The 99649-nt window shown below is 62.5% G+C and carries 61 protein-coding genes; 39 read left to right on the forward strand and 22 right to left on the reverse strand.

Annotation, left to right across the window (positions count from 1 at the left end):
• Positions 1-7656 (forward strand): non-ribosomal peptide synthetase (locus CQ002_RS25030; RefSeq protein ID WP_146117482.1); only part of this gene is annotated, 7656 nt, incomplete at its 5' end.
• A 218-nt stretch (positions 7657-7874) separates the two neighbouring features.
• On the opposite strand, the gene CQ002_RS25035 is transcribed toward CQ002_RS25030, so the two are convergent.
• Entirely contained in the window at positions 7875-10247 is a 2373-nt protein-coding gene (locus CQ002_RS25035) for a TonB-dependent siderophore receptor (protein ID WP_034104318.1), read from the reverse strand.
• 156 nt (positions 10248-10403) lie between these two features.
• Complete coding sequence (locus tag CQ002_RS25040) at positions 10404-12056, reverse strand: cyclic peptide export ABC transporter (protein WP_105162029.1); 1653 nt, start codon at positions 12054-12056, stop codon at positions 10404-10406.
• A gap of 200 nt (positions 12057-12256) precedes the next feature.
• Between CQ002_RS25040 and CQ002_RS25045 the strand changes: the two genes are divergently transcribed.
• Positions 12257-13087 carry a N(5)-hydroxyornithine transformylase PvdF gene (locus CQ002_RS25045; protein WP_034104322.1) on the forward strand — a complete coding sequence of 277 codons (831 nt, stop codon included), beginning with the start codon at positions 12257-12259 and terminating at the stop codon, positions 13085-13087.
• A 125-nt stretch (positions 13088-13212) separates the two neighbouring features.
• Here the strand turns inward: CQ002_RS25045 and CQ002_RS25050 are convergent, their stop codons facing one another.
• Genes CQ002_RS25050 through pvdM form a run of 3 tightly spaced genes read right to left on the reverse strand, consistent with a single transcriptional unit; the run spans position 13213 to position 16747 of the window.
• Positions 13213-14073 (reverse strand): formylglycine-generating enzyme family protein, encoded by an 861-nt coding sequence (locus CQ002_RS25050; protein ID WP_105162030.1) that lies wholly within the window; start codon positions 14071-14073, stop codon positions 13213-13215.
• Positions 14074-14107: 34 nt separating this feature from the next.
• Positions 14108-15379, reverse strand: a complete 1272-nt coding sequence (locus CQ002_RS25055) for an aminotransferase class V-fold PLP-dependent enzyme (RefSeq protein ID WP_105162031.1) — start codon at positions 15377-15379, stop codon at positions 14108-14110.
• Positions 15380-15397: 18 nt separating this feature from the next.
• Positions 15398-16747 (reverse strand): pyoverdine-tailoring dipeptidase-like protein PvdM, encoded by a 1350-nt coding sequence (gene pvdM / locus CQ002_RS25060; RefSeq protein ID WP_105162032.1) that lies wholly within the window; start codon positions 16745-16747, stop codon positions 15398-15400.
• Positions 16748-16889: 142 nt separating this feature from the next.
• Between pvdM and CQ002_RS25065 the strand changes: the two genes are divergently transcribed.
• The 5 genes from CQ002_RS25065 to CQ002_RS25090 all read left to right on the forward strand — a co-directional run bounded on the left by CQ002_RS25065 (position 16890) and on the right by CQ002_RS25090 (position 46497).
• Entirely contained in the window at positions 16890-18515 is a 1626-nt protein-coding gene (locus CQ002_RS25065; RefSeq protein WP_105162033.1) for a PvdJ/PvdD/PvdP-like protein, read from the forward strand.
• 246 nt (positions 18516-18761) lie between these two features.
• Positions 18762-31589 (forward strand): non-ribosomal peptide synthetase, encoded by a 12828-nt coding sequence (locus CQ002_RS25070; RefSeq protein ID WP_105162034.1) that lies wholly within the window; start codon positions 18762-18764, stop codon positions 31587-31589.
• Entirely contained in the window at positions 31586-42880 is an 11295-nt protein-coding gene (locus CQ002_RS25075) for a non-ribosomal peptide synthetase (RefSeq protein WP_105162035.1), read from the forward strand. Before CQ002_RS25070 ends, CQ002_RS25075 begins: the two co-directional genes overlap by 4 nt.
• A 503-nt stretch (positions 42881-43383) precedes the next feature.
• Positions 43384-44535 carry a macrolide transporter subunit MacA gene (gene macA / locus CQ002_RS25085; protein ID WP_098466306.1) on the forward strand — a complete coding sequence of 384 codons (1152 nt, stop codon included), beginning with the start codon at positions 43384-43386 and terminating at the stop codon, positions 44533-44535.
• Between the two features lie 3 nt (positions 44536-44538).
• Entirely contained in the window at positions 44539-46497 is a 1959-nt protein-coding gene (locus CQ002_RS25090; protein ID WP_034104338.1) for a MacB family efflux pump subunit, read from the forward strand.
• 70 nt (positions 46498-46567) lie between these two features.
• On the opposite strand, the gene CQ002_RS25095 is transcribed toward CQ002_RS25090, so the two are convergent.
• Both CQ002_RS25095 and CQ002_RS25100 read right to left on the reverse strand, forming a co-directional pair.
• The gene (locus CQ002_RS25095) at positions 46568-47239 is read right to left on the reverse strand and encodes a response regulator transcription factor (RefSeq protein ID WP_174555855.1); all 672 of its coding nucleotides are present in this window, start codon (positions 47237-47239) and stop codon (positions 46568-46570) included.
• Positions 47240-47397: 158 nt separating this feature from the next.
• Positions 47398-48633 (reverse strand): methionine gamma-lyase, encoded by a 1236-nt coding sequence (locus tag CQ002_RS25100; RefSeq protein WP_098466307.1) that lies wholly within the window; start codon positions 48631-48633, stop codon positions 47398-47400.
• A 123-nt stretch (positions 48634-48756) separates the two neighbouring features.
• Here CQ002_RS25100 and CQ002_RS25105 point away from each other — a divergent pair, with 123 nt between their 5' ends.
• Both CQ002_RS25105 and CQ002_RS25110 read left to right on the forward strand, forming a co-directional pair.
• The gene (locus CQ002_RS25105; RefSeq protein ID WP_034104345.1) at positions 48757-49227 is read left to right on the forward strand and encodes an Lrp/AsnC family transcriptional regulator; all 471 of its coding nucleotides are present in this window, start codon (positions 48757-48759) and stop codon (positions 49225-49227) included.
• A 97-nt stretch (positions 49228-49324) separates the two neighbouring features.
• On the forward strand, positions 49325-49762 hold the full coding sequence (locus CQ002_RS25110) for a carboxymuconolactone decarboxylase family protein (RefSeq protein WP_034104347.1): 438 nt from the start codon (positions 49325-49327) through the stop codon (positions 49760-49762).
• A gap of 4 nt (positions 49763-49766) precedes the next feature.
• On the opposite strand, the gene CQ002_RS25115 is transcribed toward CQ002_RS25110, so the two are convergent.
• On the reverse strand, positions 49767-50537 hold the full coding sequence (locus CQ002_RS25115; RefSeq protein WP_105162036.1) for a helix-turn-helix domain-containing protein: 771 nt from the start codon (positions 50535-50537) through the stop codon (positions 49767-49769).
• A 101-nt stretch (positions 50538-50638) separates the two neighbouring features.
• Between CQ002_RS25115 and CQ002_RS25120 the strand changes: the two genes are divergently transcribed.
• Positions 50639-51769, forward strand: coding sequence for an MFS transporter (locus CQ002_RS25120; protein WP_105162037.1), 1131 nt, complete (start codon positions 50639-50641; stop codon positions 51767-51769).
• On the opposite strand, the gene CQ002_RS25125 is transcribed toward CQ002_RS25120, so the two are convergent.
• Both CQ002_RS25125 and CQ002_RS25130 read right to left on the reverse strand, forming a co-directional pair.
• A complete protein-coding gene (locus CQ002_RS25125) occupies positions 51759-53921 on the reverse strand; it encodes a TonB-dependent siderophore receptor (RefSeq protein WP_034104351.1) in 2163 nt (720 codons plus the stop codon). The genes CQ002_RS25120 and CQ002_RS25125 overlap by 11 nt on opposite strands.
• 139 nt (positions 53922-54060) lie before the next feature.
• Positions 54061-54957 (reverse strand): helix-turn-helix domain-containing protein, encoded by an 897-nt coding sequence (locus tag CQ002_RS25130; RefSeq protein ID WP_034104353.1) that lies wholly within the window; start codon positions 54955-54957, stop codon positions 54061-54063.
• 139 nt (positions 54958-55096) lie between these two features.
• Here CQ002_RS25130 and CQ002_RS25135 point away from each other — a divergent pair, with 139 nt between their 5' ends.
• From CQ002_RS25135 to CQ002_RS25145, 3 genes are read left to right on the forward strand one after another with little or no spacing between them, the layout of a single operon-like run.
• Entirely contained in the window at positions 55097-56455 is a 1359-nt protein-coding gene (locus CQ002_RS25135) for a glutamine synthetase family protein (protein WP_034104354.1), read from the forward strand.
• A 23-nt stretch (positions 56456-56478) separates the two neighbouring features.
• The gene (locus CQ002_RS25140) at positions 56479-57567 is read left to right on the forward strand and encodes a polyamine ABC transporter substrate-binding protein (RefSeq protein WP_069023531.1); all 1089 of its coding nucleotides are present in this window, start codon (positions 56479-56481) and stop codon (positions 57565-57567) included.
• The gene (locus CQ002_RS25145; protein WP_034104358.1) at positions 57564-58856 is read left to right on the forward strand and encodes an FAD-binding oxidoreductase; all 1293 of its coding nucleotides are present in this window, start codon (positions 57564-57566) and stop codon (positions 58854-58856) included. The genes CQ002_RS25140 and CQ002_RS25145 overlap by 4 nt, the downstream gene beginning before the upstream one ends.
• A gap of 73 nt (positions 58857-58929) precedes the next feature.
• On the opposite strand, the gene CQ002_RS25150 is transcribed toward CQ002_RS25145, so the two are convergent.
• Entirely contained in the window at positions 58930-59823 is an 894-nt protein-coding gene (locus CQ002_RS25150) for a LysR substrate-binding domain-containing protein (RefSeq protein WP_105162038.1), read from the reverse strand.
• Between the two features lie 113 nt (positions 59824-59936).
• On the opposite strand from CQ002_RS25150, the gene CQ002_RS25155 reads away from it, so the two are divergent.
• The 3 genes from CQ002_RS25155 to CQ002_RS25165 are packed head-to-tail and all read left to right on the forward strand — an operon-like array spanning position 59937 to position 62202.
• Positions 59937-60941, forward strand: coding sequence for an aldo/keto reductase (locus CQ002_RS25155; protein ID WP_098466316.1), 1005 nt, complete (start codon positions 59937-59939; stop codon positions 60939-60941).
• Between the two features lie 17 nt (positions 60942-60958).
• On the forward strand, positions 60959-61756 hold the full coding sequence (locus tag CQ002_RS25160; RefSeq protein WP_098466317.1) for an SDR family NAD(P)-dependent oxidoreductase: 798 nt from the start codon (positions 60959-60961) through the stop codon (positions 61754-61756).
• Between the two features lie 29 nt (positions 61757-61785).
• Positions 61786-62202 (forward strand): SRPBCC family protein, encoded by a 417-nt coding sequence (locus CQ002_RS25165; RefSeq protein ID WP_034104367.1) that lies wholly within the window; start codon positions 61786-61788, stop codon positions 62200-62202.
• Between the two features lie 137 nt (positions 62203-62339).
• Here CQ002_RS25165 and CQ002_RS25170 read toward each other — a convergent pair whose 3' ends face one another.
• Together CQ002_RS25170 and CQ002_RS25175 are read right to left on the reverse strand one after the other, a co-directional pair.
• On the reverse strand, positions 62340-63734 hold the full coding sequence (locus tag CQ002_RS25170; RefSeq protein ID WP_034104370.1) for a HAMP domain-containing sensor histidine kinase: 1395 nt from the start codon (positions 63732-63734) through the stop codon (positions 62340-62342).
• Positions 63712-64395: a response regulator transcription factor gene (locus CQ002_RS25175; RefSeq protein WP_034104372.1), complete on the reverse strand. Its 684-nt coding sequence runs from the start codon at positions 64393-64395 to the stop codon at positions 63712-63714. The genes CQ002_RS25170 and CQ002_RS25175 overlap by 23 nt, the downstream gene beginning before the upstream one ends.
• Positions 64396-64806: 411 nt before the next feature.
• Here CQ002_RS25175 and CQ002_RS25180 point away from each other — a divergent pair, with 411 nt between their 5' ends.
• On the forward strand, positions 64807-65712 hold the full coding sequence (locus tag CQ002_RS25180; RefSeq protein ID WP_034104374.1) for a hypothetical protein: 906 nt from the start codon (positions 64807-64809) through the stop codon (positions 65710-65712).
• Between the two features lie 159 nt (positions 65713-65871).
• On the opposite strand, the gene CQ002_RS25185 is transcribed toward CQ002_RS25180, so the two are convergent.
• Positions 65872-67101 carry a multidrug effflux MFS transporter gene (locus tag CQ002_RS25185; RefSeq protein ID WP_105162039.1) on the reverse strand — a complete coding sequence of 410 codons (1230 nt, stop codon included), beginning with the start codon at positions 67099-67101 and terminating at the stop codon, positions 65872-65874.
• Positions 67102-67193: 92 nt separating this feature from the next.
• Between CQ002_RS25185 and CQ002_RS25190 the strand changes: the two genes are divergently transcribed.
• From CQ002_RS25190 to CQ002_RS25210, 5 genes are all read left to right on the forward strand, one after another.
• Entirely contained in the window at positions 67194-68615 is a 1422-nt protein-coding gene (locus CQ002_RS25190) for a PLP-dependent aminotransferase family protein (RefSeq protein ID WP_105162040.1), read from the forward strand.
• Between the two features lie 26 nt (positions 68616-68641).
• Complete coding sequence (locus CQ002_RS25195) at positions 68642-68980, forward strand: hypothetical protein (RefSeq protein WP_034104380.1); 339 nt, start codon at positions 68642-68644, stop codon at positions 68978-68980.
• Positions 68981-69076: 96 nt separating this feature from the next.
• Complete coding sequence (locus tag CQ002_RS25200; RefSeq protein ID WP_105162041.1) at positions 69077-70306, forward strand: TolC family protein; 1230 nt, start codon at positions 69077-69079, stop codon at positions 70304-70306.
• Positions 70299-71525 carry an efflux RND transporter periplasmic adaptor subunit gene (locus CQ002_RS25205; protein WP_105162042.1) on the forward strand — a complete coding sequence of 409 codons (1227 nt, stop codon included), beginning with the start codon at positions 70299-70301 and terminating at the stop codon, positions 71523-71525. Before CQ002_RS25200 ends, CQ002_RS25205 begins: the two co-directional genes overlap by 8 nt.
• Positions 71522-74626, forward strand: coding sequence for an efflux RND transporter permease subunit (locus CQ002_RS25210; RefSeq protein ID WP_105162043.1), 3105 nt, complete (start codon positions 71522-71524; stop codon positions 74624-74626). Before CQ002_RS25205 ends, CQ002_RS25210 begins: the two co-directional genes overlap by 4 nt.
• A 125-nt stretch (positions 74627-74751) precedes the next feature.
• Here the strand turns inward: CQ002_RS25210 and CQ002_RS25215 are convergent, their stop codons facing one another.
• The gene (locus CQ002_RS25215) at positions 74752-75660 is read right to left on the reverse strand and encodes a MurR/RpiR family transcriptional regulator (RefSeq protein WP_034104389.1); all 909 of its coding nucleotides are present in this window, start codon (positions 75658-75660) and stop codon (positions 74752-74754) included.
• Between the two features lie 284 nt (positions 75661-75944).
• Here CQ002_RS25215 and iolC point away from each other — a divergent pair, with 284 nt between their 5' ends.
• The 14 genes from iolC to CQ002_RS25285 all read left to right on the forward strand — a co-directional run bounded on the left by iolC (position 75945) and on the right by CQ002_RS25285 (position 91621).
• A complete protein-coding gene (gene iolC, locus CQ002_RS25220; protein ID WP_098466319.1) occupies positions 75945-77882 on the forward strand; it encodes a 5-dehydro-2-deoxygluconokinase in 1938 nt (645 codons plus the stop codon).
• A 161-nt stretch (positions 77883-78043) separates the two neighbouring features.
• Positions 78044-78937 carry a myo-inosose-2 dehydratase gene (gene iolE, locus CQ002_RS25225; RefSeq protein WP_105162044.1) on the forward strand — a complete coding sequence of 298 codons (894 nt, stop codon included), beginning with the start codon at positions 78044-78046 and terminating at the stop codon, positions 78935-78937.
• A complete protein-coding gene (iolB, locus tag CQ002_RS25230) occupies positions 78934-79722 on the forward strand; it encodes a 5-deoxy-glucuronate isomerase (RefSeq protein ID WP_069023505.1) in 789 nt (262 codons plus the stop codon). Before iolE ends, iolB begins: the two co-directional genes overlap by 4 nt.
• 29 nt (positions 79723-79751) lie before the next feature.
• Entirely contained in the window at positions 79752-80573 is an 822-nt protein-coding gene (locus tag CQ002_RS25235; RefSeq protein WP_105162045.1) for a TIM barrel protein, read from the forward strand.
• A 61-nt stretch (positions 80574-80634) separates the two neighbouring features.
• On the forward strand, positions 80635-82566 hold the full coding sequence (gene iolD / locus CQ002_RS25240; RefSeq protein WP_098466323.1) for a 3D-(3,5/4)-trihydroxycyclohexane-1,2-dione acylhydrolase (decyclizing): 1932 nt from the start codon (positions 80635-80637) through the stop codon (positions 82564-82566).
• Between the two features lie 18 nt (positions 82567-82584).
• A complete protein-coding gene (locus CQ002_RS25245; RefSeq protein WP_034104402.1) occupies positions 82585-83595 on the forward strand; it encodes a Gfo/Idh/MocA family protein in 1011 nt (336 codons plus the stop codon).
• A gap of 152 nt (positions 83596-83747) precedes the next feature.
• Positions 83748-84776 carry a Gfo/Idh/MocA family oxidoreductase gene (locus tag CQ002_RS25250; protein ID WP_034104404.1) on the forward strand — a complete coding sequence of 343 codons (1029 nt, stop codon included), beginning with the start codon at positions 83748-83750 and terminating at the stop codon, positions 84774-84776.
• A 127-nt stretch (positions 84777-84903) separates the two neighbouring features.
• Complete coding sequence (locus CQ002_RS25255; RefSeq protein WP_080758266.1) at positions 84904-85089, forward strand: hypothetical protein; 186 nt, start codon at positions 84904-84906, stop codon at positions 85087-85089.
• 49 nt (positions 85090-85138) lie between these two features.
• Positions 85139-86068, forward strand: a complete 930-nt coding sequence (locus CQ002_RS25260) for a sugar ABC transporter substrate-binding protein (RefSeq protein ID WP_034104406.1) — start codon at positions 85139-85141, stop codon at positions 86066-86068.
• A gap of 65 nt (positions 86069-86133) precedes the next feature.
• Positions 86134-87687, forward strand: a complete 1554-nt coding sequence (locus CQ002_RS25265) for a sugar ABC transporter ATP-binding protein (RefSeq protein ID WP_034104409.1) — start codon at positions 86134-86136, stop codon at positions 87685-87687.
• Between the two features lie 26 nt (positions 87688-87713).
• Positions 87714-88736, forward strand: a complete 1023-nt coding sequence (locus CQ002_RS25270) for an ABC transporter permease (protein WP_016975559.1) — start codon at positions 87714-87716, stop codon at positions 88734-88736.
• A gap of 381 nt (positions 88737-89117) precedes the next feature.
• Positions 89118-89522, forward strand: coding sequence for a TraR/DksA C4-type zinc finger protein (locus tag CQ002_RS25275; protein WP_010564800.1), 405 nt, complete (start codon positions 89118-89120; stop codon positions 89520-89522).
• Between the two features lie 546 nt (positions 89523-90068).
• On the forward strand, positions 90069-91301 hold the full coding sequence (locus CQ002_RS25280; protein WP_371919473.1) for a methyl-accepting chemotaxis protein: 1233 nt from the start codon (positions 90069-90071) through the stop codon (positions 91299-91301).
• A gap of 116 nt (positions 91302-91417) precedes the next feature.
• Entirely contained in the window at positions 91418-91621 is a 204-nt protein-coding gene (locus CQ002_RS25285) for a hypothetical protein (RefSeq protein WP_034104418.1), read from the forward strand.
• Positions 91622-91628: 7 nt separating this feature from the next.
• Here the strand turns inward: CQ002_RS25285 and CQ002_RS25290 are convergent, their stop codons facing one another.
• The 3 genes from CQ002_RS25290 to CQ002_RS25300 form a co-directional block, all read right to left on the reverse strand.
• Positions 91629-91865: a DUF2789 domain-containing protein gene (locus tag CQ002_RS25290; RefSeq protein ID WP_028615869.1), complete on the reverse strand. Its 237-nt coding sequence runs from the start codon at positions 91863-91865 to the stop codon at positions 91629-91631.
• Positions 91866-91934: 69 nt separating this feature from the next.
• Positions 91935-92165, reverse strand: coding sequence for a hypothetical protein (locus CQ002_RS25295; protein ID WP_034104424.1), 231 nt, complete (start codon positions 92163-92165; stop codon positions 91935-91937).
• A gap of 110 nt (positions 92166-92275) precedes the next feature.
• Positions 92276-92551, reverse strand: a complete 276-nt coding sequence (locus CQ002_RS25300; RefSeq protein ID WP_234010422.1) for a hypothetical protein — start codon at positions 92549-92551, stop codon at positions 92276-92278.
• A gap of 417 nt (positions 92552-92968) precedes the next feature.
• Between CQ002_RS25300 and CQ002_RS25305 the strand changes: the two genes are divergently transcribed.
• Both CQ002_RS25305 and CQ002_RS25310 read left to right on the forward strand, forming a co-directional pair.
• Positions 92969-93418 (forward strand): hypothetical protein, encoded by a 450-nt coding sequence (locus CQ002_RS25305; protein ID WP_052211095.1) that lies wholly within the window; start codon positions 92969-92971, stop codon positions 93416-93418.
• Positions 93419-93551: 133 nt separating this feature from the next.
• A complete protein-coding gene (locus CQ002_RS25310; protein WP_105162048.1) occupies positions 93552-94568 on the forward strand; it encodes an ABC transporter substrate-binding protein in 1017 nt (338 codons plus the stop codon).
• 77 nt (positions 94569-94645) lie between these two features.
• Here CQ002_RS25310 and CQ002_RS25315 read toward each other — a convergent pair whose 3' ends face one another.
• Together CQ002_RS25315 and CQ002_RS25320 are read right to left on the reverse strand one after the other, a co-directional pair.
• Complete coding sequence (locus tag CQ002_RS25315) at positions 94646-96772, reverse strand: TonB-dependent siderophore receptor (protein ID WP_105162049.1); 2127 nt, start codon at positions 96770-96772, stop codon at positions 94646-94648.
• 95 nt (positions 96773-96867) lie between these two features.
• A complete protein-coding gene (locus CQ002_RS25320) occupies positions 96868-97257 on the reverse strand; it encodes a DUF2946 domain-containing protein (RefSeq protein WP_105162050.1) in 390 nt (129 codons plus the stop codon).
• 93 nt (positions 97258-97350) lie between these two features.
• Here CQ002_RS25320 and CQ002_RS25325 point away from each other — a divergent pair, with 93 nt between their 5' ends.
• Positions 97351-97788 (forward strand): DUF3995 domain-containing protein, encoded by a 438-nt coding sequence (locus CQ002_RS25325; protein WP_034104435.1) that lies wholly within the window; start codon positions 97351-97353, stop codon positions 97786-97788.
• A gap of 891 nt (positions 97789-98679) precedes the next feature.
• On the opposite strand, the gene CQ002_RS25330 is transcribed toward CQ002_RS25325, so the two are convergent.
• Positions 98680-99063, reverse strand: a complete 384-nt coding sequence (locus CQ002_RS25330; protein WP_105162051.1) for a hypothetical protein — start codon at positions 99061-99063, stop codon at positions 98680-98682.
• 1 nt (position 99064) lies between these two features.
• A partial coding sequence (locus CQ002_RS25335) for an RHS repeat-associated core domain-containing protein (RefSeq protein WP_146117483.1) occupies positions 99065-99649 on the reverse strand: 585 nt, incomplete at its 5' end.

Here is a 99649-nt window from a genome sequence, read left to right on the forward strand (position 1 = left end):
CGCTTGCGCGAACAGGACAACGTCGGTGAAACCGTGGTGGTCGCCCAGGACGGGCCGACCGGCAAACAGCTGGTGGCGTATGTGGTCCCGGCCGATGGCCCGCTGGCTAACGAAACCGAGTTTCGCGAGACCTTGCGCCGTGCGCTGAAAATCAATCTGCCGGATTACATGGTGCCGGCGCACTTCATGTTCCTGGCGCAGATGCCGCTGACCCCCAACGGCAAGCTTGATCGAAAAGGCTTGCCGCAGCCGGACGTTACCCAGTCCCAAGGTGTTTTTGTCGAGCCGGTTACCCCTTTGCAGCAGCAGGTAGCGGCCATCTGGGCCGACGTCCTCGGTGTCGAGCGGATCGGCCTCACCGATCACTTCTTTGAACTGGGCGGGCATTCACTGCTGGCCATGCAGGTCATTTCCCGCCTGCGTCAGTTACTAGCGCGTGAAGTAGCCCTGCGCACCCTGTTCGAACAGCCGCAGTTGGAAGGCTTTGTACTGGCGTTGCAAGCGCTGGATAACACCTTGCAGGTACCGTCGATGGTGGCAGTCTCCCGTGCCCGACCGCTGGCGTTGTCCTACGCCCAGGAGCGTCAGTGGTTCCTCTGGCAACTGGAACCCGAGAGCGCGGCCTACCATGTGCCCAATGCGTTGCGCCTGAGCGGGCAGCTGGATCGCTCGGCCCTGCAGCGCAGCTTTGACGTCTTGCTCGCGCGTCATGAAGCCTTGCGCACTGTGTTTGTCACGGACGGCGAGCACACGCTGCAGCACATCCTGCCAATCGCCACATTGCAGCTGGATTTTGCCCGGTTGGAAGGTGCGTCTGCACAACAGGTGCAGGCGCGGGTCGAAGCGGAAATCGCACGGCCTTTCGACTTGCGCCAGGGCCCGTTGCTGCGGGTGAAGTTGCTGCAACTGAGTGAGCAGGAACATGTGCTGGTACTGGTCCAGCACCATATCGTGTCCGATGGCTGGTCGATGCAAGTCATAGTAGATGAGCTGGTGCAACTCTACGCGGGGTTCAGCCAGGGCAGGCCGGCGCAACTACCGGCGATCGCGCTGCAATACGCCGATTACGCGGCGTGGCAGCGTGGTTGGATGGACGCCGGTGAGCGGCAGCGCCAATTGGACTACTGGCGTGAACTGTTAGGCGGCGAACAGCCGGTGCTGGAGTTGCCGCTGGATCATCCACGCCCGGCGGTACAGAGCTACCGGGGTGCCTTGCTGGAAGTCGGTTTGGATAGCGGTCTTGTTACGGGCCTCAAGGCGTTGGCGCAGCGCGAGGGCGTGACGTTGTTCATGCTGTTGCTGGCGTCGTTCCAGACCTTGCTGCATCGCTACAGCGGCCAGTCGGATATCCGTGTCGGCGTGCCGATTGCCAACCGCAATCGTGCGGAAATCGAGCGGCTGATCGGTTTCTTCGTCAACACCCAGGTACTCAAGGTTGATATCGACGGGCAGATGACCTTTGCCCAGCTGTTGCAGCAGGTCAAGCGTCGCGCCCTCGATGCCCAGGCCAATCAGGATTTGCCGTTCGAGCAACTGGTGGAAGCGCTGCAGCCGGAACGCAGCCTCAGCCACAATCCGCTGTTCCAGGTGATGTTCAACCACCAGTCCGAGGCACGTGTACCGCGTGGCGAACAACTGCCCGGCTTGCGGGTGGAAGGGCTGACGTGGGACAGCCAGACCGCGCATTTCGACTTGAGCCTGGATACCCAGGAGTCGAGTGACGGTCTTTGGGCGTCGCTGACCTATGCCACCGATCTGTTTGAGGCCGCCACCATTGCGCGCCTGGCGCAGCATTGGCAGAACCTGCTGGAAGGTGTGGCGCGCGATGCCCTGCAGCCCATCGGCGAACTCGCGCTGCTCGATCACCAGGAGCAGGTGCACTTACTGCAGGAATGGAACAGCGCCGCCCCCGCATGTGCGATTCAACAGGGCGTGCAGCACTTGTTCGAGCATCAGGCGCAACGGCGCCCGGATGCGGTAGCGCTGTGCATGGGCGCGCGGTCCATGCGTTATGGCGAGTTGAATCTTCAGGCCAACCGTTTGGCCCATGCGCTGATCGCCCAGGGTGTCGGCCCGGAAGTGCTGGTGGGCGTCGCGGTGGAGCGCTCGTTCGAGATGGTGGTCAGCCTGCTGGCCGTGCTCAAGGCAGGCGGCGCCTATGTGCCTCTGGACCCGCAATACCCACGCGAGCGCCTGTTGCATATGCTCGAAGACAGCGGCGTGCGGCTGGTGCTGATCCAATCACATATCGACATGCCGTTGCCCGAAGGTATGGCGACGCTGGACCTGAGTGATGCGGACCTGACTCCATACCCTCAGACCAATCCGCAGGTAACGGTCGACCCGCAAAACCTCGCCTATGTGATCTACACCTCCGGTTCTACCGGCAAGCCCAAAGGCGTGGCGATCAACCACGCAGCACTCACCGAATTCTCGAGTATTGCGGCAGGTTACTCGCGACTCACTCAGGAGGATTGCGTACTGCAATTCGCCACCCTGAATTTCGATGGTTTCGTCGAGCAGCTGTACCCGGCGCTGACCCATGGCGCCACGGTTGTCCTGCGCGGCCCGGAGTTGTGGGACAGCGCTCGGCTGTACGAAGAAATCATTAGCCAGGGCATCACCCTGGCCGATTTGCCAACGGCCTACTGGAATCTGTTTTTGCTTGACTGCCTGGCCGCCGGCCCTCGCTCCTATGGTGCATTGCGTCAAATTCATATTGGCGGCGAAGCCATGCCGCTAGATGGCCCAGCACAATGGTTGAAAGTCGGTCTCGGCCGTGTGCGTTTGCTCAACACTTACGGCCCGACCGAAGCCACGGTGGTGTCCAGCGTGCTGGATTGCACGTCCGGTACTGAAACCATCGGCGCCACTGCCAGCCCGATTGGCCGCTCGGTGCCGGGCCGTGCCCTGTATGTGCTGGACCGCGACTTGAACCTGGCACCGCTGGGCGCCGTGGGCGACTTGTATATCGGCAGCCACTGGGGGCTTGCGCGCGCTTACCTGAACCGCGCATCGCTCACTGCCGAGCGTTTTGTGCCGGACCCGTTTGGTCAAACCGGCGAGCGCCTGTACCGCACCGGCGACCTGGCGCGTTACCGCGCCGACGGCGTGATCGAGTGCGTCGGCCGTGTGGACCATCAGGTGAAGATTCGCGGTTTCCGCATTGAGTTGGGGGAAATCGAAGCATTGCTGCTGGCCCAGGACGGCGTACGTGAAACGCTGGTGTTGGCCGCCGATAATCAACTGGTCGCTTATGTGGTCGCCGAGCAGCAAGACGGTGAAACACTCAAAAATGCCCTGCGCGAACAATTGCCGGATTACATGGTGCCGGCGCACCTGATCTTCCTAGACCGCATGCCGCTGAACCCCAACGGCAAGATGGATCGCCAGGCGTTGCCAAAACCCGACGCCAGCCAATCGCAGCAGGCCTGGGTTGCCCCAGTGACTGAGCTGGAGCAACAGGTTGCAGCGGTATGGGCCGATATTCTTGGCGCCGAGCGGGTCGGGTTGACCGATCACTTCTTTGAGATGGGCGGCCACTCGCTGTTGGCGATGCAGGTCATCTCACGCCTGCGCAACCTGTTGGGCCGGGAAGTGGCACTGCGAAGCCTGTTCGAACAACCGCGTCTGCAAGGGTTTGTCGCCGCGCTTTCGACCGACAGCGGCATGCCACTGGCACCGGCGTTGGTTGCGGTCGGACGCGATCAGCCCTTGCCGCTGTCCTATGCCCAGGAGCGCCAATGGTTCCTCTGGCAACTGGACCCGAGTAGCGCCGCCTACCATGTGCCGAGCGCTCTGCGCCTTAAAGGGCGCCTTGACCTGTCGGCACTGCAGCGCAGTTTTGACACCCTGGTAGCGCGTCACGAAAACCTGCGGACTTACCTTCAGCAGGACGGTGAGCGTGCTGTTCAGGTGATCGCCGAGCAGGCCAGCGTTGAGGTCGCCCGGGTCGACATCGGCGCATCAGCGATCCGTACCGAAGTGGAGTCGCAGATCGCGCGGCCTTTCGACCTGACTCAGGGGCCGCTGATGCGGGCGACCCTGCTGCGTGTGGCCGAGGACGATCATGTGCTGGTGCTGGTGCAGCATCACATCGTTTCCGATGGCTGGTCGATGCAGGTCATGGTCGATGAGTTGGTGCAGCTTTACGCCGCTTTCAGCCTGGGCCAGGCACCGCAATTGCCAGCGTTGCCGATCCAGTACGCTGACTATGCCGTTTGGCAGCGCCAGTGGATGGAGGCGGGCGAGAAGACTCGCCAGCTGGAGTACTGGCGCGGCCTGCTCGGCGGTGAACAACCGGTACTGGAGCTGCCGCTGGATCACGCCCGCCCGAGTCAGCAAAGTCATCGCGGCGCGAGCCTGGACATCCAAGTGCCGCCCGCCCTGGTGACGGAGCTGCGCGCGCTGGCCCAGCGCGAGGACGTGACCCTGTTCATGTTACTGCTGGCGTCGTTCCAGGCCCTGTTGCATCGCTACAGCGGTCAGTCGGATATCCGCGTGGGCGTGCCCGTGGCCAACCGCAACCGCGTGGAAACCGAACGGTTGATCGGCTTTTTCGTCAACACCCAGGTGCTCAAGGCTGATATCGATGGCCAACAGACGGTTGCTCAGTTGCTCGCCCAGGTCAAACAGCGTGCGCTGGACGCCCAGGCCCATCAGGACTTGCCCTTCGAGCAGTTGGTGGAAGCCTTGCAGCCTGAGCGCAACCTGAGTTTCAACCCGTTGTTCCAGGTGCTGTTCAATCATCAGACCCAAGCCAGTGGCCGCGATGAAGATGAGCAATTGCCCGGCCTGCACGTCAGTGGCCTGGAGTGGGACAATCATACCGCCCAGTTTGACCTGAGCCTGAACACCCATGAGTCCGCCGAAGGGCTTGCCGCCTCGTTGACTTACGCCACGGACCTGTTCGAGCTTGCCACATTGGCGCGGATGGCGGCCCATTGGCTGAACCTGCTCAATGGCATGACCCGTGATGCCCAGCAGCGTATTGGCCAGTTGCCGCTGCTGGAACCTCAGGAGCAGCAAGCAGCCGTTCACGATTGGAATTCCACCGCGCGAGAATACCCGTTGCAACGTTGCGTGCATCAGTTGATCGAAGAACAGGTCCTCCGCACACCGGATGCGCCTGCCCTGGTGTTTGGTCAACAGTGCCTGGACTACGCCGAGTTGAACCACCGCGCCAACCGACTCGCCCATCGTTTGATCGAAGCCGGTGTGGGCCCGGATGTGCTGGTGGGGCTGGCGGTCGAGCGCTCCATCGAAATGGTCATCGGCTTGTTGGCAGTACTCAAGGCTGGCGGTGCCTATGTGCCGCTGGACCCTGAATACCCGCGTGAGCGGCTGGCGTATATGCTGGAAGACAGCGGTGTGAAACTGTTGCTGACCCAGGCGTATTTGCTGGACCAGTTACCGATTCCATCCGGTTTGGAAACCCTGGTGCTGGGCGGATCTGTGTTCGAACGCTATAGCGAAGAGAACCCGGGCATCGTTTTGCACGGCGAAAACCTCGCCTACGTGATCTACACCTCCGGTTCCACCGGTCAGCCCAAAGGCGCCGGCAACCGTCATTCGGCACTGACCAACCGGCTGTGCTGGATGCAGGAAGCCTACGGCTTGAATGCCCGCGACAGCGTGCTGCAAAAAACGCCGTTCAGTTTCGACGTGTCGGTATGGGAGTTCTTCTGGCCACTGATGACTGGCTCGCGGCTTGTCGTCGCCGCGCCGGGGGATCACCGCGATCCGCAAAAGCTGGTCGCACTGATCAATGCGCAGCGGATCACCACATTGCACTTCGTGCCTTCGATGTTGCAAGCGTTCCTCCAAGATTCGGCGGTTGCCAGCTGTCACAGCCTGGAGCGCATTGTGTGCAGCGGCGAGGCGCTGCCCGTGGATGCCCAGCAGCAAGTCTTCGCCAAATTGCCGCAGGCCGACCTGTATAACCTGTATGGCCCGACCGAAGCAGCCATCGATGTGACCCACTGGACCTGCCGCGACGAAGGCTGCGACACGGTGCCGATTGGTGAGCCCATCGCCAACCTGCGCACTTATGTGTTGGACGCCGACTTGGCACCCGTGCCGGTCGGCGTCGCTGGGGAGCTGTATCTCGGCGGCGCGGGCCTGGCACGCAGTTATCACCGCCGTCCGGCGCTGACCGCCGAACGTTTCGTTCCTTGTCCGTTCCACAACGGCGCGCGCCTGTATCGCACTGGCGATCGCGTGCGCCAGCGTGCAAATGGCGTCATTGAATACCTGGGCCGTCTTGATCATCAGGTCAAGCTGCGCGGTTTGCGTATCGAGCTGGGAGAAATCGAAGCCCGCCTGCTTGAACACCCGGTTGTGCGTGAGGCCACCGTGCTGGCAGTCGATGGCAAGCATCTGGTGGGTTACCTGGTGCTGCAACAGGCCGGCGACGATTGGCGCGAGCGGTTGAGCGCCTATCTGGCCAGTCACGTGCCGGACTATATGGTCCCGGCGCAATGGGTAGTGCTGGAACAGATGCCCCTGAGCCCCAACGGCAAGCTAGATCGCAAGGCCCTGCCCAGACCGCAAGCGAGCGACCGCGATTACGTTGCACCACAGACCGGACTGGAACAGCAGCTTGCCGCCGTGTGGGCGCAAGTGCTGGAGGTGGAGCGTGTGGGGTTGCACGACAACTTCTTCGAGCTGGGCGGCCACTCGTTGCTGGTGTTGTTGCTCAAGGACCGCATCCACAAGGCCTGCGGTGTCACGCTCGCCGTCAATCAACTGATGCTGCACCCGACGATCGCAGGCCAGGCGCGCTGTATCGAGGGGGATGTCGGTGGCTCGTTGATCGTCAGGCTCAACAGCCAGACCCAGGGCACGCCGCTGTACCTGTTCCACCCAAGCTTTGGCTCGGTGCATTGTTACAAGGCTATCGCCCTGGCATTGCGTGAGCAGCGTCCGGTGTTGGGTGTGATTTGTCGGACCTTGGTGGAAGAGGGCGTTGAGGTGCCGACCTGGGCGCAGATGGTCGAGGACTACACCCAACAGCTGTTGCTGGCCCAGCCCCACGGCGCCTTCCGTCTGGGCGGCTGGTCACTGGGTGGCAACCTGGCGATGGAGGTGGCGTACCGCCTGGAACAAGCTGGCCGGACCGTGGAATTGCTGGGCTGGATCGACGCGCCGCCGCCTGCACGCTTTACCGCATTCTGGCAAGAGGGCGCGCGGGTGGACGAGCGAGTGATTTCCGCCGCCGAACGCCGCGTGGATTTGTTGGCGGTGATGTTCCCGGCGTATGCCGAGCAGATTCGCAACGTCTGGCATATGGCTGCCGGCGAGCAGGATGAGCAGTGGCAACGTGTGTCCGAGTGGGCCGAACTGACCCTGGGCGACAGCTTCCGCGTGCTCAAGGATGAGTTGCAAATCGGCGGCGAGACTGAGCGTTCCTGGGCGCTCAAGCAGGTGCTGGACGAGCGCCTGCAAGACGCCGACTACCGTGCGATCAAGGCTCCGGTCAATTGCTGGTGGGCCGCCCTGAGCGAAGGCGGTATTCACCAGGCGCTGATTGAGACCGGCATGCGCGAAGTGATTGGCCAGTCAGGCATCCAGCGCTCGGTGGTGATCGACACGACACACCATCGGATCGTGGACAACGCCGAGTTCATCAGCAGTTTTGTCTCGGCAATGGAGTAAGCGGTTGCGGTAACAGACGCCCCTGGCCAGTGATGACCAGGGGCGTTTTGCTGTCTGGTGTCCCCCTCGCCGGCAAGCCGGCTCCTTCGGGTATACGCCTTTTTCGTAGGAGCCGGCTTGCCGGCGAAAAACCCCTGGCACTGCATTCACCCAGGCATGCGCAACGGGTACAAAAAAGCCCCTGGTCACGTGACCAGGGGCTTTTCTTTTGGGGGGGCTTAGAAGTCCCAGCGTGTGGTGACCATTACGTTGCGTGGATCGCCAGGGTAGGCTGAGTCATAGAAGCCGATGTTGGTGTAGTAGTGCTTGTCGAACAGGTTGTTGACGTTGAGGGTCGCCGAGAGGTTTTCGGTCACTTGGTAACGGGTCATCAAGTCAACCAGCCAGTACGGGTCCTGGGTGAACTTCTCGGAGCGGCCGCCACCGGGGTAGCCCCAGTTGTTGACGGTCTGCCAGCCGGCGCTCTGCCAGCGTGCGCCGCCACCAATGGTGAGCTTGTCCAGGTTGCCCTGCAGTTTGTAGGTGGTATAGAAGCTCACCTGATCTTCCGGTTCCCAGGTGGCAACCTTCTTGCCATCGTCATCGCGGGCGATCTTATGGGTGTAGCCCGCTTGCAGTTGCCAGCCTCGGGCGAGTTCGCCGGAGATTTCCGCTTCGTAGCCCTTGGTCTTGGTCTTGGTGCCGATGTACGAGAAGTCGACGCCTGGCTGGGAGTTCCAGGCGGTATCGGCAAGGGGACGGTTTTCTTCGTGTACTTCGAAGTAAGCGAGGCTGGAGTTCAGGCGGCCTTCGAAGAATTCACCCTTGAGGCCCAGTTCATAGTTCTTGCCTTCGTTCGGGTCGAGCATGGTACGGGTACGTGTACGGTACTGGGTTTGTGGCTGGAAGATTTCGGTGTAGCTGGCATACGCGGTGAAGTTGTCGTTCAGGTCATACGTCAAGCCGGCGTAGGGCACTACCTTGCCGCTTTCCTGGGTGTCGCTGGTACCGGTGACCTGATAGTTGGCGATACGTGAGCCGAGTAACAGGTGCAGCTCATCCGTCAGGCTGAAACGGCCAGTCACATAGGTACCGGTCTGGCGGGTGGTTTCGTCATTGATCTTGGTGGCAGTCCACAGCGGCTCTATGGCCTGGCCGTGCCAGTTGTAGAAGTCATAGGAGTTGTTGAAGTAGGTGGTCGCGGTGTAGTCCTTGGCTTTCCATTTGGAGATGGAAAGGGACTGGCCGATCACCAGTTCGTGTTCGCGGCCGAACAGCTCGAATGGCCCCGAGGCGTACACATCGAGGCTGTCGCTGGTGGTGTCGCCGACGTATTTGCGCGCATAAATGGAGCTGGCCGTGGCGGAATCCTGGGAAATGTAGCCCAGCGGCGCGTTATAGCCATTGATCTGGTGGTTGTACTGGCCCTTGGTGACCCAGCCATTGTCGAACGTATGTTCCAGGGTGGCGAACGCAGTGCGGCTGTACTGCTCCCATGAGCCCCATTTTGGGCCGTTGTTGAACGAACGCGGCAGGTCCAGCTTGTTGCCGGTAGCATCAAAGATGGTGCGCGTTCCGGTCCAGCTGGAGCCTTTCGGGTCGCTGTCCTGGTAGTCGGCGCCAACGGTCAGCAGGGTGTTTTCGTCCAGGTCGAATTCGAGGATGCCGTAAAACACACCTGTCTTGCGCGAATAGTGGTCGAGGAACGAGTGTTTGTCCTGATAGGCCGCAACGGCACGGCCACGCACGTTACCGGTTTCGGTCAGTGGGCCGCTGACGTCGACCTGGGAGCGATAGTTATCCCAGGAGCCGGCGCCCAGCTCGATGCTGCTCTTGAACTCGGAGGTCGGCTTTTTGCGGATCAGGTTGATGGTACCGCCCGGGCCGCCGGCGCCGGTGAGCAGGCCGGTGGCGCCCTTGAGCACCTCGACGCGGTCGTAGATCGCCATGTCGGTCAGGGTCTGGCCGGCCGAGTATTGGGCGTCGCGCAGGGTCGGAATACCGTCGTATTGGAAGTTGACGATAGAGAAACCACGGGAATAGTAGTTGGTGCGCTCGGTGTCATAGGTCGACACGGTGATGCCCGGGGTGTGGCGCATCACGTCATCGATAGCGTTGAGCCCGAAATCATCCATCACCTGACGCGTCACCACCGAAATCGACTGCGGCGTTTCCCGTGGCGTCAGTACCAGGCGCGTCGCCGTGGCGATGGTCCCCGGGGTATACGAACCCGTGCCTTCTGTCACGGTGCCCAGCTGGTTGGCAGTGACCTGCGTGGTCCCCAGCTCCAGCCCCGAAGACGCGACCGCGCTGATGGTGATCGTGTTGCCCTGCTGGCCATAACTGACGCCTGCGCCCTTGAGCAGGGTGGCGATGGCCTTGATCGGATCTTGCTTGCCCTTGACCGCGGTGCTGTTCTTGCCTTGCACATCTGTCGGGCTGTACAACACCTGCAGGTTGGTCTGGCGACCAAATTCCTGCAGCGCCGTCCCCAACGGCTGTGCGGGAATGTCGATCTCGATCTCCTGGGCCTGCACATAACTGGCCATGGGCAGGGACACCGCGAGGGCAAGCGCGCAAGGCTTGAGGTTGAAGTTCAGTGCCCGTCGCATTGATAGCGCTTTGCTCAGGGGGCTGAGACCGAGTCGTACTGACATGGATGCGTTCTCTTCTGTGTTTTTAGGTTGGCAGTTTATAGGTGTTTATTGAGGTCAATTCTCATTACCACTAGTGAGACGTTCCTACCTGCAGAAACCGGAAAAGAATTTTCAGGCCGGTGCCATTTCGTGCACCACCTGGCCCGCACGCAGCCGCACCAACTGATCGGCGATATCGAAATAGCGGTCGTCATGGCTGATCACGATGATGGTCTTGCCCAGGCGCTTGAGGTCCGGCAGCAGCTCGGTGTAGAAGACGCGGCGGAAAGCCGGGTCCTGGTCGGCGGCCCATTCGTCGAACACCAGCACCGGGCGTTCTTCCAGCCAGGCATTGACCAGCGCCAGGCGCTTGCGCTGGCCGGTGGAGAGGTCGGTGGTGCTGAACACGCCGTCCTTGACGCTGACCTTGTGCGCGATTTCCAGGCGCTCCAGGTATTTGGCGGCACTGTCCAGCGACTGCGTGGCGCTGCCTTGGACCAGGTCATCGAACAGGTAGTAGTCGGCGAAGACCGTGGTGAACAATTGGCGGTAGTCGTCGCGCGCGGTGTCGGTCACGGTGTCGCCGTTGAGGCGGATTTCGCCGGCGTGGGGTTGATACAGGCCCAGCAACAGCTTGACCAGGGTGGTCTTGCCGCAGCCGTTCTCGCCGACGATAAACACGATATCGCCCTGCTTGATGCTCAGGTTGATCGGCCCCAGGTGGAACGGCTGGCTGCCTTCCACCGGTGGCGGGCTGTACGTCACGCCGCGCAATTCCAGGCTGTTGACCACCGGCGTGGGAGCTTCGCTGCCATCCATCAGCAGGTGGGGCTCGGGGGACGAGAAGCGGTCAGACAGTTCGGAGATCCGCGCAAAGGCAATGCGCGCCTTGCCGATGATCGGCAAGTAACCCACCACATGCTCCAGCGGGCCTTTCATGTACAGCAGCACCAGCACGAAGCCGGTGATCACTGCCGGGTCCGGGTTCGGGCTATAGGCCTGCATGGCAAGGGCCAGGCCGATGACCACGAAGAACAGCATCGAGCCAAAGGTCTTGGCGACGATGTAGATGTTCACCGAGCGCACCTGGATATCGCTGATCCGGTCAGCGGTTTCCTGGATGCGGTGAGTGTTCATGCGATAGCGGCGGGGCCGGTGGATGCGCAACTCCTTGGCCCCCGAAGCGATTGCAGAGTAGTAGCGTTGCAACTCGTCTTCCAGGTCGCGGGCCTGGTCGAAGCCGCGAATCCCCTTGTGCCCGGCAATGAATTGCACGCTGCTGCCAATGACGATGGCGACGATCATCATCAGGAACATCGGCACCGACAAGTACGCCAGGTAGCCCAGGCAGCCGAGGGTCACGGTCGTTGCGATGGCCAGTGGGGTGAACGCGAAGGAAAAGTCACTGATGGTGTCGACGTCGTGGGTCAGCACCGGAATCAGCCGGTGGGAGCGATACTGCTCAATCTGTTCGATGGGGGCCGACAGAACCTTCTCGCCGAGCTCCTTGCGCAGTGCTGCAATGATCCGCTGGCCCACGTAGTTGGTGCCGATATCCGACACGATCGAACTGGTCAGCGCCAGCACGCACAGCGCCGCAAATGTCAGGATCACCCCCTGCGTCATCCCGGTGGAGGAGTGCAGGGCGTTGTTGATGGTCGCCAGCAACAACGTGATGGCCAGGCCGCCGGCCATGCCCAGGGCGACGGAAACGATCACGAGGGTGCGAAAGGGCCTGAGCAATGCGAGCAAACCGTTGAAGGCGCCGCGCTTGGGGTCGGTCATAAATACTTCCCGGAAAATGAAAAAGAGGGGGCTGGGCACACAGACCCTTACCCATGACAAACGAAGGATTGGCGCGACTATTTAGCTCGGCGTGCCCGGCGGGGGCGGGGGCGGATAAATTGCACGAGGGCTGGTTCGTTCTTGTGGTGTAGGCGCACGCGTATTGGCGCGTGCCTGATCTATCCAGCGAGAGCGAAACAATGACGAAAAAGAATCTGGTGTACGTGTGGTCCCTGCGCAATGCCGCCGCCGACAAGGCCGGGCAGCCGGTGGCCTACAAGGACCACGAGCGCTACATGATGTCAGTGCTGGAATCCCTGGCCGGGGCGCTGAATGACACGCCGCTGGGCGAGGCCTACAACCTGGTGGGGGTGGTGTACGACGATGACGAGCAGAACCCGCGGGACCAGCAATTGGTCAGTGACTACGGTTTTGCCTACCAGCCGGGGCGCCAGTGGCTGTACCCAGCCGATCTGCGGGTGCAGGGGCGCCTGGTCAATGATTTGCTGTTGAGCGTGCCGTCTACCTATCGTCGCCTGCCACGGGGCAGTGCGGAACACATCGCCGGCAAGCAGGATTTCGAACGCCGCCTGCACGACACGTTGGTGGAATTGAAGGCCGATATCGTGGTGCTGGACGGTCTGCTGGTGATCCTCGATGAGCTGGTACGCCCCGGGGCGCCGTTTGCCCGCCGCATCATGAACATCCACCCGGGCATTACCCGCATCGAGTCGCCTTACGAGCGCCGGGGCGCCTATGCAACCTGGAACGCCCTGTATGGCGCACGCGGGCTGACTGTGACGGATTGGGCGACCAAGGCCACGACGCCATCGGAGCCGCTGTACCTCACTGGCGCCTCGTTCCACTACGTGGATAACGGCATCGATTCGGGCGAAGTGTTCCACGACGTGCTCAAGACCGAGATCTCGCCTGAAGACACCATCCTCGAGTTGCGCTGGAACAACTTCAACAACAGCCTGTTCCCGGCGTTGCACGAAGGGTTGGCGTTGTTGGCACAAAAGGGCTTCTAAAGCAGCCACGGCTAAACAAGGTGGGAGCGGGCTTGTTCGCGAATGCGGTGCATCAGTCGACTTATCCGGTGACTGTCACACTGCATTCGCGAGCAAGCCCGCTCCCATGGAGGCTTCCTGCGTTACTACAGGTCGCGCACTACCCTGAACCCAATCCAATCCCCCCGCGTTTGCGGGTAGATGGTGTTGCGGTTGCCCGAGCGCGAGAACACCGGCGCTTCGCCCCAGTCATTGCCGCGAATCATGTAGCCCTCGCAGTTCGGCTCCATCCACGCACTGCCGTCGGTGGGCGCGCCGATGTAGTTGGGGTGTTCGCAGTCAGCCACCCGTTCGTAGACGTTGCCATGCATGTCGTACAGGCCGAAGGCGTTCGGTGGGTAGCTGCCGACCGGCGACGAGTAGCTGTACCCATCGTCTGGACCATAGGTGTTGGCATGCTTGGCGATGCTGTAGCCCTTGCCTTCATCGAACGGGAAGGGGAACGGCCCGGTTGAGCCTGCGCGCGCGGCATATTCACGTTGGGCTTCGCTGACCATGTGGTATTGCTGGCCGGTTTTCTTCGACAGCCAGGCCACGTAGTGCTTGATGTCGTCCATGTCCATGCACACCGCCGGCTGGCGCGGGCCCTGGGGATAGCGCGGCTTGCTGGCGATGCACTCGCGGCCGGGGCGCGTGTCGCCATCGGCGATCTTCACGCCGGTCTGGCGGACATAGCTGTCCCATTCGCCAGCGGTGATGTGGAAGCGGCTCATGGCGAATGGCTTGGCGAAGGTCACGTCGTGCATCGGGCCTTCATCCGGTTCGCGGCCGACTTCATCTTCCGGCGTGCCCATGGTGAAGGTGCCAGCGGGCAGCACCACCATTTCCGGGCAGTCCTTGCAGTCCTTGAACACCTTGCCGGGTTGTGGCGCGGCGGCCTGGGCCAGGCTTGGCAACAAGGCACCGCACAGGGCGGTGAGTGCCAGTGCCGTGAGGGGTTTGTTCATGGAGTCCTCTCATTCAACGTGGAAAAAGTGTGCGTTACACCCGCTGGCCCAGCACGGTCATGAAACGCTGGATCTCATCGGAATCATTGAGCAGGCCGGGTGCGGTGCGGATCACCGGGCCGACATCACGGTCCACCGCGTCGATGACCACACGGTTTTTCATCATGTAGGCCGCCACGGCATCGCTGTCCTGGCCCTTGACCCGGAAGAAGGTAAAGCCGGCCGACAGCTCGGGGCTGCGTGGGGTAACCAGTTCGATCTTCGGGTGCGTCAGCAGTTGATCTTTCAATTCGGTATTCAGCGCATGGATGCGCGCCTGCACCTGCGCCTTGCCCAGCTGCAAATGCAGCTTGAAGGCCTCGTCCGCCGCCCAGCGATGCTCGAAGGCGTGGTAGCCGCCCGGGGTCATGATGGTGGCGAAGTCCTTGTCTTCGGAGAAGGTCGGCACCATGGGGGTCACGTATTTGTTGTCCGGATCGCGGGCGCACACCAGTCCGGTACCGCGTGGGCCGAACATCCACTTGTGGGTGCCGGCGATGAAAAAGTCGCAATGCATGTCCGGGAAATAGAGGTTTTCCACGCCGAAGCCATGCACGCCGTCGACCACGTAGAGGAGGCGGTCCCTGTCGTCGCGGTGGCGGTTGTGTTCGTCCACCAGCTTGCCGATCTCGCCGATGGGCAGTTTCACGCCGCTGCCGGACTGCACCCAGGTCATGCCCAGCACGCGGGTGTTGGGGCGGATATTGCGCTGGATGTTGCCCAGCACCTCGTCGACGGATACGCGGTTGGCATTCTCGAACAGGCGAATCTTGCGGACCTGGGTCTGCTCCTTGCGTACGCGAAAATCCAGGCTGAACGCGGTGGCATAGTGTTCGTGGACGGTGGTGAGGATCTCCTGGTCAGGGCGTACCTTGATCCCGCCGTAAATCATCGCCAGCCCTTCGGAAGTGCTGCCGGTGAGGGCGATCTGCGGCGGTGTGGCCTTCAGGTAGCGGCCGGCCCACTCGCGTACCTGGCCTTCACGCTTCCAGGCTTCCTGCAAGTCCCAGTCCATGGCCAGCCCTGGGTTGCGGTCGATCTGTGCGCGGTAACGCTCGATGGCGTCGCGCACCGGCTTGGGATGGGTAGCCACCAGGAAGTTCGAAAAGTGCAGGTAATTGGGGTCCTGGTTGAACAGTTGCTTGAGCCCCGTCCATGGGTCATCTGCTGCAGTGGCGGCGAGTGCCTGTGGGAGCAGGGCGGCACCCAGTGGCAGGCTGGCGGCAAATACACCCGCTTGCTTGAGAAACGTACGGCGGTCGGTCATGGACTGGCTTCTAGGTGATTAGCGATTGGCCAAGGGCTTGGCGGCTTTTTGTACTTGGTCCCACACCCGCAGGAAATTACCTCCCCACAGCTTGGCGATATCGGCTTCGGAATAGCCGCGCTGGATCAGTTCGGCAGTGACGTTGCGTATTTCGCCGACGTTGTTCCAGCCCTGGACGCCGCCGCCATCGTTGAAGTCGGAAGCTAGGCCGACATGGTCGATGCCGATCTTGCGCACGGTGTAGTCGATGGCACCCCCCAGGTCCTTGAGGGTGGCCTTGGGTTCTTCATCGAGGATGCCGTACAGCGCGCTGGCGTACTCGCCGAACTTGTGTTCCGGCCAGGCGGCAATGATTGCGTCGCCCGGCATCAACGCCACGGCCAGGTTGGGCAGCGGTGGCAGGTCGAAGCGTGCGCGCAGGGCGTTGAGCTTGTCCTGGGTCGGCTGGCTCAGCGGGCGCAGGTAGGCGGAGAAGCCCACGATCTGCACCACGCCGCCGCTGTTCTTGATCAGTTGCAGTTCTTTGTCGCTGAGGTTGCGCGGGATATCGACCGACGCGCGCGGCGCCGAGTGCGACGCCACCATGGGTGTGCGGCTCAATTGCGCCACTTGCTCCAGGGCCTTGGTCGACATTTGCGACACGTCGATGATGACGCCCAGGTCATTGAGGCGATGCACCGCTTGCTTGCCAATGTCCGACAAGCCGTCGAGGGCGTCGGTGGAGTCATTGAAAAACGGCAGGGGCCGCGATGAATCTGACCAGGCGTTGTTGCCCACATAGCTGAAACCGAACATGCGCATGCCGCGCGCGGCCCACAGGTCCAGCAGGTTCAAGTCGTTGCCCAGCGGGTAGGCGTTGAGCATGCTGATGAAGATCGCGAACTTGCCTTCGCCGTGCAGGCGCCGGAAATCGTCCGGGGTGTAGGCGATGGCGACCTGGTTGGGGTAGTCGCGCACCATGCCGCTGATGATCTTGTAGCGCACTTCCTGTTCGTTGCGCGCAGCCTCGACAAAGCCGTCGGTGGGCTTGTGCGGGGCGTTGGGGCCGTTCCAGATTTCCGGCCAGCCGAAAATCGTCAGCGCCGCACCGGACAAACGCCCGCGTGCCGCCTTGGCCAGGTCGAACTGGCCTTCACCGTCCTTGTCGGCCTCGTTGCCGGCAGTGCCGAAATCCACGGGCACGGTGATATGGCTGTCGAACGACAGCAGCCGATCCTGCATTTCATTGGCTTGCTTGATCACTGCCAGCGGGTAACCGGCATTGCCCTTGAACCAGTGATTCCAGACCAGGAAACCGGCCCCGGCCCCGATGGCCAGTGCCAGCGGCAAGCCGATATACAGCGCCTTTTTCGAACGTGGTTTTGTCATTGCCATCTCAGTCAGTTGAGGCCTTCGCTATCAGGGAAGGACGAGTGATGGCCGGGGAAATTTAGGCGGCGAGGGCGCGCCGGTAAATTTCCCCGGCGGGCAAACGTTCTAGCTCTGATAAAGCCGTTTCCTAAGGTAGACAATGACCATCTCTCGACGTGGGTTCATCGCAGGCCTGGCACTGACAGGCGCCGCTGTGCCCGCCGCCTTCTATGCCCATCGCGAGTTGACGCGCGAAGAAGAATTTCCCATCATCCCCGGCGAAGCCACGGTGGACCTGGCGGACACCGCCGGCCAGCACCTGGCGAACACGCTGCGTGGGGTCTGGGACCTGCGCCTGGAAGGCCGCGACGCCGGTCTCAAGGGCTTGCCGCTGGAAGGCCTGGCGCTGCTGCTCGACATCGCCCCCCGTGGACGTGGCCTGCGCGGCTACCTGGACACCGCCGTCAACTTGCGCGCCGAGGGCGAACCGCGTTACCGCGTGCTGGGCGATCTGCTGACAGGGGAAAGCGCGGTGCTCTACTGGCGCCTCATCGACCGTGATTCGGCCGATGGCACGCCGGCCTATGAGTTCAAGATGACCCTTGACCAGGTCTGGGCCGACTTCGCCAACGCCGGCAGCAGCACCCTGAGCGGTCAGATCCTCGACCTGGATCGACCGCTGGCGCTGGTTGAACGCGATAGTCGCTTCATCGCCCATAAACAGGGGTTCCCCGAGGCCCGCCAGCGTATCGGGCTCAACCCGACCCTGCTGGCCTGGCTGGTCGCCCCTGAGCACCGGCTGTTTCACCAGCTGTGGCACGCCACCCGCGACCAGTGGCACAAACTCTCCGAAGAAAAACGCGACGCCTTGCGCGGTATCGGCTGGCAGCCTGGCCCGCGTGGACAGGAGCGCGACGCCCGGGGCAAACGCAAGGACCGCAACGGCTCGGGGATCGACTTCTTCTTTATGCATCGGCACATGCTCGGTACGGCGCGTTCCATGCAGCACCTGCCTTCATGGCCGCGCTTCCCCGAGCCGCAGCCGGACCTGGAGCGTGATCGCCTGGGCTTTCTGCGCTACTTCGACAACCACGACGGTTTCGCGCTGCCGCCCACCTGGTTGGCGCCGGATGACAGCGAGTACACCCAGTGGGTCAGCGACATCAAGGCTGCCGAGACGTATCACAGCAACTTCCAGGTGTGGGAGTCCCAATACCGCGACCCGCGCTACCTGGCCAAATTCACCCTGGGGCAGTTGGGCTCCGAAATGGAACTGGGCCTGCACGACTGGCTGCACATGCGCTGGGCTTCGGTGCCGCGCGACCCGTCCAATGGCGCACCCGTGCCCATGGCCCGCGACCCCTCCGACTTCGCCCCACGCTGGTACGCCGCGGAGAACGACTTCCTTGGCGACCCGTTCTCCTCCCACGTCAACCCGGTGTTCTGGCACTTCCATGGCTGGATCGATGACCGTATCGAAGACTGGTTCCGCGCCCATGAGCGTTTCAATCCGGGCGAAGTCAGCCGTATGGAAGTCAATGGTGTGGCCTGGTTCGCACCGGGCCGCTGGGTGGAGGTCGGCGACCCCTGGCTGGGCCCGGATACCCATGGCTGCAGCACCACGCCGGGCTTGCAGATGGGCCGGTCGATGGAAATGGACCCGGAGACCATGAAGCTGGCGCTGCGCATTACTTTCGGTGAAGACGAAACGCTGTTGCAGGGCCTATTCAAGCGCGTGCCGAGACGGCCGTGGTACGCCCGTCACCTGAAATTGACCCGCGACTGAACCTGTAGTGAGTCAGCTCAGCACGGCAATACGGTATTCACACTGAGATTGAACCAACCCAGATTCCCCTTGTCCCCGCTTCCCATGTCACCCCCCGCCTGCCAAATCCCTTAATTTTCCAAGCCTGCCGGAAGCCTCTCCAGGCCCCGGCTGTGCCCGCGTTTTTTGGGGGCGCCAGCACCCGATCCAAGCGGCAGCTGAAAACGGACTTTCTCCTTCACCGTGACTTACCAGGCAGGTTACCCCATGCAGTTCAGCGAATTATTGGCAGCGATTTCCACCCATGCGATCCGTCTGCAACTGGAAGAAGGCGACCTGATCATCCTGGGTGACGACGAGGCGCTGGATGATGCGCTGTGGGATCAATTGATCGCCCACAAGCCGCGACTGCTGGAGTTGGTCGCCGAGCATGGCGGTGACTGGCTGAGCCCGGCCTACCGGATCACGCCGGACATGCTGCCCCTGGTCAACCTCGACCAGGCGGCCATCGACCGTATCGTCGCCGCCATCCCTGGGGGCGCTGCGAATGTGCAGGACATCTACCCGCTGGCGCCGCTTCAGGAAGGCATGCTCTACCACCATCTGTCGGCGGAGCAGGGCGACCCATACGTGCTGCACGCGCAGTTCGAGTTCGATAGCCCTGCGCGTTTGCACGCCTTTGCCGAAGCGTTGCAGTGGGTGATTGATCGCCACGATATCCTGCGCACGTCGATGGTCTGGGAGCGTCTCGACGAACCGCTGCAAGTGGTATGGCGCAAGGCGAGCCTGGCGTGCGAAGCCGTGGATTTCGATGCCCGCACCTACCGCATGGACCTGGGGCAGGCACCGCTGCTGCGCCTGGTGTTTGCGCAAGATTCAGTCACGGGGCGTGTGGCGGCGACGCTGCTGTTTCACCACACCATCCTCGACCATACTGCCCTGGATGTGGTGCGCCATGAAATCCAGCTGTACCTGGCCGGCGAGCAGGCCCTGGCCGCTGAGCCGGTGGCGTTTCGCAGCTATATCGCACAGGTGCGCCATGGCGTCAGCGAACAGGCCCATGAGGCTTTCTTCCGCGAGATGCTGGCGGATATCGATGAGCCGACGCTGCCTTTCGGTTTGCAGGATGTACAGGGCGATGGACTCGGCATCGACGAGGCACGTATCCCGGTCGACAGCGCACTGAGCCGCCGCCTGCGCACCCTCGCACGCCCCCTTGGCGTGAGCGTGGCGAGCATGATGCACCTGGCGCTGGCCCGCGTCCTGGGGGTGGTCTCCGGGCGTGATGCGGTGGTGTTCGGCACGGTGATGCTCGGCCGCATGGGCGCGGGCGAGGGCGGTGAACGGGCCTTGGGCATGTTCATCAACACCTTGCCCTTGCGCGTCGATGTGGGCGAGCAGGGCGTGCGTGCCGGTGTCAGGGCTACCCATGAACGCCTGACCACCTTGCTCAATCACGAACATGCGTCACTGGCGCTGGCCCAGCGCTGCAGTGGTGTAGCAGCACCGACGCCGCTGTTCAGCGCGATGCTCAACTACCGCCACAGCGCCGCCACGGACATGGCCGAGGTGATCGAGGTGGCCGAGGGCATCCGCGTACTCAGCGCCGAGGAGCGCACCAACTACCCATTGACGATCAACGTCGACGACTTGGGTGAAGATTTCGCGCTAACGGTAATGGTCGACGCATCCATCGGTGCCGAACGTGTCGCCACCTACCTGCACACCGCCCTGGAAAGCCTGGCCGAGGCGCTTGAACAGCGACCGGACATGCCGCTCAGCGGCCTGAATATCCTGCCCGACACCGAACGTCACACCCTCTTGCACCGCCTCAACGAAAGCCCCGCGCACTACGCCGACACCGCCTTGATCCATCAGCAAGTCGAAACCCACGCCGCCGCCCAGCCCGATGCCGTTGCCCTGCGCTTCGATAACCAGCGCGTGACCTACCGTCAACTCAACGAGCGCGCCAACCAGGTCGCCCACCGCCTGCTGGCCCAGGGCATTCGCCCGGATGACCGCGTGGCGATCTGCGTGGAGCGCGGCCCGGAGATGATCATCGGCTTGCTGGGCATCCTCAAGGCTGGCGCGGGCTACGTGCCGATCGACCCGGCCTACCCGCTGGAGCGCATCGCCTACACCCTGGCCGACAGCGAGCCCGTGGCCGTGCTGGTGCAAGCCAATACCCGCCACCTGGTGGGCGACCTGCCACAGGTCGACCTCAACGGTCTGCGCGGCGAATCCATTGTCAACCCACGCACCAACGTCAGCCCGGCGCACCTGGCCTACGTGATCTACACCTCAGGCTCCACCGGCCAACCCAAGGGCGTGATGATCGAACACCGCCAGGTCGCCCGCTTGTTCACGGCCACCGCGCATTGGTTCGGGTTCAACCGCCAAGACGTCTGGGCCTTGTTCCACTCCTTCGCCTTCGACTTCTCGGTGTGGGAAATCTGGGGTGCGCTGATGCACGGCGGCCAGTTACTGATCGTGCCGCAGTGGGTGAGCCGCTCGCCGGACGAGTGCTACACGCTGTTGTGCGAAGCGGGTGTGAGCATCCTCAACCAAACGCCCAGCGCGTTCCGCCAATTGATCGCAGCACAAGGCCAGAACCCGCAGGCCCATTCGCTGCGCCAGGTGATCTTCGGCGGCGAAGCGCTGGAGCCGGGCATGCTCAAGCCGTGGTACGCCCGAGCAATCAACGCCGGTACGCAACTGGTGAACATGTACGGCATCACCGAAACCACCGTGCATGTGACCTATCGCGCGCTGGAAGCGGCGGATGCGCAACGGGTTGGCGCCAGCCCGATTGGCGTACGTATTCCCGACTTGCAACTGTATGTGCTCGATGCGCGCCGCGAGCCGCTGCCGCTGGGGGTGGTCGGCGAGTTGTACGTGGGCGGTGCCGGTGTGGCACGGGGTTACCTCAACCGAGATGCGCTGACCGCCGAGCGCTTCCTGGCCGACCCCGCCACGGGCTTGCGCATGTACAAGACCGGCGACCTCGGGCGCCTGCTTGCCGACGGCAGCGTCGAGTACCTGGGCCGCAACGATGACCAGGTGAAGGTCCGCGGTTTCCGCATCGAACTGGGCGAGATCGAGGCGCGCCTGGCCACCGCCGATGGCGTGCGTGACGCGGTGGTGATTGCCCGTGAAGACGAGCCGGGTGACAAGCGCCTGGTGGCCTACGTGATTGCCGACGGCGAGTTGCGTGCCGCCGACTTGCGCGACCACCTGCTGCTCAGCCTGGCCGAACACATGGTGCCCAGTGCCTTTGTGCTACTGGAAAAATTCCCGTTGACCACCAACGGCAAGCTTGACCGCAAGGCACTCCCCGCACCGGACACCGATGCCTTGGCTCGTCGGGGCTACGAAGCCCCGCAAGGGGCAGTTGAAACAGCCATTGCCGCGATCTGGCAAGACCTGCTCAAGCTCGACCATGTGGGGCGTGACGACAACTTCTTCGAGTTGGGCGGCCATTCCCTGTTGGCGGTCAAGCTGATCGAACGCATGCGCCAGGTCGACCTCAGCGCCGACGTGCGTGTGCTGTTCGGCCAGCCGACCCTGGCGGCACTGGCGGCGGCGGTGGGCGGGCAGCAAGAGGTGCAGGTCCCGGCCAACCTGATCACCCACGCCACGGCCCACATTACCCCGGACATGCTGCCGCTGGTGGAACTCGACCAGGCCGCCCTCGACCACATCATCCAGAGCGTGCCCGGCGGCATCAGCAATGTGCAGGACATCTACGGCCTGGCACCGTTGCAGGCCGGTATTCTGTACCATCACCTGGCAACCACCGAGGGTGATCCCTACGTGTTGCAGGTGCAGTTCAGTTTCAACGACCAGGCGGCGGTGGACGCGTTTATCCAGGCACTGCACAGCGTGATCGCGCGCAACGACATCCTGCGCACCGCGATCCTCTGGGAAGGCCTCAACGAGCCGGTGCAGGTGGTATTGCGCCAGGCCGCGCTGGCCGTCGAGCGTATCGACGAACCTTTTGCCCAATTGCAGCAACGTTTCGATCCCCGCCACTTCCGCCTCGACCTGGCGCGTGCCTCACTGATGCGTTTCGCCTACACCGAGGAACAGGGCCGCTTCGTCGGTATCCTGCTGTTGCACCACATCCTGCTGGACCACACCGCCTTGCAGGTGCTGGTGGAAGAAATGAGCGCGAGCCTGTCCGGCAACGGCGCACAACTGCCTGCCGCCGTGCAGTACCGCAACTACGTGGCCCAGGCGCGGCTTGGGGTCAGCCAGGCACAGCACGAAGCGTTCTTCAGCGAAATGCTCGGCGATATCGACGAGCCGACCCTGGCCTTCGGTTTGCAGGACGTGAATGGCGACGGCAGCGGCATTGTCGACGCCCACTTGCCACTGGAACCGGCACTGAGCCTGGGCCTGCGCGAACAGGCGCGGCAACTGGGGGTGAGCACGGCGAGCCTGGTGCACCTGGCCTGGGCACAAGTGCTGGGGCAGGTGTCCGGCCAACAGGCCGTGGTGTTCGGCACTGTGTTGCTGGGGCGCATGCAGGGCGGCGAGGGGGCCGACCGGGCGCTGGGGATGTTCATCAACACCTTGCCGCTGCGCGTCAGCCTGGGCACCGTCGGTGTGCAAGCCGGTGTGCGCGCCACCCACGCACGCCTGGCGCAGTTGCTCGGGCATGAGCACGCGTCGTTGTCCCTGGCCCAGCGTTGCAGTGGCGTGCCGGGTTCGCTGCCGTTGTTCAGCACCTTGCTCAACTATCGCCACAGTGCACCGGGGCAGGCGCCGGGGGACAGTCCGTTCGCGGCTGCCGGCATCCAGATCCTCAGCTCCGAAGAGCGCAGCAACTACCCGCTGGTGCTCAACGTCGATGACCTGGGCACAGGCTTTGCCCTGACCGTACAAGGCGTGGCGACCCTGGACGTCCAGCGCATAGGCGACTACATGCTCACCGCGCTGCGCCACTTGGTGATGGCGTTGCAGCAGGCGCCCACCACACCCTTGCAGGCCATCTCGATCCTGCCGGCGTCCGAACGTCATCAACTGCTGGTGGACTTCAATGCTACCGCCCGCGAATACCCATCGAACCTGACCGTGCATCAGCTGTTCGAGGCCCAGGCGCTGGCCCGTCCGGAAGCGGTGGCGGCCGTGCATGGCGCCTTGTCCTTGAGTTACCGCGACCTCAACCGTCGCGCCAACCGGCTGGCCCATCACTTGCTCAACCAGGGGGTGCAACCGGGCGAAAGCGTCGCGATTGCGCTGCCGCGTTCGCTCGACCTGCTGATCTGCCAGTTGGCGATCCTCAAGTGCGCCGCGGTGTATGTGCCGCTGGACGTCAACGCGCCGGTCGAGCGCCAGGCGTTTATCGTGCAAGACAGTGGCGCACACCGGGTGCTCGACACGTTGGTCGACCTGAACCTGGAAGCCCTGTCGCCGCGCAACCCGCAGCTGCCCCAGTCTGCCGAAAGCGTCGCCTACATTCTCTACACCTCCGGTTCCACCGGGGCGCCCAAGGGTGTGCAAGTGCCCCATCGCGCCATCTCGCGCCTGGTGCTCAATAACGGCTATGCCGAGTTCAACGCGCAAGACCGCGTGGCGTTCGCCTCCAACCCGGCGTTCGACGCCAGCACCCTCGATGTGTGGGCGCCGTTGCTCAATGGCGGTTGTGTGGTGGTGGTCGACCACGCAGTGCTGTTGTCCCAGGCCGCCTTTGCAGCGTTGCTGCAGGAGCAATCCGTCAGCGTGCTGTGGATGACTGCCGGGCTGTTCCACCAGTACGCCGACGCGCTGATGCCGGTATTCGGTCAGTTGCGCTACCTGATCGTCGGCGGTGACGTGCTCGACCCGCAAGTGATTGGCCGGGTACTCGAACACGGCAAGCCCCAGCACTTGCTCAACGGTTATGGGCCCACCGAAGCCACCACGTTTTCCACCACCTTCGAGATCACCCACGTGGGTGAGGGCGGGATCCCTATCGGCCGGCCAATCGCCAACGCCCAGGCCTACGTGCTGGATGCACGCCAGCAACCGGTGCCGCTGGGCGTGGTGGGCGAGTTGTACATCGGCGGCGCGGGCGTGGCCAAGGGGTACCTGAACCAGGCGCAGCTGACCGCCGAGAAATTCATTCCCAACCCCTTCGGTGAAGGCGTGCTGTACCGCAGTGGTGACTTGGCCTGCTGGCAGGCCGATGGCACTTTGCTGTACCGAGGCCGCAATGACTTGCAAGTGAAGGTGCGGGGCTTCCGTATCGAACCCGGCGAGATCGAAACCTGCCTGGCAAATTTCCCAGGCGTGAAAGACACCGTGGTGCTGGTCCGGGAAGACGAACCCGGCGACAAACGCCTGGTCGCCTACTACACCGCCAGTGCGGCGTTGGGTATCGAGGCGCTGCGTACCCATCTGCAGGGCCAGTTGCCGGACTACATGGTGCCGTCGGCTTATGTGTGGCTGGAGCTGTTGCCACTCACCGCCAACGGCAAGCTCGACCGCAAGGGCCTGCCGGTGCCGGACCAGGGGGCTTTGCTCAGCCGTGGTTTCGAAGCACCGGAAGGCGAGGTGGAAATCCGGCTGGCGCAGATCTGGCAGGACGTGCTCAAGCTCGAGCGGGTCGGGCGTCACGATCATTTCTTCGAACTGGGCGGGCATTCGCTGCTGGCGGTCAGCCTGATCGAGCGCATGCGCCAAGTCGGCCTGAGCTGTGACGTACGCGTCTTGTTCAGCCAGCCAAGCCTGGCGGCGTTGGCAGCCGCAGTGGGCAGCGGCCGGGAAGTCGTGGTGCCGGCCAATGGCATTCCCGCGGGGTGCACGCGCATCACGCCGTCGATGCTGACGTTGGTGCAGCTCGACCAGGCGGCCATCGAACGTATCGTCGCGAACGTACCGGGCGGTGCGGCGAATGTGCAGGACATCTACCCGTTGGCCCCCTTGCAGGAAGGTATCCTGTACCACCACATCAGCGCCGAGCAGGGTGATCCGTACCTGTTGCAATCACGCCTGGCATTCGACAGCCTGGCACGTCTGCAGGCTTTCATGGGCGCGCTGCAACAGGTAGTCGCGCGCCACGATATCCTGCGTACCGGGGTAGTCTGGGAAGGCCTGGACAGCCCGGTGCAAGTGGTGTGGCGCGAAGCGCAATTGAGGGTTCAGGAGGTCGTCCTGGACCCTGCGGATGGCGGCATCATCGACCAACTGCATGCGCGTTTTGATGCTCGCCACTACCGCCTGGATATCACCCAGGCGCCGTTGTTGCGCATGGTGTATGCCCATGACCCGGCGCACAATCGGGTCGCGGCGATCCTGTTGTTCCACCACCTGGGGCTGGACCACACCGCCATGGAAGTGGTGGGCCAGGAGATGCGCGCGTTCATGTTCAACCGCGCGCAGGACTTGCCCGAGGCAACCCCGTTTCGCAACTACGTCGCCCAGGCGCGCCTGGGTGTCAGCGTGGAGGAACACGAGGCCTTCTTCCGCGACATGCTCGCCGACGTGGATGAGCCGACCTTGCCGTTCGGGGTACAGGACGTGCAGGGCGATGGGCGCGACATCGAAGAGGCCGAACAGCCGGTGGACGCTGCGCTGGCCCAGCGGGTACGCCAGCAGGCACGGCACTTGGGTGTCAGTGCGGCGAGCCTGATGCACCTGGCCTGGGCACAGGTGTTGGGGCTGGTGTCCGGGCGTGACGACGTGGTGTTCGGCACCGTATTGATGGGCCGCCTGCAGGCCGGTGACGGTGCGGACCGCGCGCTGGGCATGTTCATCAACACCCTGCCGCTGCGGGTCGACGTGGCGGCGACGGCTGCGGCTGCGGTGAAGGCAACCCACGGGCGCTTGAGTGCCTTGCTCGGCCACGAACACGCGTCCCTGGCACTGGCCCAGCGCTGCAGTGGCGTTGCAAGCGCATCGCCGTTGTTCAGTGCATTGCTCAACTACCGGCACAGCAACCCTGGCGAAATGGCCCGCGATGGCGATGGCATCTGGGAAGGCGTGCAATTGCTCGGCGGTGAAGAGCGCAGTAACTACCCGCTGACCTTGAGCGTGGATGATTTGGGTGAAGGCTTCGCCCTGACGGTGTTGGCGCTGCCGCAGATTGGCGCCCAGCGCCTGTGCGGCTATATGCACAACGCCATTGAGCAATTGGTCGCCACCTTGGAAAGCGCGCCGAACACCGCTCTCAATCAACGGGGGATTCTGCCGACGACGGAGCTTGATACCCTGCTGCGCACGTTCAACGCCACCCGCACCGATTTCCCCCAGGGCAGCACCGTCCACGGCGCCTTCGAGGTGCAGGCCGAGCGCCAACCCCACGCCATTGCCGTGTGGCAAGACGGTGAATCGCTGACGTACCAGCAGCTCAACATGCGCGCCAACCAGTTGGCCCATCGTCTGCTGCAACAGGGCGTACAGCCGGATGATCGTGTCGCTATCTGCTGCCGTCGCGGCCCGCAGATGCTGGTGGGCTTGCTGGGCATCCTCAAGGCCGGCGCCGGTTACGTGCCCATCGACCCCGCTTATCCCGCCGAGCGTATCGCCTACTTGCTGGACGACAGCGCACCCGTGGCGGTGTTGGCCGAAGCCAGTACCCGGGAGCTGTTGGGCGCTGTCACCAGCGTGGACCTGCATGACCCGAGCCTGCAGCAGTACCCGGTCAGCAACCCACGGCTCAAGGCCCTGACCCCGGCGCACCTGGCCTACGTAATCTACACCTCTGGCTCCACCGGCCAGCCCAAGGGCGTGATGGTGGAACACCGCACCGTGGAAAACCTGGTGCACTGGCACTGCGAGGCTTTTGGCCTGGATGCCACGGGCCATACCAGCAGCGTCGCCGGTGTCGGGTTCGACGCGATGGCCTGGGAGGTGTGGCCGGCCCTGTGCGTGGGCGCCACCGTGCACCTGCCACCCGCCAACGTCGGCAATGAAAACATCGATGAGCTGCTGGCGTGGTGGTTGGCACAGCCGCTGGACGTCAGCTTCCTGCCGACACCGGTGGCCGAATACGCCTTCAGCCAGAGCCTGCAACACCCCACGTTGCGCATCTTGTTGATTGGCGGTGACCGCCTGCGCCAGTTCACCCAGGAGCGGCGCTTTGCGGTGATCAACAACTATGGCCCCACCGAAGCCACGGTGGTTGCCACGTCGGGCCGCGTGCGCGCCGGGCAGGTGTTGCACATCGGCCGGCCTGTCGCGAATGCCAGCGTGTACCTGCTGGACGCGCACTTGCGGCCGGTGCCGGTGGGGGTGGCGGGCGAGTTGTATGTCGGCGGCAGCGGTGTGGCGCGGGGTTACCTGAACCGACCGGACCTGAGCGCCGAACGCTTCCTGCAAGACCCCTTCAACGCCGGGCGTATGTACCGCACCGGCGACCTGGCGCGCTGGTTGCCCGATGGCAACCTCGAGTACCTGGGCCGTAACGACGACCAGGTGAAAGTGCGTGGCGTGCGGGTCGAACTGGGGGAAATCGAAAATCGCCTGGCTGCCCTGGACGGCGTCGGCGAAGCCGTGGTGCTGGTGCGCGAAGGCCGCCTGATCGCCTGGTTCACAGAACAGCAACCGCTGGACATCGATACCCTGCGCACGCAACTGCAGGCCCGATTGCCCGAGGCCCTGGTGCCTGTCGCCTATGTGAAGGTGCACGCATTGCCGCTGACGGCCAACGGCAAGCTGGATCGCAATGCCTTGCCGGAGCCCGACCAAACGGCATGGTTGACGCGTGAATACGAAGCCCCGCTGGGCGAGGTTGAAACGACCCTGGCCCGGATCTGGGCCGAGGTGCTGAACGTCGAGCAGGTGGGGCGCCATGACCACTTCTTCGAGCTGGGTGGCCATTCGTTGCTGGCCGTCAGCCTGATCGAACGCATGCGCCAGGTCGGCCTCAGGGCCGATGTGCGCGTGCTGTTCAGCCAGCCGACCCTGGCCGCACTGGCCGCCGCCGTTGGCAATGGCCACGATGTGCAGGTGCCGCCCAACCGCGTTCCCGCCGACTGCCAACGCATTACGCCAGACCTGTTGACGCTGGTTGAACTCGATCAATCGACGATTGATCACGTCGTCGCCCAGGTGCCCGGTGGCGCGGCCAATGTGCAGGACATCTACCCGCTGGCGCCGTTGCAGGAAGGCATTCTCTACCACCATGTCAGCGCAGGGCAGGGCGATCCCTACCTGCTCCAATCGCACCTGGCGTTCGACAGCCTCGAACGCCTGAATGCCTTCGCCCAGGCCCTGCAACAGGTGATCGATCGCCACGATATCCTGCGCACCGCGGTGGTCTGGGAGGGCCTGGCCCAACCGCTGCAAGTGGTGTGGCGCAAGGCTGAGTTGGTGGTGCAGGCTGATGTCCTCGACCACCTGTACCAGCGTTTCGACCCACGCCACTACCGCGTACCCATGCACCAGGCACCGCTGGTACGCCTGGTGTACGCGGCGGACCCGGCCAACCAGCGCGTGGTCGCGATCCTGTTGTTCCACCATATCGCCCTCGACCACACCGCGCTCGACGGTGTCCGTCACGAGATGCAGGCCAGTCTGCTCGGGCGGCCACAGCCCACGGCTGACGCCACGCCGTACCGCAATTACGTGGCGCAGGCACGGTTGGGCGTCAGCGAACAGGCGCATGAACAGTTCTTCCGTGGGATGCTCGGCGACATCAATGAGCCGACCTTGCCGTTTGGCCTGCAGGATGTGCGCGGCGACGGCCACGCCATCGAAGAGGTCCAGCTGAATCTGGCTACGCCCCTCAATCAGCGCCTGCGCACCCAGGCACGCTTGCTGGGCGTCAGCGCCGCGAGCCTGTTCCACTTGGCCTGGGCGCGCGTCCTGGCCAGCACCTCCGGGCAGCAAAGCGTGGTGTTTGGCACCGTGCTGTTGGGGCGCATGCAAGGCGGTAAAGGCAGTGACCGTGCCCTGGGCATGTTCATCAACACCTTGCCATTGCGCGTGGATATCGACGGCAGCGGCGTGCGCGTGGCGGTCAAGCAGACCCATGCACGGTTGACCGCGTTGCTCGGTCACGAACATGCGTCCCTGGCGCTGGCCCAACGTTGCAGCGGTGTCGCCGCGCCGCAGCCGTTGTTCAGCGCGATGCTCAACTACCGTCACAGCGACAGCCAGCACGCGCCGCTGTCGCAGGCCTGGGAGGGCATCCATACCCTGGCCAGCGAGGAGCGCACCAACTACCCGTTGACGTTGAATGTGGACGATCAGGGCGATGGTTTCCGCCTCACCGCCATGACCTCGACGTCGATAGGGGCGCAACGCATATGCGCTTATCTGCAGGTGACGTTGCAAGGGCTGGTCGAGGCGCTGGAGCAGGCGCCGCAGTTGGCGGTCAATCGCCTGCCCGTGCTGGCGCCCCAGGAGCGCCAGCAACTGCTGTCCGACTTCAACGCCACGGAAGTGGCCTACGACCTCGACCAGACCTTGCACGGTCTGTTCGAAGCGCAGGTGGCGCGCACACCGGAGGCGGTGGCGGTCAAGGCAGGCGAGCAGCAGTTGACCTACGCGCAGCTGAATGAGCGGGCCAACCAGTTGGCGCACCACCTGCTGGAAGTCGGCGTGCAGCCGGATTCGCGGGTGGCGATCTGCGTCGAACGTGGCCTGGAGATGGTCGTCGGCCTGTACGCGATCCTCAAGGCCGGTGCTGCCTATGTACCGCTGGACCCGGCGTATCCGCTGGAACGTATCGCCTACATGCTGGAGGACAGCGCGCCCGTGGCGGTACTGGCCCAGGGCGCCACACGCGCATTGCTCGGGGACGTGACGGTGGTCGACCTCGACCAGCCGACCTGGCAGCACCACGCCGTCGACAACCCTCAAGTGGCTGCCGTCAGCGCCTACGTGATCTACACCTCCGGTTCCACCGGCCAGCCCAAGGGCGTGATCAACGAGCATCCCGGTGTGGTCAACCGCCTGCTGTGGATGCAGGACGCCTACGGCCTCAAGGCCGACGACACGGTGTTGCAGAAAACCCCATTCAGCTTCGACGTGTCGGTATGGGAATTCTTCTGGCCGCTGTTCATCGGCGCGCGGTTGGTGATGGCGCGCCCTGGCGGGCACAAAGACCCAGCGTACTTGTGCGAAGTGATCGCGGCTGAACAGGTCACCACGCTGCACTTTGTGCCGTCGATGCTGGACGTGTTCCTCGCCCATGGCGATGTGGGCCAGGCCGCCGGGCTGGTGCGTGTGATGTGCAGCGGCGAAGCCTTGCCGGGCAGCCTGGTGCGGCGCTTCAAGCAGCAGTTGCCGGGGATCGGCCTGTACAACCTGTATGGGCCGACGGAAGCCGCGGTGGACGTGACCGCGTGGAACTGCGCGCGTCCGGACGTACCGGACAACACACCGATCGGCAAACCCATCGCCAACACGCGCCTGTACGTGCTCGATTCACAGCTGCAGCCGGTGCCGTTGGGGGTGGTGGGCGAGTTGTTCATCGGCGGCGTGCAAGTAGCGCGCGGTTACCTCAACCGTCCGGAGCTGACCGCCGAGCGCTTCCTCAAGGACCCGTTCACCGGCGGCCGAATGTATCGCACCGGGGACCTGGGGCGGTACTTGCCCGACGGCAATATCGAGTACCTGGGCCGCAACGATGACCAAGTGAAAATCCGTGGCCTGCGTATCGAACTGGGCGAGATCCAGGCGCGACTGCTTGAGCATCCCCAGGTCAACGAGGCCGCCGTGGTGGCCCGCGAAGAGCGGCTGGTTGCGTACTACACCGGCGTTCGGTCAGCCGACCTGCGCGAGCATCTGCTGCAGCACCTGCCGGACTTCATGGTGCCCGCGTTGTTCGTGCACCTGGACGCGTTGCCGTTGAGCCCCAACGGCAAGCTCGACCGCAAGGCGCTGCCGGCGCCGGGCAACGAGGCCCTGACCCTGCGCGACTACGAAGCCCCGGTGGGCGCCACCGAAATCCTGCTGGCGCAGCTCTGGGCCGAATTGCTCAACGTGGAGCGGGTAGGGCGCCAGGACAATTTCTTTGAACTGGGCGGGCACTCGCTGCTCGCCGTGAGCTTGATCGGGCGCTTGCGCCAGGAAGGCATGGAAGCCGATGTGCGCGCGTTGTTCGAGCAGCCGACCCTGGCCGGCTACGCCGCAATTACCGAACGAATGGAGATCGTCCTGTGAGCATTTTCGAACTGCTGGCGACGCTGAAGACCAAGGACGTACAGCTCACGCTGAAGGGTGAGCAGTTGTCGGTGCAAGGCAACAAACACGCCCTGAGCGACCCGTTGATCCTCGCCGCCTTGCGGGAACACAAGCCGGCGTTGATCGAGCTGATCAAGGCCGGCGAGTATTCGGCAGGCTACGAGGTGCCGGCCAATGGCATCCCGGCCGATGCACATCATATCACCCCGGCCATGCTGACCCTGTCTGATCTGAGCCAGGAGGAAGTTGACCGGATCGTCGCCACCGTCGAAGGCGGGGTGGCGAATATCCAGGACATTTACCCGCTGGCGCCGCTGCAGGAAGGCATTCTGTTCCACCACGCCAGCACCGAACAAGGCGACCCCTATGTGATGCAGTCGCAGTTCGCCTTCGACAGTGTCGAGCGTTTCCAAGCGTTTGCCCTTGCGTTGCAAGGGGTGATGGACCGCCACGACATCCTGCGCACCGGCGTGGTCTGGGAGGGGTTGCAGCAGCCCTCGCAAGTGGTGTGGCGCACGGCACGCCTGCCGGTGCAGGCGCTTGAGCTGGACCCGGCCGACGGCGATATCGCCGCCCAGTTGCACGCACGTTTCGACGCTCGCCATTACCGCTTGGACGTGACCCAGGCGCCGCTGCTGCGCCTGGCCTGGGCAAAAGATCCGGTGCAGCAGCGCATTGTCGCCATGCTGCTGTTCCATCACATGGCCCTGGACCACAGCGCCCTGGAAGTGGTGCGCCATGAAATGCAGGCGTTTCTGCACGGCCACGCCGGGCAACTGGGCCATGCGGTGCCGTTTCGAAACTACGTGGCGCAGGCGCGCCTGGGTGTCAGCGAACAGCAGCATGAGGCGTTTTTCCAGCAGATGCTCGGCGATGTGGTCGAGCCGACCTTGCCCTTCGGGTTGCAGGACGTGCAGGGCGATGGCCGTGGGATCAATGAACTCGACTGGCCGCTGTCGGATGCGCTCAACCAGCGCCTGCGCGCCCAGGCCCGCCTGCTCGGGGTCAGCGTCGCCAGCCTGTTTCACCTGGGTTGGGCCCAGGTGCTGAGTGCGCTGGCGGGCAAGTCCCAGGTCGTGTTCGGCACCGTGCTGATGGGCCGCCTGCAAGGCGGACACGCCACGGACCGCGCCTTGGGGATCTTCATCAACACCTTGCCGTTTCGCGTGGACGTGGGCAGCGACGACCTGCGCAGCGCGGTCAAGGCCACCCACGCGCGCCTCACAGGGCTGTTGCGCCACGAACACGCGCCGCTGGCCCTGGCGCAACGCTGCAGCGGGGTGGTGGCGCCGACGCCGTTGTTCAGTGCGTTACTCAACTATCGCCACAGCGGCACCGGTAACAGCAGCGAAGCCGTGGCGGCGTGGCAGGGCATCGAGACACTGCGTTCGGATGAGCGCACCAACTACCCACTGACCCTGAGTGTCGACGACTTGGGCGAAGGTTTTGTCCTGCGTCTGCTGGCCACCACCCAGGTCGATCCACAGCGCGTTTGCGCCTACCTGCAAACCGCGCTGGACAACCTGGTGGCAGCCCTGGAGCAGGCGCCGGGCACCGCCCTCGATCAGCTGTCGGTGGTGCCTGCTGCCGAACAGCAATTGCTGTTGGAACACTTCAACGCGACCCAGGCGGATTTCCCCCAAGGCACCACGCTGCACGGACGTATCGAAGCCCAGTCGGCGCTCACGCCCGACGCCGTGGCCGCCGTGCATCAGGACCGCCAGCTGACCTATGCCGAACTCAATCAACAAGCCAACCTGCTGGCCCATCACCTGCTCGCGCTGGGCGTCAAGCCCGACGACCGCGTCGCGATCGTCGCCCGCCGTGGCCTGGATACCCTGGCCGGCCTGTTGGCGATTCTCAAGGCCGGCGCCTGCTACGTGCCGGTAGACCCGTCCCACCCGGCCGAACGCCTCAACTACCTGCTCAGCGACAGCGCCCCGGTGGCGGTGTTGACCCAGCAGGCCTTGCTGGAGCGCCTGCCGGCCCTTGAAGTGCCAGTGATCAACCTCGACCGCTTCACCTGGCAGCACCACTCGGCGGGCAACCCCAAGGCCGCGGTCACCCCGTCCAACCTTGCTTATGTGATCTACACCTCCGGCTCCACCGGCCTGCCCAAGGGCGTGATGGTGGAACACCACACCGTCACCAACCTGGTGGACTGGCATTGCAGCGCCTTTGACCTGTGTGCCGGACGCCACACTGCCAGTGTCGCCGGGTTCGGGTTTGACGCGATGGCCTGGGAGGTCTGGCCCGCGCTGTGCGTGGGCGCGACCCTGCACCTGCCACCGGCCCATGACGGCGCCGAGGATGTCGACGCGTTGCTGGCCTGGTGGTGCGCGCAGCCATTGGACGTGTGCTTCCTGCCGACGCCGGTGGCCGAGTACGCTTTCAGCCAGCAGGTCGAACACCCGACCCTGCGCACCTTGTTGATCGGCGGTGATCGCCTGCGCCAGTTCGGCCGGGCGCAGCGCTTTGACCTGATCAACAACTATGGCCCCACCGAAGCCACCGTAGTCGCCACTTCCGGCAAGGTCGAGGCCGGCCAGCCGTTGCACATCGGCAAACCCATCGCCAATGCCACCGTGTACCTGCTGGATGAGCAGCAGCGGCCGGTACCCCTGGGGGTGGCGGGGGAGCTGTACGTGGGCGGCAAGGGCGTAGCGCGCGGCTACCTCAACCGCCCGGAATTGACCGCCGAACGCTTCCTGCAAGACCCCTTCAACGCCGGGCGCATGTACCGCACCGGCGACCTGGCACGCTGGCTACCGGAGGGCAACCTGGAGTACCTGGGCCGCAATGACGACCAAGTGAAGATTCGCGGCATGCGCATCGAGCTGGGCGAAATCGAAACCCAGCTCAACCAACTGGCAGGTATCCAGGAAGCCGTGGTGCTGGTGCGTGAAGAGCGGTTGGTGGCGTATTTCACTGAAAACCACTCGCTCGACCCATTGGCCGTGGGTGACCTGCGCGCCCACCTGGTCGCGCACCTGCCGGACTACATGGTGCCGGTCGCCTACGTAAAACTGGACGCGCTGCCCCTGACCGCCAACGGCAAACTCGACCGCAAGGCCCTGCCGGCGCCGGACATGGCCGCGGTGTTCACCCGCGATTACGTGGAACCCGAAGGTGAAATCGAAAGCGTGCTGGCGCAGATCTGGGCCGATGTGCTGCAAGTCGAGCAGGTGGGGCGTCGCGATCATTTCTTCGAGTTGGGCGGGCACTCGTTGCTGGCGATGCGCATGGCCTCGCAAGTCCGTCAGCGCCTTGGCGTCGAGTTGCTGCTCAGTGACTTGTTTGCCAATGCTGAACTGGCCGCCGTGGCCGAGGTGCTGGCCCATTCCGGTCGCAGCACGTTGCCGGATATCCTCCCCGTCAATCGTGATCAACGGGTGCCGCTGTCTTTTGCCCAACAGCGCTTGTGGTTCCTGGCGCTGATGGAAGGCGCCAACACCGCCTACAACATCCCGATTGGCCTGCGCCTGCGTGGGCAGTTGCATGTCGAGGCGCTGCAACGGGCCCTGGCCCGCATCGTCGCGCGGCACGAAACCCTGCGCAGCCGCTTTGCCCAGCATGGCGATGACGCCCAAGTCGTGATCGTGCCCGCCGAAGACGTGTTGCCCCTGCAAGTCCAGGACCTGCGCCGCCACCCGCAACCCCAGCAGGCGCTGGACGCGTTGATCCATGGCGAAGCCTCGGCGCCCTTCGACCTGGAGCGTGGTCCATTGCTGCGCGGACGCCTGGTGGTCATGGCCGACGATCACCATGTGCTGCTGTTGACCCTGCACCACATTGTCTCCGATGGCTGGTCCATGGGGGTGCTCACCCGTGAACTGATGGCGCTGTACCAGGCGTTCAGCCACGGCCAGGCAGACCCGTTGCCGCCGCTGCCGATCCAATATGGCGACTTCGCCGTGTGGCAGCGCCTGTGGCTCAGCGGTGAAGTGCTGCTCCGCCAGAGCACCTACTGGCAGCAAGCGCTGGCGGGTGCGCCGGCCTTGCTCACGTTGCCCACCGACCGGCCGCGACCGGCGCAGCAGGACTACGCCGGCAGCAGCGTCGACGTGCGCCTGGACGAGCGTCTCACTGCCGGGCTCAAGGCGTTGAGCCAACGCCACGGCACCACGCTGTACATGACCTTGATGAGCGCCTGGGCATCATTGCTTGCGCGGTTGTCGGGGCAGCCGGAGGTGGTGATCGGCACACCCGTTGCCAATCGCACGCGCAGCGAGGTGGAAGGGCTGATCGGCCTGTTCGTCAACACCCTGGCGGTGCGCATCGACACCTCCGGCGAGCTGAGCACCGAGGCGCTGCTGGCGCGGGTCAAGGCCCAGTCCGTGGAGGCCCAGGCCCATCAGGACCTGCCGTTCGAACACGTGGTGGAGGTCACCCGGCCACCGCGCAGCCTGTCCCACAGCCCGCTGTTCCAGACCCTGTTCACCTGGCAGGACAGCAGCGCGCCGACCCTGGCCCTGGGCGACCTGGCCTTGGAAGGCATCGTCGAGCACAGTCACTTTGCCAAGTTCGACCTGTCCCTGGACCTGGGAGAAGTGCAGGGCACCCTCATCGGTGCGTTGGAGTACGCGGTGGCGCTGTTCGATGAGTCGACAGTGCAGCGCTACGTCGGCTACTTCACCCGCGTATTGCGGGCCATGGTCGATAACGACCAGGCGGTGCTGGAACATGTGCCGCTGGTGGATGAGCGCGAGCGCCAGCACCTGCTGTTCGACTTCAATGCCACCGAGGTGGCCTACGACCTGGACCAGACCCTGCACGGTCTGTTCGAAGCGCAGGTGGTGCGCACGCCGGAGGCGGTGGCGGTCAAGGCCGGCGAGCAGCAGTTGACCTACGCGCAGCTGAATGCGCAGGCCAACCAGCTGGCCCACCACCTGCTGGACATCGGCGTACAGCCGGATTCACGGGTGGCGATTTGCGTCGAACGTGGCCTGGAGATGGTCGTCGGCCTGTACGCGATCCTCAAGGCCGGTGCTGCCTATGTACCGCTGGACCCGGCGTATCCGCTGGAACGTATCGCCTACATGCTGGAGGACAGCGCGCCCGTGGCGGTACTGGCCCAGGGCGCGACACGCGCATTGCTCGGGGACGTGGCGGTGGTCGACCTCGACCAGCCGACCTGGCAGCACCACGCCGTCGACAACCCTCAAGTGGCTGCCGTCAGCGCCTACGTGATCTACACCTCAGGGTCCACCGGCCAGCCCAAGGGCGTGATCAACGACCACCCCGGCGTAGTCAACCGCTTGCTGTGGATGCAGGACGCGTATGGCCTGCGAGCCCATGACCGGGTGCTACAGAAAACCCCGTTCAGTTTCGACGTGTCGGTATGGGAGTTTTTCTGGCCGCTGTTCACCGGCGCCTGCCTGGTGATGGCGCGTCCGGGCGGTCATAAAGACCCGGCGTACCTGTGCGAAGTGATCGAGGCCGAACAGATCACCACGCTGCATTTCGTGCCGTCGATGCTGGACGTGTTCCTCGCCCATGGCGACGTGGTCCAGGCCGCCGGGCTGGTGCGTGTGATGTGCAGCGGCGAAGCCTTGCCGGGCAGCCTGGTGCGGCGCTTCAAGCAGCAACTGCCGGGAAGCCAGTTGCATAACCTGTATGGCCCGACCGAAGCCGCCGTCGATGTGACGGCCTGGGACTGCGCCGGCCCGGTGACGCCCGACAACACACCCATTGGCAACCCCATCGCCAACACGCGCATGTACGTGCTCGACTCACAGCTGCAGCCGGTGCCTTTGGGGGTGGTGGGCGAATTGTTCATCGGCGGCGTGCAAGTGGCGCGCGGTTACCTCAACCGTCCGGAGCTGACCGCCGAGCGCTTCCTCAAGGACCCGTTCACCGACGGCCGCCTGTACCGCACCGGTGACGTCGGCCGCTACCTGCCCGACGGCACGCTTGAGTACCTGGGGCGCAATGACGATCAGGTCAAGATCCGTGGCTTGCGTATCGAGCTGGGAGAGATCCAGGCACGCCTCACCGACTATGCGCCGGTCAATGAAGCCGCTGTGATCGCCCGCGACAATCGTTTGATCGCCTACTACACCGGCGCTATGAGCGACATCGACGCCTTGCGCGCTCACTTGTTGCAGCACCTGCCGGAATTCATGGTGCCTGCCATCTTCGTGCATCTGGACACGTTGCCCTTGAGCCCCAACGGCAAACTCGACCGCAAGGCACTGCCCGCGCCGGGCCTGGATTCGGTGGTGATGCGTGAGTACGAAGCGCCCCAGGGTGATACCGAGATTGCCCTGGCCAGCCTGTGGGCCGAACTGCTGGGTGTTGAGCGCGTGGGCCGTCACGACAACTTTTTCGAGCTGGGTGGCCACTCGTTGCTCGCGGTGAGCCTGATGGGGCGCATGCGCCGCCTTGGGTTGTCGGCGGACGTGAAGGTGTTGTTCGGCCAACCGACCTTGTCGGCCTTGGCGGCAGCACTGGGCAGTAGTCGTGAAGTGGCGGTGCCCGCCAATCGCATTGCGCCCGGTTGCACCGCGATCACCCCGGACATGTTGCCGCTGATCCAGTTGGATCAGCCGGCCATCGCGCGCATCGTCGCCTGTATCCCGGGTGGTGCGGCGAATGTGCAGGATATCTACCCGCTGGCGCCGTTGCAGGCCGGCATGCTTTATCACCACCGTGCGGTGCAGTCGGGTGACGACTATGTGCTGCGCGCGCAGTTTGCGTTCGACAGCCCCGAGCGGATGGAGGCATTTGCCCTGGCCTTGCAGGCGGTGATCCAGCGTCACGATATCTTGCGTTCGTCGTTCCATTGGGACGGCCTGGAAGAGCCGGTGCAGGTGGTGTGGCGCGAGGCCTCGCTGCGTGTCGAGCACGGGCCGGTGCCGCCACGGCTCGACCTGTCCCAGGCTCCGTTGATGCGCCTGGTGCACACCGAAGGCAGTGCCACCTTGCTGTTCCACCACCTGGTGATGGACCACGTCGCCCTGGAAATCCTGCAACACGAAATGGCAGCGTTCCTGTCGGGCACGCAACACACGTTGGGTGCGGCGGTCCCGTACCGCAACTACGTAGCCCAGACCCGCCTGGGCGTTGACGACCACGAGGCGTTCTTCCGCGAGATGCTGGGCGAGATCGATGAGCCGACTCACGTCGAGTCCCTCGGTCGCGATGAACACATAGAGGTGGCCCTCGACCCGGCATTGAGTCAACGCCTGCGCACCCAGGCCCGTCACTCCGGGGTCAGTGCCGCCAGCCTGATGCACCTCGCCTGGGCGCAGGTACTCGGTAAAGTCACCGGGCGCGAGCACGCCGTGTTCGGCACCGTGATGCTTGGCCGGCTGCAAGGCGGCGAAGGGGCCGAGCGCGCCATGGGTGTATTCATCAACACGCTGCCGCTGCGGGTCGACCTGGGTCAACACTCAGTGCGCGACGCCTTGCGCACCACTCACACGCGGCTCACCCATTTGCTCAGCCATGAGCAGGCACCGTTGGCGTTGGCCCAGCGCTGCAGTGGCGTGCCGGCGGCGACGCCGCTGTTCAACACGCTGTTCAACTTTCGTCACAGTGCGCCGCAGGCGGCGGCCGAGGCGTGGCAGGGTATCCAGTTGCTCAAGGCCGAGGAACACAGCAACTACGGCTTGTCCTTGAGTGTGGATGACCTGGGCGAGGGGTTTTCCCTCAAGGCCGTGGGGCAGGGCGCCCGCCGCCTGTGCGACTACCTGCGGGTCGCCGTGGAACAGGTGGTACAGGCGCTGGAGCTGGGCGGTACGACTGCCATCGGCCATGTGCCGATCCTGCCTGTTGCCGAACGCCAGCAACTGTTGGCGTTCAATGCCACCGCGCGACCATTCCCGCGCGAACACACGGTGCAACGCCTGTTTGAAGCCCAGGCCCAGGCACGCCCCGCTGCATTGGCGGCGCTGCATGGCGAGCAATCCTTGAGTTATGGCGAACTGAATACCCGCGCCAATCGCCTGGCTCATCACCTGATTGGCCTTGGGGTGCGGGCAGCCGATCATGTGGCGATCCTGCTGCCGCGTTCGCTGGACCTGCTGGTCAGCCAGTTGGCCGTGCTCAAATGTGCAGCCGCGTATGTACCGCTGGATATCAAGGCCCCCGCCGAGCGCCAGGGCTTCATGCTGCAGGACAGCGGTGCGGTCTGGCTGCTCACCCGCAGCGACGCGACCATAGACTATCCGGCGCAGCGCCTGGACCTGGACACCCTGGTCCTTGACCCGCAACCGAGCCACAACCCGGACCTGTCGCAGCCTTCTGACAGCGTGGCGTACATCATGTACACCTCTGGCTCCACCGGCACACCCAAGGGCGTGCGGGTGCCCCATCGTGGCATCACGCGCCTGGTGCTCAACAACGGCTACGCCGATTTCGACGCGAGCGACCGCGTGGCCTTCGCCTCCAACCCGGCGTTCGACGCGAGCACCATGGACGTGTGGGGCCCATTGCTCAACGGCGGCCAGGTGCAGGTGATCGACCCCGCCACCTTGCTCGACCCGGCCGCCTTTGGCTTGGCGTTGGCGGACGTGACAGTGCTGTTCGTCACCACGGCGCTGTTCAATCAGTACGTGCAGCTGATCCCCCAGGCCCTGGCCGGCTTGCGCATCCTGCTGTGCGGCGGCGAGCGTGCCGACCCGGCGGCGTTCCGCAGCCTGTTGGCACGTGCGCCGGCATTGCGCCTGGTGCATTGCTACGGGCCGACCGAAACCACCACGTACGCCACCACCTACGAAGTCCGGTCACTTGCAGAGGCGGCCGACAGCGTGCCGATCGGCCGGCCGATCTCCAACACACAGGTCCATGTGCTGGATGCGCACTTGCAGCCGGTGCCATTGGGGGTCACCGGTGAAATCTGCATCGGTGGGGACGGGGTGGCCAAGGGGTACTTGAATCGCCCGGACCTCAATGCGGAAAAATTCGTGCAGGACCCGCTCGACGCAGGTGCCTTGATGTACCGCACCGGCGACCTTGGCCGCTGGACGGCGGACGGCCTGCTGGAATGCATCGGGCGCAATGACGACCAAGTGAAGGTCCGTGGTTTCCGCATCGAACTGGGCGAGATCGAAGCGCGCCTGGCAACGTTTGCCGGTATCCAGGAGGTGGTGGTGCTGGCCCGCGAGGACGCACCGGGGGACAAGCGCCTGGTGGCGTACTTCACCTGGGCCGATGAGCCCGTCGCCATCGACAGCGTGCGCGCCTACCTGCAGGACCAACTGCCGGAGTACATGCTGCCGTCAGCCTTTGTCCCGCTGGCGCATCTGCCGTTGACGGCCAACGGCAAGGTCGACCGCAAAGCCCTGCCGGTGCCCGCCCTGGAAGCCTTGAACCGCCGCGATTTCGAGGCGCCGGTCGATGCACTCGAGCAGAGGCTGGCAGCGCTGTGGGCCGAGGTGCTGAAGCTGGAGCAGGTCGGTCGGCATGACAGTTTCTTTGAACTGGGTGGGCATTCCTTGCTGGCGATCCGGCTGGTCAGCCTGATGGAGGAGGCGGGGTTGGCGGTATCGCTGGCCGAGTTGTTCCAGCACGCCAGCGTCGCCTCGGTGGCCACGATGCTGCGCCAGCGTACGGCTGCGCCGGTGCGCGATGCCTCGGTGGTCACGGTGCGCAGCGGTGGCTCGCAAGCGCCGTTGTTCCTGGTCCATGAATTCAGCGGCATGGACGTGTATTTCCCGGCGCTGGGCCAGCATCTGCCCGGTGACTACCCGATCTACGGCCTGCCGGGCGTCGCGCTGGGCGAGCCGCACCTGAACACCATGGAAGGCCTGGCGGCGCGCCTGGTCGGGTTGATTCGCGGCATTCAACCCCACGGCCCTTACCGGGTCGCCGGTTGGTCGTTTGGCGGGGTGCTGGCCTATGAAGTGGCGATGCAACTGCTGGGACTGGATGAACCCGTGGCATTCCTCGGCTTGATCGACAGCTACGTGCCGCGCATGACCGACCAGGGCAAGGCGCGTTGGAGCGGGCCGCAGGCACTCAAGCGGCACCTGCTGTTGCAGTGCACGGCGTATTGGAAGGCACAGGGAGGTGTAGATGAACTGGCGAGCCTTGGGCAGATGGAGGCTGACATTCAACAGTTGGACTTTGCGCGCCTGCTGCAACGTTGTCGCGATGAAGGTGTGCTGCACGCGCAAATGGCGGCGGCTACGGATGCGGACCTCTTGAACTACATCGAGCGCGAAGTCGGCCATGGGCACGCGTTGGCGCACTACAGCCTGTTCCCGTTGCCGGTTGCGGTGCACCTGTTCAGCGCATGCGAGCGCCCGACCGAGTTGTCACGGCGCAGTGAATCCCTGGGCTGGAACGAAGCCCTGGCGCCAGGTCAATTGCGCCAGGTGCAGGTGCCGGGAGACCACCAGAGCATGATGCAGGCGCCGCATATCCAGGCGTTGGGCCAGGCACTCAACGAGGGCTTGGCGACGAGCGAGCCAGTGGGTCAGGCGCCGCATCAACCCTTGCTGCGCATTCAGAGCGGCCGGGCGGGGTATGCGCCGGTGTTCTGTGTGCCGGGAGCAGGCGACAGCGTCACCGGGTTCGTGGGGTTGGGTGAGGCGCTGGGGCGCGATTGGCCGCTGTTTGGCATGCAGCCACGTGGGCTCGATGGTGAGGCCGTGCCCCATAGCCAGGTGGAAGCGGCAGCGCGGTGTTACTTGGCGGCGCTGGAGCAGGAATGTCCGCAAGGGCCGGTGCATTTGGTCGGGCATTCGTTTGGTGGCTGGGTTGCGCTGGAGATGGCGCTGCGGTTGCAGGCGGCCGGGCGGGAGGTGGCGTCGTTGACGGTGATCGACAGCGAGGCGCCTGGGGGGGGCGGAAAGGTTTACACCACGACGGCAGCGTTGGTGCGGTTGATCGAGGCGATGCAGTTGTCGGCGGGTAAATCGCTGGGGATCGATCTGCTCGATTTTGCCGGGCGTGATGAAGGGGTGCAACGGCAACTGCTGCACGCAGGCATGGTCGGTGTCGGGTTGTTGCCGGGGCGTTCTTCGGTGGGTGCGATGGATGGGCCGGCGCGTACGTATGCGACGGCTTTGCGCACGGTGTATCGGCCGCTCCAGCGTTTCAACGGCGTGGTGCGCTTGGTACTGGCTCAGGACCCGGCGCTGGATGCGGCGGGGAACCAGCGGGAGCAGGTGGGGATGATCGAGGGATGGCGGCGGCAGGGGAGTGGGTTGCAGGTGTGGTATGGCGGGGGGAATCACTTCACGTTGCTCAAGGTGCCGAATGTAGGTGGGCTGGCGCGGTGGTGGTTGGGTGGGGTGGTGGTTGGGGAGGTGGTGTCTTGAGGTTTTGGTGGGCGTACCTATCCGTTTCTGCGGTAACGGCGACTCATGGTTCCGCTCCTACAGCGGGTCACTTCTGGAAAGGCCTAAAAGTAACCAAAAGGCCTTCGCCCCACCACTCGGTGTCTCGCCTAGGCTCGGCATGCCCGAACGCAAGCCTTGGCGCGCGGCTAACCCCGCGTCCTGCCGGGTTAGCCGCGCTCCCAAGCCTGCGTTCGGCCAGCGTGGTTTTACGGGGCGCCGAGGGTCAACAGCCAAAGCCGAAGCAGAGCGCGGCGGCCTTGGCGCCGACCGTTTACTCAGCGTCCAACGCGGTCAAATGTGGGAGCTGGCTTGCCTGCGATGGCATCCCCTGGGTGTGCCTGATGAACTGAGGTGTCTGCATCGCAGGCAAACCAGCGCCCACGCACCAACCCGCTTTGGCGCCACACCACTCCCGCCGTAAGGGCCGAACCATAAGCGGCCGTTACCTAAATAACGGATATGGACACGATCAAAGGTCACCCATGGAAAAGTCACGATTACGCAAACTAGGAATGCTCGCATCACTGGCCGTCGCCATAGGCCTGATCATCTACACGGTCCAAGCCCCCGCCGACGCGCCGCAATACCTCACCGCCACCACTGAACGCGGTGACATCGAAAACGCCGTCCTGGCCACCGGCTTGCTCGAAGGCATCAAGCAAGTCGACGTCGGCGCCCAAGTCTCCGGGCAATTGAAGTCCCTCAAGGTCAAGGTCGGCGACAAGGTCAAGAAAGGCCAATGGCTCGCCGAGATCGACCCATTGATCCTGCAAAATACCCTGCGCAAAGCCCAGGTAGACGAAGAAAACCTGCAGGCCCAGCGCCGCGCCACAGCGGCCCAGCTCAAACAAGCCAAGTCAGTGTATGAGCGCTACAAAGGCCTGCAGGATGACGAATCAGTGTCGCGCCAGGATTTCGAAGACGCCGAGTCCACCTTCCAGGTGCAACAGGCCAACCTGTTGTCCCTGGACGCGCAGATCAAGAGCGCACATATCCAGATTGACACTGCCAAGGTCAACCTGGCTTATACCCGCATCGTCGCGCCCATCGACGGCGATGTGGTGGGCATCGTCACCCAGGAAGGCCAGACCGTGATCGCCAACCAGCTGGCGCCGGTGCTACTCAAGCTGGCGGACCTGGACACCATGACCGTCAAGGCGCAGGTCTCCGAGGCGGATGTGATTCATATCAGCCCCGGCCAGCAGGTGTACTTCACCATCCTCGGCGAGGCGGACAAACGCTACTACGCCAAGCTGCGCGGCACCGAACCGGCGCCGCAGAATTTCCTGGAAACCCAGACCGCCGGCACGCCGAAGCAGAACACCGCGGTGTTCTACAACGCGCTGTTCGATGTGCCCAACCCCGACCACCGCCTGCGCATCGCCATGACCGCCCAGGTGCGTATCGTGCTCGACACTGCGCAGGCAACGCTGATGGTGCCGGTGGCGGCGCTCGGTGCACGCAACAACGATGGCAGCTACCCGCTGCGCGTGCTGGATGCCAAGGGCAAGGCGGTCTTGCGGGATGTGAAGACCGGCATCAATAACAACGTCAAGGTGCAGATCCTCGACGGCCTGGCCGAAGGTGAAAAAGTGATCATCGGCGATGCCACGCCGGCCGTGGCGGGGAACTGACGGATGACCCAGCCACTGTTGGAACTCAAGGGCATCACCCGAAGCTTCATGGCCGGCGAGCGTGAATTCATCGCGCTCAAGGGCATCGACTTGACGATTCATGCCGGGGAAATGGTGGCAATCATCGGTGCCTCGGGGTCCGGCAAATCCACCCTGATGAACATCCTTGGCGGCCTGGATTACGCCACGGCCGGCAGCTACAAGATCAATGGCATCGAAACCCGCTCGTTGGGCGACGAACAGCTGGCCGAACTGCGCCGTGACTACTTTGGCTTTATCTTCCAGCGCTACCACTTGCTGGCGCACCTGAGCGCCTTGCACAACGTGGAAATGCCGGCGATCTATGCCGGTACACCGGAAACCACCCGCCACAGTCGCGCGCGGGACCTGCTTGCGCGCCTGGGCCTGGCAGGCCACACCACCCATCGTCCCAGCCAGCTCTCGGGTGGGCAGCAGCAACGGGTGAGTATCGCCCGTGCGTTGATGAACGGCGGCGAAGTGATCCTGGCCGACGAACCCACCGGCGCCCTCGACACCCACAGCGGCAAGGAGGTGATGCGCATCCTTGCCGAGCTGCACGCCGCTGGGCATACGGTCATTATCGTCACGCACGACCCCAAGGTCGCGGCGAATGCCCAGCGCATTGTCGAGGTGAGTGATGGCGAGATTGTCAGCGACAAGGCCAATGCCAGTGTTGGCCTGGAGCTGCCCAGCGAAACCCCGATAGAACCCAAGCGCAGCGGCGCCCGGCGCTTGGTGGCGAGCCTGGGGTTGTTCAAGGAGGCGTTCAACATGGCCTGGGTCGCACTGGTGTCCCATCGCATGCGCACCTTGCTGACCATGCTCGGCATCGTCATCGGTATCACCTCGGTGGTATCGATCTCGGCCATCGGTGAAGGCGCCAAGCGCTATGTGCTCAAGGACATCCAGGCGATTGGCAGCAACACCATCGATATCTTTTCCGGCACCAGTTTTGGTGACAGCCGTGCATCGGCGATCGAGACGTTGATGCCGTCGGATGTGGACGCGTTGAACCAACTGTATTACGTCGACAGCGCCACGCCGGTGGTGGGCCGCAACCTGTTGCTGCGCTTTGGCAATATCGACCTGGATGCCCAGGTCAACGGAGTGAGCGACCGCTATTTCAAGGTCAAGGGCCTCAAGCTCGAAGCCGGGATCGCCTTCAGCGAAAGCGACGCGCGGCGCCAGGCCCAGGTGGTGGTGATCGACCACAATACCCGCCATCGTTTGTTCGGGCCCAATGTCGACCCGCTGGGCCAGGTGATCCTGGTGGGCAATTTGCCCTGCACGGTGATCGGGGTGACGGCCGACAATAAAAACATGTTCGCCGCCAGCAAGGCGCTGAACGTGTGGGTGCCGTACGAGACGGCGGCGGGGCGCTTGCTCGGGCAGCGCCACCTGGACAGCATCACCGTGCGCATCAAGGACGGCCAGCCGAGCAAAGTGGTGGAGGACAACGTGAATAAACTCATGCTGCAGCGCCATGGCACCAAGGACTTCTTTACCAACAACCTCGACAGCATCATGCAGACCGTGCAGAAAACCAGTCGCTCGCTGGCGCTGCTGCTGTCGTTGATCGCAGTGATTTCGCTGCTGGTAGGCGGCATCGGTGTGATGAATATCATGTTGGTGTCGGTCACCGAGCGTACCCGTGAGATCGGTATTCGCATGGCGGTGGGCGCTCGCCAGTCGGACATTCGCCAGCAGTTCCTGGTGGAGGCGGTGATGGTGTGCCTGATCGGCGGGCTGATCGGGATCTCGCTGTCCTACGCCCTGGGCTTTCTGTTTTCGTTGTTCGTGAAGGAATGGGAGATGGTGTTTTCCCTGGGCTCGATCATCACGGCGTTCGCGTGTTCGACGCTGATTGGCATTGTGTTCGGCTTTGTGCCGGCGCGCAATGCGGCGCGGCTTGATCCAATCGAGGCACTGGCGCGCGACTGATCCTGCAGGACCGATGGAGATCACACTGTGGGCGCTGGCAAGCCAGCGCCCACATCAGGTCTGCGCTGCCTTACAGTCCCGTGGTGTCCTCGGTGGCATACATCCACCGCAGCAAGGAATGCCGTCCACTGATCCCCAGCTTGATCGCCGCACGCTTGAGGTAGCTCTCGATGGTGTTGACCTTCAACGCCAACTGCTCTGCCAACTCCGGTGCGGTACGCCCGGCCAGCAAGCCCACGCACACCTCAAGCTCACGGTTGGACAGGGTCAGCCCCGACTGCACCAACCGTTCTTCAATGCGCCGGCGCAGGGTTTCGATGCCCTGGTTCTCCGGTGTCATCGGCGCGCTGTCCTGGCGACAAGGCTGGATCGCGGCGATGTGCTTTTCGACCATGGGCAGCAGCAAGGTCGAGAAGTCCTGCAGCATGCTGCGTTCCTGTGGCGAGAAACTGTCGGACTGGTGTGAGCGATACACCGACAGTACGTAGCGCACGTCGTCCCTGCGGCGGGTAAGGTGCAATTGTGCGGCGGGTTGTGCTTCGCCCAGGGTCGCGACCGAATCGGTATAGACCGGGCTGATCTTGCGCCGGGTCTGCCCGTCGGCACTCACTTGCAATTGCGTGATATGGGTGGCGTCCACTGCCAGTTGGGTCAGGATGAGGTCATGCAGCATGCGTGGGAAATGGCGACTGCCGGTGCTGGCGATGACCTTGCCTATATGTGGGAACAGGTGTGAGTTCATCAGTTCGTCCATGAATTTCAGATGCAGGTATTCGGCGTTATAGCGGCGGGGATTAAGGTGCTAGCCAATGCGAATAACCTGCCGTGATAGTCCTTCCCGCCGCAACCTATGCTAGTACAGCCTGGCGGCGGGAAGGGGATCCAATCTGAAAAAACCGATTAAAAACTCACAAGCTTGGACGGGCGCTGCACCGCGCGCGTGCACTGGGCCAGTGCCTGTTGGACGTCCGCCAGCAGGTCGGCAACGTCCTCCAGCCCCACCGACAAACGCACCAGGCCCTCGCTGATCCCGTGCCGCGCGCGCTCCTCCGGGGTGTAGGTGGAATGGGTCATGCTCGCCGGGTGCTGGGCCAGTGACTCGGCATCCCCCAGGCTGACCGCACGCGTGAACAGCTTGAGTGCGTTCATGAAGCGCCGGCCGGTTTCGATCCCGCCCTTGAGTTCGAAGGCAATCATGCCGCCCGGCATTTTCATCTGCCGTGTCGCCAGTTCGTATTGCGGGAAAGAGCGCAGCCCCGGGTAAGTCACCCGCTCGACTGCCGGGTGCGCCTGCAAGGCTTCGGCCACGGCCTGCGCGTTGCTGCAATGGCGGTCCATGCGCAGGGCCAGGGTCTTAAGGCCGCGCATTAACAGTGAGGCGTCCTGTGGCGACATCACGGCGCCAGTCAGGTCCTTGAGGCCTTGCAGGCGGATACGCTGGGCCAGGGCCTGGTTGCTCACGGCGATGCCCGCGGTGATGTCACCGTGGCCGCTGAGGTACTTGGTGGCCGAATGCACTACCACATCGGCGCCGAGGTCGAGGGGGCGTTGCAGGTACGGGGTGCAGTAGGTGTTGTCGACCACCACGGTGACGTTGGGCTGCTGGTGGGCGATGGCCGCCACGGCGGCGATATCCACCAGTTGCAGGTTGGGATTGGCCGGGGTTTCGCAATAGATCATGCGGGTGGCGGGACAGAGCGCCGCTCGCAGGGCTGCCAGGTCCGTGAGGTCGACGTGGCGTACCTTGATACCGAATTCGCCGATGCCATGGTGCAGCAGGGCAAAGGTGCAGCCATACAGGGTCTGGCTGACAATCACCTCATCCCCGGGGCGCAGCAGGGTCCAGAACGTTGCGGCAATCGCCCCCATGCCGGAGCTGAATGCCACCGCCGCCTCACCGTTTTCCAGGGTCGCCATGCGCGATTCGAGCAGCGCCAGGGTCGGGTTGGAGATGCGCGTATAGAAGTGTCCGCTGGCTTCGCCGGCAAAACACGCCGCGCCGTATTCGGCGGTGGGGAAGGCGAAGGTGGCGGACAGGTAGATCGGCGGAACGAGCGCGCCGTGATGGTCCTTGGGGTCATAGCCGTGGTGGATGGCGCGGGTGGAAAAGCCGAATGCCTGGTGTTTATTGTTCATGTCGGGCGCTCCTTATTTCCTACAATGCTATGCTCATAACCAGAGATGAACCTTGCAATATTTGCCGTCAATTCCCGCGTATGGGGATGAAAACCCGCTAAAAACAACAATCAGAGGCAAGCCATGCCCATCACCCTGGATCGTACCGACAAAGCCCTTTTAAACGCGTTGCAAGCCAATGCCCGTCTGACGGTGGCCGAACTGGCCGATCGCGTCTCCCTGACCACCTCACCGTGCTGGCGTCGGGTACGCAACCTCGAAGAGAGCGGCGTCATCAGCGGTTACCAGGCGATCCTCTCGCCCAAGGCCCTGGGGTATGGGGTGACCGCGTTTGTCAGCATCATGATGGAGAGCCACACCCAGGACATCGCCCGGGCCTTCGAACAGCGCCTGCTGGAGATACCGGAAGTGGTGGCGTGCCATAACGTCTCGGGGCGCTATGACTTTTTGCTGGAAGTGGTGGCGAAGGACCTGGAATCGTTTGGCGAGTTTGCGCGCGAGGTGCTGCAGACGCTGCCTTGCGTCAAGGAGATCTATTCGAGTTTTTCCTACAAGTCAGTGCGGCCATTGCGTGTGATTCCCTTGCCCGGTTGACACATTGGCTACCTGATCTTCCCCAGAATTGGATATTCCTCGCACCGCGTCGGGTGACTAATCTAGCCACCAATCCCCACCGTTCTGGAGCTTCATCATGCACACCCGTACCGATTTCTACACCGCCTCCCCAGACGCCATGAAAGCCATGCTCGCCCTCGAAGCCGCGGTCGGCAAACTGTCTATCGAACTGCCGCTGCTGGAGTTGGTGCGCCTGCGCGTTTCGCAGATCAACGGCTGCGCTTTCTGCCTCGACATGCATACCGCCGATGCACGCAAGGGGGGCGAGACCGAGCGCCGCTTGTACACCGTGTCGGCCTGGCGTGAAACGCCGTTTTTCACCCCGCGTGAGCGCGCTGCCCTGGCGTGGGCCGAAAGCCTGACCCTGCTCAGCCAGACCCACGCTCCAGATGAGGACTTCAACGCACTGGCGGCCGAGTTCAGCCCCCAGGAGCAGGTTGACCTCAGCGTGGCAATCGCCACCATCAACAGCTGGAACCGCCTCGCCGTGGGTTTCCGCAAGATGCCTAAATAAGGCCTCAGCCTGCTTTGAAATAGCCGCGCGGCGTGGTGCCGGTCATGCCCTTGAAGAAGGCGATCAACGCGCTGTCGCTGGCAAACCCCAGTTCAAAGGCGCAGTACCCGAGGTTGCGCCCAGTGGCGAGCAGCTCGATGACACGCATCAAGCGCCACTGCTGGCGCCATTGCTGATACCCCAGGCCGGTTTCCCGCAGGAAGATCCGGCCGATGGTCTTGGCACTGGCGCCGATCTGCTTTTCCAGGTCCTGCAGCGTGGGCGGCAATCGTTCCAGGTTGGCCAGCAATGGCGCCAGGCGCTTGTCCCGTGGCAAGGGCAGGAGCATCGGTTGCTCGGCCGCACCCTGTATTTCTTCCAGGCACAATGCCAGCAACTGCGCGTATCGGCCGGTGTGCCAATCGGTCTCGAAGGGCGCCATGGCCATCGGTTCCAGCACCGCCCGCAGTAAAACGCCCACTTCGATCACCCGCACCTGGTTCGGCAATTGGGCTGCGACGGCCGGGCTAAGGTACACCGAGCGATAATCGACGGCCTTGCTCATCACCGCGCGGTGATGCACGCCGCACGGTATCCACGCCGCGCGGGTCGGCGGCAACAGGCACAGTTGATTGTCCAGGGTAATGCGGGTGCAGCCCTGCTGGGTAAACAACAGTTGACCGCGCCGGTGGTGGTGCAGGCCGGAGTCGTGGTCGCCGAGCAGGGCGGCGATGCCAATGACGGGCGCCTGGTAGCTGTCCGGGTCGAACGATGCGTCGGCGGCGAGCCAAGCCATGGGTTTGTCCGATTTCATGGGTAAGTTGTCGAAGTTTGGATAATACCCCAGGCCGTGCTGCTTAGAATCCTTGCGCTTGTGTTCCCGTGAAGGTCTTGTGCATGACATCGAAAAACTTGCTGGTGCTGGCCGTGGCGTTGCTGATGTTCCCGCAACTGGCCCAAACCCTCTATAGCCCGGCCCTGGGCGATATCGGCCAGGCCTTCGCGGTCGGGCCTGAACGCGCCGGGCAAACCCTGTCGGTGTACTTCCTGGCGTTTGCGCTGGGCGTGGTGGTATGGGGCCGGTTGTGTGATCGCTGGGGCCGACGCCCGGTGATGTTGGCCGGGCTGGGGTTGTATGTTGCTGCCACGCTGCTGGCCTTGAGTGTGAGCACGTTCAACGGCTTGCTGCTGGCCCAGGCCATTGCGGCCTTCGGTGCGGCGGTCGGTTCGGTCGCTACGCAGACGCTCTTGCGCGACCGCTTCCACGGCGCACAGTTGGGCCAGGTGTTTTCCGTGATGGGCATTGTCCTGGCTGCCAGCCCGGCACTTGGCCTGTTCAGTGGCGCGACCCTGGTGCAGTACGCCGGCTATCGCGGCATGCTCGCGGGCCTGCTGGTGATGGCTGCGGTATTGTGGGCCGCCTGCGTGTGGGCGTTGCCCGAGACGCGGCCGGCGTCCTTGCCGACATCACCCCTGGGGCAAACCGTGGGCCTGATGCTCAGGGACGCCGAGGTCTGGCGCTCCGTCGGCCTGGTGGCGGCGTTCAATATTGCGCTGTTTGGCTACTACAGCGTGGGGCCGTTTATCTTCACGCGGCTGGGGTTGTCTGCTGCCGAATTCGGCTACAGCGGTGTGCTGCTGGCGCTTGGGTCGGGGCTTGGGGCATGGCTGAACAAGGCCTTGCTCAAGCGTGGCCTGAATGGCGAGCAGTTGGTGCTGGCCGCTGCCGGGGTGGCGCTGTTGGGCGGTCTTTCAGTGCTGCTGCTGCAGGACAGCTGGTTGTTCGTATGGCCGATGCTGCTGGTGGTGCTGGCGTTCGGCATGGCGATCCCCAACGTGCTGGGGGCGGCGCTGGTGGCTTATCAAGATCGCCTGGGCACCGCCGCGGCGGTATTTGGCTTGCTCTACTATCTGGTGATTGGCGCCGGGCTGACCGTGGTCGCCTGGGCGCAGGACCTTGGCTGGAGCCTTTTGACTTGCGGCCTGGCGGCGCTGTGGCTGGCAGCGCCGCGGGTGTTCAGAAGTTGACCGAAGCACTCAGGCGCGCCGTCAGCGGCGCGCCCTGGAACAGGTAGTCATCGCCCATGTACTCGCCCGCGTCGCGCCAGTAGCGCTTGTCGAACAGGTTGTCGACGCTCAGGCGAAAGACCGTTTCATAGCCGTCGACCTGGGTGGTGTAGCGGCTGCCCACATTCACCACCGCGTAATCCCCCACTTCCACATTGCCGGTGCGGTTGGCGTATTTCTTGGCGCTGTATTGCACGCCGCCCAGCACTGCCAGGCCGTTGACCCAGGGCAGGGCATAGTCGGCGTAGACACTGGCGCGCAGTGTGGGCACGTTGATCGCCTGGTGACCCTCGTAGTCAGGCGTGCCGCTGCCGGTGACCCGCGCGCGAATCGCCGCCACGCTGGTTGCGATTTGCAGGCGCTCGGTGGCCCAGCCGTTGGCCGACAATTCCAGTCCGGTGTTCTTTTGCTCGCCCTGTTGCACATAGGTGAAGCCTGCGCCATCGGGCTTGGCGTACTGGTAGGCCTGGCGGGTCTGGAACACCGCGGCGGCAAAGCTGATACGGCGCCAGTCGTATTTTACGCCGGCTTCGATTTGCCGTGAGGTGGTGGGCGCCAGGGTCTCATCCGCGTTGCTCGCGAACCACGGCGCAGTGCCGCCCAGGGACACGCCTTTGCTGTAGCTGGTGTAGAGCGAGATGTTCTCGACGGGTTGATAGATCAACGATGCCTGCGGTAGGAACACGTATTGCTGGGTGTGGCGTACCTGACTCCCCGTACCGCTGTCGAACGCTTTTTCATCCAGGCGCACTTCGCGCCCGCCGAGGATGGTTTGCCATTGCTCGTTGAAGCGGATGCGGTCCGTGACGAACACGCCGTACTGGCGACTGTCGAGGTTGCGGTGGCTGTCGTTCAGTGGTTTGTCGGTAGGGGTGAAGCTTGGTACATCTTCATCGATATTGGCGGTGCCGATGAACTCGTTCACCGATTTGCGCTTGTCGATCACGCGGCGCAAGGCACTGGTGCCGAAGGTCAATTCATGGCCGATGCCGCCGGTGTCGAACAACCCGGTCATGGCCGCCTGCACTTCGTCATCGCGGCGGGTATCGTCGGGGCTGCGGTAGTCGTAGACGTCGTAATTGCCTTCAGGGCTGAAGTAATTCGGCACGCTCGATGAACTGCAACTGGCCGACCCATAGCATCCCCACGCAAACGAACTGTAGTCATCAATCACCACCTTGCTGCGCGCCGCGCTCACGCTGCCTTTCCACTGGTCGCTGAAACGGTATTCGAACTTGCCGTTGAGGTTCAGCGAATCAATGCCCACCTGCCTCGAACCGGTCTGGTGTCCCAGCAGCTTTTTCGGCGAAGCACCGTGTGGCACTTCAGTGCCGCCCAGCAACTGGTAGCCGGGCACCGAGCGTTGCTGCTTGTCCTGGTACTCGGCATCCAGTTGCAAGACGGCGTCGGGGCTGATGTTCCAGTCAAAGGCCAGGGACACGAAATCACGCTGCCCATTGGCGTGCTCCACATAGGAATTGAGGTCCTCATGGGCCACGTTGGCGCGCAGGCCGAACTGTTGCTCACTGCCAAACCAGCCGCCGACGTCGGTGGCGATATAACCGCTGCCGCGATCGTCGGTGGAGACGGTCACCGAGCGCACATCTTCCGGGCGCTTGGTGACGTAGTTGATCACGCCGCTCGGCTCGGAGATCCCGCTCTGCAGGCCCGCCAGGCCCTTGAGCACTTCCACCTGCTGCTTGTTTTCCAGCGCGACATTTTGCTCGCCAGTGATGGTGCGCCCATTGATCTTGTAGCTGCTCGCGGCATTCAGCGAAAAGCCGCGCACCACGAAGTTTTCGTAGTAGCCGATAGGGGCATAGCTGTCGCCCACCGAGGCGTCGTTGCGCAGCACTTCACTGAGCAGGCGCGCCTGCTGGTCCTTGATCAGGGTGGCGTTGATCACGGTGATCGAGGCCGGGGTGTCCAGCAGCGGCGCGTCATCGAAACCGCCCACCGAGGCGGTTTCACTGCGGTAGCCGGACTCATCCTGGCCCTGGACCTTGACCGCCGGCAGTTCGATTTCAGCCGCCAGGCTGCTGCCGATGCCACCGCTGAGCAGCAGGCCGAGGGCGAAACGTGAGGTGACGACGGGACGAAAACGCAAAACCATGGGGGCAGGGCCTTAAAGCGCAGGGCGGGGGGCGCATAAGCTAGGCATAAGTGTGCATTTTTACAAGGTTTCGAGAATGATTCGCGGCTTGGGACTTGCGTAGGAGCCTGCAAGCCAGCGTCTAGGGGGGGCGTGTTGGTCAGGCGTGGCGCCTGAGGGTCTCGCTCGGCAGTTCCTTGAACAGGGCACGATAGCTATGGGAAAACCGTCCCAGGTGCCAGAACGACCAATTCATCGCCACCTCGGCGACGGTGCAATCCGGTGAGCCCAACAACTCCCGTCGTGCGCCGTTCAACCGGCGCAACCGCAACCATTGCGCCGGGCTCATCCCGGTGTAGGTCTTGAACCCCTGTTGCAACTGACGCAGCGGTACGCCGGCAATCCGCGCCAGCTCCAGCAGGTTGACGGTCTCGTCCGGCGCATCCGCCGCCCATTCGCCAATGCGCGCCATCAGCCGGCGTTCTTCGCTGCGCCGCTGCAAGGAGTGGCGGTCCAGGCACACGCAGGCGTTGTCGAGGATGAACAGGCAATCGTCGAGCAGTTGCTGGGTGAGGGCGTCACGGCTGGCAGGGTCGATCTCGGCGGACAAGCGCGTGAGGGTGCCACTCAACCAACGGCTGAACAGCGCATTCTGCTGGCACGTCAGCGGCGCCATGAACAAGCCTTCGAGTTTTGTCACGTCCAGCCCGTGGCGCTGCACGAACTGCGGCCCGAACACCACCGCCACTTCACGGTAGTTTTCCGGCGTGATCCAGGTGTTGCGGCTTTCGCCATTGAGCATGTACAGCGCGTTGTCGCTGCCGTCGAAACAGAACGCCAGCGAGCCTGGCGGGGCATTGAAATGCTGCTCTACGCGGGTGTTCATGCACTCCTCGTACACCTCCACGCCTTGCAGGTCGAGGTAGCGGATCTGCCCGGCAAAATGCCCGGGAGACATCTGCTGGTACTGCTGCACCCAGCCGGGTGTTGCACTGCATTGGGCGGCCACATCACCGGTGGTGAAGGCCTGTACGCGCAAAGCTGTAGCCTGTGTCATGGTTGACCTGGGCGCACTCTATTGGTGCGTTGCGGTGGGTGCAAAGTGGATAGATGCCGCCGTGCGGCCGCATCAAGATAGACCTCAATGCGCCAGGAGTACAAGCCGGCGCATGCACCCAACCCATGACGAGGTCCTTATGAACGCCCCCTTCGATCAGCTGTCCGCCTGGCTGAAAGAACACAAGATTACCGAAGTCGAATGCGTGATCAGTGATTTGACTGGCATCGCACGCGGCAAGATTGCGCCCACCAACAAGTTCCTGCATGAGCGAGGCATGCGCCTGCCGGAAAGTGTGTTGCTGCAAACGGTAACCGGGGACTTCGTCGACGACGATATCTACTACGACCTGCTCGACCCGGCTGACATCGACATGATCTGCCGCCCGGTGTCCAACGCCACCTATGTGGTGCCGTGGGCCATCGAGCCTACCGCGATCGTCATCCACGACACCTTCGACAAACAGGGCAACCCCATCGAACTGTCGCCGCGCAACGTGCTGAAGAAAGTCCTGCAACTCTACACCGACAAGGGTTGGCAACCGATCGTCGCGCCGGAAATGGAGTTCTACCTGACCCAGCGCTGCGAAGACCCGGACCTGCCGCTGAAAACCCCGATTGGCCGCTCCGGCCGCGCCGAGACCGGTCGCCAGTCGTTTTCCATCGACGCCGCCAACGAATTCGACCCACTGTTCGAAGACGTCTACGACTGGTGCGAAGCACAAGGCCTGGACCTCGACACGCTGATCCACGAAGACGGCCCGGCGCAGATGGAAATCAACTTTCGCCATGGCGACGCGCTCGACCTGGCCGACCAGATCACCGTGTTCAAGCGCACCCTGCGCGAGGCCGCGCTCAAGCACAACGTGGCTGCCACCTTCATGGCCAAGCCGGTCGCCGACGAGCCGGGCAGTGCGATGCACCTGCACCAGAGCGTGGTGGATATCGCCACCGGCAAACCGGTGTTCGTCGATGCCCAGGGCAACAAGAGCCCGCTGTTCCTGCACCATATCGGTGGCCTGCAGAAGTACATCCCCAAGCTGCTGCCGATGTTTGCGCCCAACGTGAACTCGTTCCGCCGCTTCCTGCCGGACACTTCGGCCCCGGTGAACGTCGAGTGGGGCGAAGAAAACCGCACCGTCGGCCTGCGGGTGCCCACTTCCAGCCCCGAGGCGATGCGCGTGGAAAACCGCTTGCCTGGCGCCGATGCCAATCCATACCTGGCCATTGCCGCTAGTCTGTTGTGTGGCTACCTGGGCATGGTCGAGCAGATCGAACCGAGTGCGCCGGTCGAAGGGCGTGCCTACGAGCGTCGCAACCTGCGCCTGCCGTTCACCCTCGAAGATGCGCTGGCACGCATGGAGGACTGCGACACAGTCAAGCAGTACCTGGGCGACAAATTCGTGCGCGGCTACGTCGCGGTCAAACGCGCCGAGCACGAGAACTTCAAGCGGGTGATCAGTTCCTGGGAGCGTGAGTTCCTGCTGTTGAGCGTCTAAAAAACCAATAAAGGGGTGTCGATATGCGTCTTGTGAAAAAGCTTCTCCCGCTGGCCCTGGTCGCCGTGTTCAGCAGTGCCAGCCAGGCGGCACCGACGGTCAGCATCTACAACTGGACCGACTACATCGGTGAAACCACTCTGGCCGACTTCCAGGCCAAGACCGGGATCAAGCCGATCTACGACGTGTTCGACTCCAACGAAACCCTGGAGGGCAAGTTGCTCGCCGGGCGCACCGGCTACGACGTGGTGGTGCCGTCCAACCACTTCCTGGCGCGCCAGGTGAAGGCCGGTGCGTTCCTCAAGCTTGACCGCGCGCAGTTGCCCAACTTCAAGAACCTCGACCCCAAGCTGCTCGCGCTGCTGGAGAAAAACGACCCGGGTAACGCGCACTCGGTGCCGTACCTGTGGGGCACCAATGGCATCGGCTACAACGTCGACAAGGTCAAGCAGGTGCTTGGCATCGACCATATCGACTCATGGGCGGTGCTGTTCGAACCCGAGAACATCAAGAAGCTCAACCAGTGCGGCGTGGCCTTCCTCGATTCGGCGGATGAGCTGTTCCCGGCGATCCTCAACTACATGGGCAAGGACCCGCGCAGCGAGAATCCCGAAGACTACAAACAGGCCGAGGCCAAGCTCCTGACGCTGCGCCCGTACATCACCTACTTCCATTCCTCCAAGTACATCTCGGACCTGGCCAACGGTGATATCTGCGTGGCCTTCGGTTATTCCGGCGACGTGTTCCAGGCGGCCAATCGCGCCAAGGAAGCCAAGAACGGCGTGAACATCGCCTACTCGATTCCCAAGGAAGGCTCGAACCTGTGGTTCGACCTGCTGGCGATTCCTGCCGACGCGAGCAACCCGAAGCAAGCCCACGCCTTTATCAACTTCCTGCTCGACCCTGAAGTGATCGCCAAGGTCAGCGCCTCGGTGGGTTATGCCAACGCCAACCCGGCGGCCAAGGCCTTCATGGACCCGGAGCTGGTGAACAACCCGGAGGTCTACCCACCGCAGGCGGTGCTCGACAAACTCTATATTTCCACCACGCCGACCCCGGCAACCATGCGCCTGATGACTCGCGCCTGGAGCAAAGTGAAGACCAATAAATGATTCAGTCGACTGACCACGCCCGGTCCTACTACCGGGCCACGGCCAACGCCCTGGTCGAGCGCCCGGCACTGGGCGCCGACCTGACCGCCGACGTGTGTGTGATCGGTGGCGGGTTCACCGGCGTCAATACCGCCATCGAATTGGCCCAGCGCGGGCTTTCGGTGATCCTGCTGGAGGCCCGGCGCATCGGCTGGGGCGCCAGCGGCCGCAATGGCGGTCAGCTGATTCGTGGCATCGGCCACGACGTGTCGGGGTTCGCCAACTACGTGGGCGAGGAGGGCGTGCGCTACCTGGAACGCGCCGGCATCGAGTCGGTGGCGCTGGTGGGCGAGCGCATTCGCGAGCACTCCATCGACTGCGACCTGCGCTGGGGCTTTTGCGAGCTGGCCAACACGCCGGCACAGTTCGCAGCGTTCAAGGACGAGCAGGCGCACCTGGCGCAACTGGGGTATGCCCATGAAACCCGTCTGGTCGGCCCCGAGGACATGCAACAGGTGGTGGGCTCCTCGGTGTATGCCGGTGGCCTGGTGGACATGGGCTCAGGGCATTTGCACCCGTTGAACCTGGTGCTGGGTGAAGCGCGGCTGGCCGAGTCCCTCGGGGTGCGGATTTTCGAACACACCGAAGTGCTGGAACTGCTCCACGGCGACACCGTACAGGTACGCTGCGCAGGTGGCACGGTGCGTGCGGCCAGCCTGGTGCTGGCCTGCAATGCGCACCTGGAGGACCTGGAGCCGCGCTTGAGCGGCAAGGTGCTTCCGGCCGGCAGCTACATCATCGCCACCGAGCCATTATCGGAGGATGTTGCCAAGCGGTTGATCCCGCAGAACCTGGCACTGTGCGACCAGAAGGTCGGGCTGGATTACTACCGGTTGTCTGCTGACCGACGCCTGCTGTTCGGCGGTGCCTGCCATTACTCCGGACGCGACCCGGCAGACATCGCCGCCTATATGCAGCCGAAAATGCTCAAGGTGTTCCCGGAGTTGGCCACGACCGCCATCGAGTTCCAGTGGGGCGGAAGGATCGGCATCACCGCCAACCGCTTTCCTCAGGTGGGTCGCTTGAAGCAGTACCCGAATGTGTTCTACGCCCAGGGCTATTCCGGGCATGGGCTGAACGTGACGCACTGGTGCGCGAGGCTGCTGGCCGAGGGTATTCACGCCGGTCACAGCGCCGGGCTGGATATTTTCAGCCAGGTGCCGCACATGACGTTTCCCGGTGGCAAGGTGCTGCGTTCGCCGCTGCTGGCGTTGGGGATGCTGTGGTATCGCCTGCGGGAATTGATCTAACTGATTCACCCCACTCTGACTGTGTGGGCCTATGTGGGAGCCGGGCTTGCCTGCACCCACCTTTGGGTCTCCATCAACGCCCAGGTTCGGTGAGTACCTTGCGAAAGGTTTCCACCAGCGGCCGCAGGTTGACCCGATGCCACGCCGCCCAGAGCGGAATGGTGTAGTTCAACCACGGCAGTTCACGCAGCACCACGCCGGGCGGTGCATTGCGGCTCAGGCCTTTTTGCACCATGGCTACGCCCAATCCCGAGGCGACCAGCCCCAGTGCGGTAAATGGCTCGCTGGCTTCCATCGGGATCTGCGGGGTGAAACCGGCGCGGATGCAGGCGGCGACAAAGTCGTCGGCGGGGTTGGCGCCGGGTTTGCGCTGCACGCCGATCCATTCCTGGTCGGCCAGCTGTTCTGGCGACAGTTCGCGTTGCCTGGCCAATGGATGATGCTCCGGCAAGGCCAGCAACATCGGGTCATCCAGCACTTGCCGTGCGATCAGGTCGGGGTCATCGGCGGCGGGCGGTTCACCGACCAGGGCAATGTCGAGGCTGCGTTGGCGCAGGCCTTCGAGTTGATCAAGGGACGGCAGGTTATACAGCTTGATATGCACGGTGGGGCGGTCGTCCCTCAAGACGCGCAAGGCGTTGGGCAGAACGCCGGCGTGCATGGCGTTTTCGATATAGCCGATGCACAGGCCGCCTTCTTCGCCGCGACCCAGGCGCTTGCCGAGGGATTCGAGGCGATTGGCGTGGGTCAGCAGCGCCTTGGTTTCAGCCAGGAAGGTCTGGCCGTCACGGGTCAGGCGGATGCGTTGCTGGCTGCGCTCGAACAGCGTCAGCCCCAAGCGTTCTTCAAGCTGCGCAATCTGTCGGCTCAGCGGAGATTGAGAGATGTGCAAGCGCTCGGCGGCGCGACCGACGTGTTCTTCTTCAGCGACCACTTCGAAGTAGCGCAGTTGGCGGAGATCAATCATGTAAGACCTGCAGGGACTCAAGTTGGTCGCAGTATGTCTTGGACGGTCCGATCTGTGCAATCTAGGATCTGCTCAACGGTCACAGCGACCCAGAACCGATTGAGGATCCCTGCATGAGCTTGAAAGACAAACTGCCCGGCGTACTGGGCTTTGGCACCGCGCCCCTGGGCAACATGTTCCGCGCCATTCCCGAAGACGAAGCCCTGGCCACCGTCGAGGCCGCCTGGAACGGCGGTGTGCGTTACTTCGACACCGCGCCGTTCTACGGTTCGGGCCTGTCGGAAATTCGCCTGGGCCACGCGCTGTCGCAGTACAACCGCGATGACTTCGTGCTCAGCACCAAGGTCGGCCGGGTGATTCTCGACGAAGTCGAAGCAAGCCCCCGCGACCTCGGCGAAAAAAGCGGCGTGTTCGAACACGGTCGTCCGAACAAAATGGTCAACGACTACAGCGCCGATGCGACGATGCGCTCCATTGAAGACAGCCTGACCCGTTTGAAAACCGATCGCCTCGACATCGTGTGGATCCATGACATCGCCCAGGACTTCTACGGCGACTCGTGGCTGGAGTACTTCAACCAGGCCCGCACCGGTGCGTTCAAAGTCCTGACCCGCTTGCGTGAAGAGGGCGTGATCAAGGCCTGGGGCCTGGGTGTCAACCGCGTCGAGCCCTGCGAGCTGACCCTGGACCTGGCCGAAGCACAGCCCGACGGCTTTTTGCTGGCCGGCCGCTACACTCTGCTGGACCATGATCGCGCCCTGCAACGCCTGATGGACACAGCCCTGGCGCAGAACGTCGAGATCGTCGTCGGTGGCCCCTACAGCTCCGGCATCCTGGCGGGTGGCGCGCACTTCGAATACCAGCCCGCCAGCCCGGCGATCATCAGCAAGGTCGAGCAGATCAAGGCAATTGCCCAAACGTTTGGCGTGAGCGTGAAAGCGGCGGCGCTGCAATTCTCCCTGGCCCATCCGGCCGTGGCTGCGGTGATTCCAGGTGCCAGTCGCCCGGGGCGGATTGCCGAAGACGTGGCGGCGTTGTCGCAGAACATCCCGGCAGCCTTCTGGCAGGCCCTGCGCGATGCCCGATTGGTTTCGGACCGTGCACCACTGCCGCTTTAACTTCAGGAGTTCAACCGATGAAAATTGATGTGAGCGGTAAAGTCGCCATCGTCAGCGGTAGCACCGCTGGCATTGGCCTGGGCATCAGCCAGGCCCTCGCGGAATCCGGCGCCACCGTGGTGGTGATCGGTCGTGAAGCCGGCAAGGTGGATGACGCGCTGGCAAGCATTCGCCAGGCCGTCCCGGGCGCGGACCTGCGTGGTCTGGTGGCAGACCTCGGCACGGCCGAGGGTGCAGAAAAACTGTTCGCCGCCGAACCGCGCGCCGACATCCTGGTCAACAACCTGGGCATCTTCAATGATGTGGATTTCTTCGAGGCACCGGACAGCGAATGGACACGCTTCTATGAGGTCAATGTGATCTCCGGTGTGCGCTTGGCGCGCCATTACGTGCCGGGCATGGTCGGGCAGGGCTGGGGGCGGGTGATCTTCCTGTCGTCGGAGTCCGGCGTGGCGACGCCGGCGGACATGATCAATTACGGGGTGACCAAAAGTGCCAACCTGGCGGTGTCCCATGGCCTGGCCAAGCGACTCGCGGGTACCGGGGTGACGGTCAACGCTGTGCTGCCGGGCCCCACGTTTACCGACGGGCTTGAGCAGATGCTCAAGGACGCGACACACAAGTCCGGGCGCAGTGCGCGGGACGAGGCGGATGTGTTTGTGCGTAATGCACGGCCGACGTCGATCATCCAGCGGGCGGCGAATGTGGATGAAGTCGCCAACCTGGTGGCGTACATTGCTTCACCCCTGTCTTCTGCAACCACAGGTGCCGCGTTGCGTGTCGACGGTGGTGTTGTCGACAGCATGGCGATCTGAATCGTTGTTCATTTTCTGGAGTACTTATCGTGGCAACTGCGTCTTCTGTAATTGAAATCCCGGTATCAGCCGATCAGGTCTGGCAATTGGTCGGCGGCTTCAACAGCCTGCCGGACTGGCTACCGTTAATTGTCAAAAGCGAGCCAAGCGAAGGTGGCCGTGTGCGCCACCTGCAAACCGCAGATGGCGGTGTGGTGGTAGAGCGTTTGCAGAGCTTTGATAACGTGGGCCGTACTTACAGCTACACCATTGAGCAGTCGCCGTTTCCAGTGAGTGCGTACCTGGCGACGTTGCAGGTTGAAGCGTTGGGCGAGGCGTCGGCGAAAGTGACCTGGTCCGGTGTGTTCACACCGGCAGCGGGGACGACGGATGCGGCGGTGGAGGCATTGTTTGCCGGTGTCTACAGCGGTGGGTTGGACGCGTTGCGGGGCAATTTCCCGGCCTGAAGCCATCTGCTGGGCAATACAGCTCAAATGAGTGAGCGGGCTTGCCCGCGAATGCGGTGGATCAGCCGATGGTTCGGTCACTGACACGCCGCTTTCGCGAGCAAGCCCGCTCCCACATTATTTGACCGGGTTGCTTTTCAGGCTTCGGGCATGAGCTGTTGGCGGCACTCCAGGGTCAGGCGCGCGCCCCCTTGCTCGCTGCTCCCCACCTCCAGCTTGAACCCGTGCAAGTTGATGATCGCCGCCACAATCGACAGGCCCAACCCGAAGCCGCCTTGCTGGTCGCTTTCATCCACGCGATAGAAGCGTTGGAACACCGCATCACGTTCCGCCGCCGGTATGCCCGGCCCGGAGTCGTGAACTTCGATACGCGTGCTGCCGGCGTCATTGACCCCGCGCAGAATCACTTCGCCGCCCGGCGGGGAAAACTTGATCGAATTGCTCAGCAGGTTGGCCAGGGCTTCGAACAGCAGAGCGCGGTCGCCGGTGATCCAGGGCAGGGATTCCGGGGTTTCAAGCTTCAGTTGCAGCTCGCCTTCTTCTGCAAGCGGCAGGTAGAAGTCATGCAGCTCGCGCAACAGCGGCAACGGGTCCATCACCAGGAAGCCTGAGCGGCGCTGGTGGTCTTCCAGTTCGGAGATACGCAACAGCCCGCGAAAGCGCGCCATCAGGGTGTCGGTCTCGGCAATCGCGTCGTCCAGTTTCACCGCGTAGTCCGACTCTGCCTCAGCCTCCTGCTTGATGCGGTACAACTGCGCACGCAGGCGGGTCAGCGGGGTGCGCAGGTCGTGGGCGATGTTGTCGCACACGCCCTTGACCTCGTTCATCAACTTCTCGATGCGGTCGAGCATGGCGTTGACGATGGCGGCAAGCATGTCCAGTTCGTCACGCCGATTGGACAGTGGCAGGCGGTGCGTGAGGTCACCGGCGACGATGGCTTCGGCGCTGGCCTGGATCCCACGGATGCGTCGCAGCGGACGGCGGCGCAGCAAGTGCCAGCCGGCGGCGCCGGGAATGATCGTCAGCGACAGCGCCCACAGCAATGCATGCCAGATGATGCGGGTTACGCCAAACAACGAGCCGTTGGCGCGCACCAGCACCAGCCAGCGGCCGTCCTCGGTGTGGGTGGCCACGGCGTCGCAGCTGTCCTTGGGCAGCTTGGGGTCGTCGGAGTTGACGCAATTGACCAGGGCGTGGATCTTGCCGTCCAGGGGCAGGTCTGGCGGGATCGTGCGGATCGGTCCACTCAGCGGACGGAATTGCTCGTCGAACAGGCCGTAGGCGTCCACGCCCTTCATGTCGAAGGTCATGCTGGTGGTCAGGGCTTCCACCAGTTCTTCGCCATCGAAGCGCTGGAACAAGTGCTGGCGCTGCATCAGGGAATGGCGCGACAGATCGCCCAGGTAGCCCGACACCTCGTAATACAGCACCCCCATCAGGATGCAGCTCCAGGCCACGAACAACGAACTGTACAGCGCCAGCAACCGGCTGCTGGAGGAGCGCCAGCCCTTAGAGGGGTTCAGCAATGACATAACCGGAACCTCGTACCGTGCGGATCAGCGGCGTGAGGCCCGGGGGGTCGATCTTCTTGCGCAGGCGACCGATGTGCACGTCGATCAGGTTGGTACCCGGGTCGAAGTGATAGCCCCACACTTCTTCGAAAATCATCATCCGCGACAGGATCTGCCCGGTGTTGCGCATCAGGAATTCGAGCAATTTGTATTCGGTGGGCAACAGGCTCAGGGGCTGTTCGGCGCGACTGGCTTCGCGACTGATCAGGTTCAGCTCCAGGTCGGCCACGCGCAGCGAGGTTTCGAATTCCTTGACCGTGCTTTTGCGTCGCAGCAGCACTTCGACGCGGGCGGCCATTTCATCCGAGGCGAACGGCTTGGTGAGGTAATCATCACCGCCGGCGCGCAGGCCACGCACGCGTTCGTCGACGTCGGAGAGGGCGCTGATCATCAGGATCGGCGTCGATACACCGATGGTACGCAACGTCGTGACGATGGCCAGGCCGTCCAGCTCCGGCAGCATGCGGTCGAGGGTGATTAGATCGTAATCACCACTCACGGCGCGGACCAGGCCTTCGCGACCGTTGTCTACCCAATCTACATCCAGTCCATGGCTACTCAGCTCGGCGACGATCTCGCGGGCCGTTACGGCGTCATCCTCGATGGTCAAAATACGGGTCATAGGATTACCTGGTGAGCGATTCACACTAGAAGTGCGGGTATTTTGCCAAGAAATGGCTGAACGCTTCCTAAATAAAACTTCATGTTGGCAAAACTGACACAGATTTCATCGGCACATCCCGCATCGTGTGGGCGCTGGCTTGCCTGCGATGGCGCAGTACCAAGCAATGAAGGAGTCACGGACACATCGCTGTTGCAGGCCAGCCACTTCCCGCATTGGCAATGCCCCGCAGGAGATTGCATAACGCCCGTCTGATGCGGTCATTTCTTGCAAGTTGCATGGTTCAGGTTAGTTCAATTTAATTAAGTTACTGATATATATAGGTTTTAAATTGTTTGCCGACTGGCATGGTGCCTGCACTGTCCCTTTTGAGACTTGTAACACCATTTTTCTGCCTGGAGCAAAACAACAATGATCACATCCTCATCCACGCTGCAAGAATCGAGCGCGCTCTCCGGGGTTTCCTGGGGCGCAATTTTCGCCGGGGCTGCCGCCGCGGCTGCGTTGTCACTGATCCTGGTACTGCTGGGCTTTGGCCTGGGCTTTTCGGCGGTATCGCCGTGGGCCGACAGTGGTATCAGTGCCAAGGGGCTTGGCATTTCCACGATTGTCTGGCTGGCGTTCACGCAGATCGTTGCGTCCGGCTTGGGCGGCTATATCGCCGGCCGGTTGCGCGTCAAATGGGCCAACATGCACGGTGATGAAGTGTACTTCCGTGATACCGCCCATGGCTTCCTGGCCTGGGCCGTGGCCACATTGATCACCGCGGTGCTGGTGGTGGGTTCGGTCAGCAGTGTCGTCACCGGTGGTGTCAAGGCCGGTGCCAGCGTTGCGGCGGGCGCCGCCAGCGGTATGACGCAAGCTGCCGGCAGTGCAGCCAAGGGCGTCAATGGCGGTGACTTCGACTACTACGTCGACAGCCTGTTTCGTGATGATCGCCCGGTAGCCGTCAGTGATGACGCTGCCCATGGCGTGGTTGCACGTATCTTGACCCGCACCTTGAGCAATGACGGCCAACTTGCCCCTGAGGACCGTGCCTACCTGGCCCAGTTGATCAGCCAGCGCACCAACCTCAGCCAGGCCGACGCTGAAGCGCGTATCGACAAGGTCTATGGCGATGCCCGCAAAGCCGTTGAAGACGCCAAGCTGAAAGCCAAGCAAGCCGCTGACACCGCCGCCAAAGTCGCTGCGTATACCTCGCTGTGGACCTTTGTCGCGCTGTTGATCGGTGCGTTCTTCGCCAGCTTCGCCGCCACCTTCGGCGGTCGCCGTCGCGATGCCGTGGTGTATGTCGAAACCGAACACTTCGTACGTTAATTATTCAAGGAGAACATCATGCGCTCATTACTGCTTTGGTTCCTCGGTGTGCCTATTCCGGTGATCATTCTGATTGCGATTTTCATGCATTGATTGCAGGTCCTGATCGTTAAAAAAATGTGGGGGCGGGCTTGTTTGCGAAGGGTGTGTATCGGTGACTCATGAGTTGGCTGATACGACACTTTCGCAGGCAAGCCCGCTCCCACATTTGGTTTTGTGTAGGGTCAGCCAGGTTGTCACCAGCAAGAGGCTGGCGACGACCGTCATGATTATCAACGCGGCGCTTGTGCCGTCGGACAATAATCCTGTGACCCAACTGCTTACTGCCGTCAGCAGCATTTGGGTGAAAAAGAACAGTCCCGACGCGGTTCCGGCAATCGCTCCGTAGGGCTGCAGCACCGACAACTGGCAGGCTGGAATCGTCATCCCCACCGACACCATGATCACAACCATCGGCAGCACAATCGCCAGCCATTCCCCTGGCAGCGCAGTGGCGGCCAGCGCGAGACCGATACTGCCCAGCACGTTCAGGCCTATCCCAGCAGCGATCAACCGATCGGGTTCGATGCGTCGTACCAAGCGTCGAAACAGGTTCGCGCCGAGCATGTAGCCACTGATGGTGGCGGCGAACACCAGGGCATATGCGGTGGCCGTCAGGTGGAAGCCCCTTTGCAGCAACGCCGATGACTCACTGATAAACGGAAAGTAGGTGCTGTATACGCAGCCGATGGCCAGGGCGTAACGCAGGAAATACCGGTCACGCAGTAATTGGCCGTAGATGCGCAACAGCCCGCTCGCTGGAGCGCCGGCGACTTGCGCCGCACGGGTTTCCGGAAGGCGGCGATACACCGTCAGGTACAGCAGCGCCCCCATCACCCCGAGCAGCACAAACAACCCTCGCCAATTGATCAGCGGCAGCATCAGGCTGCCGAGCACCGGCGCAGCCATGGGCGACACCGCCATGGCCATGGAGATCAAGCCCAGCAAACGCGCCTGTTCGTCGCGGTCGAAGTAGTCGCGCACAATCACGCGGCCGATCACGGTGGTGCAGCAACCGCCCAACGCCTGGAACAGGCGGGCAACAATCAGCACGGTGATGCTGCTTGCCAGGGCGCACGCCGCTGTGGCGACAACATACAGAAACAGCCCGCTCAGCAGCACCGGGCGGCGGCCAAACCGGTCAGTGAGCGGGCCACTGACCAGCAGGGAAATCGCCGAGCCGAGGGCATACAGTGTCAGGGTCAGTTGCAGTTGGCTGTCGCTGGTCTGGAAGTCGTCAGCCATAGAGGGCAGGGCCGGCAGGTGTAGGTCCAGGGTGATGCGCGGCAGCGCAATGAGCACGGTCAGCAGCACCAGCCAGAACCCGGTGGAGAGGGCGCGTTGAGTCATGGGAAGCCTCGATGCAGAGAGTAGAGCCCGAACTCTAGCGGTATTGTGGTTTAATCCTCAGTGCCATTTATGCCTTGTTCGATAGGACCACTATGAGCCGAGGAAAAACCGCATCCGCCCTGGACCTGCCGCGCCCCGATACGCTGGACGCAGGCAAGCAGCAGGGGGCCTACGACGCCCTGCGCGGGGCGATACTTGCTCGCCAATTACCGGCCGGCAGCCGCTTGCCGTCCACGCGCAGCCTGGCCGAGCGCTGGAGGGTGTCCCGTGGCACGTTGGAAGCGGCGTTCGACCGGCTGCACAGCGAAGGCTATGTGCAACGCGTGGCCGGCTCCGGCACACGGGTATGCGCGGTGATTCCCGAGCAGTTCATTGCCGCTCCGGTGGCCAGGGGAACGCCCCGGCGCGCGGTGGAACCCGACCTGCCGGATGCCGGTGTGCAGAGTCATGTGCCCTTCGTCGCGCGCCGCCCGGATGCCAGCCTGTTTGATCTTAAAACCTGGGCTCGCTGCTTGTCCCGTGGGTTATTGAACGTAGGGCCGGGCGTGCTGGAAGCGGCCCACCCGGCCGGCCTGCCCGCGTTGCGCGCGCAGATTGCCGACTACCTGCGCAGCTATCGTGGCATGCAGTGTGAGGCTGATGAAGTGATCGTCACCACCGGCATTCGCCATGCACTCGACCTGATTGCGCGCAGCGTGCTCAGCCCGGGCGACGTGGCCTGTGTGGAAGACCCGGGGTACCTGCCGGCGCGGCGCTTGTTCGCCCTGGCAGGCGCAAATGTGCACGGCATACCTGTCACTGCCGAGGGCCTCGACACCTCGCAACTTCCCCAGACCGCACGCTTGGCCTATGTCACGCCGGCGCACCAGGCACCTCTGGGCATGACCCTGTCGGTGTCCCGTCGCCTGGCGCTGCTGGATTGGGCGTCCCGCGCCGATGCCTGGGTGGTCGAAGACGATTACGACAGCGAATACAACTACAACATCGCGCCGTTGGCTGCGCTCAAGTCCCTGGATTCGGGCGACCGGGTGATCTACTGCGGCAGCTTCAACAAGAACTTGTTCCCCGGTTTGCGCGTGGGCTTCATGGTGGTGCCCAAGGTGTTGCGACGGTCGTTGCTGCGTACCCTGCAACTCACTGGGCATTCGGTGGGCGCGAGTGATCAATTGGGGCTGGTGGAGTTCATGCGCAGTGGCGCCTTTGTGCGTCACTTGCGCGCCTCGCGCCAGGCGTACCAGGCCCGCCGCGATACGTTACTGGAGTGCTTGGGTGGACACTGTACGGTCAGCGGCCAGCAGGCCGGACTGCATTTTGTGCTGTGGCTACCGGTAGGTGTGGAGGAGGGCGACTTCTGTACCCGCGCGGCTGAAGTGGGGTTGACGCTGCAGCCGCTGGGCAAGTTCTGCCACGGAGTGACCTTGCCGCCAGCAGTGATCATCGGCTACACCGCGCTGACCCTGGCTCAGATCCGTTATCACGGCCGTGCACTGGCCCAATTGTTAATAGCGGCTTAACCCGCGCTTGGCTAGACTCGCGCCCTATGAGCCGCCTCTTGCGTTTGATCCTGGTCCTGCTGTTGAGCCTCACGCTTCCCCTGACCGGGATGGCGGGCGTGCCGTCGAGCACCGAGCCCTGCCCCATGAAGATGTCGGACATGCAGATGATGACCGACATGGCCCCCGACTGCTGCCAGGACGGCGTTGACCACGGCAAGGCCTGCAAGCCCGGCCAGGAATGCAAGACCGGTAGCCTGCTGCAACTGTCCATACCGGTACTCAAGGCTCCCTTGACCCTCGCTCATCCGCTGCTCGTCAGCACCTCATCGGACTTCATCCCTGACCGCACGCCGTCCGGCGTCTGGCGCCCGCCCCGTGCCTGATTCCTGTTGCACCTGAAGACACATCCCCTGTGCGGGATGGCTTTGCTGTGGGCCGCCTAAAGCGCCGCACAGCGCAACGGAACAGGAATCTTCAACATGAATGCCCTCTACATGCGCGCCCTGGTGGTGGGCGTGCTGGCGTGGCCGGCGTTGGCGCGTGCGCTGACCCTGGACGACGCCTTGCGCCTTGCGCACACCAACGCGCCGTCGCTTGCGGCTGAGTCGGCCAGGCTACAGGCCGCGACCCAGGCGGCGATACCTGCAGGTGAACTGCCCGATCCCAAGCTGCTGGTAGGCCTGCAGAATTTTCCCATTGGCGGGCCCAATCGCGGCACGTTGAATGGCGATGACATGACTGAACAAATGATCGGTATCCAGCAACAGGTGCCCAGCCGCGACAAGCGCCGGGCCCGCGTCGAGTTGGCGGTTGCGACGGTGGAACGCACGGCGGCCGAGGGGCGTATCGAACGCCTGAATGTGCGCCAGGCCACAGCCCAGGCCTGGATTCGTGCGTATGCGGTGGAGCGCAAGGACGCCTTGTTCAGGGATTTCTACCAGCAGAACCGCCTGCTGCAAGACAGCGTGCGCGCGCAGTTGGCCGGGGGGCGCGGCCAGCCCTCGGATAGCGTCATTCCCAGGCAGGAAGCCGCCGAGCTGGCCGGGCGCGAAGACGAGTTGGTCCAGCAGCGCGCCCAGGCCCGTGCGGCGCTCAAGCGCTGGATCGGCCCAGCCGCCAGCGAAACACCCAGCGGCCAGTTTCCCAGCTGGCCTGTGGACGCGCGTTACAACCTGCACCTTCACCCGGAGCTCCAAGCCTTTGCGCCGCGGACCCGCCAGGCCGAGGCGCGGTTGCGCGAAGCCCGTGCGCAAAAGACCTCGGACTGGAGCTGGGAGGTGGACTATCAGCACCGTGGCCGTGAGTACGGCGACATGGTCAGCCTGCAATTGAGTCTCGACCTGCCGATCTTCCCTGGCCGCCGGCAAAACCCCGGGATCGCCGCCCGGCAGGCCGAACTGGATCAACTGGAGGCCGAGCGCGAAGCGACCGTCCGGGAGCATGCCCAGCAGCTGGATGACGACTTGGCGCAATACCAGCGCCTGGACCGCGCCGTACTGCGCAGCCAGGACAGCCTGGTGCCACTGGCCGAAGAGAAAGTCGCGCTGAGCCTGGCCGGTTACCGGGCGGGCAAGGGTGACTTGCTCAACGTAGTCAGCGCCCGGCGTGAACTGGTCGAGGCCCGCTTCAAACAGATCGATGCCATCGAGCAGCGTGCCCTGGTCGGCGCGCAGCTGTATTTCGCCTATGGAGAACCCGCCCATGATTAATCGATCACTCGCGGTTGTGCTGTTGGGGGCGGGCCTTGGCGCAGGGTACTGGCTGGGGCAGGCACCGGTGTCGGTGTCGGTGCCGGCCACGGCGGAAAAACCGGCGCTGTACTGGTACGACCCGATGTACCCGCAGCAGCAGTTCGACAAGCCCGGCAAGTCGCCGTTCATGGACATGCAGTTGGTACCACGTTATGCCGATAGCGCTTCGGATAATACCGCCGTGCAGATCGACCCGCGTGTGGCGCAGAACCTCGGCGTGCGCCTGGCGACGGTCACCCGTGGCGTGATGGCGTCCACACTGGAGGTGCCTGGCATTCTTGCCTTCAACGACCGTGACGTCGCCGTGGTGCAGGCGCGTGCAAGTGGTTTTGTCGAGCGCGTTCATGACCGCGCGCCGGGGGATGTGCTCAAGTCGGGTGCGCCCTTGGTGGACCTGTTGATACCCGAATGGGCGGCAGCTCAGGAAGAGTTCCTGGCCCTGCGCCGCAGCGCCGACGCCCGCTTGTTGGCAGCAGCTCGGCAGCGCTTGCGCCTCAGCGGAATGCCCTCCGGATTGATCGCCCAGATCGAGCGAAGCGGGCGTGCGCAATCGGTGGTGACCGTCACCAGTCCAATAGGCGGTGCGGTGCAGACCCTGGAGGTGCGCGAAGGCATGACCGTGGCGGCGGTGCAGACCCTGGCGCGCATCAATGGCCTGGATCGCGTGTGGTTGCAAGTCGCGGTGCCGCAGGACCAAGGTGCGGCGCTGACCGTTGGGCAGGCGGTTGAAAGTCGCTTTGCGGGGCTCGCGGGCCAGACCTTCAAGGGCACTGTCAGTGCGATTTTACCGGCCATTGCCAGTGACAGCCGCACGATCCAGGTGCGCGTTGAACTGCCCAATCCCGACGGCACGTTGCGCCCCGGCATGACAGCCCAGGTGCGCCTGGCGCAATCCACCGTGCAACCCGTGCTGCAAGTGCCCAGCGAAGCGCTGATCCGCACGGGCAAGCGCGTCGTGGTGATGCTGGCGGAGGAGGGCGGGCATTACCGTCCGGTGGACGTTGAAGTCGGTGCGCAAAGCCAGGACCAGACGACCATCCGCAGTGGCCTGCAGGAGGGCCAGCAGGTGGTCGCGTCGGGTCAATTCCTGCTGGATTCTGAAGCCAGTTTGCGCGGGGTTTCCGCTCGATCGTCCGGCCCTTCTGAAATGAGCATGCAGCCGGGAGACCAGCCATGATCGCCCTGTTGATTCGCTGGTCGGTGGCCAACCGCTTCCTGGTCTTGCTCGCTACGCTGTTTATCACCGCCTGGGGTCTGTGGGCGGTGCAGAATACGCCGGTCGACGCGCTGCCGGACCTCTCGGATGTGCAGGTGATTATCCGCACACCGTATCCCGGCCAGGCACCGCAGATCGTGGAAAACCAGGTCACCTACCCAATGACCACCACCATGCTTTCGGTACCGGGGGCCAAGACTGTGCGTGGGTTTTCGTTCTTCGGCGACAGCTATGTGTACGTGCTGTTCGACGAAGGCACCGACCTGTATTGGGCGCGCTCGCGGGTGCTGGAATACCTCAGTCAGTTGCAGGCTCGGCTGCCGGCATCGGCCAAGCCGGCGCTGGGGCCGGACGCCACCGGCGTGGGCTGGATCTACCAGTACGCATTGGTAGACCGTAGCGGCCGGCACGATCTGGCGCAGTTACGCGCGTTGCAGGACTGGTTCCTCAAGTTCGAACTCAAGACCCTGCCCAACGTGGCGGAAGTCGCGACCATCGGTGGCCAGGTCAAGCAGTACCAGGTGCAGCTCGATCCGTTGGCGCTGGCCAGTCGTGGCATTACCCAGTCGCAGGTGGTGGACGCCATCGGCAAGGCCAACCAGGAAACCGGCGGTTCGGTCCTGAACATGGGGGAGTCCGAGTACATGGTGCGGGCTTCCGGCTACCTCACGTCGCTGCAGGATTTTCGTGGGATCCCCCTGCGACTGGATGCCAACAATGTGCCGGTCACTCTGGGCGATGTGGCAACCATTCAACTGGGCCCGGACCTGCGCCGGGGCATCAGCGAACTCGACGGTGAAGGCGAGGCGGTGGGTGGCGTAGTGATCCTGCGCAGTGGCAAAAATGCGAGGGAAGCCATCGCCGCGGTCAAGAGCAAGCTCAAGCAGCTGAAAAACAGCCTGCCGCCCGGTGTGGAGATCGTTACTACCTACGACCGCAGTAAACTCATCGACCGCGCCGTGGACAACCTCAGCCATAAATTGCTGGAAGAGTTCCTGGTGGTGGCGCTGGTGTGCGGGGTTTTCCTTTGGCACCTGCGCTCATCACTGGTGGCGATCATCTCGCTGCCGGTGGGGGTGCTGATCGCGTTTATTATCATGCGCTTGCAGGGCATCAACGCCAACATCATGTCGCTGGGCGGTATTGCGATTGCCATCGGCGCGATGGTGGACGCGGCGGTGGTGATGATCGAAAACGCCCACAAGAAAATCGAAGCCTGGCATCACGCCCATCCGGGCCGCGAGCTCAAGGGTGAAGACCATTGGAAAGTCATCACCGACGCGGCGGTGGAGGTCGGCCCGGCGCTGTTTTTCTGCCTGTTGATCATCACCTTGTCGTTTATCCCGGTGTTTACCCTGCAGGCCCAGGAAGGCCGGCTCTTCGGCCCGCTGGCCTATACCAAGACCTACGCCATGGCGGCCGCCGCCGGCTTGTCGGTGACCTTGATCCCGGTGCTGATGGGCTACTGGATTCGCGGGCGCATCCCCGACGAGCAGCGTAACCCGCTCAATCGAGGCCTGATCAGGCTTTACCAACCGGCGCTGGAGGCCGTGTTGCGTTGGCCACGTGTGACGCTGCTGGTGGCGCTGGTGGTGGTCGCCAGTGCGTTGTGGCCCCTCTCGAAACTGGGCGGGGAATTCCTGCCGCCGCTGGACGAAGGCGACTTGCTGTACATGCCCTCGGCGCTGCCGGGCTTGTCGACGCAAACAGCCGGGGAGTTGCTGCAACGCACTGACCGCCTGATCAAGACGGTGCCGGAAGTCGCCCACGTATTCGGCAAGGCCGGTCGCGCCGAAACGGCCACCGACCCGGCGCCGCTGGAGATGTTCGAGACCACGATTGAATTCAAGCCCCGCGAGCAATGGCGCCCCGGCATGACCCCGGACAAGCTGGTCAAGGAACTCGACCGCGTGGTGCAGGTGCCCGGCCTGACGAACATCTGGATCCCGCCGATCCGCAACCGCATCGATATGCTGGCTACGGGCGTCAAAAGCCCGATCGGGGTGAAAGTGGCCGGCACCAGCCTGATGCAGATCGATACGGTCACCCAGGCCGTGGAAAAGGTCGCGAAGGGCGTGGCGGGTGTCAGTTCTGCCTTGGCGGAACGCCTCACCGGAGGGCGCTACATTGACGTCGATATCGACCGCGCAGCTGCCGCGCACTACGGGCTGAACATCGCTGATGTGCAGTCGATCGTGTCCGGCGCCATCGGCGGGGAAACCATCGGTGAAACCGTAGAAGGGCTGGCGCGTTTTCCGATCAGCCTGCGTTACCCGAAGGAATGGCGCGATTCGGTGACGGCCTTGGGTAATGTACCGATCTATACGCCGTCGGGCAGCCAGATCACCCTGGGCACGGTGGCCAAGGTCAAGGTGACCGATGGCCCACCTATGCTCAAGAGCGAAAACGCACGCCCGTCGGGTTGGGTCTACATCGACGTGCGTGACCGCGACCTGGCCTCCGTGGTGAAGGACCTGCGTGCCGCGATCAATCAGCAGGTCCAGCTGCAACCGGGCATGAGCCTCAGCTATTCAGGGCAGTTCGAGTTCCTGGAGCGTGCCAACCAGCGCCTCAAGCTGGTAGTGCCGGCCACCTTGCTGATCATCTTCGTGCTGTTGTACCTGACCTTTCGCCGGGTGGATGAAGCGTTGCTGATCCTGGCAACCTTGCCGTTCGCGCTGACGGGCGGGGTATGGTTGCTTGACTGGATGGGCTTCAACCTGTCGGTGGCCACGGGTGTGGGCTTTATCGCGCTGGCAGGGGTGTCGGCGGAGTTCGGCGTGATCATGCTGCTCTACTTGAAAAGTGCCTGGGCCGAGCGCAACGATGGCGACTTGCCGGCCGCGATCATGCAAGGCGCGGTCATGCGCGTGCGCCCAAAGGCCATGACGGTGGCCGTCATCATCGCCGGCCTGCTGCCGATCCTGCTGGACGGCGGCACTGGCAGCGAAGTCATGAGCCGCATCGCCGCCCCGATGATTGGCGGGATGCTCACGGCGCCGCTGTTGTCCCTATTTGTCATCCCCTCCGCGTACCTTCTGATGCGCCACCCCAACCCCTGACGCTGAGCAATAAATGTGGCAGCGGGCTTGCTCGCGAATGCGCTGTATCAGTCGGCTAACCAGTCGCTCCCAGACCGCTTTCGCGAGCAAGCCGCTCCCGCAGGAGGGCCTTCAGAGGCCCAAGCTCAATCATCAAACCCCACCTGCTCATGAATCTCATCCACCTTCAACTCCAACCGATACGCCACGGCAATGAACAACGCCTGGCACAGGCACAACGTGGCGCTCAACGAACGGAAGGCAAACGACGACCCCTCGTTCACCAACAGCACCGCGTTAGCCCGCTTGGCCAGCGGCGACAGGTTGCTGTCGGTGATGATCAGCGTCTTGGCCTGGTGGTGCTGGGCAATGCGCAGGCAGTGCTGGGTCTCTTTGCCGTAGGGCGTAAAGCTGATCGCAATCACCAGGTCATTGGCGCGCACGCTGCGCATCTGCTCGCGGTAGCTGCCGCCCAGGCCCGAGATCAGGTGGATGCGCTTGTTGGTGTGCTGCAGGTTGTAGACCAGGTAATCGGCCACTGCAAAGGAGCGGCGCACGCCGACCACGTAGATATTGTCGGCATTGACCACCAGGTCCACGGCTTTCTCGAAGGCGGTGTCATCCAGCTCCAGCCCCAGGCGCTCGATGCCCGACAGCGTGGCATTCACGCATTCGCGCGCCAGGTCGCCGCCGCTGGCCTTCTGCGACTTGTTGGCGATCATGCTGCGGATGCGCTGCTGGTAGTTCTGTACCGGCGTGGTCTTGTGGGTGTAGGCCTCGCGAAACAGCGCCTGCATTTCACTGAAGCCACTGAAACCGAAGCGCTGGGAGAAGCGCACGATGGCCGACGGGTGCACTTCGCACTCGCGGGCGATGTCGCTGATGCGGTCGACCATGATCCGGTCGCTCTGCTGGCTCATGTAGCTGGCGATGCGCTTGAGTTGGCGCGGCAGGCTCTCGTATTCGTCGGTGATCAGCTGCAACAGGCGCTCGGCATTGATCGGAGGGCTGGCGATAGAGTCTTCCAGGGTGGTCTCGGGATCGGTGCGGGACATGGGCAATCCTTCTGGCGTTTTTGTCTGTTGCGCTGATGGGTGGCGCAAGTCTACAGGGTAGGCGCAAAAAAATACCTCGGCATCACGGCCGGCGTGGCCTGCTGAAACGATGCACTGTGGTTGCGACGCCCTTGCACGAGCTTAATGGAAAAAATATTCCAATGAAAAAATATCTGGAATAAATATTGATTGGTGTCGCCGGACGTTCTAGTCTGCTCCCACCAAGAGCGTTTGCCGTCGCCACGGCGGCACAACGCAGGCTGATAAAAATAACAGGAGCCAGCATGGGCCAGACTCGTTTTGCCAGTGGGCGTCAATTGGATCTGATTTGCCTCGGGCGCCTGGGCGTCGACCTCTATGCACAGCAAGTGGGTGCACGGCTTGAGGACGTGTCCAGCTTTGCCAAGTACCTGGGCGGGTCCTCCGCCAACATCGCCTTTGGCACCGCGAGGCTTGGGCTCAAGTCGGCGATGCTGAGCCGTGTCGGCGACGACCACATGGGGCGTTTCCTGGTGGAGTCCCTGGCCCGTGAAGGCTGCGATACCAGCGGCATCAAGGTCGACCCGGAACGCCTCACCGCCCTGGTGTTGCTCGGCCTCAAGGACCGCGAGACCTTCCCCCTGGTGTTCTACCGCGAAAACTGCGCCGACATGGCCCTGCGTGCTGAAGACATCAATGAAGCCTTCATCGCTTCCAGCAAAGCCCTGCTGATCACCGGCACGCATTTCTCCACCGACGGTGTGTACAAGGCCAGCATCCAGGCGCTGGATTACGCCGCCAAGCACAACGTCAAGCGCGTACTGGATATTGATTACCGCCCAGTGCTGTGGGGCCTGGCAGGCAAGGCCGATGGCGAAACCCGTTTTGTCGCCGACCAGAATGTCAGCCAGCATGTACAGAAAATCCTGCCGCGCTTCGACCTGATCGTCGGAACCGAAGAAGAATTCCTGATCGCGGGGGGCAGTGAAGATCTGCTCACCGCCTTGCGCAAGGTGCGCGAACTGACCTCGGCGACCCTGGTTGTCAAGCTCGGCCCCCAAGGTTGCACCGTGATCCACGGCGCCATCCCCGCACGCCTGGAAGACGGCGCCATCTACCCCGGTGTGCGCGTTGAAGTGCTCAATGTGCTGGGTGCCGGCGACGCGTTCATGTCGGGGTTCCTCAGCGGCTGGATCAACGACGCCAGTGACGAACGCTGCAGCCAGTTGGCCAATGCCTGTGGCGGCCTGGTTGTTTCTCGCCACGCGTGTGCGCCGGCCATGCCGACGCCCGCGGAGCTCGACTACCTGTTCAACAGCCCGGTGCCGATCACTCGGCCGGACCAGGACGCGACCCTGCAACGCCTGCACCGCGTGACGGTGCCGCGCAAGGCCTGGAAGCAGCTGTTCGTGTTTGCTTTCGATCACCGCTGGCAACTGGTGGACCTGGCGCAGAAGGGCGGCCAGGACCCGGCGCGCATCAGCGATGCCAAGCAACTGTTCATAAAAGCCATCGAACGCGTCGAGAAAAAACTCGCCGAGCAGGGCGTGGAAGCCGACGTCGGCCTGCTGGCCGACCAACGTTTCGGCCAGGACGCGCTAAACGCCGCCAGCGGGCGCGGCTGGTGGATCGCGCGCCCGGTTGAAGTGCAGAACTCGCGGCCCCTGGCGTTCGAACATGGCCGCTCGGTGGGCAGCAACCTGATTGCCTGGCCCCAGGAACAGATCATCAAGTGCCTGGTGCAATTCCATCCCGACGACGAACCGTTGTTGCGCCTGGAGCAGGAAGCGCAACTCAAGGCGGTGTACGAGGCGTCGATGGTCAGCGGCCATGAACTGTTGCTGGAAGTCATCCCGCCCAAGGATCACCCGTCCACTTACCCCGACGTGCTCTATCGCAGTCTCAAGCGCCTCTACAACCTGGGCATCTACCCGGCGTGGTGGAAGATCGAGGCGCAATCGGCCGACGACTGGAAGAAGCTCGACGAACTGATCCAGGAGCGCGACCCGTACTGCCGAGGCGTGGTGTTGCTGGGCCTGAATGCCTCGGCCGAATGCCTTGCCGATGGTTTCCAGCAAGCCCGCCTGAGCACGACCTGCCGAGGCTTTGCCGTAGGCCGTACGATCTTCCAGGAGCCAAGTCGCGCGTGGATGGCCGGTGAGATTGATGACGAGACCCTGACCCAGCAGGTGCAGGCTACGTTCGAACAGCTCATCAGCGCTTGGCGCCACGCCAGAGACTGAACACAGGCCCCAATTTTAAATGCGACCCAATGTGGGAGCTGGCGTGCCTGCGATGCAGGCGACTCGGTCCATCAGAGACACCGAGTGGGTGCCATCGCAGGCAAGCCAGCGCCCACATAAAGCAGATCTCAGTGATACCTGAAAATAATAAAGGTGCAGCCATGCCCGCAATCCGAATTGGCATCAACCCGATCTCCTGGAGCAACGACGACTTGCCGGCCCTGGGTGGTGAAACGCCCCTGAGCACCGCCCTGAGCGAAGGCAAGGAGATCGGCTACGAAGGCTTCGAACTCAACGGTAAATTCCCCAAGGATGCCAAGGGCGTCGGCGATGTGTTGCGCCCCTACGACCTGGCGCTGGTCTCTGGTTGGTACTCCAGCCGGCTGGCACGCCGCTCGGTGGCTGAGGAAATCGAAGCCATCGGCGCGCATGTCGAGTTGCTGAAACAGAACGGTGCCACGGTGCTGGTGTATGGCGAGGTGGCCGATTCGATCCAGGGGGCGCGCGTCCGCCTGATCGAGCGCCCGCGCTTCCACAGCGAGCACGCCTGGCAGGACTATGCCGACAAACTCACCGAACTGGCGCGGTTCACCCTGTCCCAAGGCGTGCGCCTGGCGTATCACCACCACATGGGGGCCTACGTCGAGTCCCCGGAAGACATCGACCAATTGATGCAACGCACGGGCCCGGAAGTCGGCCTGCTGTTCGATTCCGGCCACTGCTACATGGGCGGCGGGGAACCCCTCGACGTGCTGCGCAAACATATCGGGCGTATCTGCCACGTGCACTTCAAGGACGTGCGCAAGCCGGTGGTACAACTGGCACGCAACCAGATGTGGAGTTTCCCTGACTGCATCGTCAACGGCACCTTCACCGTGCCCGGCGATGGCGACATCGACTTCGCCGAACTGCTCGATGTGCTGCTGGCCGCCCAGTACGAAGGCTGGCTGGTGGTGGAAGCCGAGCAGGACCCGGCCGTTGCCCCAAGCTATATCTATGCGAAAAAAGGCTACGACACCTTGCGTGCGCTTCTGAATGAGAGGGCCGGACAATGAGCTTGTTGGTCAAGAGCAGCAAACGCGGAAAAACCATGGTCGCCCTGGAAGAAGGCCGTCTTGAGTACGTGGGCTTTGCCGCCTACCGCCTGAGCCTTGGCGAAACCCTGCCGGTCAGCGCCGGTGACCAGGAGCTGTGCCTGGTGTTGCTCAGTGGTCGGGTGAACATCGAGGGTGAAGGCTTCAACTGGCAGAACCTGGGGGATCGCCAATCGGTGTTTGAAGAGAAATCTCCCTTTGCCGCCTATCTGCCACCTGGCACCGATGCGCAGGTGACTGCCTTGAGCGATGTGCAGATCGCCGTGTGCGCCGCGCCCGGCGGCGAGGGCTACGAGCCACGGCTGATCCGTCCGGAAAACTGCAAGCGCAGCGTGCGTGGCAAAGGGGCCAACACCCGCTACGTGTGCGACATCCTGCCTGACAGCGAGCCGGCCCATTCGCTGCTGGTGGTGGAGGTGCGCACGCCGTCCGGGCATTCGTCGAGCTACCCGCCGCACAAGCACGACACCGATGACCTGCCGCACCAGAGCTTCCTTGAAGAGACCTATTACCACCAGATCAATCCGCCCCAGGGCTTCGTGTTCCAGCGGGTGTACACCGACGACCGCAGTATCGACCAGGCCATGGCCGTGGAAAACAGCGACCTGGTGGTGGTGCCCAAGGGGTATCACCCCGTCAGCGTGCCGTATGGCTACGAGTCCTACTATCTCAACGTCATGGCCGGCCCCAAGCGTGCCTGGCATTTCCACAACGACCCGCAGCACAGCTGGCTGCTGGACCTCTGATCAGCGGTTCTGGACGGAGAACAATAACAATGAAGTCGCCTCTACGTTTCGCCCTCAACCGCATGGTCGCACCCCATTTGTCCCTGCCGGATTTCATCGACTTGGCCGTGACGCTCAAGTGCGATGCCATCGAGATCCGCAACGACCTGGCGGACAAACAAATAGAATTTGGCACCCCGGCCAGCCGCGTACGCGAACTGTGCGCGGTGCAGGGCATCACCGTGTTGTCGATCAACGCGCTGTACCCCTTTGATGTGTGGAGCGACGAACGCCGTGCCCAGGCGATCCAGCTGGCAACCTACGCCCGCGAGTGCGGCGCCCAGGGCCTGGTGATGTGCCCGCTCAATGAGCCGGGCGACACGCGCAACGAAGCCCAACGCGCCGCCGGTCTGCGCACGGCCTTGAGCGAGTTGGCGCTGATCCTGCGCGAGTACGGGATTCTCGGTTTCATCGAACCCCTGGGCTTTGAAGCATGTGCCCTGCGGCGCAAGCGCGTGGCGGTGGATGCGATCAAGTCCATCGGCGGCCTGGATGTGTTCCGCCTGGTGCACGACACCTTTCATCATCACCTGGCCAGCGAGCATGAGTTTTTCCCGGAACTGACCGGCCTGGTGCACATCTCCGGCGTGGAAGATGCCGAGGCGCCGCTGCATTCGATTCGCGACGGCCACCGCGTGCTGGTGGGCGAGGGCGATATCCTCGGCAACGCGGCGCAGATCGACACGCTGCTCAGCACCGGTTACGGCGGCTACCTGTCGTTCGAGCCGTTTGCCGAGAGCGTGCATGGCCTGGCTGACATCCAGCAAGCGTTGGGCGCGAGCATTGCCCACCTGCAAAAATCCCGGACCTGACACCGGACAAACTGTGGGATCACTGTTGATCGACAGATGTGCATTCATTCAAGGTGCGAACATGAGTACAACAAGATTGACCATGGCCCAGGCCCTGGTGAAGTTCCTGGATAACCAATACATCGAAGTCGATGGCGTGCAGAGCAAGTTCGTCGCCGGGGTGTTCACGATTTTCGGCCACGGCAATGTGCTGGGCCTGGGCCAGGCCCTGGAGCAGGACAGCGGTGACCTGGTGGTGCACCAGGGGCGTAACGAGCAGGGCATGGCCCACGCGGCCATCGGTTTCGCCAAGCAGCACCTGCGCCGCAAGATCTACGCGTGCACCGCCTCCGTAGGCCCAGGCGCCGCCAACATGCTGACTGCTGCGGCGACCGCCACGGCCAACCGCATCCCGTTGCTGCTGTTGCCTGGCGATGTGTATGCCAGCCGGCAGCCCGACCCGGTGTTGCAACAGATCGAACAGTTCCACGACCTGAGCATCAGCACCAACGATGCCTTCCGCTCCGTGAGCAAATACTGGGACCGCATCAACCGCCCCGAGCAGTTGATGACCGCCGCGATCCACGCCATGCGCGTGCTCACCGACCCGGCCGAAACCGGCGCCGTAACCCTGGCGTTGCCCCAGGATGTGCAGGCCGAGGCCTGGGACTATCCGGATTACTTCCTGCACAAACGCGTGCACCGCATCGAGCGTCGCCCAGCAACCACTGCAATGATCGGCGATGCCTTGGCGGCTTTTCGGGGCAAGCGCAAGCCGCTGATCATCTGCGGTGGCGGCGTGAAGTACGCCGGCGCCAATGCCGCACTGCAAGCTTTTGCCGAGCGTTTCGAGATTCCCTTCGCCGAGACCCAGGCGGGCAAGAGCGCCGTGGTCTCCAGTCATCCGCTGAACGTCGGCGGGATCGGTGAAACCGGTTGCCTGGCGGCGAACTTGCTGGCACCCGAGGCCGACCTGATCATTGGTGTCGGCACGCGCTACACCGACTTCACCACCTCGTCCAAGTCGCTGTTCAAACATGCCGAGGTGACGTTTCTCAACCTCAACATCAGCCCGTGCGACGCCCTGAAACTCGACGGCGTGCAGGTGCTGGCCGACGCGCAGGTGGCCTTGGAAGCGCTCGCCGATGCCTTGGGGGATTACCGTTCCGGCTGGGGCGGGCAGATCGTTGAGGCCAAGGCGCAGCTGGAGGCCGAAGTGGACCGCGTGCATAACGTGGAATATGCCGCAGACGGGTTTGTCCCCGAGGTCGATGATCACCTGGACCGTGCGGTGCTGCGTGAATTCATCGAGTTGACCGGTTCGTGCCTGACCCAGAGCCGCGTGCTGGGCGTGCTGAACCAGGCGCTCGCCGACGACGCCATCATCGTCGCCGCTGCCGGCAGCCTGCCGGGCGACCTGCAACGTGCCTGGCGCAGCAAGGGCGTGAATACCTATCACGTCGAGTATGGCTATTCATGCATGGGCTACGAGATCAATGCCGCATTGGGCGTGAAACTCGCTGAACCGACCAAGGAGGTCTACGCACTGGTCGGCGACGGCTCCTACATGATGCTGCACTCGGAGCTGGCCACCTCGATCCAGGAGCGGCGCAAGATCAACGTGGTGCTGCTCGACAACATGGCCTTCGGTTGCATCAACAACCTGCAGATCGGCAACGGCATGGACAGCTTCGGCACCGAATTCCGCTACCGCAACCCTGAGAGCGGCAAGCTCGACGGCGGCCTGGTGCCGGTGGATTTCGCCATGAGCGCCGCGGCCTATGGCTGCAAGACCTACAAGGTCAGCACCGTGGAACAACTTGAAGCAGCGCTGGCGGATGCGCGGACTCAAACGGTGTCGACGCTGATCGATATCAAGGTGCTGCCCAAGACCATGATCCATGGCTACCTGTCGTGGTGGCGTGTAGGCGTGGCGCAGGTATCCACCAGCGAGCGCACGAATGCCGCTGCGAAAAAACTCAATGAACACCTGGCGAAGGCCCGGCAGTACTAATAACAAGAGGAGTTTTGTATGTCTTTGAAGCTTGGAGTGATTGGTACAGGCGCCATTGGCCGGGACCATATTCGTCGTTGCAGCCAAACACTGCTCAACAGCCAGGTGGTGGCGGTGACTGACATCAACCTTGAGCAAGCCGCCAACGTGGTGGCGGACTTGAAGCTGGACGCCGAGGTGTACCCCGATGGCCATGCGTTGATCAACTCGCCGCAAGTGGAAGCGATACTCGTGACCTCCTGGGGCCCGAGCCACGAAGCGTTCGTGCTCGCGGCCATCGCCGCCGGCAAGCCGGTGTTCTGCGAAAAACCGCTGGCGGTCACCGCCGAAGGGTGCCGCAAGATCGTCGATGCCGAAGTGGCCTACGGCAAGCGCCTGGTGCAGGTCGGCTTCATGCGCCCGTACGACGAAGGTTATCGCGCACTCAAGGCTGTGATCGACAGCGGCCAGATCGGCGAGCCGTTGATGCTGCACTGTGCGCATCGCAACCCGACGGTGGGCGAGAACTACAAGACTGACATGGCGATCACCGATACCTTGATCCACGAGTTGGATGTGCTGCGTTGGTTGCTCGACGATGACTACGTGTCGGTGCAAGTGGTGTTCCCGCGCAAATCCAGCAAGGCACTGGCCCACCTGCGTGACCCGCAGATCGTGCTGCTGGAAACCGCCAAGGGCACGCGCATCGATGTGGAAGTGTTTGTGAACTGCCAGTACGGCTACGACATCCAGTGCGAAGTGGTGGGGGAGACCGGTATCGCCAAGCTGCCGGAACCGTCCCAGGTGCAACTGCGCAGTGGCGCCAAGTTGTCCAATGCGATCCTGATGGACTGGAAGGATCGTTTTATCGGCGCCTACGACGTCGAGTTGCAGGCGTTCATCGACAGCGTACGCGCCGGGCAGGTTGGCGGGCCTTCGGCGTGGGATGGTTTTGCGGCGGCGGTGGCGGCGGATGCGTGCATTGAAGCACAGGGCAGTGAGCAGATTGTGAGGGTGAGCCTGCCGGATCGTCCGCACTTCTACGGCTAGACCATTGAAGAAACTCGCTCAAGAAAATGTGGGAGTTGGCTTGCCTGCGATAGCGGTCTTTCAGTTGGAAATGTAGCGCCTGATACACCGCCATCGCAGGCAAGCCAGCTCTCACGGTTGATCCGGTTTCCAATTCAAGAAGGTATTTACTCATGCGAATCGGATTGGTTGGCTACGGCCACGGCGGGCGCTTCTTTCATGCGCCGCTGATTGCCACCCTGCCAGGCGCCACTTTTGTCGGCGTGGTCACCCGCTCACCGGAACGCCGCCAGCAACTGGCGACTGACCACCCCGGCCTCAAGGCCTTCGACTCCATTGGCCAGATCGTCGAAGCCGGCGTCGACGCCCTGGTCATCTCCACCACCCTCAAGGGCCGTCCGGCGTTGGTGCTGGAAGCCATCGAACATGGCGTCACGGTGGTCAGCGACAAACCCTTTGCCGCCAACGCCGAGCAGGCTCAAGCGCTGATCACTGCGGCCGAACGCCAGGGCTCATTGCTCAGCGTCTACCAGAACCGGCGCTGGGACTCGGACTACCTGACCCTGCGCAAGCTCATCGATGCCGGCGCCCTCGGCACCATTACCCGTTTCGAATCCCGCGTGGAACGCTACAGCCCGACAGCCCTGGGCAACACCAGCGGTGGGGGTTGGCTACGTGACCTGGGCAGCCACCTGGTCGATCAGGCCCTGCAGTTGTTCGGCCCGGTGGATCGCGTGTTCGCCCAACTGCAATACAGCGCCGAGCACCCCACGGTGGACCACGGTTTCTTTGTCTCCCTGACCCATGCCAACGGTGTCATTTCTCACCTGTGGGGCAACGCCTTGCAAAACAGCCAGGCGCCGCGGTTCCGAGTCAGTGGTACCTCGGGCTGCTACACCGTCGAAGGCCTGGACGGCCAGGAAGAAGCCCTGATCGCTGGCAAGTCGCCAAAGACAGAAGGTGAGCATTGGGGGGCCGAGGAACACCGGCGTTGGGGCTGGTTCGAACAGGGCCCTGAGCGCGAGCGGGTGCCTTCCGAGAAGGGCTGCTGGACGCAGTTCTATCGGCAATTGCAAATGGCTGTGCAAGGGCAGGGACCGTTGCCGGTGGATGCCTATGACGCGCTGGAAACCACCCGTATATTGGACGCCGCACGCCTGAGCGCCGAGCGCCAGCAGGTGGTTTCAACAAAAATAGAATAAAATTCTAAAACAGGTTGATATGGAAATTATTTTCCAATAAAGTCTTTTCCAGGTTGCATAAAGTACGTTCGGACTCGATTCGCGCGACTCAACAAAAACAAGATCAAAAACAACCAGGTACCGTCAGATGAAAATCTTCAACGCTGTACTGCGAGTTTTACGCCCTGCCCACACGCCACGCGGCCTGCCCCGCGCCCGGCCGTTCTACTTCTCTTTCCTTAATGTGCTGTGCGTCGAAAACAAAGGCGCGCTGGTCTGCTGCATTCCCGGTGCACCGGTGGTTCGACTGCCCACCTCGCAACACCCGCTCTGATCAACGCAACGTCCAACAAAACCAACAAGAAAGTGGAGACAGACCGTTCATGAAGACCCCGATCCGTTTTACCGCGCTGGCCTTGTCCATGCTGCTCGCCAGCGGTGTTGCTTCGGCTGCCGATCTCAAGATAGGCGTGAGTATGTCCGCCTTCGATGACACCTTCCTCACCTACCTGCGCGAAGACATGGACAAGCAAGCCAAGTCCTATCCCAAGGGCGACGGCGTGCAGCTGCAGTTCGAAGACGCCCGCGCCGATGTGGTGAAGCAGTTGAGCCAGGTCGAGAACTTTATCAGCCAGAAAGTCGACGCCATTATCGTCAACCCGGTGGACACGGCTTCGACCGGCAACATCATCAAGGCCGCCACGGCGGCGAAAATCCCGTTGGTGTTCGTCAACCGCCGCCCTGACAGCCCGACGTTGGCCCCAGGCGTAGCGGCGGTGACCTCCGACGATGTCGAGGCCGGCAAGCTGCAGATGCAGTACATCGCCGAGAAGCTCGGCGGCAAGGGCAACATCGTGATCCTGCTGGGTGACCTGGCGAATAACTCCACCACCAACCGTACCAAGGGCGTGAAGGAAGTCCTGGCCAAATACCCGGGCATCAAGATCGAACAGGAGCAGACCGGGATCTGGCTGCGTGACAAGGGCATGACCCTGGTCAACGACTGGCTGACCCAGGGCCGCGACTTCCAGGCAGTGCTCTCGAACAACGATGAGATGGCAATCGGTGCGGCCATGGCGCTGAAATCGGCGGGCAAGAAGGGCGTGCTGATCGCGGGTGTCGACGGCACGCCGGACGGCCTGAACGCGATCACCAAGGGCGACATGACCGTGTCGGCCTTCCAGGATGCCAAGGGCCAGGCGGACAAGTCGGTGGAAACGGCACGCAAGATGGCCAAGAACGAGCCCATCGAGCAGAACGTGGTGATTCCGTTCCAGTTGATCACCCCGGACAACGTCAAAGACTTCAAGTAGCCCCTACATAACAACAATAAGCCGGCAGGGCGGTCGTGCCCGCCTTGCCGATGGAGTACCTCGCTATGCTCGCTCAAGCCGCTGTGTCGCAGCCCCCCGGTATCCAGTCGGTGCCGCTGGACGAACCCTACCTGCTGGAAATCGTCAACATCAGCAAAGGCTTTCCCGGCGTCGTGGCCCTGGCCGACGTGCAACTGCGGGTGCGCCCCGGCACGGTGCTGGCGCTGATGGGCGAGAACGGCGCGGGCAAATCGACGTTGATGAAAATCATCGCCGGCATCTACCAGCCTGACGCCGGGGAAATTCGCCTGCGCGGCAAGCCAATCGTGTTTGAAACACCCCTGGCGGCCCAGAAGGCCGGGATCGCGATGATCCACCAGGAACTCAACCTGATGCCCCATATGAGCATCGCCGAGAATATCTGGATCGGCCGCGAGCAGCTCAACAGCCTGCACATGGTCAACCACCGCGAAATGCATCGCTGCACAGCTGAGTTGCTGGCACGCCTGCGTATCAACCTGGACCCCGAGGAACACGTGGGCAACTTGAGCATCGCCGAGCGGCAGATGGTCGAGATTGCCAAGGCCGTGTCCTACGATTCCGACATCCTGATCATGGATGAACCGACATCGGCGATTACCGAGAAGGAGGTAGCCCACCTGTTTTCGATCATTGCCGACCTCAAGTCCCAGGGCAAAGGCATCGTCTACATCACGCATAAAATGAACGAAGTGTTCGCCATCGCCGATGAAGTGGCGGTGTTCCGCGACGGTCACTACATCGGCCTGCAACGCGCCGACAGCATGAACAGCGACAGCCTGATCTCGATGATGGTCGGCCGTGAGCTGAGCCAGCTGTTCCCGGTGCGCGAGACGCCCATCGGCGACCTGCTGCTGTCGGTCCGCGACCTGCGCCTGGACGGTGTCTTCAAGGGGGTCTCCTTCGACCTGCATGCCGGCGAAATCCTTGGCATCGCCGGCTTGATGGGCTCGGGCCGCACCAACGTGGCAGAAACCATTTTCGGCATCACCCCAAGCGATGGCGGGCAGATTGAACTGGACGGCAAAGCGGTGCGCATCAGTGACCCGCACATGGCCATCGAGAAGGGCTTCGCCCTGCTCACCGAGGACCGCAAGCTCAGCGGCCTGTTCCCGTGCCTGTCGGTCTTGGAAAACATGGAAATGGCCGTGCTGCCGCATTACTCGGACAACGGCTTTATCCAGCAGAAAGCCCTGCGCGCCCTGTGCGAGGACATGTGCAAGAAGCTGCGGGTGAAAACCCCGTCCCTTGAACAGTGCATCGACACCTTGTCCGGCGGTAACCAGCAGAAGGCGTTGCTGGCACGCTGGCTGATGACCAACCCGCGCCTGCTGATCCTCGATGAACCCACACGAGGCATCGACGTGGGCGCCAAGGCCGAGATCTATCGCTTGATCTCGTTCCTGGCCAGCGAAGGCATGGCGGTGATCATGATTTCCTCCGAGTTGCCTGAAGTGCTGGGCATGAGCGACCGCGTCATGGTGATGCACGAGGGCGAACTGATGGGCACCCTGGACCGCAGCGATGCGACCCAGGAAAAAGTCATGCAGTTGGCCTCCGGGATGACCGCAGTCCACTGACGTACAGAATAAAAAGGTGATTGGCTATGAACGCAATAACGGATAACAAACCCGCGACGGTGCCAACCAAGAGTCGTCGACGCATGCCCACCGAACTGAGTATCTTCCTGGTGCTGATCGGTATCGGCCTGGTGTTTGAATTGTTCGGCTGGATCGTGCGTGACCAGAGTTTCCTGATGAATTCCCAGCGCCTGGTGCTGATGATCCTGCAGGTGTCGATCATCGGTCTGCTCGCCATTGGCGTGACCCAGGTGATCATCACCACCGGTATCGACCTGTCCTCCGGCTCGGTGCTGGCACTGTCGGCGATGATTGCCGCCAGCTTGGCGCAAACCTCCGATTTTTCCCGGGCGGTGTTCCCCAGCCTGACCGACTTGCCCGTTTGGATCCCGGTGGCGATGGGGCTTGGCGTGGGGCTGCTGGCGGGCGCGATCAATGGCAGCATCATCGCTGTCACCGGCATCCCGCCGTTTATTGCGACGTTGGGCATGATGGTGTCCGCCCGTGGCCTGGCGCGTTACTACACCGAAGGCCAGCCGGTGAGCATGCTGTCGGACTCGTACACGGCCATCGGCCATGGCGCGATGCCGGTGATCATTTTCCTGGTGGTGGCGGTCATCTTCCACATTGCCCTGCGCTATACCAAGTACGGCAAGTACACCTACGCCATCGGCGGCAACATGCAGGCGGCGCGCACCTCGGGGATCAACGTCAAGCGCCACTTGATCATTGTCTACAGCATCGCGGGCTTGCTCGCGGGCCTGGCGGGCGTGGTCGCCTCGGCACGCGCCGCCACCGGCCAGGCTGGCATGGGCATGTCCTATGAGCTGGATGCGATTGCCGCGGCGGTGATCGGCGGTACCAGCCTGGCGGGCGGGGTAGGGCGCATTACCGGCACTGTGATCGGCGCGCTGATCCTCGGGGTGATGGCCAGCGGGTTTACCTTCGTCGGGGTGGACGCGTACATCCAGGACATCATCAAGGGCCTGATCATCGTGGTGGCGGTTGTCATCGATCAGTACCGCAACAAGCGCAAGCTCAAGCGCTGAAGCGTCTTCCTGCAGGTGCCGGCTTGCCGGCGATGGCATCCACAAGGTCCTCCTGAACGGACCGAAGGATCCGCATCGCCGGCAAGCTGGCTGTTGCATTCAACCGTTTGTCTCCTATATAGCTCCACAACACTGAATTTCTTGCTATAAACGCACTCCGATGACCATTCGCCGAGCCCGTCCTGGTGCTTTTGGGGGTTATCTGGGAAAAATGCCTGTCATTTCAGTTGCTGAGCCCTCAAGTCGGCCTTAGACTGCCGCCCCTCGTAAATTGAGTGCCGGGTGGCGCTTGAAATGGACGGCGCCTTTCCGAGACCTGCACAGGCCTTCCGGAACGCTCCCTTATTCGCCTTAATGCACGTATTTTTTATAGAGAAATCAATGACAAAGGAAAAGTTGCTGGCCATGCCGGCGGATGACTACATGAATGCCGAACAGCACGCTTTTTTCGAGCAGTTGCTGCAAGACATGAAAGTGGAACACCACGAGCGCATTGAACAGAACCGCATCGCCATTGAAAGCCTGGATACCCCGGCCGACCCGGCTGACGCCGCTTCCGTGGAAGAAGAGCGTACCTGGCTGGTGAATGCCATCGACCGCGACCAGCGCATGCTGCCGCAACTTGAGCGCGCCCTGGAGCGCATCAAGGAAGATTCCTTTGGCTGGTGCGATGACAGCGGCGAGCCTATTGGCCTCAAGCGCCTGCTGATCAGCCCGACCACCAAGTACTGCATCGAAGCGCAAGAGCGCCACGAGCAGATCGACAAGCACCAGCGCCAAGCCTGATGCGGTGAAGCTGGGGGGCTGCCACGCGGCTCCCCAGGGAAAGACCCGTTACACCCCGGTGTATTGATCTACTGCAAGTCACCCCACTAAAGGCCCATGGATAATGGCCCGATAGTGGCGTTTAATGCAGTGACAATAACGACAAGCAGTGGGGTAACGAAGATGGCTGGAGACGGATCTCTGATGGGCGCAGCAGTGCCACCGCAGCCGGTGGTGCGCGGGCTGCCCGGCTGGCTTACGCCGCTTCTGCAGAGCGCCGCCCTGGTGCTGGTCCTGCTGGGCCTGGCGTTTGCCAGCCTGCCGTTGTACCTCTGCCTGCCACTGGCCTTGCTGGTGATCTGGCTGCCTCGCTTGAAAAATCGCACACCTGTCATTGCCGCTTTCGACGCCGTCGATGGCATTGGCGAGTTGACTCGCGACCTGTCCTATACCACCAGCCATAACGCCTTGTCCGCAGCCGGCGTGGCCTATTCGGTCAAGCAACTGGCGGCCAGGTTGCAGTCGCAGTTGAGCGCCGCCAAGCAGATTGTCAGCAGTGCCGAAGTGATGATCGGCACCGAAAAGATCACTTCTCAACTCAGCCGTGAGGCTTTGCAAGCGGCCAGCCAGGCCCATCAGCGCAGCACCGAAGGCCGCGACGTGCTGGCCCAATCGATCACCCGCATGCACCAGCTCAGCCAGCGCGCCAATGCCAGCCGCGAACTGATCGAAGCGTTGAGCCAGCGCAGCGAGGAAATCCAGCGGGTGACGCTGGTGATCCAGTCGATCGCCAGCCAGACCAACCTGCTGGCACTCAACGCGGCCATTGAAGCGGCGCGTGCCGGTGAGCATGGGCGCGGGTTTGCCGTGGTCGCGGATGAAGTGCGTGGGTTGGCGGGCCGTACGGCCACGGCCACCGATGAAGTTGGGGTGATGGTGGCGGACATTCAGCAGCGCACCGCCCAGGTGGTGGAGCAGATTCGCCAGCTCTCGGCCGACCTGCACACCGGTGTCGAGCAGGTGGAGCATGCCGGCGAGCAGTTGCACAGTATCGCCAGCCTGGCTGCGGATGTGGAAGGCCAGGTCAATGCAATCGCCCAAGGCACCGACACCAACCGCACCCAGCTCGACAGCCTGTTCCATGCCGTGGAACAGATGCGCAGTGACCTGGCCGTCAGCGACCAGCAAACCCGCCAGCTCGCCGACGCCGCCGTGCAGATGGAGGGCCAGGCCGAAACCATCAGCGAACGCCTGGCGGAAGTCGGGCTGGATGACTATCACCAGCGTATCTATGACTTGGCCCGTGAAGGTGCGAGCCGGATTGCCGCGCAATTCGAAGCCGATGTGCAGCAGAACCGCATCAGCCTGGATGACCTCTTCGACCGCAGCTATACGCCTATCGCCAATACCCACCCGAGCAAGTACCACACTCGCTTTGACGGCTACACCGACCAGGTGCTGCCGGCGATCCAGGAGGCGCTGTTGTCACGGCATGAAGGGCTGGTGTTCGCAATTGCCTGCACGCCCCAAGGGTATGTGCCGACTCACAACAAGGCGTTTTCCCAGGCATTGACCGGCGATGCGCAGGTGGATGCCGTGCAGAATCGGACCAAACGCAAGTTCGAAGACCGTACGGGGATCCGCTGTGGTAGCCATCAACAGGCGGTGTTGCTGCAAACCTACACACGCGACACCGGGGAGTTGATGCACGACCTGTCGGTGCCGATCATGGTCAAGGGTCGGCATTGGGGTGGCCTGCGGCTGGGCTATAAGCCAGAGGCTGCCAAAGGCGTGCGCTAGGGGATTATTGCTATTTATGCAATGAAGCTATTCCGGGGATAGCTTTTTCCGACGGGAGTAAAACCGTAGCATGGCCAACATTGTTAGCCAGCTAACTAATGCTGCGGAGAAGCTCCATGCAAAACAAAGTCGATGTTGCCGTGATGATTGGCAGTGGCGTACCCCCAACCCTGCGTGCGCTGGGTCAGAAGGCGTGCTGGGTGGTGTTGCTCAACGGTGAGCAGCGCGGCACGGCGTTCGCCAGTCGCGATGAGGCAGAGGAGTGCAGGGCTGCCTGGCAAGCCTTGTTGCGCCTGGAACAGTCAGACAGCCTGCATTGAGGTTGGCTCAGTTCGCTTGATGCAGACGTTGGTTCAACTCATCCACGGCAATCGCCCATTCGGCGTCATCGCGCAGTTCTTCCTTGAGAAAGCTCGCTTGTTGCGCGGACCAGAAGGGGGCGTCGATCAGCTTCACATCTTCAGGCAAGGGGTGGGCGACGATAAAGGCGTCGATGGCGTCCGGGGTTGAATCCAGGCCCAATTGTTCAAACAGGGTTTCGAGGGTAGGAATTGGCGCATCCATATCGTTCTCCATGCAGGTGGGGTCGTTATGCATGGGAGGGTTGTGGCGCAGGAGAGTTCTATCGGATTGTCAGGAATTCAGGGCTCCGGCATCCACGGCGGACTTCAATGCCTTGGCGGCGTCCTTCGCTGCGATGGCAGCGGCGTCTACGGTTTTGAACCAACGGTCTTTTTCCACCTGATGTGTGGTCACCGTGGTCAGCGGTGGCTTGGCCCGCATTACGATCACTGCTTGGAATTCACCGTCTACTTCCCTTGCGTCGCCATGGATGAAAAATTCGCCGATATCAAATTCCGTCACGTAGAGCCTTCCCTTGGAGATAACTGCACTGGTGAAACTTGGCCCGCAGGGCACAAACTTCAGTGGACGGGCCAGTATGGCAGTTGTTGCGGGTCGGCGGCGCAGTTAAGTTATCCGGCAGACGAAACGATTGCTCCATGGGTGGGGTACAACAGGGCTTCAAGTTTCTTGGCCAGTTCGCAGGCCTTGACAGGGTCGCTACGAAAGCCTTTTATTCGGCCACTGAGCACTTCGCGTATGTGGTAGAAGTTCCTGCCGGCCGGTACGACTTGATAAAGGACTGAATCCGAGTACCCCTCAACGCCATTCAGGCGGTAGTATTGGGCTTCGTCCTGACAGGCGGGGTGGGGCAGCGAAGACATCGCGCGGTAGGGTGATCGTTGCAAGGCCTGCTCCTTTTGATCGATCCGGATGTGATGGGGTTGCAGCGTTTTGGCTGGTTTTGATCCGCGCTGCTGTTTTAGTATTGTCGTCGGCGGCCAGCGCTCGGTTCCATGACAGCGTGTCTATTTGTGTTTGCGTGTCGGAAACTGCATTTTTAATTGGGTTATTCTCTGAAGTTGGTCGGCCCGTATTCTCGCGCCGTTGAACCTGTGATCTCCTGTAGTGCCTGATGACCTTGCACAAGGTCCATCGCGTATGGCTGTACTAGTCTTTTGGCGCGACAGCGGGATTGTCTTCAGTTTTTTTCAAGAATGCGTTGTGTGATCGTGCCGTGATGGCCGTTTTTTTGTGCTGCCCGCTCTGGCGGACGGCGCTCTTTTCGAAGTGGGGGCGTTTCCTTGGCAGTCAGTAATCTGGATATGCACGCGTTGTTCGTGCTGGGTGATTTGCGCGCAAAGTTAGTCAAACAGTTTCAATCCCGTTTCGTTTACATTACCGAGCAGACGCCGGAAGGCATCTACATCGCAGAAATCGACACCGAAGCGGCCCTGGTGGTGGATGACAAGCCCCGGCTGGAGCTTAAAGTCGGCGACCACTTCCGCGCGGCGGTGTTGCCTAGCCGAGAAGGCGGCAAGTTCGAATTGAAGTTTCGCGACATCAAGTTGACCGTGTATGGCCTGGGCGACTATGCCTTCGTCTCCTCGACCGAAGGCCAGGGCATTGTGTTCAAGGAAGGCCACAGCGTAATGCTGGTGTTCGCCGCCAATGAGCAACTGCAGGAAGGCTTGACCAAAACCCTCAAGGCCGTCACCGGCAAGGCCGCCAAATGGCGCAAGGGTGAGCTGGTAACATTCAAGGCCAGTGAGTAATCAGCAAAAAACGCGAACACCCGCTATCTCCCGGAACCTCTACTACAGTTGAGTTGACTTAACTATTCAGAGGCTTCGCGCATACGCAGCAAAGCCGTCCGACATTGGCTGCGATATCGCGAGGTGCGAAGGCATGAAAGGATTGAGAACACTGTTGGCTGCGTCCCTGGCGACCCTGGGGCTTTCGGTGGCGACGTTGCCGGCTACCGCCGCCGAGGCACCGGTACATTTTGCCGACCTGAACTGGGAAAGCGGCAGCCTGATCACCGAAGTGCTGCGGGTCATTGTCGAGAAGGGCTACGACCTGCCTACCGATACCTTGCCAGGCACGACCATCACGCTGGAAACCGCCCTGGCGAAGAACGACATCCAGGTCATCGGTGAAGAGTGGGCCGGCCGCAGCCCGGTGTGGGTCAAGGCCGAGGCCGAAGGCAAGGTGGTGGGCCTGGGCGATACGGTCAAGGGCGCGACCGAAGGCTGGTGGGTGCCGGAATACGTGGTCAAGGGTGACCCCGCCAAAGGCATCAAGCCTCTGGCACCCGAACTCAAGAGCGTGAAGGACCTGGCGCGTTATAAAGACGTGTTCAAGGACCCGGAATCCCCGGGCAAGGGACGCTTCCTCAACAGCCCCATCGGCTGGACCTCGGAAGTCGTCAACAAGCAAAAGCTCAAGGCGTATGGCTTGGACGGCGACTACGTGAACTTTCGCAGCGGCTCGGGTGCGGCACTGGATGCCGAGATCGCCTCGTCGATCCGCCGAGGCAAACCGGTGTTGTTCTACTACTGGTCGCCGACGCCCCTGATGGGGCGCTACAAACTCATCCAGTTGGAAGAGCCGCCGTTTGACGCCGAGGCCTGGAAAACCCTGACGGACGCGGATAATCCTGATCCGAAGCCGACACGGTCGTTGGCGTCCAAGTTGAGTATTGGCGTCTCTGCGCCGTTCCAGAAGGAACATCCGCAGATTGCCCAGTTCTTTGAGAAGGTCGAGTTTCCCATTGAACCGTTGAATAAAGCCTTGGCGACCATGAGCGAAAATCACACCGCGCCACGTGAGGTGGCCCAAGCGTTTCTCAAGGAGCATCCGGACGTGTGGAAGGCTTGGTTAACCGATGACGTGGCGCAGAAGGTTGAAGCCAGCCTGAATTAGGCACTGATCTCACTGCCAGTCGGGTCCTCCCTGTGGGAGCAGGCAATCCAGCTCCCACAGGAAGGTGTATTTGAATGTCAGAACCGGGTTTGTACCGCTACCTCAAAGGTGCGTGGCGAGCCCAGGTAATACGCCGGCGATACGTGAGCAAACTCGGCATACACCTCATTCGTCAAGTTGCGCACCCGGCCCGTCACCGAGGTGTGCGAGTCCACCTTGTAGCGCAGGAACGTCCCGAACAGCGTGTAGGCCGGCACCGTCTGGGTGTTGGCATTGTCCGCATACACCTCGGCCACATACCGCGCATCGACCCCACCTTGCCAGTCCTCGGCGAAATCATACGTCAGCCACAGGTTGCCCACGCGCTTGGGCACATTGGTCGGTGTATTGCCCTTGCGCGAGACCACCGCGCCACTGGCGATTTTCTCATTGAAGTCTTCGTATTCGGCGTCGACCCAGGCGAAGTTACCTTCTGCCAACAGCCTTGGCGTGATGCGCAACGAACTGGCCAACTCGATACCCCTGGATGACTGCGCGCCGACCGGGATGCTGTTGGTCGGGTCTTGCGGGTCAGTGACGGCAAAGTCCTTGCGCTCGATCTTGTAGGCGGCAACGGTGGCGGAGCCACGGCCGTCCAGGTAATCAAACTTGCTGCCCACTTCCCACTGTTTGCCCGTCGAGACATCAAACACTTGCGTGGTGGTATTCGGTTGCTCGGCGGCGGTGCTGTACTGCACATACACATTGGCCGACGGGATGAACTGATAGGTCAGGCCCACGCGGCCGGTCACCGGTTCCCAGCTGCGCTTGAAGTGGCGTGGGTTGGTGGCCGTGACGACGCGGTGGTTGGTCACGTCCAGGTCGATGGCGTCATACCGCAGGCCGGTGAGCAGCGAGAGTTTATCCGTGAGGCCCAGGCGGTTTTCCACGAACAAGGCCTTGGTGGTGACTTCGCTGGTCTTGTCCTTGCTGAAGCTTTCCCGGGTTCGAGGGATGTCGTAGAAGTGCCCGGGGTCGAAGTTGCCTGGATCCACCGTGCTGTTGCCTGGCACATTCAGCGGGGTGTTGGTGGTGCTGTTGACCTTGTATTCGAAACCGCCGGACCAGGTGGTCGACAGGCCAAAGAGGCTGTCGTCATGGCGCAGCTCGAACTGGTTGCCGTTCTGCTCGCCCTGATGGCGCACTTGGTAGGCCGTCGAGCGGTTCACTGCGCTGTTGTCGGCGTTGTATTGGTAGGTTTCCAGGTTGCGGTAATCGCGCTGGCTGTCGAGGTGGTAGAGGGTGTTTTTCAGCGTGGTGCTGTCGTTGATTCGGTAGTCAATGATCGAGCGCGCCCAGATCGTCCGTTGCTCGTAGCGGCCGTCGGCGACGTTGTAGTTGTTGAAGCGGTTGTGCTTGTCGATCTTCAGTTCGCCCGCCTTGGGGTTGAGCACCGGCGTGCCCCAGTAGGGACTGTCTTCATGCTCGTCATGGTACTCCAGCGCCAGGGTGTGGGACAGGTTCGGTGTAAGGTCACTGAGCAGGGAAAACGCCAGGCTCCACGCCTCGCGCTGGTCGCGGTCGATGTAGCTGTGGTTGGTGTTGCGGCTTACATCCAGGCGTGCGTAATGCTGCACGTCGGCGCCAGGTTCAGTCAGGGCATGATTGACACCGAAGGCCATGCCAGCGGTGTCATAGCTGCCATAGGTGAGTTGGCCTTCGGCAGCCTGTTCCTCGCGGGTGGCCAGCTTGGTCACGTAGTTGAGCGAACCGCCCACCGAACCTGCACCGTTGATCAGGGAGGAGGGGCCGCCCACCAATTCCACCCGGTCATAGATCCATGCATCCACTGGCCGAGCCAGGCCAGTGGCGACGTTGATACCGTTGAACATCTGGGTGATCTGGCTGCTCGTAAAGCCACGGTAGGAGACAAACCCGCCAAACCCTGGCGGTGCGCTGGCGTTGACCCCGGGCAGGGTATTGGCCGCATCGCGGAAGGTCTTGGCACCGTGGCGCTCGATGTCATTGCGATTGGCGATGGCCACCGACGCGGGGGTTTCCCGCACGCTCAGGCCCAATCGCGACGCCATGCCGCTGGATTGGTCCAGGGTCAGGCCGGGTTCGGCCGCTTGGTCGCCATCAATGGTTGTCGGGGCTAACTCAAGGGCCCAGGCGCAGACAGGCAGGCAGACGAACGCGCCCGCCAACAGGGGTAGATGTTTCATGGTTGAATCCTGAAAAACTTGGCTTGAAAACAACGCACAGCCGCCCGTACTTCCTTGCGGAAACGGTGCTCAGTGCAGATCGGAAAGCGCAGGGATCAGGCGAAGGCAGGCGGAGCGCGCGGGTGCGCCGTGGGCCAGGTGAAGCGGGCAGGGATGTCGGCAGCCAGGACAATGGCGGGTGGTGGGGCGTGGGGTTGCGGCAACACCGCCACATTCAGGCTGGAACTCAGCGCCGGGCCCGTGCCACCCGTGGAACACAGCGGGCAACCAAATGCCTTGGACAGCGTGGGCAGGTTCTCTTCAGTGGAATTGGACGGCTTGGGCGCCTGGGTGCGCGGGTCCACCGTACAAAACTGACCGCCGATGCCATTGAGCTGCATGCCGACCATCTGCCCATGTCCGATACTGCAGGCGAACACATTGAACAGGACGCAGCTGTAGAGCATCCAGGCAATGAGCGAGCGGTCGGCACGGGCAAGTTTCATGGGGCGGCACTTTACCATCAGCCGCCGACGAAATGCCTGCAAAAAATCTCAGGGCGACTATCCTGATCCGCACCTTTTCAGGGAGAGCCAGCCATGAGCTTCGTTGTCGCACGATGGATTGTCGGCGTTTTTACCTGCATCAGCATGGTCCACCTGTATTGGGCCGCCGGCGGCAAACTCGGCAGCCTTGCTGCCATCCCCCAACTGCCCGGCGAATTCGCCAGCGGCCCAAGGCCCGCGTTCAAACCCTCCGCGCTGGGGACCTTCCTCGTGGCAATGGGGCTGGTGGCCATTGCGCTGCTGGTGTGCCTGCGGGCCGGGTTGTACTTCTCGGCAGTGTCCCATGGGGCGTTGCAATGGGGAATCAGCGCGATTGCCGTGCTGATGTTTGCCAGGGCGATTGGGGATTCGGAATTGGTGGGGTTCTTCAAGAAGGTAGGTGGGTCGAGATTTGCGAGGTTGGATACGTATTTTTATTCGCCGTTGTGTCTGGTGTTGGGGGTGGGGTTGTTGGTGGTGGCGTGGGGGTGAGGGCTGATTGCTCGTTAAGCAGGACATTCATTATCAAAGGTTGAATGCAGTACCGCGCAATCCCTAGGTTACGTCATCGTTGACAGTGCATCGCTGCGAAATCTTCTTGGAATGACATAGCCCCTTTACCCTACCCAAGGGTCGCTCAATAACGCCGTTACTGTCTTACGGGGCTTAAATATTTCGAGATCAGCATTTCTAAAAGAGGGATTTGCACCGTGCTAGCGTTGCCCGTCTGGGGCGATTTTTCTGTCGGTGAGCATGTGTCTGCGCTGGGGCATCTCTTTTGCAAGAAAGTTATATCAATTCTTTCGACTGTTACTATTGCGAAATTCTCGTTTTGGTCGGGGTAGTCTTAGTCATTGCCCGCATAACTAAATGAGGTAAGGTTTTAAAGGGTTTATTGTTCAACAAGCCATGTGGGTCGTAAGAGAAACTATCATTCTTACGCTCGGAATTGGTTTCGGTCGAATGGCTTTTTGTATATCAAGATGGTCGGCTAGATTTAAAGTTGGTTCAGCTCGTAGAAGCTTTCCACGTCGGTTTCGTATGGGCAGTAGCTTGCAAAGCAGGTCGCCGTCGCTCGAACAATGAGTAATGGGACTTCTTTCTCTATTGTTTCATAGATTGCTATTTTCTGAGCTTTCTCAATATTGGTTGATGCGAGATTTGATGGCGTTGGTAGTGGTGTCGTTATTCATTGTGCTCTAAGAGCTATTCAAGGAGGATGGTAATAGGATCACGGGTTTTCCGTTTCCTTCAAATGTGAAGTGCGGGCCATTTTTCTTATGGGGCACACATTGATATGTGTGGAGTTGGTGTGGGTGGCCATTGAGCTGCACGTGCCTGGGCCCTAGGCTTTACTTTTCAATGGTATCTCGCGGGCAGGGACTAAATATATGTTGGGTGTAAGATGACTCTGGTTGCTCGCACGTCGACGTAACCGGATTCATGAATGATTGGTCCATCGAGTTCAATAAGGAGTATTGAATCACCAAGTTTTAACACGGCGCAGTCCTCGTCCGTCACTTCAATCAATTCAGCTGTTATTTGATAAGTGCCGTTTACATGGGTGATCTGTGAAGTCGTATCGAAGGATGGCGTAACGTTTATCCCCCAAGAAAAAATTTCATCCAAGTCGAGCTCTACATCCTGATCATCACCGATGTTGGGAGGGACCCCTAGCCATGACGCGGTGCCACTTCCGATGGATGAGCGAAAGCTGACTAATAAAGTGTCTGCAGTGGATATTACTTCGGTAATTCGTATTTTCATTTCACTTCTTCGGTAGTGGAACTCTAACGACGGTGTTGTCCACATTCATGGTGTTGGTTTTAAGCTCAAGAGTCCAAGTCTCCTCATGATAGTGATGTCTGCTTGGTTTGCTGTTCATTTCGTGCGAGCCGTAACGGATGCTTCTTTTAGCGTCACTAGAGACTATCCTGTCACGATCGGGTGTTCCGGTTCGTGGGTTGGTGTTGGTGTGAGGACCTGGCCCTAGGAATTCATCCCACTTTCGCACGGTTTCTTGGGGTTTGACGGGTTTATTGGCGTAGGTTTCGATGTGATATCCCATTTTAGGCGGGATATTTGAGGGCATTGGGAGAAATGGCTCCCCATCATTGGCGTTTGCCTTCGTTCCTAAATCTTCTGCATCGCTAGTCGGCTTGCACTTGTCGCCACCTGGACAGGGGCTCAATCCTAGCGGATCAACCCATCCCATAGGATTGGGCACGTACTGGTAAGCATTGATCCCACCCGCCAACTTCACCGGGTCCGGCGTCAGGTAACGACCAACATCCGGATTGTAGTAGCGATGGCGGTTGTAGTGCAGCCCGCTTTCTTGATCGAAATATTGGCC

Origin of the sequence: Pseudomonas sp. MYb13 (assembly GCF_002980075.1) — a bacterium.
GTDB lineage: Bacteria > Pseudomonadota > Gammaproteobacteria > Pseudomonadales > Pseudomonadaceae > Aquipseudomonas > Aquipseudomonas lurida.

What these genes read in the sequence shown, in the direction of transcription:
- iolE (WP_105162044.1), top strand. Translation starts at nt 78,044, where the DNA reads ATGCCCGCAATCCGAATTGGCATCAACCCGATCTCCTGGAGCAACGAC.
- CQ002_RS25105 (WP_034104345.1), top strand. Translation starts at nt 48,757, where the DNA reads ATGCCCATCACCCTGGATCGTACCGACAAAGCCCTTTTAAACGCGTTG.
- CQ002_RS25170 (WP_034104370.1), bottom strand. Translation starts at nt 63,734, where the DNA reads ATGTCATTGCTGAACCCCTCTAAGGGCTGGCGCTCCTCCAGCAGCCGG.
- CQ002_RS25280 (WP_371919473.1), top strand. Translation starts at nt 90,069, where the DNA reads ATGATCGGCACCGAAAAGATCACTTCTCAACTCAGCCGTGAGGCTTTG.
- CQ002_RS25330 (WP_105162051.1), bottom strand. Translation starts at nt 99,063, where the DNA reads ATGAAAATACGAATTACCGAAGTAATATCCACTGCAGACACTTTATTA.
- CQ002_RS25150 (WP_105162038.1), bottom strand. Translation starts at nt 59,823, where the DNA reads ATGATTGATCTCCGCCAACTGCGCTACTTCGAAGTGGTCGCTGAAGAA.
- CQ002_RS25110 (WP_034104347.1), top strand. Translation starts at nt 49,325, where the DNA reads ATGCACACCCGTACCGATTTCTACACCGCCTCCCCAGACGCCATGAAA.
- CQ002_RS25120 (WP_105162037.1), top strand. Translation starts at nt 50,639, where the DNA reads ATGACATCGAAAAACTTGCTGGTGCTGGCCGTGGCGTTGCTGATGTTC.
- CQ002_RS25145 (WP_034104358.1), top strand. Translation starts at nt 57,564, where the DNA reads ATGATTCAGTCGACTGACCACGCCCGGTCCTACTACCGGGCCACGGCC.
- CQ002_RS25305 (WP_052211095.1), top strand. Translation starts at nt 92,969, where the DNA reads ATGCACGCGTTGTTCGTGCTGGGTGATTTGCGCGCAAAGTTAGTCAAA.
- CQ002_RS25070 (WP_105162034.1), top strand. Translation starts at nt 18,762, where the DNA reads ATGCAGTTCAGCGAATTATTGGCAGCGATTTCCACCCATGCGATCCGT.
- CQ002_RS25040 (WP_105162029.1), bottom strand. Translation starts at nt 12,056, where the DNA reads ATGACCGACCCCAAGCGCGGCGCCTTCAACGGTTTGCTCGCATTGCTC.
- CQ002_RS25270 (WP_016975559.1), top strand. Translation starts at nt 87,714, where the DNA reads ATGAACGCAATAACGGATAACAAACCCGCGACGGTGCCAACCAAGAGT.
- CQ002_RS25210 (WP_105162043.1), top strand. Translation starts at nt 71,522, where the DNA reads ATGATCGCCCTGTTGATTCGCTGGTCGGTGGCCAACCGCTTCCTGGTC.
- CQ002_RS25215 (WP_034104389.1), bottom strand. Translation starts at nt 75,660, where the DNA reads ATGTCCCGCACCGATCCCGAGACCACCCTGGAAGACTCTATCGCCAGC.
- CQ002_RS25160 (WP_098466317.1), top strand. Translation starts at nt 60,959, where the DNA reads ATGAAAATTGATGTGAGCGGTAAAGTCGCCATCGTCAGCGGTAGCACC.
- CQ002_RS25155 (WP_098466316.1), top strand. Translation starts at nt 59,937, where the DNA reads ATGAGCTTGAAAGACAAACTGCCCGGCGTACTGGGCTTTGGCACCGCG.
- CQ002_RS25235 (WP_105162045.1), top strand. Translation starts at nt 79,752, where the DNA reads ATGAAGTCGCCTCTACGTTTCGCCCTCAACCGCATGGTCGCACCCCAT.
- CQ002_RS25315 (WP_105162049.1), bottom strand. Translation starts at nt 96,772, where the DNA reads ATGAAACATCTACCCCTGTTGGCGGGCGCGTTCGTCTGCCTGCCTGTC.
- CQ002_RS25115 (WP_105162036.1), bottom strand. Translation starts at nt 50,537, where the DNA reads ATGGCTTGGCTCGCCGCCGACGCATCGTTCGACCCGGACAGCTACCAG.
- macA (WP_098466306.1), top strand. Translation starts at nt 43,384, where the DNA reads ATGGAAAAGTCACGATTACGCAAACTAGGAATGCTCGCATCACTGGCC.
- CQ002_RS25255 (WP_080758266.1), top strand. Translation starts at nt 84,904, where the DNA reads ATGAAAATCTTCAACGCTGTACTGCGAGTTTTACGCCCTGCCCACACG.
- CQ002_RS25065 (WP_105162033.1), top strand. Translation starts at nt 16,890, where the DNA reads ATGACCATCTCTCGACGTGGGTTCATCGCAGGCCTGGCACTGACAGGC.
- CQ002_RS25290 (WP_028615869.1), bottom strand. Translation starts at nt 91,865, where the DNA reads ATGGATGCGCCAATTCCTACCCTCGAAACCCTGTTTGAACAATTGGGC.
- CQ002_RS25185 (WP_105162039.1), bottom strand. Translation starts at nt 67,101, where the DNA reads ATGACTCAACGCGCCCTCTCCACCGGGTTCTGGCTGGTGCTGCTGACC.
- CQ002_RS25125 (WP_034104351.1), bottom strand. Translation starts at nt 53,921, where the DNA reads ATGGTTTTGCGTTTTCGTCCCGTCGTCACCTCACGTTTCGCCCTCGGC.
- CQ002_RS25200 (WP_105162041.1), top strand. Translation starts at nt 69,077, where the DNA reads ATGAATGCCCTCTACATGCGCGCCCTGGTGGTGGGCGTGCTGGCGTGG.
- iolC (WP_098466319.1), top strand. Translation starts at nt 75,945, where the DNA reads ATGGGCCAGACTCGTTTTGCCAGTGGGCGTCAATTGGATCTGATTTGC.
- CQ002_RS25250 (WP_034104404.1), top strand. Translation starts at nt 83,748, where the DNA reads ATGCGAATCGGATTGGTTGGCTACGGCCACGGCGGGCGCTTCTTTCAT.
- CQ002_RS25325 (WP_034104435.1), top strand. Translation starts at nt 97,351, where the DNA reads ATGAGCTTCGTTGTCGCACGATGGATTGTCGGCGTTTTTACCTGCATC.
- CQ002_RS25190 (WP_105162040.1), top strand. Translation starts at nt 67,194, where the DNA reads ATGAGCCGAGGAAAAACCGCATCCGCCCTGGACCTGCCGCGCCCCGAT.
- CQ002_RS25055 (WP_105162031.1), bottom strand. Translation starts at nt 15,379, where the DNA reads ATGACCGACCGCCGTACGTTTCTCAAGCAAGCGGGTGTATTTGCCGCC.
- CQ002_RS25175 (WP_034104372.1), bottom strand. Translation starts at nt 64,395, where the DNA reads ATGACCCGTATTTTGACCATCGAGGATGACGCCGTAACGGCCCGCGAG.
- iolD (WP_098466323.1), top strand. Translation starts at nt 80,635, where the DNA reads ATGAGTACAACAAGATTGACCATGGCCCAGGCCCTGGTGAAGTTCCTG.
- CQ002_RS25180 (WP_034104374.1), top strand. Translation starts at nt 64,807, where the DNA reads ATGATCACATCCTCATCCACGCTGCAAGAATCGAGCGCGCTCTCCGGG.
- CQ002_RS25195 (WP_034104380.1), top strand. Translation starts at nt 68,642, where the DNA reads ATGAGCCGCCTCTTGCGTTTGATCCTGGTCCTGCTGTTGAGCCTCACG.
- CQ002_RS25100 (WP_098466307.1), bottom strand. Translation starts at nt 48,633, where the DNA reads ATGAACAATAAACACCAGGCATTCGGCTTTTCCACCCGCGCCATCCAC.
- CQ002_RS25310 (WP_105162048.1), top strand. Translation starts at nt 93,552, where the DNA reads ATGAAAGGATTGAGAACACTGTTGGCTGCGTCCCTGGCGACCCTGGGG.
- CQ002_RS25275 (WP_010564800.1), top strand. Translation starts at nt 89,118, where the DNA reads ATGACAAAGGAAAAGTTGCTGGCCATGCCGGCGGATGACTACATGAAT.
- CQ002_RS25035 (WP_034104318.1), bottom strand. Translation starts at nt 10,247, where the DNA reads ATGCGACGGGCACTGAACTTCAACCTCAAGCCTTGCGCGCTTGCCCTC.
- CQ002_RS25265 (WP_034104409.1), top strand. Translation starts at nt 86,134, where the DNA reads ATGCTCGCTCAAGCCGCTGTGTCGCAGCCCCCCGGTATCCAGTCGGTG.
- CQ002_RS25130 (WP_034104353.1), bottom strand. Translation starts at nt 54,957, where the DNA reads ATGACACAGGCTACAGCTTTGCGCGTACAGGCCTTCACCACCGGTGAT.
- CQ002_RS25205 (WP_105162042.1), top strand. Translation starts at nt 70,299, where the DNA reads ATGATTAATCGATCACTCGCGGTTGTGCTGTTGGGGGCGGGCCTTGGC.
- CQ002_RS25140 (WP_069023531.1), top strand. Translation starts at nt 56,479, where the DNA reads ATGCGTCTTGTGAAAAAGCTTCTCCCGCTGGCCCTGGTCGCCGTGTTC.
- CQ002_RS25245 (WP_034104402.1), top strand. Translation starts at nt 82,585, where the DNA reads ATGTCTTTGAAGCTTGGAGTGATTGGTACAGGCGCCATTGGCCGGGAC.
- CQ002_RS25090 (WP_034104338.1), top strand. Translation starts at nt 44,539, where the DNA reads ATGACCCAGCCACTGTTGGAACTCAAGGGCATCACCCGAAGCTTCATG.
- CQ002_RS25095 (WP_174555855.1), bottom strand. Translation starts at nt 47,239, where the DNA reads ATGAACTCACACCTGTTCCCACATATAGGCAAGGTCATCGCCAGCACC.
- pvdM (WP_105162032.1), bottom strand. Translation starts at nt 16,747, where the DNA reads ATGACAAAACCACGTTCGAAAAAGGCGCTGTATATCGGCTTGCCGCTG.
- iolB (WP_069023505.1), top strand. Translation starts at nt 78,934, where the DNA reads ATGAGCTTGTTGGTCAAGAGCAGCAAACGCGGAAAAACCATGGTCGCC.
- CQ002_RS25045 (WP_034104322.1), top strand. Translation starts at nt 12,257, where the DNA reads ATGACGAAAAAGAATCTGGTGTACGTGTGGTCCCTGCGCAATGCCGCC.
- CQ002_RS25050 (WP_105162030.1), bottom strand. Translation starts at nt 14,073, where the DNA reads ATGAACAAACCCCTCACGGCACTGGCACTCACCGCCCTGTGCGGTGCC.
- CQ002_RS25135 (WP_034104354.1), top strand. Translation starts at nt 55,097, where the DNA reads ATGAACGCCCCCTTCGATCAGCTGTCCGCCTGGCTGAAAGAACACAAG.
- CQ002_RS25285 (WP_034104418.1), top strand. Translation starts at nt 91,418, where the DNA reads ATGCAAAACAAAGTCGATGTTGCCGTGATGATTGGCAGTGGCGTACCC.
- CQ002_RS25260 (WP_034104406.1), top strand. Translation starts at nt 85,139, where the DNA reads ATGAAGACCCCGATCCGTTTTACCGCGCTGGCCTTGTCCATGCTGCTC.
- CQ002_RS25320 (WP_105162050.1), bottom strand. Translation starts at nt 97,257, where the DNA reads ATGAAACTTGCCCGTGCCGACCGCTCGCTCATTGCCTGGATGCTCTAC.